The organism is Guopingia tenuis (genome assembly GCF_014384805.1).
Classification (GTDB): Bacteria; Bacillota; Clostridia; order Christensenellales; family Christensenellaceae; genus Guopingia; species Guopingia tenuis.
The window spans coordinates 1-115343 of record NZ_JACRSS010000001.1 but is presented as its reverse complement, the minus strand read 5'-3'; the positions used below and the strand labels follow the sequence as shown (position 1 = coordinate 115343).

The window sequence follows — 115343 nt, the reverse complement described above, 5'->3', positions numbered from 1 at the left end:
CGAGGAAAAGACCTCGTCCTCCCGCCACAGCCTTTGCAGCTCCTCCGTTCCCTTCTGGAGGCTGGCATTGATAAACGCCATGCGCCGCCGGATCTCCTCCATGGGCACCTGATACGCATATAAAATGCGAACAGACTCCCGCTTCCCGTCACAGACCTCCTGCACCAAGTTTTTGTAATACAGCGCGATGGTATTTTCCGGATCGATCTTGATCATATCCATGAAATAGTCGAAAGCTTCGGCATAACGCCCGGTGTTGGCGGCGCTGGCGCCCATCAAAAAGAGCGTCCGCGCATCATAGGGCATTTCTTCCAGCACGGTTTGGAGGATGCGATAGGCCCGCTCATCCTCCATCAGTTCACAGTATGTGAGGGCCAGCTTCACCTTTTCATCCAGCTCCTCGGGAACCAGGCGGTCCAGGGCGGCAATGCAGTCCTCCCAGCTTTCCCCCGGCCCCAGGGAATTTTCAAAGAGAATTTTGTTGCAGGTAGCGTGGAGATTCTCCGGTTCCGCCGCTAAAACCTCCCGGGTCAGCTCCTGGGATTTCTCGGTTTCCCCGCAGCAGTAATAGGCCAGGGCCAGGTTGTTTTTGATGAACAGAAGGTCGGGATATTTCTGCAGCGCTGTGGAAAGAACCCGGATGGCCTGCTCATATTCCCCCTGATCCAAAAGATCCTTCCCCTCCTCGGCAATGTCATATGCCCCGGGCGGGACATCGTCCTCCAAAGCCTCCGCTTCTTCATATTCCATGAGATCCAGGAAATCCTGTGCTTCATAGGTATACATTCCTTCCGGGAATTCCTCTAAATACCGCGTAAAACATTCCCTGGCCTTATCTGCATCCCGCAGGCCAAAGAAATTGCAGCCCAGCCCGAACACACAGTCCCCCGGATCTCCCTTCTCCTTTGCGATCAGGGAAAAGAAAATATAATTGGATTCATCAAAGCAGCACAGCTCGGTATAGAGCTCTGCCAGCTCCATCTGATAATCCGTGTTTTCCGGATCTTTGGCCGCCGCCGCCCGCAGCGCCACAAGGGCGTCGATATAATTGCCGCGGTCTGCCAGTTTCTGGTATTTTAAATAGTGAAACCGCGCCTTTTGCTCAAAGCGCAGCACGTTGTTTTTCTGCTTTTCGATGCTCATTCGTTTCCTTTTATCAGTGTGTGGCTTCCTGGAGCAGACGGCGCAGCGCCTCCGCGTCAAACAGATATTTCTTGTTACAGAACCGGCACACGATTTCCGCCTGTCCGTCCTTTTCGATCATATCTGTAATTTCCTCCCGCCCCAGGGAGATGATAACCTGCTCCAGCTTTTCCCTCGAGCAGTCGCAGTGGTAGCGCGGCTCCCGGGTATCCAGCTCCTTCACATCCATCCCCGCAAAAATCGTCTTGACCGCCTCTGCCGGGGATTTGCTCAGAAGCAGCATAGCATAGTTCTGAATATCAAACAGACGGCTTTCAATATCCGAAAGCGTTTCCTCGCTGGCGCCCGGCATGGGGCTTATAATCAGTCCGCCCGCCCGGAGCACGCTGGTGTCGATATCCACCCAGACACTCAGATACACGATGCTGGGCTGCTGCTCGGACTGCAAAAAATAATAGGCCAGGTCCTCCGCGATCTCACCCGAGCGCAGTTCTGTCTTTCCCACATAGGCATCCTTCAGGCCCACATCCCGGATGACCGTCAAAAAGCCGTCTTTCCCGACGGCGCCGCCCACGTCCAGCTTGCCGTCGCTGCGGGCGGGGAGGTTTACCTGGGGATTTCCCATACAGCCACGAACCGTGCAGTCGCCCTTGGCCGTGGCCAATACGGTGCCCGCCGGGCCGCCGCCATTGATGTTGATGGTCAGAGAATGGGACGGATGCTTCAGCTCGCTTCCCATCATCACAGCCGCCGTCAGCGTGCGCCCCAAAACCGCCGTCGCCACGGGAAAGGTTTTGTGAATCGCCTTCGCCTCTTCCACCAAGTGCGTCGTATCCGAGGCCATCACCCGCACTTCATTGTTGATTATCAATCTCGTCAGTTGATCCTTCATCTGCCGTTTCCTGCTTTCTCATTATTTTACTGCCGCAAACTGCAGCCGCTCGGTTTCCGCCGAAGGCTGGTTTCGGGTTCCAAAGGCATAGACCTCCACCCGGGAAAATCCCGCCTCCGCCAGCATCTTTTTCAGCTCTTCTGCCGTATACGCCGCCTGCACCTGCTCCTCATCGCTGCGGGCATATAAATCCCCCTTCTCCTGCCGGGAAAAGAAGGTAAGCTCCATAGAAACCCGGCGCTTTGCCGCATCCCAGCGGTTCTGCCAGAAACAGGTGAGAGTTTCTCCATCGTCATAGAACAGCTCGTTTCCCAGAATATGCTCCAACTTATAGGCGCTGCTCACATCAAAAAGCAGCAACCCGCCTTCCCGCAGGGCCGCACAGGCTCCCGAAAAAAAGGCCAGCACCTCCCGGCGCTCCAGCAGATAATTTACCCCATCGCAGGCGCAGACAACCGCATCCTGCCGGGGAATTTGCAGCCGCCGCATATCCATCTGGGCAAAAGGCAGCTTGACCCCCGCCCGGCGGGCATTTTCTTCCGCCTCTGCCAGCATTTCGCCGGAGATATCCGACGCTGCCACATCATAGCCCATCTTCCGCAGGCGTATGGAAAGCATTCCCGTCCCGCAGGCCGTCTCAAATACCTTCTTGACGGGGATCTTTGCCTTTTGCAGGAGGCCATGGATATATTCCGCCCAGGCGTCGTAATCCACATCGCCCATCAGTTCGTCATAAAACTCCGCCAGTTTTTCATAGATACCCCCATTCATGGCAGATCAATCATCCTTGCCATAAACTCCAGGCCCACAAGCAGGTTTTTTTCGTCAAAATTAAAGCGGCTGGAATGCAGCGATTCCCCATGCTCCGCATCCTGAATGCCCAAAAACACGAACAGGCCGGGGATCTTTTCCTGATAGCAGGCAAAATCCTCCGCGATCATCACTTCTTCCGCCGGCACAAGGGTTTCATCTCCCCGGCCAATCTTTTCCACCGCCCGTTCCACCAGCTCTTTGGGGTTCACCACCGGCGGATAGGCAATTTCCACCTCAATTTCGGTTTTTACACCCATGGAGACCTCCAGCCCGCGGAGCATCTCTTTCAATCGCTCCATGATATATTCCGCCCTCTTCTGGTCAAAGGTGCGCACAGTCCCTTCGATTTCTACGCTTCCGCAAATCACGTTACGGGCTTCACCGCCGGAAATTTTTCCAAAAGTGACCACAGCCGTTTCCACCGGATCCATATTGCGCGAAACAATCGTCTGCGCCTGGCTCAGAAAGCTGGCTGCTGCCACCAGCGCATCCACACCATTCTGCGGCCGGGCGCCGTGAGCACCCCTGCCCGTGATGCGGATATTCACATCGCACATATTGGACATAAGCGGACCGGCTTTGATTCCAATCTTTCCGGCCGGGAGATACGGCCAGAGATGCTGGCCATAGATTTCATCCACATCCGGATGGGTCAGCGCCCCCGCCTCCATGAGCGGCCGGGCGCCGCCGTCGGCCTCCTCAGCGGGCTGAAATAAAAATACTACATTATATTGCAGGCTTTCCCGGTTTTCACAAACCAGCTTGGCCAGGCAAAGCATGGTGCTCATGTGCCCGTCATGGCCGCAGGCATGCATCGCTCCGGGATGCGTGGAGAGATAATCGATCCCCTCGTTGCATTCGTTCACCGGAAGAGCGTCGATATCCGCGCGAAAAGCTACTGTCTTTTGGGGATGCTGGGCCATAAACACGGCGCGCACTCCCGTTCCGCAGAGAATTTCCAGCTGATCCGGCGAAAGCTCCTTCAAATACGAATAAATATAGGCGCTGGTCTTCTTTTCCGTCCACGCCGGTTCCGGAATTTTATGTAAATCGCGGCGCACCCGCCGCAGCTCGTCCTCCATTGCCAATACCTGGCTTCTAATTTTCATTGGTATTCCTTTCGCTGCCTTTCTTTCTTATTTAAATAATATATACTATACAGGGAAGTTTTTCAAGCTCTCCCCTCCTCCGCCGGGCAGGGAGAATTTCAGAAAAACCCTGTAAATTCCCTTTCGCACATTGACAGTCTATTTTTGCAATGCTATAATGAGACAAAAGTTTATATAGAAAAGTCAGAGGAGCGCATTTTCAGGAGTATGGCAAGGTTAGGCGGCGGCCGCCAGAGAGCTTTGCCAGAAAGGGGAAACGCGCCGAAAGCGGAGTTCCTGCCGAAAGAACCGCCGCTTGGGTATACGGTGAATAACCGTATAACTGTCGCCTGTCATGGGGATGATAGGCGGAGTGCTGCTGGTTCCCCCGCCGCCTTGCCGAGTCAGGGTGGGCTTCTTCGGAAAAAAACAGCGCACCCTTTGACGGGACGCTGTTTTCTGGTTTATACAAAGATTTTATTAAGAATTGCGGAGGAAGTAATGAAAAAGTATAACATTGCAATCGTTGGTGCAACCGGCATGGTAGGGCGCAAGTTCCTTCAGGTTTTGGAGGAGCGCAAGCTGCCCGTGGAAAACTATTATCTCTTCGCCTCCAAGCGGAGCGCCGGAAAAAAGGTTGCATTTTTTGGCAGGGATTATGTCGTGGAGGAATTGACGGAAACCTGCTTTGATGGAAAAGACATTGACATTGCCCTGTTCAGCGCAGGCGGCGACACCAGCTTGAAATTTGCTCCAGTGGCGGCAAAGGCGGGAGCTGTTGTCATCGATAATTCCAGCGCATGGCGCATGGACGAAACCGTTCCGTTGGTCGTTCCCGAAGTAAACCCGGAGGATATCGATTGGAACAAGGGCATCATTGCCAACCCCAATTGCTCCACCATCCAGGCCATGGTGGCCCTCAAGCCGCTGCACGACCTCTATAAGATCAAGCGCGTCATCTATTCCACCTATCAGGCGGTTTCCGGCGCGGGGCTCGGCGGATATCAGGATCTGGAAAACGGAATCAAGGGCGAGGCCCCTAAAAAATTCCCCCACCCTATCTTTGGCAACTGCCTGCCCCATATCGATGTGTTCCTGGATAACGGCTATACCAAAGAGGAAATGAAGATGGTCAATGAGACGCATAAAATTCTCCATGACCCCTCCATCAAAGTGACGGCGACTACCGTCCGTGTTCCGGTCTATTATGGCCATAGCGAAAGCATTAACCTGGAATTTGAAAAGCCATATGATCTGGCTGAGCTGAAGGCAGCCCTGGCCAAGGCCCCAGGCATCGTCGTTCAGGATGATCCGCAGAACAACGTCTATCCCATGGCGGTCACCGCTGCGGACACCGATCCCGTTTATGTCGGGCGCATCCGCCGGGACGATACCGTGGAATCCGGCCTGAATATCTGGGTCGTTGCAGACAACATCCGCAAGGGCGCCGCTACCAATGCCGTGCAGATTGCGGAGGAATGGATCCGCCGCCAGAATCAGTAGCAAATGCAGTTTAAGTTTCCCGCCCTGCCTTTAGGGCCGGGAATATCGCAATAAAAGGAGATCTATCATGCATATTTTTGAAGGAGCCTGCGTCGCTCTCGTTACCCCCTTCCAGGACGAACATTCCGTCAATGTGGAAGCATTAAAGAAACTGTTGGACTATCAGATTGAGAATGGGACGGACGCGATCCTCGTCAACGGCACGACGGGTGAGCCCGCCACCATGACAAAAGAAGAAAAGCATTTGGTCATCGAAACCACTTTGGAGCATGTCGCCGGCCGCGTCCCGGTCATCGCCGGAACCGGCGGGAACAACACGGCTGCGGCCATTGAGGAATCCCGGTTCGCCAAGGAGGCGGGTGTGGATGCTATCCTTGTTGTCACTCCTTACTATAACAAGTGCTCCCAGGATGGTCTGGTGCAGCATTATTTCGCCATTGCCGACGCCGTAGATATCCCCATGATTCTCTATAATGTCCCCTCCCGGACGGGCGTCAACATCACGCCGGCCACTCTGGCCCGGCTGGCGGAACATAAGAACATTGTCGCCATCAAGGAGGCCAGCGGCAACATTTCCCAGATTGCGGAGATGGCCCGGTTGGTGGAGGGCAAGATGGATCTCTATTCCGGCAACGACGATCAGGTGGTTCCCCTCATGTCGCTGGGCGGTCGGGGCGTCATTTCGGTTCTCTCCAACATCGCTCCCGGGCCGGTGCATGAAATGGCCATGGCATATTTGCAGGGTGATGTAAAGAAAGCATGCCAGATGCAGCTTCAATATAATCCCTTGGGAAATGCCATGTTCACGGATGTGAACCCCATCCCGGTAAAAACAGCGCTCAATCTCATGGGCTTCCAGGCCGGGCCGCTGCGCCTTCCCCTTTCGGAGATGAAAGAAGAGGCCAAAGCCAAGCTGGCAGAGACGCTCAAAGCCTTTGGCTTGCTCTAGGGAGGCTTTCCTATGTTACGAGTGATTATTTGCGGTGCCAATGGAAAGATGGGGCAGGCAGTTGCCGGGGTTGTGGCAGAGACGGAAGATGCCCAGGTCGTTGCGGGAGTTGATTTATTCACGGAACGCGCCAATCCTTTCCCGGTCTATCAAAAGATCCGTGAATGTCCCCAGGAGGCGGATGTTATTATCGATTTTTCCCGTCCTGCCGCTTTGGCGGAAAATTTCGCCTATGCAAAAGAGACGGGCACGCCCATCGTGATTGCGACAACCGGCTATACGCCTGAAGACAAGGCATCGATTGCCGCCTGCGCGGAACACGTCGCCGTGTTCTTTTCGGCCAACATGTCCCTGGGCGTCAATCTGCAGATGGATCTCTGTCAGCAGGCCGCCCGGTTTTTCGGCAAAAAGGCAGATATCGAAATTATTGAAAAACACCACAATCTGAAAGTAGACGCCCCCAGCGGAACGGCACTGGCCCTTGCGGACGCCATCAACGATTCTCTGGGGAACCAGTTGGATTACACCTATGGCCGCCATGGCCGGGATGCCAAACGGACGGATCATGAGATCGGCATTCATGCCATCCGCGGCGGCCGCATCGTTGGCGAACACGATGTCATGTTCATTACGAATGATGAGGTTGTGACGGTTTCCCATCACGCGGAAAGCCGGCAGGTTTTTGCCATAGGCGCTGTCCGGGCAGCGGGTTTCATCGCCGGACGGGAGCCGGGTCTCTATTCCATGCAGGATATCATCCATGAGCATCGGACCATGACGGATGTCACCGTCATTCCCCAGGAAGCTGTCATCACGCTGCGATCTATTCCCCATGATATCGCATTGATCGCCAAGGTATTTTCCCGCATTGCCGAACAGGGCATCAACGTGGATATTATCACGCAGTCTGCGCCTCAGGAAGGAAAGGTGGATCTCTCCTTTTCCCTGGATAGCGCGGATATTTCCAAAGCGCAGGAAACTCTCGGTTCCCTGGAGGAAAAGATCGATTTCCAGACCATCGATGACTTGACAAAGATTATCGTGGAGGGTGTTGGCATGCAGACCCATCATGGTGTTGCGGCACAGCTCTTCTCCGTATTGGCGGAAAACAAGATCAACATTATGTTTGTCACCACTTCAGCCACAAAAATCACTTTCTGCGTATATGCCGCTGACGGCGACAGGGCCGTGCAGGGAATTGCGGATTCTTTCCATCTGCATGTGCGTTAAAATGCAAAGTTAAAAAGAGAGGGAAATTCCCTCTCTTTTTTTTAAATTTACTTTTATTTTTACAGCAGTATACTGATTTTAAATATGTAAGTTCATCATAATATTCGCTTTCCATTGACTTTTCAAATGTATCGGCAAAGGTTTTATATAGGGAATATCCGCGATAGAATTACTTTCCCCACACTTTTTACGTCAAGCCAGATAACAAACAAGCCCTCTGATAAATATAAAGAAAACTAAGCGAATGCATCCTTCATAATTTTATCCCGCAGATATACGTTGAAATCATCATACTGATCCTGAGAAATTAGTATAGGCCTGCTCATAACAACGAGGGCATGCCCTTCGTCTCCTCTATGATATGGAGGGTGGATGTGGGAATATATATTCTCAACGAATCCGCATTTCTCATAAAAAGCCTTTCTTCTTTTGGATATTTCATCGATCGGAGGATCAATCTCAAGTATGATGATCTTTTGCTTTTTGTTTATAAGAGAAAGAGTCTTTTGCCCGTACTGTTTGTTTCTCATCTCCGGCAGGATACATAAATGTTCAATATAGATATAATTCGCAGTCTCCCAGTATAAAACAAGCCCAATAAAAACCTCCGCATCATAAATCAGTTCAAAATGATAGGCATTGTCGCATAGAATTTTGGCCTGGGAAAATTCTTCCCTCTGTTCGTGAACCGGAAAACTGCTTTGATACAGTTTCAAAGCGCAGCTATATGCGGGATGGGTTTTATTTCTAATCCGTTCAAAATGTATCATCTTTATCCTTGCTCTCATAGATTTTTTTATTAGATCAAAGTATAGCACATATTCTTAAATCACACAAACAAAACCCCGGCACATAGTTTTGCCGGGGTTCTTCGGTTTTACAACTGCTTTTTATTTGCCAATCGGTTGTTTCATTTCTTGATGCCGATGTCCGTCCGATAATGAGCGCCGTCAAAGTGAATTTTTTTCACATTGGCATATGCCTTTTCCCTGGCCTCTTCCATATCCCGGCCCCGGGCTGTCACACCCAACACGCGGCCGCCCGCCGTCCGGAATTTACCGTCTTCCAGCTTGGTTCCCGCATGGAATACCATAACATCCTCATCCACCTGTTCGAGCCCGGTGATCTCCTTGCCCTTCTCATAGCTTCCCGGATAGCCGCCCGATGCCATGACTACACAGACCGCCGCGCCCGGTTCCCATTCCAGCTGAATTTCGTTCAATCGCTCATCCACGACTGCCTCCAAAATTGTCAGCAGGTCGTTTTTCATGCGGAACAGGACGCTCTGGGCCTCGGGGTCGCCGAACCGTGCATTATATTCTAACAGCTTGGGACCATCTTTGGTGAGCATCAGGCCAAAGAAAATCACGCCCTTGAATTTCCGCCCTTCTTTGTTAAGGGCATGCATAGTGGGAACAATGATCTCTTCTTCCACCCGTCTGCGCATTTCCGCCGTATATTTGGGCGTGGGACAGAAAGTCCCCATGCCGCCGGTATTAGTCCCCTCGTCGTTATCCAGCGCCCGCTTGTGATCCTGTGCGCTCTCCATGGGGAGAATGGTCGTTCCATCGCAGAAGGTCAAAACGGATACCTCCGGGCCTTCCAGGAACTCTTCGATGACCACGGTGTTTCCCGCGCTGCCAAAGGCTTTGTCCTCCATGATGGTCTTGAGGCCCGCCCGGGCTTCCTCCCGGGTCTTGCAGATGAGAACGCCCTTGCCCAGAGCCAATCCATCCGCTTTCAGAACAACCGGGATTTTGCAGGTTTCCACATACTCCTTCGCAGCGTTATAGTCCGAGAAAATCTCATATTCCGCCGTGGGAATATGGTATTTTTTCATAAGCTCCTTGGAATAGGCTTTGCTGGCCTCGATAATGGCCGCCGCCTTGTTCGGCCCAAAGGCGCGGATTCCCGCCGCCTCCATGGCGTCCACCATGCCCAGGGCCAGCGGGTCGTCCGGCGCTACCACCACAAAATCGATGGCCTTTTCTTTGGCAAACGCCACCATGGCCTCGATGTCCGTCGCGGCAATATCCACGCATTCTGCCAGCTGCGAAATTCCGCCGTTTCCCGGCGCGCAGTAAATTTTCTCCGCCCGGGGATTCTGGGCGATTTTCCAAATCAGCGCATGCTCGCGGCCGCCGCCGCCAACAACTAATATTTTCATAAACTGCTTCCCCTCTTAGTGCTTGAAATGACGGATGCCCGTGAAGATCATGGCAATGCCCTTTTCATCCGCCAGCTTGATGGATTCTTCATCGCGGATGGAGCCGCCCGGCTGGATAATCGCCGTGATCCCGGCTTTTGCCGCCGCTTCCACGCAGTCCGAGAACGGGAAGAACGCATCCGACGCCAGAACCGCGCCTTTCACCTTTTCCCCGCTCCGCTCAATCGCCGCATTGGCGGCCCAGATGCGGTTTACCTGCCCGGGGCCGATGCCCAGCGAGCATTTATCCTTTCCAATAGCAATGCCGTTGGATTTGGTATGCTTGACGATCTTCCATGTGAAGATCATATCCTCGATTTCTTTCTCGGTAGGCTGCCGCTTGGTGACTACCTTATAATCATCGTTCAGCAGCTTGGTGTTGTATTCCTGCACCAGCATGCCGCCCAGCACCTTTTTCATATCAAAGGCATTCTCCACCTTGGCCTTGATCGTGGGCAGCTTGAGCACCCGCAGATTTTTCTTGGTACGCAGAATCTCCAGCGCCTCCTCGGTATAATCCGGGGCTACCACGATTTCCAGGAAGATTTTCACCATCTCCCGGGCCGTATCCGCGTCGATTGTGGCATTAGCCGCCACAATGCCGCCGAAAATCGAAACCGGATCGGCTTCATACGCCCGCTTATAGGCTTCACAGACGGTGTCCGCGCTAGCCACGCCGCAGGGATTGGCGTGCTTGGCCCCTACCACGGTAATCTCATCATATTCCCGCAGGGTATCCAATGCGCCGTTGGTATCGTTAATGTTGTTATAGGAAAGCTCCTTGCCGTTGAGCTGCTCGGCCATGGCCAGAGAACCGGGCACGGGCAACGCCTCTTTATAGAAGCAGGCCGCCTGATGCGGGTTTTCGCCATAACGCATGGACTGCACCTTTTCAAAGGTCAGCGTCAGCTTTTCGGGGAACATCTCGTCCCCGCCCTGCTCCCGCAGATAGGCCGCAATGAGAGAATCATAGGCCGCGGTCGTCTCAAACACCTTGGTCGCCAGGGCAAACTTCGTCTTTTGGGAAACGCCGCCCTCTTTCATCTCAGCAATCACCCTGGGATAATCCGCGCTGTCTACCACCACAGTCACGTCCTGCCAGTTTTTGGATGCCGCACGCAGCATGGTGGGGCCGCCGATATCGATATTTTCAATGGCCTCGGCCAGAGTCACGCCTTCCTTCATAATGGTCTGCTTGAAGGGATAGAGGTTGACGGCCACCACATCGATGGTCTCCACTCCCAGCTCCCGGAGCTGCTCCATATGCTTTTCATTGGAGCGCATGGCCAGGATTCCCGCATGGATCTTGGGATGCAGGGTCTTGACGCGCCCATCCAGGCATTCGGGAAAGCCCGTGATATCCGATACATTGGTGACTGGGATTCCCGCTGCTTCCAGCGCCCGCTGAGTTCCGCCCGTGGACAGCAGCTCAAAGCCCAGTCCTACCAGCTCTTTTGCAAATTCTTCGATTCCCGTTTTGTCCCAAACGCTCAAAAATGCTCTCTTCGCCATGTTTTTCTCCTCTATAAAACTTTAAAGTATATGCACCGTCCGGCCGTGCAGAACCAGGCGATCCTCACAAAACAGCGCCACCGATTCCGGCAGGATTCGGTGTTCCACTTCCAACACCCGCGCCGACAGCGTTTCCACCGTATCGTCCGGGAGAACCGGAACCGCCTCCTGCATGATGATGGGGCCGGTATCTGCTCCCTCATCTACAAAATGGATGGTTGCGCCCGAAAGCTTCGCGCCATAATCCAGCACCGCCTGATGTACCCGGTTTCCATAAAATCCTTTCCCGCAGAAGGAAGGAATCAGGGCCGGATGGGTGTTGATAATGCGCCCGGCATAGGCCTCCACCACCTCTTTGCTCAGAATGGACAGATACCCCGCCAGAATGATTCCTTCCGCACCGCTCTCCTGAAGCGCCGCCAGATTCGCCGCAAAAAAGTCCTCCTGGCGTGCAAAATCCCTGGGAGAGATGACCTTGGCGGGAATCCCCGCCTTTTCCGCCCGGGTCAGGGCATAGACCCCCGGCTTGCTGGAGATCACCAGCACAATTTCTCCGGCAATTTTTCCATTGGCGATGCCGTCGATAATGGATTGGAGGTCGGTTCCGCCGCCGGAGACCATCACCGCCAGCTTCTTCATGCCAGGATTACCCCCTCGCCCTTGACGATCTCGCCCAGAATGCAGGCGGTATCCTCGGTTTTCTCGTTGATATAGGCCGCAATTTCCCCGGCTTTCTCTTTGGAAACCGCCAACACCATGCCAATGCCCATGTTAAAGGTGTTATAGGCGTCTTCCTTCTCCAGCCCGGCGTCCGCCACCAGCATCCGGAAAATCTCCGGAAGCTCATAGGAGGCCAGATCGACTTTCGCCGCAAGGCCCGCGGGAATCATGCGCGGAATGTTTTCGATAAAGCCGCCGCCAGTGATATGGGCGATTCCCTTGATTGTGTATTTTTCAATCAGCTCCAAAATCGTTTTTACATAGATACGCGTGGGCGTTAAAAGCTCCTCGCCCAGCGTTTTCCCCAGAGAGAACACCTCATGACTGAGCATTTCCCGCTTCATGGGATAAACTTTGCGCACCAGGGAAAAACCGTTGGAATGAATCCCGCTGGACCGGAGACCGATGAGAACATCCCCCTCCTGAATCCCGGAACCGTTAATGACCTGCTCTTTTTTCACAATGCCTACGGCAAATCCCGCCAGATCATACTCCCCCGCCTGGTAGAAATCCGGCATTTCTGCCGTTTCGCCGCCGATGAGAGCGCTCCCCGACTGAATGCAGCCATTGGCAACGCCTTTGACGATATCCGCCACCACATGCGGCCGGAGCTTGCCCGTCGCAATATAATCCAGGAAAAAGAGGGGCTTGGCGCCGTGGCAGACGATATCGTTGACGCACATGGCGACGCAGTCGATGCCGATGGTGTCATGCTTATCCATCACAAAAGCTGCCTTCAGCTTGGTCCCCACGCCATCCGTTCCGGAAACCAGAACATCTCCGTTCCCGATCTCAAACATGCCGCCAAAGCTGCCCAGGTCGGTAAGAACCTGCGCATTGAAGGTCTTTTTGGTGTGCTCCTTCATGAGGCGCACCGCCTCATAGCCCGCATGGACGTCTACACCCGCATCTTTATAGGTAATTTTTTTATTCTTCTGTTCCATGATCGTCTCCCGTCAATTATTTGAACACCTGGGTCAAATCCAGCTTTTGGGTCTGCGCGCAGGCCTTCTTGATATCCACTGGATAGTGCCCGTCAAAGCATCCCGTGCAGAAATTGCATCCAGCGCCTTCCACCGTCTTCAAAAGATCCTCTTTTGTCAGGAAATTGAGCGTATCCGCCCCGATGATTTTGCGCATCTCCTCCACGGAGTTTTTCGCCCCCATCAACTGGTCATGAGAGGGCGTGTCAATGCCGAAATAGCAGGGGCAGGTTACCGGCGGCGAACTGATCTGCATATGCACCTCCCGCGCCCCGGCCAGCCGCAGCATTTCCACAATCTTCCGGCTTGTCGTCCCCCGGACGATGGAATCGTCGATCAGGATGATCTTTTTCCCATGGACATTGCGCTTCATGGCGTTCAATTTGAGCTTGACGGCCCGATCCCGCAGGGACTGCTTGGGCTGGATAAACGTCCGCCCCACATAGCGGTTCTTTGCCAGCGCCTTTTTAAAGGGAATCCCGGATTCCTCCGCATATCCCACGGCTGCCGGCGTAGCCGAGTCCGGCACACCGCCCACCAGATCCGCCTCTACAGGATAGGCCTGGGCCAGCCGCCGCCCCATATTTTCCCGGGCGCGATAGACGCTGATGCCGTCGATATCCGAATCCGGACGGGCAAAATAGACATATTCAAAGATACATAGCGCGGTATCCAGGGAAAGGCTCGTCTGATAGGAATGGAAGCCATCCTTGTTGATAACAACAATTTCCCCCGGCCGCACATCCCGGATAAATTCCGCATCGATGGTGTCAAAAGCGCAGGACTCGGAGGCCAGAACGAAATTATCGTCCAGGCGCCCCAAAGCCAGCGGGCGGATTCCCTGGGGATCCCGCACGCCGATGAGGGTGTCGTTGGTGGTGATGACCAGGGCATAGGAACCCTTGACCACCTCCATCATCTTTTTGATGGATTCCACCATGCCGTCTTTTGCGTTTTTAGCCAGCAGATAGGCCATTACCTCAGTATCCAGCGTAGTCTGGAAAATAGCGCCGTCCTCTTCCAGCTTTTTGCGCAGGACGTCCGTGTTTACCAGGTTGCCGTTATGAGCGATGGCCATTTTTCCGCCGCGATAGGACATAACCAGCGGCTGGGCATTCAGCACCTGGCTGTCGCCCGTCGTGGAATAGCGCACATGGCCGATGGCGATCCGGCCGCCATACAGCCGGTCCAAATCGTTTTTGAAAACTTCAGCGCACAGTCCCATGCCTTTATATAAGCGGATATCATCCTTCACAACCGAGGCAATTCCCGCGCTCTCCTGCCCCCGGTGCTGCAAGGCATAGAGCCCCAGATAGGCCGCCTCCGCCGGATCATAGACGTCGTCCTCCATATAGATGCCAAAGACGCCGCATTCCTCATGCATGCAGTCGTCGTCCGGCTTGATCCGCTCATATTGATAGTGAGTGCTCGGTGTAATCCGCATCCGCTTATGCCCCCATCAATCTTCTCAAAATTTCCTCATAGGCCTCTTCCACACCGCCCAGATCCCGGCGGAAGCGGTCCTTATCCAGCTTTTCTCCGGTCTTGGAATCCCAGAACCGGCAGGTATCCGGCGAGATTTCATCAGCCAGGACGATTTCGCCCTTATAGCGGCCAAATTCCAGCTTGAAATCGATCAGCTCGATGTCGAACTGCTTGAGATAGGCTCCCATGATCTGGTTGACCCGCAGGGCATAATCCGCGATTGTCTCCATCTCTTCCTTGGTCGCCAGCTCCATAGCGGCAACATGATAGTCGTTAATCATGGGATCGCCCAGCTCGTCGTTTTTATACGAATATTCGAGAACCGTCGTCGCCAGCTTTGTTCCCTCCGGGATCCCCAGGCGCTTGGAAATGCTGCCCGCCGCAATGTTGCGGACGATTACCTCAATAGGAACGATTTTCACATTTTTCACCAGGGTTTCCCGGTCGGAAAGCTCTTCCACATAGTGCGTCTTGATGCCTTCCTTTTCCAGCATTTTAAACATATGGTTGGAAACCTTGTTGTTCACAACGCCTTTGCCCACAATGGTCCCCTTCTTGAGCCCATTGAACGCCGTGGCGTCGTCCTTATAGGATACGATCACGAGATCCGGATCGTCTGTCCGGAATACCTTTTTCGCCTTGCCCTCATACATCTGTTCTGTTTTAACCGCCATTACTTTGCTACCTCCTCTTGTAAGCTTGCGTCATCCTTCAAAACCTTTTCCAGCATGTCCTGTTTGAACTGCCGGAGCTTTTCCTTGAGTTCGCCGTATTTCAGCGATAATATCTGCACAGCCAGAATCGCCGCATTTTCCCCGCCGTTGATAGCGACGGTTGCCACCGGAATCCCCCCCGGCATCTGCACTGTGGAGAGCAGGGAATCCATGCCGTCCATAGTGGAGGATTTAATCGGCAGCCCGATTACCGGCAGAATCGTATGCCCCGCCAGCACGCCCGCAAGATGCGCCGCCTTTCCGGCAGCGGCAATAATCACTTCAATGCCGTTCTTTTCCGCGTTGTCCGCAAACTGCGCCGCCAGCTCCGGCGTGCGGTGCGCAGACATCACTCTGGCTTCCACTTCTACCCCAAAAGCCTTGAGCGTCTGTATGGTTTTTTCCAAAACCGGGTAGTCGCTCTTTGATCCCATGATAACCGCTACTTTCATAGTTTCTCCTTTGCCATAAAATTTATAGTTTTCAAACTCTCCTTTAACAAATGCGCACCTCGGCGGTGGGCCATATTCGTCCGCTTCTTAGCTCCGGAACCGGCGGAGCGCTTCCCGCCCGGAATCATTTTCCCCTGGCATATTCTCTCACCTTGGCGGCGGGCCATACCCGCCAGCTTCTTGATTCCAGCCCTGCCGGAGCACTTCCCGCCCGGGAATGTATTTCAAAGCGGCTTTTTTCGTGTGCACTTGTTAAAAGAGGGTCAGGGCGAACCCTGACCCTTTCTAATACCGTTATATATTCGCTTGGCCCATATTTTACAGCGCCGAAAGAATATACATGGCAATGAACAGTGCCGAAAGAATATACATGAGAACCGGAATCTCCTTGAACTTGCCGCGGAACATCTTGATCAGCGTGAAGGAGATAAACCCGAATCCGATACCATCCGAGATAGAATAGGCAAAAGGCATCATCGCAATGGTCAGGAAGCAGGGCAGCGCCACTTCAAAGTCGCTCCAGTCGATCTTCACGGCATTCTTCAGCATGAATACACCGACGATGATGAGCGCCGGCGCCGTCGCCGCGCTGGGGATGATTCCTGCAATAGGAGCCAGAAGGATCGCCAGCAGGAAGAGAATGGCCACAACGACAGAGGAAAGGCCGGTGCGCGCACCTTCACTGATACCCGTAGAGGACTCAACAAACGTGGTAACCGTGGAGGTACCCAGGCAGGCGCCTACGCAGGTCGCAATCGCATCGGCGATAAGAGCCTTGTCACCTTTGGGCAGGTTTCCCTTTTCATCCAGCATGCCGGCGCTTTCGGCTGTTCCGATCAGCGTGCCGACAGTATCAAACATGTCCACAATCATGAAAGTGATAATCGCCGTGATTACCGGAAGCAGCGCATGAGAGAACAGGCCGCCGAAATCCAGCTGGAAGAATGTGGGCGCAATGTTGATGCTGCTCATAGTCAGCGTTTCGGGGATCGTGGTAACGCCCATGGGGATTCCGATGAGAGTGGTAACGATAATGCCGATGAAGATAGCACCTTTCACCTTCCAGGCCAGCAGAACGCCCGTGATAATAAGACCAATGATCGTGAGCAAAGGCGCTCCCGCCGTGATATTTCCGAGGTCAACAAGGTTGTTGTTCGCAGTGATAATTCCACTGCCCAGCAGACCGACAAGAGCGATGAACAGGCCGATGCCGGCGCCGATGGCACTCTTCAGGCAGGCCGGAATCGAGTTGATGATCTTTTTGCGGAGCGGAGAAACCGCAATGATCAGGAACAGCACGCCGGAAATCAAAACGATGGTCAGCGCCTGCTGCCAGGTGAATCCCATGCCCATGCATACGGTGAATGTAAAAAAGGCATTCAGACCCATGCCAGGCGCCTGCGCAAACGGAACGTTTGCCATAAAGGCTGTCAGCAGCGTGCCAATGGCAGCAGACAAACAGGTCGCCACCATAACGGCATTGCTATCCATTCCCGCCTGGGAAAGATAGCTCGGATTGACAAAGATGATATACGCCATTGCAAAGAAGGTCGTAATACCACCGATGATCTCCGTCCGAACGGTTGTGTTGTGTTCTTTGAGCTTAAAAACTTTTTCGAACATTATGAGTCCCCTTTCGAGTGATATGATTTGCGGCAAACATTTTGCCGAATAATACACTACAATTCTACTCAATTCGATGGGCCTTGTCAATAAATCGCCCAATGATTTTTCTCTATATTTCTCTGATTGTTCGTAACATCACGAACAATATTTGAGTTAACAAAATATTTACGATTCCCCGGCGGCCCATCCCTTCTGCCGCACCCTTCTTTTCGCTGTTCATGGCTCTTTCGGTTTCCGCAAGGTGGATATCCATTTTTTTGCATATAGATATTTTTTAATTGGTGGGCAATCCGGCTCGCATCAATGTTATGGCAATACTTCATTTTCTGCGGCACAAATTTCCGGATTCGCCTCCTCCCGGGGCATCTTTGAGGACATTAGTTTCTTGTTCCGCTTTTCCCGTAAATGCTGTATTTTTATGGTGGCATTTATATAAAAGAGACCTCGAAACGACGCCTCGTTTCAAGGTCTCCATCTACATTCACAGATTTTGTTCGCAGGATATTGTGTTTTGCATTTTCTGCAAAACAGTCGCTATATTATTGCCACAATATAAAGTTATTCCCATTCAATGGTGCCGGTAGGCTTGGGCGTCACATCATAGCAGACCCGGTTTACTCCGGGAACCTCATGAATGATCCGGTCGGTGATCCGGTCGATCAGCGCCCAATCCAGATGTTCGATGGTGGCCGTCATCGCGTCTATCGTATTCACCGCACGGATGATAACCGGGTATTCAAAGGAACGCGCATGGTCCCGCACACCGACGCTCTTTATATCCGGCACAATGGTAAAATACTGCCATACCTTGCCCTGAAGTCCTGCCTTGGCAAACTCTTCCCGAAGGATCGCATCCGATTCCCGAACGGCCTCCAGCCGCTCCCGCGTGATGGCTCCCAGGCAGCGCACACCCAATCCCGGGCCAGGGAAGGGCTGCCGGTATACCATATCCGCCGGGAGGCCCAGCTCCACGCCGCAGGCGCGCACTTCATCCTTAAACAGATATTTCAGCGGCTCCACCAACGCAAACTGCAAATCCTCCGGGAGCCCGCCGACATTATGATGGGATTTCACGATTTTCGCCGTCTTTGTTCCGCTTTCCACGATGTCCGGATAAATGGTTCCCTGCGCGAGGAAATCGATGCCATCCAGCTTTCTCGCCTCTTCCTCAAACACCCGGATGAATTCCGCGCCAATGATCTTGCGCTTTTTCTCGGGATCTGCCACATCTTTGAGCTTATCCAGGAATCGGTCGGCCGCATCCACATAGATCAGCGTCGCGCCCAGCTGCTTTTGGAATACCTCCACGACCTGCTCGGGTTCGCCTTTGCGCAGAAGTCCATGATTTACATGGACGCAGACCAGCTGGTCTCCAATGGCCTTCAATAGCAGTGCCGCCACAACCGAGCTGTCCACGCCGCCGGAAAGAGCCAAAAGCACCTTTTTATCCCCCACCTGCTGCCGGATCAAATCGATCTGGTCAGCAATGAAGTTTTTCATATTCCAGTTGGGCTCGCAGCCACAGGTCTCAAACACAAATTTTTTCAGCGCAGCCGCATCTCCCCATGCCATGGTATCACAAGCCGCTTTGGGATGGTCAATGGCGATCACGGGAATGCCCAGGCCATACAATTCTCCCGCAATATCGATCTCCACGCCGTCTACCACGCGGTTTTCCCCGCCATTTAAAAGTATCCCTTTGATATTCGGCAGCGCCCGAAGCTCCTGCACCGTGATATCGTGGGGATAAATCTCGCTGTATACGCCCAGCCCGCGGATTTCCCGCGCCAAAGCCGAATTGTTCTCGCTGCCCAGATCCAAAATGGCAATGCAATCCTGTCTCATATTGTCTCCTCCATAAAATACCTTTTCCTTGTATTTTCAGAATACTATACCAAGGCCCAAAAATCAAGACATCTCCATGCACTGCCGCTTTTTTATTCATTGTATTTTGGTGGGAATATTGTTTAAAATCGTCTCCGTTCCGTCGATCTTTCCTTCATTTTTCAGCTTCTCAAGAAGCCTTTCTCTGTCCTCCTCCAAAATCCCGTTATAGATCCGGTCTTCCGAAAAATAGAGACATGTATTCCGGGTGCGGCCGCCAAAATAGTTTTCCGCAGAATAGTCCAGAATCACGAGAAAGCCATCATAATAAATCTCCTCATGGTGAATATATAGGGAATCCGGATGCGGAAGAATTGCCCGGAGTTTTTCCATCGCTGCCTGGCAGATATCTGTCTGTTCGTCTTCCGGCTCCACCACTCTTGTGAGCACATCGGGCGCGCATGCCGTCATCAGAAGCAGATACAGGCATAAAATGGCAAAAATCCGCATGGTTTTTTTCACGATACCACTCCTTTTTTGCGTCTTTTTGTCTATTATAGCAGACAGTCATATTTTTGTCTATTATCGCAGACATTTGTAAGGAGGATTTTGTTTACACTTAGAAAAAAAGGAGTAGAATGCGCATGATGGAGTTCAATAAAAAAGCGGCCGGGAAAGTCATTCGCCGCCTGCGTCTGGAACGCAGATTGTCCCAGGAGGTTTTCAGCGGTTTTGCCGGCCTCGCCCGGAGCCATCTGGCCATGATTGAATCCGGCGATAAGCAGCCTAATTTTGAAACCATTTGGCGCATCGCCAACGCCTTTGAAATGCCGCCCCATCAGCTGGTTTTGCTGATCGAGCAGGAGGCGCAGTCCTAGGCCTTTTTTCCCACCCTTCAATTTCTGCAAAATAAAAGCGCAAAACCCCGCGGATTTACGCTTTTTTTCTTTCTTTTTTGGGTTGTTTTTATGTCTCCTCTTCCCCGCCGACAGCCTTTCGGATATATTCCCGAACCTCATCCTTGGGGATACCCAGAGCCACGGCGAATTCCTCATGCAATCTGTCCTCGGCCCGCTTCATATACCGTTCATCGATCTGCCCCAGCTTTCTTCCCCGCTCGTTGGCGCTGCACCGCTTGATATAGACGGCCTTGATTAAGTCATGGGATTGAAAGGATTCTTCATATTGCTCATTCAAAAAGCGAAGATTCTTATTTTCATAAGCCGCCGCCTCAATGCCGGGAATCGTGGCAATCAGCTCTATGGCCTCTTCCCTGGAAATCACCGGGCGCATGAATACCTCCGTATCCACCGGCGTATAGATTTTTTCATCGTGATAGAGCGGCGTCAGCGTATAATACAGCCGTTCCGCCGTCATTCCGGGAATATGGAACGGCGCGATTTCATCCACGCGGCATACCCCTTCGTTTCCATACACAATATAATCTCCAATCTGATACAAGCTCTCCACCTCCTATATCCGAGACGCAGCAAACACCCTTTCCATCTGTCAAGTTGAAAAAACGTGTATTTCACAACAGGACTTACGTTCCATACTGCAAACTACACGTTGTTTAGTATTAGTATACCATATTTTTTCAAGAAATGTAAGGGGAAAATACAAAAAACACGATAAAATATAATCGCATGGAGAGCCTTTCCCCATTTCTTCCTCCGGGGTGCCCAAAACCTTATATGCCGCCCGGATTAGTATTTGTATATCGGAATTCATTCCCTTCCCCATCCTCCGGCACCCCGTCAGAGCGCCTCCTTGGCCGCCGAAAGCATCAGTTTGATCCGGTTGAGCTGGTTGACCTCGCTTGCCCCGGGGTCATAGTCCACTGCTGCGATGTTGGCCTGGGGATATGCCTTTTTCAGCGATTTGATGACCCCTTTGCCAACCACATGGTTGGGCAGGCATCCAAAGGGCTGAATGCAGACGATATTGGGCACGCCATGCGTGATGAGCTCCACCATCTCTCCGGCAAGGAACCACCCCTCTCCATACTGGTTTCCCAGGGATAAAAACGGCTTTGTCATCTCGGCAATTTGATAAATGGAAATGGGGGCCTCGAACCGCCGGCTCTGCCGGAGCGCTTCTATCGCCGGTTTTCGCAGTCCTTCGATCATTTTAATCGCCGCTTTGGAGAGCACAGCCGAGGATTTTTTCGCTCCCAGGTATTCCGCTTTATACTGCAGGCCATATACGCTGTAGTTGAAAAAGTCCATCAGATCCGGCACCATGGCTTCCGCTCCTTCCCGTTCCAGCAGGTCGACAAGATGGTTGTTGGCCAGCGGCATATATTTGACCAGAATTTCCCCCACAATCCCCACCCGCGGCTTCTTCATCGTTTCATCGATGGGGAAATGGTCAAATGCCTCCACAATCCCTTTGCATACCGATTTATAGGTATATTTCGTCTTGGGATTCGTGAGGGAATCGATGCAGATCGCCTGCCATTTTTCATGAAGCGCGTTGGCAGATCCCGCACTTTTTTCATAGGGGCGCACCCGGTAAAGGCACCGCATCAGCAGGTCGCCATAGATCAGGGAATGGGCTGCATCCATGAGCAGGCCGGGAGACAGCTGAAAGCCCTCGTTTTTCTCCATGCCGTTGGCATTCAGGGATATGACCGGGATATGGGAAAGCCCGGCTTTCTCAAGAGCGCGGCGGATAAAGGCGACATAGTTGCTTGCGCGGCAGCATCCTCCCGTCTGGGTCATGATGATGGCCAGTCTGTCCGTATCGTATTTTCCAGATAAAACGGCCTCCATAAACTGCCCGACAACGGTGATGGAAGGATAGCAAGCGTCGTTGTTCACATATTTCAGCCCCATATCCACCGCGGCGCGGTTGCCGTTATCCAGCACCACCATATAATATCCGTGCTTTTGGAACACCGGCTCCAGAATTGCAAAATGAATCGGACTCATCTGAGGAGCCAGAATCGTATAGCCCTGTTCCCGCATTTTCTTTGTGAAATGCGTCCGGCTGTATCTGACCGGAGCAGGCTTTGGCGGGATGCCCTGTTCCCGGCGCATATCCATAGCCGCAATCAGGCTGCGGATGCGGATGCGAACTGCGCCCAGGTTGCACACCTCGTCGATTTTGAGAAGCGTATAGAGCCTCCCGGAGCCCTCTAATATCTCATTTACCTGGTCAGTAGTAATGGCATCCAGACCGCATCCAAAGGAATTGAGCTGGATCAGCTCCAGGTTTTTGCGGCTCCGGACAAACTCCGCCGCCGAATACAGCCGCGAATGATATACCCATTGATCCACAACCCGCAAAGGCCGCTGCGGGGTGAAATCCAAGGGCAGGCTGTCCTCGGTGAACACGGTCAGGCCATAGGAGGCGATCAGCTCCGGAATGCCGTGGTTGATTTCCGGATCGATATGATAGGGCCGCCCGGCCAGCACAATTCCCCGGCCGCCCGATCTTTCCATCTCCTCTAAAAGGCGTTTTCCCTCGGCGCGGATATCCGCTTTCGCCCTTTGCTGCTCTTCCCAGGCCGCATGAACGGCCAGACGCGTCTCTTTTTCGGGGATATTCCATTCTTCCCGGCAAACGCGGGCCAGGCGTTCGGCGATGGTTTTTTCGTCAGTAAAGGCCAAAAAGGGATGGATATAGCGAATATCCCCATCCGAAACGGCCTCCACGTTGTTCTTCAGATTTTCCGGATACGAAACGACGATGGGGCAGTTGAAATGGTTTTGCGCATCCGGTGTTTCCTGATGCTCATAATATACGCAGGGATGAAAGATCGTCTTTACCCCATGGTCAGCCAGCCACTGCACATGGCCATGGGAAATCTTTGCCGGATAGCATTCGGATTCCGACGGGATGGATTCCATGCCCAGCTCATAGATTTTGCGGCTGGAAAAGGGCGATAAAATCACCCGAAACCCCAGCTTTTCAAAAAATGTTGCCCAAAAGGGATAATTTTCATATAAATTCAGCACTCTGGGGATACCAATTTCCCCTCTTGGAGCATTTTCTGCCGCAAGGGGTTCATAGGCAAAAATGCGTTTTCTCTTATACTCCATCATATTGGGCGCACTTTTGGAGGACGCCGCCCCGCCCAGGCCTTTTTCGCAGCGGTTTCCGGTAATATGGCGCCTGCCGCCCGGGAAAGTGTTGACCGTCAGCATGCAGTTGTTGGAGCAGCCGCCGCAGCGGATACTTTTGGAAGTATAAGTGAGGGCCTTGATCTCCCCCAGCGGCAGCATGGCTGTCTCCGCGCCGGTATAGTGCCGTCTGGCCAGCAGCGCCGCGCCAAAGGCCCCCATGATTCCGGCGATATCCGGGCAGGTAACCTCCACCTCCGCAATTCTTTCAAAGGCCCGCAGCACCGCCTGGTTATGGAATGTCCCTCCCTGCACCACGATATGCCTTCCCAGATCCTCTGCATTTGCCAGCTTTATCACCTTGAACAAGGCGTTTTTAATGACCGAATAGGCCAGCCCCGCCGAAATATCCGAAATATTGGCCCCTTCCTTTTGCGCCTGCTTCACATTGGAATTCATGAATACCGTGCAGCGGGTTCCCAAATCGACGGGATTTTTCGCAAACAGCGCCGTCTTTGCAAAATCCTCCGCCGTATACCCCAGAGAATTGGCAAAACTCTCTATAAAGGAGCCGCATCCCGAAGAGCACGCCTCATTGAGCATGATATTGTCGACGGCGCCATTCTTCAGCTTAATACATTTCATATCCTGCCCGCCGATATCCAGCACACAGTCCACCTGCGGATCAAAGAAAGCCGCCGCCGTACAGTGGGCAATCGTCTCTACTTCTCCTTCGTCGCAGCAAAAGGCAGATTTCAGCAAGGCCTCGCCATATCCCGTGGAACAGGATCGGACAATTTTCGCGGAGGCCGGCAAAATTTCTTCCAGTTCAGCCACGGCGGCTTTTGCCGTCTCGATAGGATTCCCCTGGTTATTGGCATAAAAGGAATACAGGAGCTGTCCTTCGCTGCCGATCAGCGCCATTTTTGTTGTGGTAGACCCCGCATCGATCCCGAGGAAACAGTCCCCGGCATAGCCGGCCAGCTCTCCTTTGGGGACAATCGCTTTTTCATGCCGCTGCCGGAAGGCCTTATATTCTTCTTTGTCCGCAAACAAAGCCGGCAGACGCGGCATTTCAAACGTCACCTTCACACCCTTTTCCAGCCTTGCAATGAGCTCGTCCAAGGCCGCGGGCTTTGCATCTTCGCTTTCAAAGGCCGCGCCCATAGCCGCAAACAGATGCGATCTTTCGGGGTCTACCGTCGTTTCGGGAGTGAGACGCAGGGTGCGGATAAAAGCCTTTTTCAGCTCCGGGAGAAAGTGCAGCGGGCCGCCCAAAAATGCGACGCAGCCGCGAATCGGCTTCCCACAAGCCAGCCCGGAAATGGTCTGGTTGACAACAGCTTGAAATACAGAGGCTGCCAAATCGGCTTTTGTCGCCCCTTCGTTGAGCAGCGGCTGAATATCCGTTTTCGCAAACACCCCACAGCGGGCCGCAATGGGATAAATCTGCTGATACTTCTCCGCCGCCTGATTCAAGCCGGCAGCATCCGTCTGCAAAAGCGCCGCCATCTGATCGATAAACGAGCCGGTCCCTCCCGCGCAGACGCCGTTCATCCTCTCTTCCAGGCCGCCGGTAAAATAGATAATCTTTGCGTCCTCGCCGCCCAGCTCGATGGCTACATCCGTCTGGGGCGCCGTCTTTTTCAGTGCTTTGGCAACCGCCACAACCTCCTGGACAAATTCAATGCCCAGAGCCTTTCCAAGATTGATGGAACCGGAGCCAGTGATTTTCACGCGCAGTTCGCATTCTCCCACACTCCTCCGCACTTCCCGCAAAAGCTCCGCCAGCGTTTCCTGGGTGCGCGCCTGATGTCTCTTATATCTTCCGTAAATTACGGTATCGTTTTCGCCAAGCAGAACCAGCTTGACGGTGGTAGAGCCGATATCAATACCGGCACGATAACTTCTCATTATCTACCTCCTGGTGCTTTGCTTATAAAATAAATCCTCCTGTCCGGATGCAGTAATCTAGGCAAAGGGGCTCTGCGTCCCCGTTTTCTTATGTATCCCAGCAGTACAGTATTTCGCAGGCAAGATCCCGCTAATCGCTTCCCGGTCCTTCCCGCCGCATTTCTCACGCAATACGAAACACGCCGCGGGGAAATAGATTCCGTTTCCTTTCCCCGGAAAGGCGTATGTGCGCAAAGGATTCGGCAGGAATCCTGCCGGCCATCCAAAATTTTCCCGCCGGCAAATATTTTTATCCTGCGCCCGGGCCTCTGCCGCCGCAATACAAAACAAAAAACCGGAAAATTAACCGCCCACTTATTATATTTTTATGAAATCTTTATTCGCTCTCCGCCAAATTTCCCACAAAACCGGCAAAAATCTCCATTACTTTTATATGTACCCCAAAAAATCTGCAAGTAAACTTTTCTCTATCACCAAAACAGCACGCCTACGCAAATTTCCCGCTTCTGTTTCGTTATTTTTTCTTTATAAATCCCGCCAAACGAATACACATTTTATTATATGCTGTAAAACGCCATATTTGTTGATGCAGCCAATAGCCTTCCGGCGCACTGTCCTTCATAAAATCCTGTCTGCCAGCTGTTTTAAGAACGCTTCCGCCGCTTTGCTGAATACGGGATAGCGTTTCCAGACAACTGCATACTGCATTTCCAGCGGCGGCTTCAAAGGGCGAAAGCAAATGCCGCCGCCCATTTCCGGCTCGATCAGATCCTTTGTCGTCAGAAAATATCCCAATCCGCTTTTTACAAACGGAACCAGGCTCCCATTTACTACATTATATGTTGCCGCAATGTGCAGATGCTCGGGATCCGTCTGTGCCCAAAGGGCAATCCGTTGCTGCAGCCCGGCCCGCCGGTGAAATACCAGGGGGATAGTACGCAGATCCTCCCTTTCCACAGCCTCTTTTCCGGCAAGAGGGCAATCCGGCTTCATCAGCACTCCCCAGCTCGATGTATCGGGAAGCGAGATATATTCATATTTCGATGTGTCCACCGGTTCCAGCAAAACGGCAAAATCCAGGCTCCCATGGTCGAGCCGCTCCGTTACATCCGTCGCATCGCTGCTGTAAAAATGGTATTGAATCCCCGGATGCTTTTTGCGCAGGGCGGCCGCAGTTTCCAAAACCGTCGGCGTAAACATCCCGCCAATAGCAACCTCCCCGCTGAGTTCCTTTCGCTCCGAACCGATTTCCTGCTCTGTTTTTTCCAACAAAGCCACAATTTCGTCCGCACGCTTGCGAAGCAAAACTCCATTCTCCGTGAGAGTGACCTTTCTTTTTCCGCGGACCAGCAGCTTTTTGCCCAGCTCCTGTTCCAAATCCATAAGCTGCTTAGACAGGGAAGGCTGGGTAATATGCAGACTCTCCGCCGCCCGTGTAATATTCTCCTCCCGCGCCACTGCCAAAAAATACCGCAATACGCGAATATCCATTGTTTTTCACCTCAATAGCTATAGTTTAACACCTTTTATCATTCCTTTCAACTATGATAAATCATAGCATATAAATATTCGCTATTGCAGCAAAGCAAGATTATAATGATTTTATTAAAAATTTGTAAATAATATTTTATTTATATAAAGGTACTTGCCATGGAGACAGCAAAGAAAAAACAAAAAAACGACATGCTGCACGGAACCATCTGGAACAAACTTCCGCGGTTTGCACTTCCAGTCGCAGCGACAGCTATTCTGGAGCAGCTCTTCAACGCGGCGGATATCGCCGTCGTCGGGAATTTCACCGGGGCGGACCGGACGGTTGCAGTGGCGGCAGTAGGCGCCAACAGCCCCATCATCAGCCTGATAGTGAATCTATTTATCGGCATTGCCCTTGGCGCAAATGTAGTCATTGCCAACGCCATCGGGCGGGATGACAGGGAAACGGTTCATCGGGCTGTTCATACCTCCATCATAATGGCGCTGGCTGGCGGTATACTGGTGACAGTATTTGGCGAATTGATTGCCGGGAGCTTGCTGCGTATGCTTCAGGTTCCGCAGGATGTCTATCCCTATGCCCTGCTCTATCTGCGGATCTATTTAATGGGAATGCCCGTAATCCTCCTATATAATTTCGAGGCGGCCATTTTTCGGAGTATCGGAGATACAAAAATTCCTCTGGCAGCCCTTGCCCTTTCGGGAGTACTGAATGTCATTTTAAACCTTTTCTTCGTTATCGTTTTAAAAATGACAGTCAACGGCGTTGCTATCGCAACTGTAATTTCCAATGCTCTCAGCGCTGTGATTTTATATGTACGTTTGATGCGTACAGACAAATATATTCAAGTGGAAACAAAAAAACTTCGGATCGACTGGCCAAGTTTTGGGCGGATTTTAAAAATTGGCCTTCCGGCGGGTATACAGAGCGCCGTTTTTTCCTTTTCCAATATCGTGATACAGTCTGCCATCAACAGCCTAGGCAAGGTCGTTATGGCCGCCTCCAGTGCCGCATGCAATATCGAAGCCATTGTCTATAATCTTATGAATTCCTTCAGCCAGGCCTGCACGACTTTTGTCGGGCAGAATTATGGAGCCGGAGAGATTGGGCGCTGCCGGAAAACGCTCACTTTGTGCCTGATTGAAGATGGGATAGCCACCGGCCTGGCAATCACTCTGGGGCTTGTGGCCGGACGGTTTTTACTTTCCATTTTTAACAGTGATCCTGTTGTGGTGGAAATCGGTTATAGCCGATTGACGATCATTCTCAGCGCCTATGTGTTCAGCATGTTATATGAAGTCATGTCCGGTTATCTGCGGGGCTTTGGCATATCGCTTGTCCCCGCAATCCTCACAACAATCGGCGTATGCGGGATTCGCATCGCTTGGATTGAAATCGCCTTCGCCAAAAACCCAACATTCCAGACGATCATGACGGCTTATCCGGTCAGCCTGGCAACAACGGCGCTTTTGATTTTGATCGCGCTGCTCCTATACAGACCGTCGCGCAGATTTGCAAGTATGCAGCGCAGTCCTCTTGTGTAGCGGGTCTTTTCGGCATAAATAAGCCCTATTTTTCCAGTCCAGAAACTTACACCAATAAATAAGAAAAAGCCATCTGCGCTCAAAAATCAGATGGCTTTTTCTTATTCTTTGCGAGAAATCAAAGGGCCTTCCCTTTTGATGCCATGGGGAGGATCAAAATAGCCGTCTGTCTATAATTTATTTCCGCGCATCCCGCAACCGTAATTATGCTGCTGCGAATTTATTGAATTACAGTCATCCGCCATTTGCATATTACAAAATCAAAAAACTGGAGTTTATTTACAAACAGAATATAGAAAATGCAGCATATCGCCATTGTAATACTGCGTAATAAATTCATCTTCCTTATTCATAGCCACTTTGATCGAAGAAAGATTATCCGCTTTCATGATAGAATAGACCTTATCTTTTTTCAAATGTTCAAAGGCATATTTTTTACAACCGCATGCCGCCTCTTTCGCGTATCCATAATGCCAGAAATTTTCCTTCAGCAAATATCCAATTTCCAATACCTCTGTATTTTTATAAGGCTGCATGGTCAACCCTGCCTGTCCTATCATCTCCTTTGTTTCCTTTAAGATAATCGCCCATAACCCAAATCCATATTTTTTATATCTTTCTATTTGCCGGTTAAGCCATATTTGAACGTCATTGTCTGAAAAATCGTGTTCATAAGCATACATTACTTTGGGGTTTTGCAAAATTTCAGCTAAATCTTGAAAATCGCTTTGCCTCATTTCTCTTAAAACTAAACGTTTTGTCTCTAAGATCATTTGTCTATTTCGTCTCCACAACTTCCCGTTTTATCACTATAGCATCATTCTACGCCAATCAAATTTATTGTAAAGCAAAAGGCAAGCCATTTTCAGACTTGCTTTTCGCTTCATAGTTTTACCTGCTTGAATAGTGAAGTTTTGTTGCCATAAAAGGCTCCACCCCTTCAAAAGCCGAGTGCTTCGGTTTTTTTGACTTCTGAATTTATTCCCACTCGACAAAGCTTAATCAATTTTGTTTAGAGATTATTCTTTGTCGTATTCGTGGTACTTTTGATTATTTGATATATCCATATTATCCTGCCTATATGGGATAAAGTTATCAGTTTGTTATCAGAATTGATAACACTTGCCTTCTTGGCGTGGATCTATATAATACAATATTGCATAATCCCTGTTCTTAATTCTCATTAAGAAACTCTCCATCAATCACTGCCACTGTTCTCACCTTCCACATGTTTTAAAGACAGGATTGCATGTTGTATTTTTTTAAGTTCATTGTTTTGCTCCTTTAACTTCTTTAATAAATCTTCCTGTCCACTTTGTACCGAAAAAATTGTGGCATAGTTCTCCATATCAATATCAAATTCACTCTCGTATGTCTGCCCGTTAGCTTGATATATGATTTTACCTTTTACTGGCGGTTTATTAGGACACTCTCGATACTTTTGCATTCCAATGAACAAGTCGTAATGCTGTCCTACACCAATAATACAAGTTTTTTGACTTGATTTTCGTAAAAGGCTTGAAAACGCAGATTCAGGAAGTGCATTAATAAATGCGTCTTCTAAAAGAATTCTTACATTTTTTGCTGTGTGCTTTCCATGATTTACAAAACGAAGTCCATAAAATGTTCGCTTTTCATAAAGAAACTCCACCTCAATATTGGGACGATTTTCTTCCTGAAATTGTCTGCGCATTTCTTTAACCTGAGCCCATGCAGCTCGTGCCGAACACAGACTTAATATACAAGTTATAAGCGATGCAAGCACGGTCAAAAAAGTTAAGAATCCACTATTATCATTTAACCAGAAGAAGATATTTGACATAATGTTCGTTTCCTCTTTTTGGTAAAGTAGTTTTTGTAATGATTAGGTTACTATCAAGAATATTCCTTAATGTGTTTGCCTAATAATTTAGCGCCAATAGATACTTATTGTATGTAGACTCATAGTATTCACTCTTATTATAATACAAACTAAGGAGGATTGCAACTATGGATATTGTAAAAGTCTTTGGAGACAATTTAAAAAAATATCGCACTGCAATGGGCATATCACAAGAAGCATTTGCCGATAAATGCGGTATGCACCGCACCTATATTAGTGCTATTGAATGTTACCGCCGCAGCATTTCTCTAGAAAACATACAACGAATAGCAGATGCTCTTGAAATCGAAACATATAAACTGTTTTTGGAGGAAAATGAATGAAAGAACTTAATTTGGCAGTAGATAGATTACTAAGTAGTACAAATGGAGATCAAAAAATCATCGAGTCAATCAAAACCGAAAAAACTTTGTATCCTTTTAGTGCAGTATGTAAACTACTGACTTATTTCGTATCTATTGGCGAGCTTACTTATGATGAATTCTCAGAATTAAGCATATCTTATTCCCAACGAAATAAATATCTTGACCTATACGAAATGGCGCCCCGTACATATGGTCAAACTTGGGGTGAACAGCATATTCGATCACTGTTTCCTCAATTTATAAAAGCAACCAAAGAAAATGTATCTTCTGAATACCCATCATTTGACGGGGAATTCGACCTTTGGTTAAAAGGTATACGCATTGAAGTCAAAGCCTGTCGTGCCAATTATGAAAAAGGAAACGGAAGTTTAGCAAGCAGAGCTTATCTACATAGCGAAGCAAAAGCAGCAGGCTTTAAATATCATTATCAGCAGTTAAAGCCATCTTGCTGTGATGTTTTCATTTGGATTGGTACCTGCCGTGATGAATTGATTTATTGGGTACTCACCAGTCAGGAACTTCTATATACCGGCAAATTAGGCTCTCAGCATCGCAATGAAAACACTGGAGTTGCTGGAATAGAAGTTTTTGAGGGACAAGTATTTATGACCGAAGAAGAACTCTCACCTTTTTTGGTAGAAGAAAAAGATATTCTTAAGATGGTTCAGCAAAAAGGGACGAAGGCCTAATGATATTTGAGCTATTGCAACATAAAACAGATGTTGCAATAGCTCTTTCTTATTTCAAAAAAGTTGTTTTGTCGCACAATGCTTTTTTGATAGTATCTCGCTGTTCCAAAGACAAGCAATAGACAGAAAAAATATCGTTATCTAATTCATTATAGAGAAAAGTGGTATCACTTTCGGATTCGTCCATTATTTGGTCTACCTTTTTTTCAATTTCTTTCTGAAACTTTTTGCCTGCCATTGGAATAGGCAACGATTCTATATGCGATTTTAATAATTTTACTGAGTTGAATTTCTTACTCAAAAAATAGCTTGCTACGCTTGAATTTAAAACAGCCAACACATATTTGATGCTCATTCCTTCAATTTGAGGAATTAGTATATTACAACTGTTCAACGAAAGTGTCTGCTTGTTATCATAAGTAAAAACAGGTACTTCGCAAATAAATCTGTACAGTAGCTTTTCTTTGGCTCGATATAATTCTGTGGGAGCAACTTGTTGAAACAACTCAGGTTCAAAACGAATATAATTATTAGAATCCTTAATTGCATATCTTAAGATGTCGCTACCTTTTAGAACCACCTCATAACCATTTTCTTTGTTATTTTTTATATATTCTTTGTTATTTCCTGTTACAATTCCCAATGCGAAATTTGCATTATTGGCTAAGTATTTTGCATTTGATATATTTTCAATCGCCTTTAAACAATCATATTGATCGTCGTTCATATTAAAAGAGAATAGTGATGCATCAAAATTTCTATTCTTACCAATGCGAAATTCCATATTATCAAACTGAACCTTGCACTGTTCCGTATTACCTTTCCTATCTTTTTGTACACCCAGAATAATGGCTGGACATTGAACTCCCGCAAAAGCATTTCCCAAATATGATACAAACTTAAACGATGTATTTTCCAAAATCAATTCTCTAGCTTGCAAATGTGAAGCAACGCTAAGTATTGCTTCGGGAAGGACATAAGCCATACACCCATTTTTTTCGAGGAGGTTAATACTTCTTTCAATAAATAAATCATAGGATTCTATTCCTTTTGACTTACCGGTTTTGTAATGTTTCAGAAGAAAAGATATTTCCTCTTTGCTGAAATTATAACCCCACGGTGGATTACCTAATACAACTGAGAAAGATTGAACAAAAGTATTTTCCAATGTGTTCCCACAAATAAAATGTGACTCTAAATGCTCTTTGCTCAGGTTTCCGTTGAGCAAAAATATATTGATTCGAGTAATCAAAACGCTTAACTCGTCAATATCTTGACCATATAGATTAGCAACATTTACTCCTTTATTAAGGAGACATATGAGAAAATTTCCTGTTCCGCAACACGGATCGCAAAATGTTCTGTTTTCAAAGTTAATTCCATCTGCAAAAAGATAATCTATCAGTTTTGTCACTGTTCGGGCGGGAGTATAGTAAGCGCCCGTTTGTTTTCGTAAACTTAAATCTCGTAATGATATATAAATAAACCCCAATGTATCTTCCTGCGGAATAAATGAAATCTTTAGTTTAGCAATAAATTGAATATTTGTATAATCAAAATGATCTAAATCTATATCGCCAATCAAATCTACTATTAAAGCATTAAAAACACAGTTATTTGAGGCAGTTTTGAGTTTTGGAAAGTTATTATTAGCTGCTGCAATTCCTCTGCTTTGACAATATAGCTGTACTGAAAAGAAAGCAATAATTACTCTTAGTTCTTCTTCGGAAATACTACTGCAGGTTTCCAAAATATTTTTCACAACATCTCTGTTACCTTCGTTTTCTACATAATCTTGATATAGAACATTACCGCTAACACTTTTTTTGTTTCGACGACTTTTTAAACGCTTATCCTTTCCACTTTTTATTTCAAGTGCTAAATTTTCTATATATGCTTTCTCAAAAGATTTTCCGTCCTTACCAACCGATAATTTCCCCAATCTAATCCAATTTTTTGCCGTAGCACTAGAAATAGAAAGAATTTCGCACACTTGGTCAAGTGATAATTTTTCTGTATTCATATTTTCGAACACATCAAATAAAGACATCTGATTGATCGGAGTCAATTTTTTCTTTCTGGCATCAGTAGGTTTTTGTGCTTCAGATGGAATCAACCACACACCACTAACCATATTTGCTCCTTCAATTCGACCTTGCTCACAAAGCAGTTGAACTCTTCTTTTTGATATATTAAACTTCTCTGCGGCATCAGAAACCGATATATACATAAAAACCTCACATCGCTCTTTTTTATTTAATGACCTTATTATAATCCCTTATGCGAACGATATCAACAACATTAATGTTTTAAAATGCGTCGTTTGCAAATGCTTTATCAGTTTAATTTATGTGCTACATATAAATCAATTCGTTGTCCACGACCTCTATTGTTCTGTTACGAATATTATTCATCTTCTGCACCCACAGCATTTGATTTTCAGCTTTGAGCTTTTTTGTTGCATTTTCTTTTTCCGCCAGTTGTTTTACCAGCCGGGAAAGCATTTCCTCTGCCTGCTTATCAATTTCGGCAAGGTAACTATTCAACTGGCAGGAAGTCAGCAAATTAACATAAAAAGTTCTTTTCCTTGATGTACCGCAAGTGTCTTTGTCCCCAAACACCTATTGCCTTATGTTCTTCTTCGGGCAACGCGAGGCAAGGGAGATAATAATCTCCCTGCAGCTCGTAACACAAACCGTTCTGTTCGTTATATATTCTCTTTTCCATTGTGTGTTCCTACCTTTCAAGATCTTTATTTTTTGAGCGTTTTTCACGCTGTTTAGACTGTTTTTCAGACTTTGCTCTTTCAACTAAGTCATCGATTTGTTTACTGCCGAAAACCTTGCGAAGCAGTTTGTAATCTTTATTTTCTGCACGCAAATTTTCATTTTCTCGTGTTAATTTATCATTTGCCTTTTCAAGTCTTTCGTTAGTACGGTACAAATTTGCATTTGTAATATTCAGCCTGTTATAGCTGTCTATCGCCTTGAAATACCGTGCGAATAAGGTTTTGATCAGCGATTTCAATTTGGTTATAAGCGGTTCAATAAACTTTGCCTTATAGCTTCTTGCCGACATCATTGCAGACGGCTCAGGAAGCTGATATTCAGGCTCGTTCATGATACTTTCATCAAGCTTCTTCAATGCTCTTTCGCCGTTATCAAAGTTTTCGATACGGTCAGCCATCACACGAAACTCATCTTTTTTCTCGGCGAGCTTATCTTCATGAGCGTTAATTTCCTTCTCCCGTTCCTACTTTTTGTAGTCCAGAACAGAGAGATGTTTTTCGTGCGTACCCTTGTGTTCCCACTCGATTCCGTGGCGTTCCATCACGGCGGCAAGCTGTTCTTTTTCGGACTGTACCCATTGATTCCACTCGGTATCTCCACGGCTTCCACCCTTAAATCCCTGCGCCGCAAGCGCCTGTTTCAGCGATACACGGGTGTCCAGTCCACGCTTGCTGCCGGTGGTAAAGGGAACAAAATCAATGTGCAGATGGGGCGTTGCCTCGTCCATATGCAGATGTGCTAAAAACACTTTTAACCGAGGATTGCGCTCCTGAAATTCACGATAGTATTCATCTAAAATCTGTCGGGCGAGCTTTCCGGTTTCGCTTTCGGCGCTCATATTTTCCTTGTCGCCTATCTGCAAAATCAATTCGTGAAACGGTTTTTCCTGTTTGGAACTGCGGATTTTTTCATAGTAGTTTTCTATTTTTCGGTCAGCTCTCGTCTGCCTGTCATTGTATCTTTTCAGCGCTTCATCAAATAGCTCGTGATACACTTTCTTTATCGGCTCGTTGCAGTAATCTATATTGAGGTGGGTGCGCTCGCCGTCCACATTTTCCGCTTTGAATTTGCAGCTGTTGTGGTTGACTGAGCCTTTCCCTACCATTGCGCTGATCGTTCTTTGCATAAAATCACTTCCTTTCCATTCCGCCGCTTGCGGCGAGCCTTTGTTACTTTCTGCGAAAGTAACAAAGGCACTTTTGACAGGCAAGCCCGTCAAAAATGCAACCAGCAAGCAGGTTTTGCGCTCTCCAAGGGGCAAAGAACACCTTTGAAAAGGTGCTCTCTGCACTCTCCACCAAACTTTATTGCTTCCCGAAAAAGGAACATTGCAAGGTTGCAGATGTGCCTGCCTTTGCAATGTTGCAACCTTGAAAAACTCACTTCATTTTTTCGGGAAGCTGCCAGTACCACTGACTGCCCTCTTTAACGGATTGGACATTCAGTGTTTTCTTTGCTTCGTCCAGCACACGCTTTGAGATTCCTATCGCCTGTGCTTTCTTCACCAATTCTTTCTGCAGGTATCTCCCCTTTGAAAGATATTCGAGTATTAAGTTTTCAGCCTGCTCTGATTTCTTTTCCTTCGGAATACCGCTTAACAGATCGTCAACCGAGATATCGTAATGTCCGAGCCAGCTGAATCCGTTTTCCTTGTCCAGTTCAAAGGCAATCGCTTCACCTTCGGGTGCAAGGGAAGACTTGTCCTGCACCATCACTCTGACCTGCGGATTGTCTTTGATTCTCGCGACAATCAGAACACTTCTTGCCGAAGCCTGAAAGTCGATTGAGCCAAGTCCACGGTAGGAAGATTTGTTTCCGCTTCCTTTGTTCATATGACCGACGAGCAGAACTGCACAGTCATATTTTTCTGCGATTCGTCCAAGCTGAGCCATCACATTACGGACTTCGTTGGCGTTGTTCATATTGATATTAGCGCCGACATACGCCTGAATCGGATCAAGAATTACCACCCTTGCGCCGACTTCTATGATTGCTTTTTCAATGCGCTCGTCCAGCATACTGAGTGCGGCTTCTGATTCGTCTATAACTTTGATCTGCGTGCAGTCCGCTTCTGCCGCTTCCAATCTCGGTTTGATGGTATCTTCAAGACCGTCCTCGGCAGTTTGATAGATAATTTTTACAGGCTCACGCTCGGTATTGTCATAGGGCAGTGCTTCTCCCTTTGAGAGAAGCGCCGCCAGCCTCAAAGCCAAAGTTGTTTTGCCCTCGCCGGGATCGCCCTGAATGATTGTGATTTTCCCGTATGGGATATATGGATACCAGAGCCAGTTTACTTCCTTGCTCTGTACTTCATCCATACTGATAATTTTCAGTTCAGCCATTCCTGCCACCGCCTTTCAGAAGAAAAGCATTGATATTTCCGTTTTGATTGGTTATACTGTAATTAGTTACATGGAGTGACTGCCTTTCATCTGCACCAACAGATGTGTTACAGGCGGTCATTTCTTTTTGTCTATTCATTCTGTTCCTTTCCCTTCAAGCCGCCAAAAATGACAGCGATTAGTTCAATGAAATTGAGCAATTCCTCGTCCATTCTATTTCCTGCCTCAATACGCTGCAACTCCGCAAGGACGGCGGCAAGCTCCTGTTTCAGAGCCTTATACACCCTCGGATTGCCCTGCACCACTACATCCTGATTAAGACAGCGGCGGTAGCAGTATTCCTGCTTCGGCAATCCCGATAAGGCAACCGCCTTGTTAATGCGTTCATTTTTTTCGGGCGATACCCGAAATCCCACCGTGATATTTCTCCATCGGTTTTTGTTGTCTCTGTTCTTAGCTGACATTTTCAAAATCTCCTTTCCCTAAATCGTCCAATCGCTCCGCCATTTCCGTCTGTTTGGACGGGAATAGATGGGCGTACTGATAAGTGATCTCAATGCTTTCATGTCCTACACGGTCGGCAATCGCCACCGCCGAAAATCCCATATCGATCAGCAAACTGATGTGGCTGTGACGAAGGTCGTGAATGCGGATGCGCTTCACGCCTGCGGCTTTCGCCCCTCTGTCCATCTCGTGATGAAGATAGCTTTTCGTTACCGTAAAAATACGGTCTTTCTTTTTGAGTCCGTAGAGCATACCGAGATATTCCTGCATTTCCTCACAGAGAAAATGCGGCATTTTAATAGTGCGGTTGCTTTTCTTTGTTTTCGGCGTGGTAATCACATCTTCCCCGTGCAGACGCTGATAGGACTTGTTGATCGTGACCGTTTCCTTGTCAAAGTCAAAGTCCGCAGGAGTCAGCGCCAGCAACTCGCCTTCACGGATACCGCACCAGTAGAGCATCTCAAAGGCGTAAAAGGAAACGGGCTTGTCCATCATCTCAAAAGCAAACTTCTTATATTCCTCTTTCGTCCAGAACAGCATTTCCCTGTGTTCCTCACTGCCCATGTTTCCCACCTTTGCGGCGGGATTGGAGCGCAGCTCGTAATAGCGTACAGCGTGGTTAAAGATAGCGGAAAGCTGATTGTGCAGCGTCTTCAGATAGGTCTGCGAATACGGCTTTTTCTTCTCGTCACGGTAGGCAAGCATTTCGTTCTGCCAAGTGATAATCTCTTTTGTGGAAATCTCGCTGATTTTCAGCTTGCCGAAAAAGGGCAGTATCTTCGTGCGGATAATATGCTCCTTCGTCAGCCAAGTGTTTTCCTTCAGGCGATTTTTCACATCTCGGATATACAGCTCCGTAAATGCCTCAAAGCTCATATCAAGGTCAGAGGAATTCTGTAGCTGGAACATCCGCTCCCATTCCTGTGCTTCTTTCTTCGTGGTAAAGCCACGCTTGCATTTCTGCTTGCGCTCGCCTTTCCAGTTCACATATCTTGCCATCACATACCAAGTACCGTTGTCCTCATTTTTGAATACCGGCATTATTCCTTCTCCTTTCCGGCTCCATAGAGCCTTTCATAAAAATACTGGCGATTGACACGCCCTGCAATCGTAATAAACCCCTTTGCCTTTAGTTCCTCGTTCAGCTTTCTGATAAGCCTATAGGCATAGGGCTTTGATACATTTAGTTCCTGCGCCACATCATCAGCACGGATAAACCTGTTTTCCATATACATCACCTTCCCTTCTGTTTTTAGTTTCATTTATTTCGTGTCGGAATACTTTCTTGCCGCCTTCCGATTTGCCCGGGCGGGTACGCCATTACCGTGACGCACGACAGACATTAAACTTATATGCTTAATGTATTCTCATTATACTAAGCAAATTTGCTTTTGTAAAGCGGTTTTGGAGAAAATATTAAACTTTTTTGTTTTATTTTTCTTGACTTTCACTAAACATATCTGCTATACTGGTCGTAGAATAAATTGACGACCAGTTCAAGGTTCTGTCAAGCGGGAGATGGTGGAAATTTTCGCAGAAAATACTACCCGGTGCTTGACAGGTTCTTATACTGGTTGCAGATACATAAGCGAGGAGTGTAACCATTATGGCGATTGGTGAGAGAATCCATTTTTTCAGACTTCTGCGTGGTATGACGCAAAAATATCTTGGTATGGCCATCGGGTTTCCCGAAAGAAGCGCCGATGTGCGCTTGGCGCAATATGAAACCGGCTCCCGCAAACCAAAGGCGGATTTAACGGCTGCACTGGCACAGGTGCTTGATGTTTCCCCGCAGGCTCTTGATGTTCCTGACATTGACAGTCAGATCGGTCTTATGCACACCTTATTTACCCTTGAAGATGTTTATGGGCTGACCGTCAGCGAAGCGGACGGAGAAGTTTGCCTGAAAGTCAACAAAGACAAGGGCAAAGAGGCTTACGAGCTGTTGCAAATGCTCTATGCGTGGAAAGAGCAGGCGGACAAGCTCTCTGCCGGTGAAATCGGCAAGGACGATTACGACCGCTGGCGTTACTACTATCCGAAATACGACACCACGCAGCTCTGGGCGAAAGTGCCTTCGCAGGAGTTAAGCGATACGCTGGCTAAAGTATTCAAGGACAAATTGGATAAAGAGGAGTAATATTATGGTTTCAAAAGAACAAATTGCCCACGAATTAGCAATGGTTTATATGAACAACAAGTACGGCATAAACGTCCGTGGCGATTTTTACCTTAATGATGGAGCCGGAAATGGAACTATTGAAACCGACCATTTTCCTGATGTATCTGAAATATCATATTCTAAGGTGAGAACTGGCGAAAAAGGATTTTTGGGTATTGAAAAGAAAAAGAAAATCCCTTCTGGGTGCCAAGTAGACCCACTTTTTTCAGAAATGGTAGAAAACTACTATAGTGCATACAACAAATTTCTTGATCTATTATCATCAAAATGATCTCCGCATAAAGCTATAAGAACGACAAAAAGCCCTTAGCTATGGAATCATTACCCACAGCTAAGGGCTTTCTAATATGGATTTCTTTCGCCACACAAGCCGCCTTTTATCATTCTGTAACCCATAAACCACTGGGTTGCAAGAATAACGGCACTTATATGGCTGTTATCAAATTGTTATCAAAAGACTTCTCCGAACGCCGCAAACCCGCATGAATACTGGATTTTTGCGGTGTTCCGTTTATTCCCACTCAATCGTTGCCGGCGGCTTGCTTGTGATATCATAAACCAGGCGGTTGACGTGTTTCACCTCATTGACAATCCGGTTGGAAATCTTTGCCAGCGTATCATAGGGAATACGCGCCCAATCCGCCGTCATTCCGTCCACGCTGGTCACAGCGCGAAGGGCGATAGTATAATCATAGGTCCTCTCGTCCCCCATGACACCTACGCTGCGCATCCCGGTCAGCACGGCAAAATACTGCCATATCTCACGGTCCAGCCCGGCTTTTGCAATCTCATCCCGCAAAATGTAATCCGCTTCCCGCAGGATCTCCAGCTTTTCCTCCGTAATTTCTCCAATAATGCGGATCGCCAGACCCGGGCCGGGGAAAGGCTGCCGCCAGACAAGATGATGGGGAATGCCCAATTCTTCTCCCAAAGCCCGAACCTCATCTTTGAATAGATCCCGCAGAGGTTCGATGATCTCGTCAAAGTCGACGGTATCCGGCAGACCGCCAACATTATGGTGGCTCTTAATCAGCGCCGCATCTCCCTTGCCGCTCTCCACCACATCGGGATAAATGGTTCCCTGCGCCAGGAAATCCACCTTCCCGATCTTTTTCGCCTCTTCTTCAAATACGCGGATAAATTCTTCGCCGATGATTTTCCGCTTCTCCTCCGGTTCCCTATGGCCGGCCAGTTTCTTTAAGAACCGCTCCTGAGCGCAGACCCGGGTGAAGTTCATATCATAGGTGCGGCAGAAAACCTCTTCCACTTCATCCGCCTCGTTCTTCCGCAGCAAACCGTGGTCTACAAAAATGCAGATCAGGTTTTTCCCGATGGCACGGTGAAGCAGCACAGCCGCCACCGAGCTGTCTACCCCGCCGGAGAGAGCCAGCAGAACCTTTTTATCGCCCACCTTCCGGCGGATCTGTTCCACAGCCGTCGCCGCATAGGATTTCATCGTCCAATCCCCTTTCGCGCCGCAGACCCCATAAAGGAAATTTTTCAGTATCTGCATCCCCTGTACAGTGTGGCGGACTTCCGGATGGAACTGGACGCCGTAAATCTTCTTTGCATCGTTTCCAAATGCGGCCACGGGACAGTTTGCCGTCGCCGCCAAAACAGCAAAGCCTTCCGGGGCTTTGGAGATATAATCCATATGGCTCATCCAACATTCCGAATGCTGCTCCATCCCCGAAAACAGCACACTCTGTTCATAGGTAATCTCGGCCTTTCCGTATTCGCCCTGGGGCGCATGGGAAACCTGCCCGCCCAGCGTATGCGCCAGCAACTGGCTCCCATAACAAATCCCCAAAATCGGGATGCCGGAGGAAAAAATGCGCGGATCACACTTCGGCGCCGCCTCGCCATACACATTTTTCGGCCCGCCTGTCAGAATGATTCCCAGGGGATCATATGCCTTAACTGTTTCCAGCGGCGTGTCATAGGGAAGAAGCTCGCAATATACATGCAGCTCCCGGACCCTTCTTGCTATCAGCTGGTTATATTGGCCGCCGAAATCCAGCACCAATACCGTTTCCCTCATGTTGGTGTCCTCCTCTTTTGCAAATCTTTTATAAAATGTATAGCCTGCGCCAAAATGGCGCAGGCCTAAACTATTTCTCTATTGCACATTGATTCCGCAGCGGCTGTTTTTATATCCCTGCGGATCAATCTCCACATTTTTATAGCCCATCCCCATGAGCTCCTGAATCACATCCTCGCTCATTTCCATGAGCTTGGGAACCATCTCCTTTTCCACTTCCACCCTCGCATCGCCGCCCTGCACCCGCACGCGCACCAGGTCAAAGCCCAGGTTCCGGATATAGTTTTCTGCCGCGCGTATCCAACGCAGCTTTTTCACCGTGATCGGTTCACCAAGGGCAATCCGCGTGGCCAGACATGCGTTTTCCGGCCGGACGAACTGGCGCATTCCAAGGAATTTCAGCATCTCCGCAATCTCTTTTTTATGGATATCCGCCTTGATGAGAGGGCTCACGACAATCGTATCCCGCAGCTTCCGCTCCCCTGCCGCATCAATGCCGTCTTCCTGCACGCTGCTTCCATCCAGAAGGACGCGGATCCGCTTTTCCCTGGCCGCTTCCCAAACGGCCTTTGCAATGCTCTGCTTGCAATAATAGCAGCGCTTCTCATCATTTTTCAGAATACGGTCGTCATTCAAGAGAAAAGCCCGCGGCGCCATATGCTCAATGCCCAGAAGGCGGCACAGCTTCGCGCTCTGATCCAGCTCCTCTCCCGTGAGGAAGGAGGTGTTTACCGTAACTCCCACGACATTTTCTCTCCCCAGAGCCTTCACTGCGGCAATCGCCACAAGGGAGCTATCCGAACCGCCGGACAGGCAAACTGCCACCCGGTCATATTCTTTTATGACTTCACATAGTCTCTGAACCTTTTCCTGCATGCCCAATACTCCTTAGCAGGGACGTTCCTTTTCCCCTTAGCCTTCGGATTTTACAAACTGTTAACGAGCAACTTACTCCTTTTTATTATACCTACGGCGGCACGGGAAAGTCAATCGTTAAAGCAGGAAAATCCATTTCTCCACAAAAACAGTACCTCCGCTCATCTGCGGATTTTTCTATTTGTTTTCATCCCCTGTTCCCTCAAGGAAAATACTAACCTAGTATAATTATACAACTTTTCCCACTCCCAATTGTTACAAAAATGAAAATAATTTGACTCAAATATCTATTTTTTCCGGCAAAACCTTTTATTAACTCTATCGTGAGTCGAAATCAATTTTCGTTTATTCCATTCCAAAGATTTTTTTCATTTATGAAAAGCCTGGCTTTTCAAAGATCAAAGGTTCTATCCATTCCGGAGAATATTCCACAGATGCAGGTGTACTATCCCGCTTTCTTTCTGTATTCAGGCCCCCATCCTTGCTTTGTGGATTATCAACAGCTTTTTTTACACATAAAAAGGCCGCCGGAAATTTCCGGCGGCCTCAGGCTTTATGCCCTTATTCCTTTTTCTCCGCAGCGGCCTCTTCAGCCGGAGCTTCGCCCTTCTTGCGGAACTTCACCTCGTTATCCGCGGTATACATTTCCACCTGATCCCCGAAACTGATGTTCCCTTCGAGAATCTCTTCCGAAAGCCGGTCTTCCACCGTCTGCTGCATCAGCCGGCGCAGCGGGCGGGCGCCGTATTCCTCGTCAAAGCCCTGTTTTGCCAGGAGCTTTGCCGCATCCTCCGTATAGCTCAGATGAATATCCCGCTCATCCAGGCGTTTTGCGATGGTCCCCAGCATCAGCTTCGCGATGGCCAGGGTATCCTCTTCGTTCAGCTTATGGAACACGATGATATCATCGATCCGGTTTAAGAATTCCGGGCGGAAGGAGCGTTTCAGCTCGGCCATGATGTTCTCCCGCATATCCTCATAGCTGTGGCGGTCTTTCTGATCCGCCTCAAAGCCGATTTTCTTCTGGTTGGCAATATCATGCGCGCCCACATTGGATGTCATGATGATGATGGTGTTCTTGAAGTCCACTGTCCGGCCCCGGGAATCCGTCAGCCGCCCATCCTCCAGAATCTGTAAGAGGATATTGAACACATCCGGATGCGCTTTCTCAATTTCATCGAACAGCACCACCGAATAGGGCTTGCGCCGCACTTTTTCGGTCAGCTGGCCGCCCTCGTCAAATCCCACATATCCCGGAGGCGAACCGATGAGCTTGGATACCGTATGCCGTTCCATATATTCCGACATATCCAGCCGGATGATGGATTCCTCATCGCCAAACATCGCTTCCGCCAGAGCCTTGGAGAGTTCGGTCTTGCCCACGCCCGTTGGGCCCAGGAAGATAAAGGAGCCAATGGGCCGGTTCGGGTCTTTCAGGCCCGCGCGCGCCCGGCGGATCGCCTTGGAAACCGCCTGCACAGCCTCGTCCTGCCCGATCACCCGGGCATGGAGCAGGTCTTCCAAATGCAGAAGCTTCTGAGATTCATCCTCGGTCAGCTTCTTCACCGGCACATGTGTCCAATCTGAAACAATCGCCGCGATGTCATCCTCGGTAACTTCGGCCTTTGCCGCGCCCCGTTCCTTCTCCATGGATTTTTTCATTTCTTCCATAGCAAGGGTAATCTCTTTTTCCTTGTCCCGCAGTTCGGCGGCCTTTTCAAAGTTCTGCTGGGTCACGGCCTGTTCCTTCTCGGCGCGGATACTCTCCAATTCCTTTTCCTTATCCTTAAAGTCCGGCGTGGGAGTAAACATCCCGATCCGAACCTTGGATGCCGCCTCATCCATCAAGTCAATGGCCTTGTCGGGCAGGAACCGATCGGTGATATAGCGGTCGGAAAGCTCAACAGCCGCCTGCAGCGCCTCATCTGTGATTTTCACCTTATGATGCGCCTCGTATTTATCCCGCAGTCCCTTCAAGATCTCCAGCGTCTCCTCCTTGGTCGGCTCGCCGACGACAACCGGCTGGAACCGGCGCTCCAGAGCCGCATCCTTTTCAATGTATTTGCGGTATTCATCCAGCGTGGTTGCACCGATAACCTGGATCTCGCCCCGGGCCAGCATGGGCTTCAGCATATTGGCCGCGTCCATGGCGCCCTCTGCCGCGCCCGCGCCTACGATGGTGTGCAGTTCATCGATGAACAGAATCACATTGCCATCCTTCACCAGCTCCTTCAAGGCATCCTTGAAACGCTCCTCAAATTCGCCGCGGTATTTTGCTCCGGCGATCATGCCCGCCAGATCCAGCGAAATCACCCGCTTGCCCCGCAGCAGCTCCGGGATATTCCCCTCAGCAATGCGCAGTGCCAGTCCTTCGGCAATGGCCGATTTACCTACGCCAGGTTCGCCGATGAGCACCGGGTTATTCTTCGTCCGGCGGATCAGAATCTGTGTGATCCGCTCAATTTCCTTGGCCCGGCCGATTACCGGATCCAGTTCGCCGTTCCTTGCCGCCTGGGTCAGATCCCGTCCAAACTTATCCAGCTTGGGCGTATTTCCATGGCCCGCAGCATCCGTTTCTCCGCCGGCACCTGCCCGGCCGGGTTCTGCCATTCCCAAAATGCTCTGCTCCAGCCGCCCGAAATCTGCATTCAGCTCCAGCAGAATCCGGTTGGCCAGGCATTCCCGCTCCCGCAGCAGGGCGAACAGCATATGCTCACTGCCCACATAGTTGTGGCCCAGCTGCCGGGCAATCGCTTTGGAAAGCTCAAGAATCATCTTCACCCGGGGCGTATAGCCAAAGTTATCATTAAAAACATAATCGCCTTTGCCCACTGCCCGCAGGATCAGATCTTTCACGTTTTCTTCCGTAATTCCCTGCTCGTTCAAAATCTTTGCGGTCTCGCCGCCTTCTTCCAATAAGCCTGCCAGAACGTGCTCGGTTCCCACATAATTGTGGCCCAAAGACCGGGCATATTCTGCCGCTAAACCAAGGGCATTTTTCGCGCCCTCTGTAAATCTTGCAAAGTAGTCCATAAAATTCACCTCGTTTTTTAGTGTATTGTATTGCGGATCATCCGGGCCCGGACAACATCCCGGTCCTGAGCCGTCCGCCCTTCTCCAGAAAGCATCCCCGGCATGATATCCATCATCAGGCCGTATAGCTCATCGGAGGTGTTTGCTTCAATAATTCCCAGACCCACTCCCATATTCACCAGAGAAATACAGGAGAGCGCCTCGCTTGTATCCATCTTCCAGGCATATTTCAAAAGCCCATAGGATCGCCAGATCCTATCCTTAACCTCCGCTCCCTGGTTATGCAGGAGAGCATTTCGCGCTTCCCGCTCTTTTTTGATAATCTGAGAAACGACGGTCTTTAAATTTTTGGCGATATCCTTTTCGCTCACTCCCAGCGTTACCTGGTTGGAGATCTGATAGATATCCCCGGCCGCTTCGCTTCCCTCGCCGTAACAGCCCCGGGCGGTCACGCCAAAATTCCCAAGAGCAGAAAGGATTCCCCGAATGCCTCCCGAAAGGGTCAATCCGGGCAGATGCAGCATCACGCTCACCCGCATCCCCGTCCCCACATTGGTGGGGCAGCTGGTCAGATATCCAAGCTCCGGGTCGAAAGCATATTCTGCTTCTTTATTCAGCATTTTATCCAGCTCAAAAGCCATTTTCATGGCCGTATCCACGTCATAGCCGCTCCGCAGGCACTGGAGCCGGTAATGGTCCTCCTCTCCGATCATCACGCAGATACTTTCATCCGGCGAAAGAATCATGGCCCCTTCGTTTCCGGAGGCCAGCTCCCGGCTGATGATATGCTGTTCCACCAGCCTCGTCTTATTGATGGGGGACAGCCCGCGGATCTCCTGATAGGAAAAATCCATCCCATCCCGCAAAAAAGCCCGCTTTGCCGTCTCTTTTACCTGCTCCGCCCGCTGGGTTCCGGCAATGCGATGCGGGAATGGGATTCCCGCCAGATTCCGGGCCAAGCGGACCCGTGTGGAAATTGCCACGTCGCTGTCCAGCGCGTTTTCCTTGAGCCAGAGTGCCATTATTCTTTTTCCTCCCCCTTCTTCGCGTTGATTTCATCCCGCAGCTTCGCTGCTTCTTCAAAGTTTTCCTCTTGAATGGCCTTTTGCATTTTGGCCTTCAATTCCTCGATTTCTCTGCGGCGTTTGCTCTCTTCACTGCCGTTTTCCGGCGTGTCCCCCACATGCTGCACATTCCCATGGGTGCTGCGGAGGACGGGGATGATGGCGTCCCGGAAAGACGAATAGCAGTCCGGACAGCCCAGCAGCCCGGTTTCCCGGAAATCTCCCAGGGTAAGGCCGCAGGTCTTGCATGCCGGCCCGCCCATCACCGCGGGCATCTGTTCGCCAAAATCGAAGAAGCTCTTGAAAAAGTCCCCCGCGGAAAAGAGATTCAAACTGTTCAATTCCTGATGCTTTGCCGCACATTCGCTGCAAAGGTGTTTTTCAGTTGTAACGCCGTTCACTGTCTGCACATAGTGCATCGTCGCCGGCCGTTTTCCACATTCACTGCATACCATATTTATTCCTCCTCGCTCAACAAGGCCAGCAGCATCTCCCGCAGGATTCCCGCCCGGAGCCGGTCTTTCACCGCCGCCGGAATGCGGATCGCCTTATCCGAAACCGCTGCCTCCATTATTTTTTCCTGTTTTTCATCGATCAAACCCGATTCCTTCAGCCCGGCAATCAGGGATGCCGCATCCCGGGCGGAGATTTCGCCTTTTCCCAGCTTCTCCTCCACGAGACCCATCAAGTGATCCCTCTTATCCAAATCGATGCGGATCAGCCGGATATAGCCTCCGCCGCCCCGCTTGCTCTCCACCAAATATCCCCTTTCGGGAGAAAACCGGGTGGCCAGCACGTAATTGATCTGCGAGGGCGCACACTGAAAGTAATTCGCCAGTTCATTTCGCTGCAGTTCGACCCTTTCATCATAATCGTCCATCATGGACTTGATAAATTCTTCAATACTGTCGCTCAGCCTCGCCATAATCATCCTTCCTTTTTTCGGTCAATTTATCTTTGACTTTCTTTGACCTTTTGTTATATTTATTATCACCTGTTTTCAACAGATGAAACATCATTTTTAAAAAAATTTTTTCTTTTTTTCTCAAAGCTATATGACCTGTTTCCCCATAAAAAAAGCGCCGGAAGGCGCTGGGAAACAAAGTCTTTATTCCTCTTTGAATTCAATCGCAATATCCCTATTGTTGTTTTTCACATGCAATGATTTGTTTCCCTCTTCTTTTTGTTTCGGCAGATTGCTCTCCTCTTTTCGTATATTACATTCTATCGTATATTCTTCATAACTTCCAAGAATCGTGCCACTGATATCTCCGTTTTTCGCGTTCAGGCTGATTTCCTGTCCGGCGTCCGGCCCTTCAAATTTTATATTTCCGCCATTGACGGTGAGGGAAATGCGGTCTTTCATATGTATTGCCGGAAGACGAAGATCCCCGTTTGTGGTGGATAACGTCAAGGCAGAAATCATGGTATGCAGCAAGGGGACCCTCTGTTTTTCTATCAACAAATATAAAAATAGACGGCATATTTTTTAGCATATGCCGTCATTTTTCTATCTGTCGTCTGTTTTTTGCAAGCCCATAGCTGCTTCCCCGCTTGTTTATTGGATATCGTATCGGTAGGTATTGGGCGTATAGATTCCCTCTACCTCCATATTATCCGTAATAAACAGGGAATTTCCATACGTTCCCGTCACAACCACCGGCGTCGTGAGATTTCCAACAGTATTCAGCTTGCCCGAACCGATGGCATAATCCGCAAGTGCATAGGGATAGGTTTCCTTTTCCGGGGCGTCCAGTCCATAGGTGAAATAGACATGGGAGGAATCCGCCGAGAAGGAGAGTTTCTCCAGCACGATGTTTTCAATAATCCCCTTTTCTTCCTTTGTTTCCAAATTGAAGAGCACTACATCCACATACTGCACCTCATCCACAATCGGCCGCGGCCGGCAGAGCGCCATATATTTCCCGTCCGGTGAAATGGCAAAGCTGATGCCCTCCGTGAGCTTTTCGCGAGTGTGCTGCGCCGTATCCACAGCATAAACTGTTCCCTTTTCCCCCTCATTCTGCGCGGCAAAATAGAGCTTTTCCCCGGCAATACCGATATTTCCGGCAAAACCCTCCTGTTCCTCTACAGTGGAAATTTTTCCGGTTCCATCCGTCAAATCGTATTGCATCAGCTGGAGCTTATCAAATCCGGTCATTCCATAAAGGATATTTTCCGATCCATCCCAGACAAACCCGCTGGTCACCGAACCGAACCCCTCTTCTGCCAGATTATACAACTCACCGTTCTGCGTGTTATAGACATATAGCAGGCTCTGATCCTGCGTGATATCCAAAATAGCCAGATACTGTCCGTCTTTGGAATAGGCGGCCGCAGCAATCCCATAAAAAGGCTGCGTAATATCCAGCTGCTCCTTTTTGCCCGTCGGCTCCACGATCCATAGGGCGTCTGTCGTCACCATCTCCACATCCAGGCTGGCGTCCGGAGAGGATGTGCGGATAAAGAGCATGTTGCCGTTGGGGGCAGAGCAGGCATAGGTGGCGTTCTGCATCACCAGGGGAAGGACATTCTCCTTATTGGAGGAATACAACACTGGATGCTTTTCCACCTGGGCCAAATCCGTTCCCGCGTCAAATGTGGGCAGTGCGTCGGTCTTTAGCTCCTGCACATAGGCCGTTTTTGTGGGCATTGCCGCTTTCACGGCTTCATTCACCTGATCCCGGAATGCTTCAGCCTCTTTGCTGGTGGAAAACGCCTTGGAAATAATAGCGACATTCGCCGCGCCATTCTCGTCGCAGAGCGTGGGGGTAAAACCCAGCTCCTCAGGAATCAGCCCTTCGGAATATTCATCATAGGCATTGAGCAGAACATAGACCTTGTTCGCCTCGGCCTCCTGTTCCTTTGCCTTGAGGGTCAGAATCAGTTGGGAATCCTTCTCCTGCACGGAGTATTCCACATCCGAATTCAATTGCAGGAAAAGGGAAAAAGGCTCGTCCTCGATGGGCATTTTGGAAAACCCGCCATAGATCAGCCCCGAGGCTTTGGCCAGTGCATCGTCGGAATAATCCCAATAGTTCAGCCCATGAATGGAAATTTGCATGCGGTGTGGGTCCTCCAGCACCTTGATGGAATATTCGGGGACGCTCATAACGGCGGCCTCTCCTGTATTTTCGTTGGCAAGACGGCTCCCTTTTACAAAGGAGAGCGTCAGCTGGATCTCATCCCCCGAGGCCTCCGCCGCAATATTTTTCAAATTGATTCCGGTTTCCAGGCTTTTATCCCCGCCGGTTGTAATCACCGAGCTGCTGACAAATTTTTTAGAGACGACCTTCGTCGTTCCGATGGGATTGCAGGCCGCCAGCATCCCCAGCGCCATGAAAAGCATCATGAGCCAAAGGATCCCATATTTAATTGTTCCCGGTTTGCAAGTCTTTCCCATTTTTTCTCCTTTGCTCCCACCCTATCGATAGAGCTTTTCTGCCGCACGGGCAAAATCCGCCAACACCCGGGCTTCGTCGCAGAATTGTATTTTCCCATTTTCATAGGCAATGCGCCCGTCGATCATGGTCATGGAAATATCCTGGCTGCACGCGGAATAGAGAACATGCGCCTCGGCATTCTGCCGCGGATAGAAGCGGGAGGATTTTGTATTCACAAGGATCAGGTCGGCCAGCATGCCCGGCGCGATCTCACCCGCCTCTATGCCCATGCCCCGGGCGCCGTTCTGCATGGCAATCCGCAGGCACTGCCGGATATCCATAACGCCCGGATCCCGCGTCATTCCCTTTTGCAGAAGCGCCATATAGCGCATTTCATCCATCAGATCAAGCGTATTGTTGCTGGCAGCTCCGTCGGTTCCCAGCGCCACGCTCACGCCCCGGGAAAGCATTTCCTGCACCCGGGCGATCCCGCTTCCCAGCTTGAGATTGCTTTTGGGGCATGTGACTACCGTTACATCCCGCCCGGCAATTCTCTCCATATCTTCATCGTCTATATAGACGCCATGAGCGGCAATCACACGGCCTTCCAGCCCGCCCAGGCTCTCCAGAATGCCCAGCGGCGTCTTTCCGCCGTGGCGTTTTTTGCACTCCTCATGCTCGTTTTCCGTCTCGGAAATGTGTATCTGCAAAACGGCGTCCCGTTCCCTGGCCAATGCGCAGACCTTCCGGATCACTTCCGTGCCGGTCGTATATTCCCCATGCACGGAAAAGCCCACCTCCAGCCGGCCCTCTGCCGCGCCGTGATAGGTGTCATAAATCCGCAGAGCGTCATTGATGCGCCCCTTTGCTTCTTCCATCGTCTGCCCGGATACACAGCGGGAAAGATTGGCCCGGATGCCGCTTTCCTGAATCGCCGCCGCGATTCCATCGCAGAAAAAATACATATCCGCCAAGGATGTCGTCCCGGTTTTCACCATCTCGATGATCCCCAGCATGCTGCCCAGATAGGCCAGTTCATCGCTGAGCTTATCCTCCAGCGGAAAAATCTTTTGGGTCAGCCAGTCCATCAGCGGCAGATCCTCTCCCGCGCCCCGCAGGAGCATCATGGGCAGATGCGTATGCCCATTGGAGAACCCCGGAAACACCAGGTTCCCCTCCGCGTCAATTTCTCTTTCCGCCTGAATCTGCGGGAGCTCCTCGCCCACATAGGCGATGCGGTTTCCCTGCACCAGGATATTGCCGCGCACCACTTCATCTTTGGCGTTCAGCGTATAGATCACGGCATTTTTTATCAGAATTGTGCGTTTTAATGGCTGCATCATAGGGTTTTGCTGATTTCCTTCAGATATTTCGTAAAAGCATCCTTCAGATCCGGACGCGCCAGGGCGAATTCCACCGTCGCCTCCAAAAATCCCAGACGGTCGCCCACGTCATAACGCTTGCCCTCAAATTCATACGCATACACCTTCTGGCTGTCCATCAGCTTGCGAATGGCATCCGTGAGCTGGATCTCGCCTCCCTTGCCCTTCTCGGTCCGCTCCAGCTCTTCAAAAATCGCCGGGCTCAAAACATAGCGTCCCAAAATTGCCAGGTTCGAGGGGGCTTCCGCAACTGCTGGCTTTTCCACCATATCCTTCAGCTCGTGCAGGCCGCCTTCGGTAATGCCCGGCTGTATGATGCCGTATTTGTCCACCTGGGAGGGGTCTACCTGCTGCACACCCACCACCGTCGCGTTTTTTTCCTCATATACGTCCATCAGCTGCCGCAGTGCCGGCTTTCCCTTGGATACGACGATATCGTCCCCTAAAAGCACGCCAAAGGGCTCGTTCCCGACAAAATCCCGGGCGCAGAGAATAGCATGCCCCAGCCCCAAGGGCTGTTTCTGGCGGATATAATGCACATTCACCATCCCGGCAATATCGCGGACCTCCTTCAAAAGATCGTCCTTGTGGTGCTTTTCCAGCTCCATCTCCAGCTCCACCGAGCGGTCAAAATGATCCTCAATGGCCCGTTTGGAGCGCCCGGTAATGATGAGAACGCTCTCAATGCCCGAGGCAATCGCCTCTTCCACGATATATTGAATGGTCGGCTTGTCCACAATGGGCAGCATCTCTTTGGGCTGCGCCTTCGTTGCCGGAAGGAACCGGGTTCCCAGGCCCGCCGCAGGAATAACAACTTTGCGAATTTTCATGATTGTCCTCACTCTAACTTGTCTTTTTCCGCCGCATCGGCTAGGGCGGATATATGCGGCTTTATTATACACTATTTTTTGTCATAGTTCCACCCTATTTGTATCCATAAAGTTAAAAAAGCGGAAAGAATCGCCTCTTTCCGCTTTTTTCCAGTTTATTCGCCGATGATTTTAATCATCACACGCTTGGTCCGTTTTCCATCAAATTCACCGTAAAAAATCTGCTCCCAGGTGCCAAAATCCATCTGTCCCTTGGTCACGGCGACCACCACTTCCCGGCCCATAACCGTGCGTTTTAAGTGGGCATCGGCGTTGTCCTCAAAGCCGTTGTGATGATACATGGAATAGGGCTTCTCGGGCGCCAGCTTCTCCAGCCAGGCTTCATAATCCCGATGCAGCCCGCTCTCATCGTCGTTGATGAACACGCTGGATGTGATGTTCATGGCGTTCACCAGCATAAGCCCTTCGGCAATGCCGCTCTCCCGGAGCGCTGCCTCCACCTGGGGCGTGATGTTGACGAATCCGCGCCGCGCCGGGACATTCATCTCCAAAACCTTGCGATAGCTCTTCATAGGCCCTCCTTATTTCTGCTCCTTATTCCGCAGCTCCACCCGGCGGATCTTTCCGCTGATGGTCTTGGGCAACTCATCGACAAATTCCACCACCCGGGGATATTTATAGGGAGCCGTCGTGTGTTTGACATGATCCTGCAGTTCTTTTTTCAGCTCTTCGCTGGGCGTATAGCCGGGGGCCAGAACGATGGTTGCCTTGATGACCTGCCCGCGGACAGGATGCGGCACGCCCGTGATGGCCGTTTCCAGCACGGCGGGATGCTCCATCAGCGCGCTTTCCACTTCAAAAGGCCCGATGCGGTATCCCGAGCTCTTGATGACGTCGTCTGCCCGGCCCACATACCAGAAATAGCCTTCCTCATCCCGCCAGGCCACGTCACCCGTCCGGTATAAGCCGTCGTGCCATGCCTGTCTCGTCAGCTCAGGATCCTTATAATATCCCATAAACATGCCGATATGGAAGGTGTTTTCATCGGCACGGATGGCAATTTCGCCGGATTCGCCCGTGCGGCAGGGGTTGCCGTTTTCGTCTACCACATCGATATCATAGATGGGATTGGGCTTGCCCAGGGAGCCGGGCTTGGCGTTCATATAGATAAAGTTGCCGAGGGCCAGCACAGTTTCCGTCTGTCCAAAGGCCTCCTTGATATCCAGGCCTGTCGCCTGGCGGAACTGCTCAAACACCTCTGGATTCAGCGCCTCGCCTGCGGTTGTCACATATTTCAGATGGGAGAGATCGTATTTGGAAAGGTCCTCCTTGATGAAATAGCGATAGATGGTGGGCGGCGCGCAGAAGGTGGTGATCTTAAATTTGCTGATTACCTCCAAAAGCTCCGGCGGAACAAACTTGTCAAAGTCATAGACAAATACCGTAGTTTCCGCAAACCACTGTCCATAGAGCTTGCCCCATGCGCATTTTCCCCAGCCCGAATCCGAGACCGAAAGGTGGATGCCTTCCGGGTCTACATTATGCCAATAGACGGCCGTGGGGATATGCCCCAGGGCATAGGAATAGTTGTGCATCACCATTTTGGGCATGCCCGTGGTTCCCGATGTGAAATAGAGCAGCATGGGATCCTGGAGCTTGGTTGCTTCCTCGCCTGCCGGGCGTTTCCAGTCCTCGCTGGCCGCCTCCACGCCTGTCGTGAAATTCACCCAGCCGGGGCGATCCTTGCCCACGACGATTTTGCACTTCAAAGAGGGGGATTCCGGCTCGGATTCGTCGATATGGTCGATGACCTCGGATTTATCCGTGCAGACGATGGCCTTGACCTGGGCGGCGTTGTTGCGGTAAACAATATCCTTCTTCATGAGCAGATGCGTCGCCGGGATGACCACCGCGCCGATCTTGTGCAGCGCCAGAATGCTGATCCAGAATTCATAATGCCGCTTTAAGATCAGCATAACCATATCACCCTTGCGGATTCCCTGGCTATAGAAGAAATTGGCCGCCTTGTCCGTCAGGCGTTTCAGGTCCGCGAAGGTAAACCGGCGGACATCGCCCTCCAGGTTGGTCCAGAGCAAGGCGAGCTTTTCCGGCTTTTCTTCCGCCAGAACATCCATGACGTCATAGGCAAAGTTGAAGTCATCCGGAGCGTTGATTTTGAAATTTTTTACAAAATCCTCATAGGAGGAAAACCCAGTCGTCGTATAGCGTTCAAACATTCTCATAGCAAATTGGTCCTTTCTCAATAGTCGTTATTTTGCGATGATGGCGAGGAAACAGCAGCGTTCGCCGTTTTCCGCCTGCATGGAGTGGGGGTATTGGGAATTGAAATAAATCGCATCTCCCTTATTCACCAAAACGGATTCTTCGCCGATAAAGAAGGTCATGCTCCCCTCCAGAATATAGTTGAATTCGTGGCCCTTGTGGGATTTCTTATGCGTCGCCGCATCCACATCGCTGGGCTCCACCGTCACAAAAAACGGCTCCATTTTTTTATGTTTGAAGAGATAGGCCAGATGCTGATATTTATATTCCTTGCGGCGGTTCATCTCCAGGCCCTCTCCCGCTCGGACGCAGGTGAACATGGAAAGCCGGGCGCTCTCGCCGGTCAGAAGGTCGGTGATATCCAGTCCCAGCTTATCTGCCACGGTATAGAGAAAGCTGAAGGAAAAGTCCTTCTTTCCCGATTCATATTCCAAATATTCTTCCACGCTCATGCCGGTTGCCATGGCCATTTCCTCCGCAGAAATGTTCATAATCTCCCGCATATCCGCAATTCGCTCCGCGATGACTTCCAAATTCTCTTTCATTGTTCTCCTCCTTCAAATTTTGTGCCTGCCTCCCGGCAGAGATTTCCAATAAAAAAACCTCATCCCTGCAAGGGACGAGGTTATATTGACCACGCGGTACCACCCAAGTTGATGCAAAAATGCATCCTCTCTACAAAAGCTCCAACAAGCCCGTGCGTATAACGCCGCAACACGGAACCTCTTACTCAGGGGATACCTTTCAGAGTTCAGCTCCAAAGGGATTGGCCAACATTTTTGCAACCGTTTTCCACCAGCCAACGGCTCTCTATGTGTCTAAAAATGCGGCGCGTCTTTTTCATCGCCTTTATACTGAAATTTAGGATAGCATATTCCTTTTTCGATGTCAACTATTTTTTTATGCGTCCAGCTGAAAAGATTCGCTTTGGGCCACAAAAACATTTCCAGAAACGTCAAATATCACCTGGTCTCCCCGGATATTCTGAAAACGCTTGCCGTATTTTTCTGTAATTTCCGCCGGCTGATCTGCCGGAGAGCAGGTCATGCTGCCAAAGATCTCGCCTTTCCAGGAAGGCTCGATGGCAAATTCCGCATAGATATCGTCGCCCTGCTTGGTATACGTCTTGGAAGCCAGCTCCATGCCGTCGTAAGTATCCAGCGTCAGCTTGACAACCGCGCCGTTCTCCACATTGCTGGAGCAATATACCCGCAGATTATCCCCCACTCTTTCTACAGTGCAGGTCCCTTCCAGGTTAATGGCCTCCACACCACTGTCTACCGGAGGCTGCTGCAACTGTGCAGCACCGCAGGCGGTGAACAAAAAGAGTGTGAAAACGGCTAAAACCGCCGCGAGTATATATTTCCTTTTTTTTGTAACGGAATTCATTAGAAAATAACTTCCCCTTTCGTGTCTCATAGAGTATAGTATACTGCATTTCGCCTTCTTCTGTAAAGTCCCATTTTAGAAAATCAAAAGAAAAGCAGGCGCGTATATACGCGCCTGCTCCACATTCTCCTTATGCGACGGGATCATAGAATTCCTCCAAAATGAAGTCATATAGGCCATCCATATCCGCTTCCAGCATCCATGCACCTCCAAAGGTCTTGCCTGTCCCCGTCACGCGGTAACGGTTGATTGTATCCATGTCAAACCCATCGGCAAATTTGGCCAGCGCAATGATCTGCTCCATCGTCAGATTTGTCTTTGTATAGGCGAGGACGTCGTTGAACAGCTTGGGAGCCGCCTGCACCGCGCCCATCTTCTGAATTTTTTTGATGACAGCTTCAATAAATTCTTGCTGCCGGGCGGCCCGGCCGTCATCTCCGCCGCCATCGTCATAGCGCCGGCGCAGATAATCGTCGATATTTTTCTTGTTGATCGTCACCGTCTCGCCCTTTTTGCCGATGCCGCTCAGGGTACGGTCCAAAACCACCTCAACCCCGCCCAGGGATTCCGCCAACTTGGGCAGGCCATCCAGGTCGATGGAAACGTAATAATCGATGGGAATATCAAATTCTCCGTCACAGGAGAGGAATTCCTCCATACAATCCATGGCGTTCTGGGCGCCATAGTGATCCGGGCCGCCGCCAAAAGTATAGGCAGTGTTGATCCGGTTTGTCGTCTGGTCAACTACCTCGCCGGTATCATAATCCAGCTTGTTGACCTTCGTCCGCGTATCCCGGGGCACGCTGATCATATTCAGACGGTTGTTGGTGAAATCAAAGGAACAAAGGATCATTGTGTCACTGCGATATCCCTTATGCGCCGCTTCCCGGGCCGCATTGGAATCAATGCCCAAAAGAAGGATATTTACGACGCCCTGCGTCTGGGTATGCTCTATATTCTGGGAATCCTTCACCGTGATCGTGCTCCCGGTAGACGGCTTTTTGAAAGCCGAAAACGGGTCATCACTGATTCCCTTATATATCGAATACATCCAGGCCACCAGTCCGATGCAGGCCACTAACAACACCGCCAAAAGACCGGACAGAACCTTGATCCATTTTTTCATTCTCTTCCTCCTATGCTTTGCCTGGCATTGCCGCCGACTCTAGCATTATAGCACCATCCTTTTCACTTTTCAACATTCCGTCACTGCCGACACGGTGCGAAAGCGGCAAAAAATGTATCTTTTTTATAAAATCATGCCTATTCTTCCCCGAAAGCCCTTGAAATATCCGGCATATACTCTCTATACAAAACCGCCATTGTATACTATAATCAACCTATCAGGTTCCAAGAATATTTATAGTAGCGGAGGTTCTTTTTTATGAATGAATTGGGTGTTGTCGGTTTTGGGCATATCGGAACATATATCCGGGATATGGAAGTTTCCAAAAAATTTTATATGGACGTTCTTGGTTTTCATGTCCTCTATGAATGTCTCCATGAATACAGCGGAAACAAGCTCTGTTTTCTCCAAAACCAAAACTGTGTGGTAGAGCTGGTACAGTTTAAAAACCATGAGGAGCGCCAGGACGGCATTTTCGATCATTTGACCATTGAAGTAAAGGATATTAAAAAGGCAAAAGAATATCTGGAGGGCAGAGGCATCGTCTTTGAAAGCGAAATCAAGCTGGATCCGCAGCTGGGCGAAAACGGCATGTATTATGTCATGTTCCGCGGCCCGGACGGCGAGCATCTGCAGATCACCGAAACCTTCTAAAGGGTTCTCCGCAGCGGCGCTTTAAAAAGGTTGAGGCATCGCAATTTGGAGGGATATGGCAGGCGGATATCGAAGTATGTCTCTCGTGTATTTTGCGGTCTGCGCAGCGAATATTTGGAGGAATGATATGCGGATCATTGAAATTCGGGAAAGAGAACCGAAACTCATTGAGCGGCTGGTAACCGTCTGGGAACGCTCTGTAAGGGCTACGCATCTGTTTTTGTCGGATGAGGAAATCGGGAATATCAAGAAATATGTTCCCACTGCACTCCAAGAGATTCCCCACCTGATTGTCGCGGAAAAACAGCCCGGCACTCCCGTCGCTTTTATGGGGATAGAAGACCAGAATCTGGAAATGCTGTTCATCTCTCCCAAAGAGAGGGCAAAGGGATTGGGCAGGCAGCTGATTCAATATGGAAAGGAGCATTATTCCCTCCAAACCCTGGCAGTGAATGAGCAGAATCCCCTGGCCATAGGTTTTTATGAACACATGGGATTCCAGGTTTATCGCCGGACAGAACGAGATGAACAGGGAAATCCCTATCCCCTCTTGTATATGAAGCTTATGTAGCCGGCACGGCCATTCTGCCACGGCTCCAAATCCTTTTTTTAGAAATCAATTATCTGAAACCAAAAAGGAAGGGCAACAGGCCCTTCCTTTTTGGTTTTTTATCGATTGGCGTAGAATCTCAAGGAAATTCCTATTTTTTCATTTGCAGATTATGCATAGATTTTTCCGGACGTTTGACCGCCCGTTTGCCGCTTTTTAGCAGCAGCCGCAGCCCTGGTTGTTGGCATCCGAAGCGTTGTTGCCGCAGCAGCACAGCAGCAGCAGAATGATCCACAGGCAGCCATTGTCGCCAAAACCGTTATTGTAACCGCTGCCGCCACAGCCACCGCAGCAGAGAAGCAGAAGAATAATCCAGCAACAGCTGTTGCCACCGAAAAATCCACCATTGTTACACATACTTGAAATCCTCCTAACTAAATAAAAGATTGTCGTTCTCGCTAATCATTTAGCTTAGTCTATAATACGTTGCAAAAAAAAAATTGTGCATCCCGGGCACGATTTTTTTGGAAACGCATCTTTTTTTGGAGAAATTCACCCTTTTTATGGACTGCAAAAAGAATTGGCATGCGCAATCTTGTTCTTTCGCCTTTGCCCCGCATAGCATACGGCGCTTGTATTTTCATATCTTCCGGCGTCCGGCGGCATTTTTCCGGCAAAGCGCCGCTTTCTTCAAAAAACAGATGCCATCTACATCCGGCGTGTCCTAAACCTCTTAGACAAATCCGCCCCTTTCTGCTTTCAGGTATTGCTGTCCTCCATCCATTATTAAATAGTGGTTCTCGCCTCCGGAGCTACTTAGTATTTCTGATACGGCCGCTCTAATACTGCCAAACGATAGAGTTAAAAAACGCTCTTCTTTCCATAATATTCTTTTCTGAGCGTACTGCCATTTGGGGCTATCTTCCTTTGGGGGAATTCAGCCCTTTCCCCTGCTCCTGGCCGGTTCTCCGGCGAGGCGCCTCCCCGGCTTCGCTTGCCGGATTTTCCCGGCCCCATAGATTTTCTCCCGCCTTTTGCATATAAAAAACGCGGAAGCCATCGCCTCCGCGCTTTTTCTTCAAATGCCCGTTTCTCAGAACGTCGTCTTTTCGTCCAAAAATTCCGGCAGCTTGTCGATGGGCATGCGAACCTGCTGCATGGTATCCCGATCGCGCACGGTGACGCAGCCATCCTCCAGGGTTTCAAAGTCGATCGTGATGCAATAGGGCGTCCCGATCTCATCCTGGCGGCGATACCGCTTTCCAATGCTACCCGTCAGATCATAATCCACCGTATGGTGCTTCAAAAGTTCGGTGTATACTTCGTCTGCCTTATCTGCCAGCTTCTTTTGCAGCGGGAGAATCGCCGCCTTATAGGGCGCCAGAGCGGGATGGAAATGCAGCACTACCCGCGTATCGCCGTTTTCCAGTTCCTCCTCATCATAGGCTTCGCAGAGGAAGGCCAGGGCCACGCGGTCGGCCCCCAGGGAAGGCTCAATGCAATAGGGAACGTATTTTTCGTTGGTCACCGGATCCTGATAGGTGAAGTTCTCGCCGGAATGCTCCATATGGGCCTTCAAGTCGAAATCCGTCCGGTCGGCAATGCCCCAAAGTTCGCCCCAGCCGAAGGGGAACAGATATTCGATATCCGTCGTGGCATTGGAATAATGGGAAAGTTCTTCCTGCGAATGATCCCGCAGACGCATATTCTCTTCCTTCATGCCCAGGTTGCGCAGGAAATCTGCGCAATAGCTTCTCCAATAGTTGAACCATTCCATCTCCTCTTTGGGATCGCAGAAGAATTCCAGCTCCATCTGCTCAAATTCCCGGGTTCGGAAAGTGAAGTTGCCCGGCGTGATCTCATTACGGAAGGATTTCCCGATCTGCGCAATGCCCATGGGCATTTTATGCCGGGTGGAGCGCAGCACATTTTTAAAGTTGACAAAAATTCCCTGGGCTGTCTCCGGCCGCAGATAGATCTGAGAAGCGGTGTCCTCATTGACGCCCTGGAAGGTTTTAAACATCAGGTTGAACTGCCGGATGTTGGTGAAGTTATTTTTTCCGCAGGAGGGGCAGGGAATGTGCTCCGCGATGAATTCCTCCATCTCCTTGTTGGTCATAGCCGCCGGGTCGATCTCCTCGCCGTGCTGGAAGGCATAGTCCTCAATGAGCTTATCCGCCCGGAACCGCTCCTTGCACTCCTTGCAGTCCATCAGCGGGTCGTTGAATCCGCCCACATGACCGGATGCCACCCAGGTTTCCGGGTTCATGAGAATAGCGCAGTCGATGCCCACGTTATGCCGGCATTCCGTGACGAACTTCCGCCACCACGCCTTTTTCACGTTGTTTTTAAATTCCACGCCCAGCGGGCCATAGTCCCATGTGTTGGCCAGGCCGCCGTAAATCTCCGACCCGGGAAACACAAACCCGCGGTTTTTGGCCAGTGCCACTACCTTATCCATCGTCTTTTTGGATTGATCCATTTTTTACCTCCGCTTTTCCATATGCCGCCCATATCCTCCCGGGCAGGCAAATTTCCTGAACTATTTTGATTTCCGCAGCTGCGCCGCATGGGTCAGACCGCAGTTTTTCCCATAAAAAAACTTCCATCCCCCGCAGCTCCTGCAAGGGACGAAAGCAATCCGCCTCCGTGGTTCCACCCTTTTTGGCCGTTTCCGGCCCGCTTCGTTTTTCCGGCGCTGTTATTCTGCCAGGGTGCCAAGCCCTTTTCGCATCGGACAGCTTCCACCTGCCGCCGTCTCTCTTTTGCCCGCGAAAACGCCATTCCCTTCTGCCGGATTCATTATACCATTAACAGCATATTAACCAAAAAAATGCCGATTGTCAAGCATCAGGCAATACTTTGAAAAAGAGCAGCACCTTTGGGCGCCGCTCTTTAAGGCCATTACAGGTTTCCGCCCGGAGCCGTTCCATTTCCCGGAATAAAGGGCAGCCCCGTATCCCGGTTGCGAAGGGCAAAGAGGACAAAAGGAACGATGACCGGGAAAATGATGCTGAGCACAATAAACACCACAGCATTATCCGGACTGCAGGACTGATAAATGCGATATAACGCCATATAACAGAATACTATCAGCACAACTATCGCTGCCCATACGACAAAGAGCAGTAATACGGCAAGAGGCAGAAAAATACTCCCCGCCGCAACAATTCCCACTCCCAGCCACAGCAGAATCTGAGAGTACTTCATGCTCTTCCCTTTGACCATTTCATCGTATTGATCCGCCAGCTTCCCGACAATCCAAAGATTGCCGATGGGCACCCATGCCCAGCCGGGCGTTGGAATGCCGCGGCGTTTGGCCAGCGTATAGAGTCCCAAAGACTGAAAAATATAAAATACAATGCAGGCCGACAGTATGAGTATCAGGGCCGCAATTCCTATTCCCGTCAAAAAGCCAAAAACTCCCGGCGGAATCTCATTGAATCCATTCCAATTCCAGCTATAACTATATTGCATAATTCCATTCCTCCTAATCTATTCTCTTTTTCAACATACCACGGGCCTGCCCATCCGTCAACAAAATTTTTATATCATTGCAGCAGCTTGCGGGCCTCAGAAGCAGGCATGCGTATATGCATATGCATGCCGGATTCATCATATTCCACAGAAAGCTCTTCCGCATGCTTCTGAATAAAAGCCAGTTTCGCACCTTCGTCATAGCCCAAGTCCAGGGTAAGCTCCATCATCCGGGGCCGCAGCATCTCCTCCACACGTTCCAAAAGCCCGCCAAGCCCCTGGTTTTCCTTTGCGGAGATATAGACGGCCTGGGGCGTGTTGGCCGGAACAGTTTCCAAACGGTCTATCTTATTATAGACAAGAAGCGCCGGCGTCCCGCCCGCATGCAGGCTTTCCAGCACATCCCGGACCACCTGAATCTGCGTTTCGGCCCGCGGATCCGAAGCATCCACCACCAGCAGGAGCAGATCCGCCCGGGCTACCTCCTCCAGCGTGGACCGGAAGGCGCTCACCAGCTCATGGGGGAGTTTATCGATAAATCCCACCGTATCCGTAAACAACGCCTCCTTTCCGGAGGGCAGCATGGCCTTGCGCGTAACGGGATCCAATGTGGCAAAGAGCTTATCCTCCGCATATACCCCCGCTCCCGAAAGGGCGTTTAAAAGGCTGCTTTTTCCCGCGTTTGTATAGCCCACCAGCGCCACTTCCTTGATGGCGTTCTTTTCCCGCACCTCCCGCCGGAGGCTGCGTTGTTCCGAAAGCCGCGCAATTTCCTTTTCCAGCTCGAAAATCCGCCGGTGGATGCGCCGCCGGTCCACTTCCAGCTTGCTTTCCCCCGGGCCCCGGGTTCCGATACCACCGCCCAGCCGGGAAAGGGCGGCCCCCTCGCCGATCAACCGCGGCAGGTTATATTTCAGCTGGGCCAGCTCCACCTGCAGCTTGCCCTCCTTGGTCCGGGCATGTCTGGCAAAGATATCCAGGATCAGCGTCGTCCGATCCACGATCTTTACCCCCAGAATTTCCTCCAGATTTTTGGTCTCAATGGGAGTCAGTTCGTCGTCAAAAATAGCCAAATCAGCGTCCAGAGCCGAAGCCTGCAGAGAAAGCTCCCGCGCCTTGCCCCGGCCGATGTAATATCCCTTGTCCCGGGGGCGGGTCTGGATATAGGAAGCCGCCACCTCGGCCCCCGCCGTATCCGCCAACAGCGCCAGCTCCCGCATGCTTTCCTCCGTGGAATTCAGGCCGATAAGCATGGCCCGCTCCTTTTCCTCCCGCGTCGCCTGGAGGCGCACCAATTCTGCCACCTGCTGGGTGACAGCCTCAATTTTAGCCATCAGCGCCGCTCCGGGGATTCGGTCGGCCCGGAATGGGCCATACATTTCATATTGATCCAGTTCTTTTCCGATAAATCCCGCGCATAAACTGCCCGGCCTGCCGTTTTTTACGCTGAGAGCCGCCATGGAATCCAGGCGCGAGGACAACAGCGTCCCCACATCCACGCTGGAAAGCATCGGGCTGCCGCCCGGATGCGTGTGTACGCACCGCACACCCGACAGCCCCAAAAGCCCCCGGCGTTTGCGAATGGAGGGCAGTGAAACGGATTCGTTGCTCCCCACCGAAACATCCAAAACCCGGCCCCGGCGGGACAAAAATACCGAAATTTCCCGGTTTAGCCGGCAGGAATAGTCCGCCAGGCGCTCCGTCATTTCCCGGGAGATGAACTCATCCCGGGCGCAGGCCAAATCATAGAGCCCCTCCATTTCCTCCAGAAGGCTCTCTTTAATTCCCTCTATATTTCCATTGATCAATGAGATTGTCTCCTTTATTTATTCTTCTTGGCAATGAGTATATATATTCCAACATCCAAAAATATCCCCGCAAAAAGAACCACCACCGGGATCACACTCCCTCGGGCAGCCGAGCTGGTGGCGCGGGCATAGAGGTCATATAATACCACAAGGATAATGAGCATACAGAAAAGCGTCAGAATCGAAAGCATGAGCTTTGCCAGGCGCGCCTGTAAATCCACATTTTCCGGCGTAATTTTGACGGGATAGCTCATCAGCCGGGGAAACCGCTTCAAAATAAAAAGCAGGCCATAGGAGCAAAAGCCCAGCCAAAATGTGATGAGAAAATAGATCTTTCCTCCCTCGACGGGCTCCCCGCTTCCGCTGAATGCCATGGGAATCCGCTCTGGGAGCGTCGTATAGGAGATTGCAAAAAATACGATCACGGTAATGAGGACAAAGAAGGAGAAAACCTCCATCATGCCTGTCCAGAATTTTATTTTTCCCATCCTTTTCCTCCATATCCCCTTTGCAGGTTCCGGTTCTGATGATCGTGTCAAATGGCCTGGGCAGCAATGTCTCCGTCTCTTAGTCCAGGTCAAATGCCACATATTTTCCCGGCCCCGCGCCGGAATTCGCCTCATCCGGCTTTCCCAGCGTTTTGTGCCCCAAAGCGTGGGCAATTTTGTATCCGGTCATTTCATATTATATTCCATTGCCCTCAATTTCTCAAGCAAAGCCTTTCTCCAAACGCCGCCTTCCGGGCATCCGGAGAATTTTATTGATTTTCTTTCTAAATCCCCTTGCAGAAAATATGGCTTTATGCTATTATACTAATGTTGTACCCGTAGCTCAGCTGGATAGAGCGTTGGACTCCGACTCCAAAGGTCAGAGGTTCGAATCCTCCCGGGTACGCCACGTCGGAACGAGTTATGCTCGTTCCGATTTTTTATTGCATAAAAAATCAGCCTCCCGCTCCACTGTCCCTCCTCTTTCGCAAAAAAATCACGCTCGGCTCGCTGTCGCTGCTAACTTTTTGCAAGCTCGAGCGTTCAGCTCCCACCGCCGAAATGCCAAAAATATCTTTTTCAAGTGCCTTTCACTGGTCGGAGGAAACTCCGCGGTCATGAATCCCACCCGAAATGGGTGGGATTTTTTATTCCCTTTAATTCCAAAAAACTCACTCCCATTGACAAAAGACTTGCAAATACGCCCTCGCAACACGGATTCGTTCGTTGCCGCTTTTTGCGGACACGCGCTGTGCCTTGCGCACGATTCGTTGCAAGGGAAGATTTAAAATTTGGCGGGTTTCTTCACAACACAATGGGGTTCACGCCATCTATTCCTCCCTGAAAAATCAGGGGAACTCCTATTGCTCCTTCCCGCTTGCCTGGAAATCTTCTGCGGCATCGGGACAGGTTCTTCGCTTACTCCACCCCGTCAAATCGATGGGATATATCTCCCTGTTTCTCCTCTCTCACAAAAGGAGCGCAGAATTCTCCGGTCTATTTCTGAATCCTTTCCATATGATTTCCCGCGGCGTTTTGTCTTTTGCGTATCGCAGACCTCTCCTTTTGGATGAAATATACAAATATCGGCGATACATCCCGTCCTTTCGGCTCGCAGTTTGTTACCCAACCACCTCGAGTTGTCCGCATCGGAAATTTCTCGGATTTTTCTAGATACTCCCTCCAGTTTCATAAAAAAGCGGCATTTTATACGACAAGTTTAATGACAAAACAAAATCCTTGTGCTATAGTGGAAACAGAAATTGAGCGCATCACTGCGCAGAAAGGAAGAAAAAGGCCATGTTTTGTGCTGTTACGTTGAAAAATGAGCGCCGTGAACTGCTCCCGTGCGATCCACAGTACCGGGTTTATTTTTTGATGCACTTCGGACAAGACGGGCCCAACGGCAAACGCCGTGGTATAGGCGTATAAAGCAGAATTGTTTTCACCGCTTGTCTTGCAGGGCAGGCGGTTTTTTTCATATTGGAGGAAGAAAAAATGTTGGAAATTAAGGGAAAAGTGAATACGGCGATCTGTTTCGCTAAAACCGTCGAATATGAATCCATCGAGCAGATCCAGAGGATGTGTGACCATGAATTTACCAGGGGCAGCCGCATCCGCATCATGCCCGACGTCCATGCCGGAAAGGGCTGCACCATCGGCACAACAATGACGGTTCAGGATAAAGCGGTCCCCAATATCGTCGGCGTCGATATCGGTTGCGGGATGTACACTGTTCGACTGAATACTTCACACATTGATTTTGCAAAGCTGGATGAGGCGGCCCACTATATCCCCTCCGGGCAGGAGGTTTGGGATGGCCGGCAGGAGCATTTCGACCTCACGGAGCTGAAATGCTTCCGGAGCCTCAGGCAGACAAGGCGGCTGGAGAGAAGCCTGGGCACCCTCGGGGGCGGCAACCATTTTATCGAAGTGGATAAGGCTTCCGACGGCACGCTCTATCTGATTATCCACAGCGGAAGCCGGAACCTCGGCAAACAGGTTGCTGAGCTCTATCAAAAGCTGGCCATCGATCTCAACAAGGGAATGGAAGCCTATTTTGAAAAACGAAACGCCCTCATTGCAGAATACAAAGCAGCCGGCCGGCGCAAGGAGATTCAGGCGGCCCTAAAAGCGCTGCAATGGACGGGAAAGCAGACCACGATTCCGGAGGACCTTTGCTATTTATATGGAACATATCTGGAGGATTATCTCCACGATGTCGAGATCTGCCAGCGGTTCGCCAGACGAAACCGGGAAAAAATGGCCCAGATCCTGCTGGAGCGGTGCGGAATCGGATATACGGATGCTTTCCATACCATCCACAACTATATCGATACCAAAGAGAGGATTCTGCGGAAGGGGGCCGTCGCCGCCCATAAGGGCGAAAGGATCCTGATCCCCATCAATATGCGGGATGGCAGCGTCCTGGCAGTCGGCAGGGGAAATCCGGATTGGAATTACTCGGCTCCCCACGGCGCGGGCAGAATTATGTCCAGAAAAAAAGCCCGGCAGGAGCTGGATATGGAGGAATACAGGCGGACAATGCAGGGCATCTATACAACCTCTGTCAGCGAATCCACCATCGATGAAGCCCCCATGGCATATAAGTCTATCGGCGAGATCATTGATGTAATCCGAGACTCCGTGGACATCGTCGATATTATGAAGCCCATCTATAATTTTAAGGCAAACTGAGCCGGCTCCTCCGGCCCAGCTGCCGGAAAGGATAAAAAATGAACAGGAAACCCACCATCGATATGGTCAAAACCGGGCAAAATATTGCGGCGCTGCGGGCTAAATCGGGATACTCCGTCAAAGATCTGCAAGATACCTTCGGCTTTTCCACGCCCCAGGCCATCTATAAGTGGCAGCAAGGCGCCGCTATGCCCACGATTGATAATCTCGTGATCCTCGCTGCCGTTTTTGGCGTGAAGATCGACGACATCCTCATCTTTGCGGAACCGGCAGATGCCTTTTGCGCTGCGCGGACGGCATAGCAAAAAGAACCCCTCTGGATGGGGTTCTTTTTGCTATACGATTTCTACCTGGCCCGGCTCAGATCCAGGCTGGCTTTTGCATGGAAACAAACGTCCGTCCCTTCCGATGCGTCATACGGAATATTTTTGAACAATTCGGTTCTGATCCATAAAATTCTTTTTCAGTGAAGCATATAATTGCCGATACTCCTGAAAATAATCGTCATAGATTTTTGCATGGCTCTCTATGGGTTCCGTCACGTCGGTAACCCGTATCATGCAGTCGCACCCTTCCTGAATATTGCGGAACACGCCGGCCGCCACGCCCGCGATTATGGCCGCGCCGGCCGCCGGGCTTTCTTCAACATTCATGGTCATAACAGGCGCATGAAAAATATCCGCCTGAATCTGCCGCCACAAAGAGCTTTTTGCGCCGCCGCCGGACGCATGCACCTCCTGTACCTCCATTCCCTGCTCCCGAAGAAGCTCCAGAGAATCCCGCAGGGAGAAGGTGACGCCTTCCATGACGCTGCGGCACAGCTCATTGACTCCATGCCGCTGAGATAAACCAAACCATACTCCTCTTGCCGCCTTATCATTATTCGGCGTTTTATCCCCGTTAAGATACGGCAAAAAAAGCAGCCCTTCGCATCCCGGATCGGCCTTCTGCGCAAGCCCGGTCATATATCCGTATATATCCCCTTTTTTCAGCGCCATTTCCGCTTTTTTCTCTGCAAAGACAATATCCCTAAGCCATTTAAACGATGCTCCGCTGGTCAGGCTCAGTCCCAGAAAGCACCATTCATCCGGAACCGCATGGCACATACTATAGGCCGCGCATGGTTTTTCAATCACAAACGGATGATCGAGGCAGCCAAAAACCGCCCCGGAAGTGCCAATGGACGAGCCGATCACGCCCGAGCGGGCGACATCGCTGCCCACTCCGCAGGCCGGCTGATCCCCTGCGCCGGCGGCCACAATCGTCCCTGCACGGATTCCCCATCGCGCCGCCAGATCCGCCCGCAGTCTTCCCGCCGGTTCGGTTGATTCCAAAAGCCGTTCAGGCAGAATGTCTCTGGGAATCCCGATTTTATCGATCATTTTGTCGGACCAGCGCCGTTTGGGCAGATCAACAAAAAAGGTAAGCGAAGCGTCGCTGACATCGGTCACGATTTCTCCCGTCATCCGATACCGCAGGTAATCTTTCGTGAACATGACGGTTTCTATCTTTTCAAAATCTGCGGGACGGTGCTTGCGGATCCATAAAAGTTTGGGAGCCCAAAAACTATTCAGACAGTATCCGCCAACGTTCAGCATCTCCTTCACCGAACCCAGCTGATTGATGGCCTCGGTTTCCTCATCCGCCCGCTGATCCAGCCAGATGATGCAGTTTCCAATGGGTTCCCCTTGTCTGTCCAGCAACACGCATCCCTGCATCTGGCCGGAAAGGCCAATTCCGGCAACTGCGCTCCCGCAGCCGCTTTTCTGCACAGCCTCCTGCACCGCTCCATCGCAGGCAATCCACCAATCCTCTGGATTTTGTTCCGCCCAGCCTGGATGCGGGTTTATCACGCCGCATTCCCGATATCCCATGCCGCGTATATCTCCATGAATATCTATAACTACTGCTTTTACTCCGCTTGTTCCCGCGTCAATGCCAAGAAAGCAATCCCCATTCATATGCCATCACCCTCCAAAACAGTTTTATCTTTTATAGGCAGAGCCGATACATATCTTTCAGCATTTCTTCGTTATATCCATAGGCGTCTTTTTCGCCCCAGACGATCGCCGTCTTAAGCGCCTGCGGCGCCATTTTATCCACCGCATCCGGGTCCGTTATTCCCGCTTCTTTCAACGTGCAGGGAGTTCCTATCTTTTTGAACCATGCCTCCAATGCGGCGATTCCCGCTTTTGCGGCAATCATATCGTCCCCAGTCCGTATACCGAACACTTCCCGCGCAAAATCGGCATATTTCTTTGTTCTTGTGTTCAGATAATAACGCATGGTGGCCAAAATCGTTATGGACATTGCCGCTCCATGCGGCGTGTTATAAAAGTTTGAAAGTTCATGCCCAAGAATATGAATATTGGAGTTCGGCAGGCCCATGCCGCAGTCATAGAAACCGCACCAGGCAAACGCCGCCTGCCACATCATGACCGCCCGTGCGTCCTTATCCTGCGGATCGTCAAGCAGCCTATCCATGCATTCCATAATGGAACGTATGCCTCCCTGGCAAAAATGATCTTGGTATGGCGCGAATTCCAATGTATGGCCAAGATAATGTTCCAGCAGATGCGACACGATATCCGCCGCTGAATATGCGGTCTGCCGGATCGGAATGGTGTATGTCAGCTCCGGATCTAAAATCGCCGTGCGGGGCTTCATGACCGGGCTGGAAAAACCGTCTTTCCTTCTGCGCGTCTCGTTGGTGATTACGGCAGTGCCGTTCAATTCAGAGGAAGTGGCGGGGATGGTCACTATGGCAATAACAGGTATCGTTTTTTCAATTTCTGCTTTTCCCAAAGGAAAATCCCATGGATCACCGTCATAAAGCGCGGCAATGCCAATAAATTTTGCCTCATCCATTGCCGATCCGCCGCCCAGGGCAATGATGACATCCGGTTTCTCCCGCTTGGCTATTTCGATGCCGCCGGCTGCATGTTCAGCCGTGGGGTTGCTTTTCACTCCAAAGAAATCGATCAGCTGGACACCCGCTTCCCGGCAGCTTGAAGCCACCTTTTCATAAAATCCTACTTCTTTTACAAAGGCTTCGTCATACGTCACCAACAGGGCCTTTTCCCCGAAAACCGCCGCTTCTTTTCCGACTTTTGAAACTTCTCCCGCACCAAAAACAATTTTTGTGGGCATCGAAAACTCAAATGAATACATACTATATCTCTCCTTTCACTTTATCGGCAAGGCCTCTATTCGCCCATTACCATGACATGGCAGGTTCTCCTGCGGGATCGGTTCTGATCCCAATCGACAAAATAGATATATCCAACAGCGCCTGTTGCCAGCTGCCCATTCTCCAGAATAAACGTCTCACTGGCGCCAAACAGGGAACCCCGGATATGTGCATCTCCATTTAAAATGGTCCGCGGGTCTGTGGGATAGTCCGGGTCCTCCAGTCCCATAAGGAATTCCAAATGCTTCGGGCCGGGATAGCGATAGTCCATGTTTTCGGTCTTCTCTCTGGGAATGATCCGGTCGAGAATCCGGTTTAAATCCGCCTGCAAATACTCATCGCCGTTGAAATCCGTATCATGCACATATTCTTCAAAAAGCACCGAACAGGTCGTGTGCTGGGACTGCACCACGCAAATTCCATTCTGAATCCCGCTTTGTTGGACAATCGCGCGCACTTCCTGCGTGATATTGTGATAAGACGGCCGGTTCCCGTTTGAGGTTATCATGACCTTATCCCTAAATATTTTCATTTTCCCTGTTTCCCTCCTGCCAGCTTTTCTTTTGCCTCCTGCACCGCCTGCATCATTTCTTCGCAAGCCTTAAAAGGATCCTGGGCCGCTACGATGCCGCTGGTGCATCCAGTGCCGTCGGCGCCCCACATGATCACGTCAAAGACATTTTTTCCGCTGCGGATCCCCGCCGCCTGAAGAACCAGGGTGTCAGGCGATATGGATTTAACCGCTTCGTTTGTTAAATGCACATATTCTTCCCCGCTTACCTTTCCCGTCCCGATCAGGCTGGTCGGCTCACAAACCATTACATCCGGTTTCAGCTGGGCGATTGCCTTTGCTTCCTCCGCCGTATCCGCGCAAACAATCGTGAGAATTCCCAGTTCATCCGCCCGCGATATGGCCTGCGCCAGCTGGTTGACCGTCAATGGGTGTTCTGCGTGATTCAAAAAGACCGCTTCCACTCCCGCCGCTTTTAACGCTTCGGGCAGGATATGTCCCATTCCTCTGCCGGGAACCAATCCATCCATATGCTGCGCGGTGACGATCACATGCTTCGTCTCATTCTTTATTCTTGCCAAATCCACATGCTGGCCGGTATAAAATACATCTATATCGTATTTTTCGGCCATTTGATCGGTAAATTTCGCTAATGCAACGCTGGCGTCGCCATAAATATATGCTTTGGGATTTACACTGAAAAACGGCGTCCTGATTTTTCTTTTTTCCATGGATTCTTCCTCCGTCACATTTATTTCGCAAACAATGCAAAATAGTGCCGCAGCACCTTTCCCATTCCATGGGAAGCCGATTGTTTCAATGCAATATATTCCGACGGATTATCCAGCCGCACCTGTTCCATCGCTCCCACCAGAAAATCCGTATAGATATTCATTTTGGAGATTCCCTCGGTTGCGCACCGATAGAGATTTTGGTCGCCCGATCCGGAGCTTCCATGAAGCACCAGCGGGATGGAGATATTTTCATCCAGCTCATGCAGGCGTTCAAAATTCAGCACCGGTTCGACAGCATTTTTATATTTTCCATGGGCCGTTCCAATGGATACTGCCAGCGAATCCACCCCGGTTTGCTCCGCAAACGCCATTGCCTCCTCTACAGTTGTATAGATGGAATCGGTATCGTCTTTTGCCTCATAGTTCTCCCCCATGCCCACATGGCCAATCTCCGCTTCCACAGTGACGCCCCTCGGATGCGCATAATCGATGACTTCCCGGGTTCGTCTGACATTTTCTTCAAATGTCTCGCTGGAAGCGTCAATCATGACCGAAGTAAACCCCAAATCGATAGCCTTTTTTATAAATTCAAAATGTTCTCCATGATCCAAATGCAGCACAATGGGTATCTTCACGCTTTCCGCGGCCACTTTGCCGATTGCCGCCGCCTCTTCCAGAGAGAAGAAAGAACGGAACACCTCTGCATAGGATAGAATAATCGGCTGGTTCATGGCTTCTGCTTCATGAACAAATGTTCTTGCAGAATCCATATCGATATAATCCGGCGCGATAATGCAATGCCGGCTCCTTTTTGCTTCCTCCAATACGGATTTTGAGTTGACTAACATTTTTTCTCCTTTCATAAAAGCCCTATTTATTTTTTTCTTTTCATGATATAATCATATATGCCAGCCGAACATTTATCAATATTTTTCAGGCTTTATATTGAACAAATGTTCACGAATGTTTATGGGGGTATCCGAAATGAAATATACCATGACAAGAAAAGATTTGATTAAGGCAGCAAAGCTCTATTATTACGGCAACATGTCTCAGGATGAGATTGCGGCGATGATGCACATATCCCGGCCAAAAGTATCCCGTATGCTCTCCGCCGCCAGGAGCTTAAACATCGTACAGATCACCATAAAGGATCCCGTCTTTTCGCTCACGGATATGGCGGCCAAAATCAAGAATTTTTTTTCTTTGAAAAATGTCGTTGTCGTGCCGGCCGGGCAGAACCTGGAGGAAGCGAAAGATAATATTGGTTCCGCGGCCAGTGAAATGCTGAATCGTATTGTATTTAACGGAATGAAGGTCGGCATCAGCTGGGGAACTACGCTTAATTCCTTTGTCAACCGCTATCACTGCTCCAAGTCATATCCCGACACAAAAATTGTACAGCTCATCGGGGGCATGTATCAGCAGACCATGCACATGGATGGCCGCGAACTTGTAAAAAATCTGGCGCTCAAAATGGGCGCGCAGTATCAGCTGCTGCAAACTCCGCTGATGGTTCATAATCCAGAATTGAAAGTTCTGCTCATGCAGGAACCGGAAAATATCGAACATTTTAAATTGATCGACAGCCTGGATGCCGCCTTCGTCGGCCTGGGCTCCTCCAATTACAAAAACACGGTGATATATAAGGCAAAATATTTGGAAGCATCCGACGCCAAGCACATGTCGGATACTGGTCTTTTCGATATCTGCGGCCACCAGATTGATTCAGAGGGAAACGAACCGCCTTCCCCCGTTAAAGACCGGGTGATCGGGATATCTCTCCATTCCCTGCAACGAATTCCGCAGGTATTTGCCGTATGCGCCGGCAATGAAAAAGTGCCCGCGATCTGCGCCGCCATCAAAGGAGGATACATCAATTCTCTGATTATCGATGAAATTGCGGCCCTCTCCCTAATGGAGACGGAAAATATCCAATAAAAGGAGAGATCTTTTCAACCTCTCCTTCCATTCATCGGATACATTCCTATTTTGTTTTCGGCTCCCGGGGGCAGCTTTGCAAACGGAGCACAGCCCGCTTTGCCGAATATCTATCGGAAACTTTCCCGCCCCCATTCGATATCACGCAGGGAATCCGTACAGTTTTGGGACATGCAAGGCGGACTGATCTGGAATATCATTTGCTGCGGTCTCCGCCCACACTTTTTTATATCCCCATATCAAACAGGCTCATCTGCTTGCCGGTGCTTCGCGGCCGAGCAGCCTGTTCCATTTTCAGCGATTCCCTGGAGATGGCCCCCAGAAAATCGCTGGGCTCCCCGGCGCAGGTCAGAATCAGTTCCTCCTTCGCCCGCGTCAGCCCGACATACAGGAGCCGCCGTTCCTCTTCCCGGTCAACCGCACGCCCCTTCCTTTCCAACGGGACTTTTCCTTGCTCCACGCCGCATAAAAACACCACGGGATATTCCAGCCCCTTTGCGCCATGGAAGGTCTGCAGCTGCACAGCGCCTGCCGCATATTTGGCGGCCTGCCGCTTGATGTCCTGTTCCTGCCCCAGCAACACAGTTTGCAAAAATTCCGGCATTTTTGGCGAAAGGACTGCCGCCTGCTCCAGCCGTTCCAGAGCCGGCCTCTCCGTCTCCGGGCGCAGTTCCCTCCATTCTTTCAGCAGTTTCCATGGCTTTTCCCTGGCCGCCCGCGGCCCAAACCGCTCTGCCATGCGTATCCATTCGTCCAGCCACGCTTCCCTGCCTTCAAACTCCCGGCAGATTCCCGCCAGATCCGCTGCCTCGGGGGCCTGCGCCAAAAGGCCATCCACTTCGCCTTTTTTCACCTTCCATATATGCCGCCAACACGCCGCCAGGGCGTTTTTATCTCCCGGCTGGAGCAGAGTGCGGAAAAAAGCCAGTGTCCCCCGCACGACTGAATCCGCCAGATAGCTTTCCCGCCCGGTTACGGCAAAGGCAATTCCCTCTTTTTTCAGGCAGGTTTCCAAAATTTCCGCCTGCCGGTGAGTGCGGTATAACACGGCGATATCCGAAAATTCCAGTGGCTTTCCCCTTTCTCCATAAGCCTGGGCATCCAGCATATCCACGCCGCCCATCAGCCGGTTGATCTCTTTTGCAATAAAAATCCCTTCCTGCAAATCGCTCTGCGCCTGTACCAAGCGCACTTTCACTCCGCTCGGGCGCAGTGCCTCCAGCTCGCGCTTTACGCCATCGCCGGCTTGAATCACTGGCAGGGCGCAATCCAATATCTCCGGCGTGGAACGATAGTTTTTCCGCAGCCGAATTTGCCGGAGCTCTGGAAATTCCTCCTTCAGCCGCCGGAATCCCTCCGTATCCGCGCCCCGGAATCCATAAATGGCCTGATCCGGGTCGCCAATGACAAACACGCTTTGCGCCTTTTCTCCCCAGGCGTGGATCAGCTGATTTTGCAGGGCATTGCAGTCCTGAAATTCATCCACCAGCAGATGCGAAAACCGCTTTTCCAGCCGGCTGGGAATTTCCTTTTCCCAAAGCTCCAGCGTCTTTTTTAAAAGATCGTCAAAATCCACCTGCCCTGCCGCTTCCAACCGTGCCTGATAGGCCGCCAGCAGCTCAGGAGCAACCTGCGTCTCCTGTCCATTTTTCCACCGGGAAACGCCCTCCAAAAGCCTCCGGGGGGAAAGCGGGCTCTCCTGTGCCGTCAAAATTTCTTCGGCGATTTCCTGGGCTTCCTCCGGATTCAGGAGGCTTACCCTCCCTTCCATCTGCTCCAGCAACTCCAGGCAGAGGCTGTGAAAGGTTCCGATATGCAGGGTGCGGGCCGCCCTTTTATCCGCCAGCGATTTTGCCAGACGTTCCCGCATCTCCGCCGCCGCTTTGCGCGTAAAGGTCACAGCCGTTATCTCTCCCGGTTTTGTCCCCTGCTCCACCAGATGCGCGATCCGGGCCACGAGAGTCTTCGTCTTGCCCGTCCCCGGGCCGGCAATCACAGCCGTCCGGCGGTCTTCCGCGCAAACAGCGGCCCTTTGCTCCGCGTTCAGCTGCTCCCCTTCATCCGCCGCCGCACTGTTCTCCTTTCCGGCACGTTTTTTTATACCTGCGGGCGCCGCCTGCTTCCGGGTTGTTTTTCCCGCATCCTCCGCAAAAAAGGAAAGCTGGCCCTGCAATCTTGCCATATCTTCGGGACGCAGAATTTCAATTTTTCCATATTCCCCGTCATATCCCGGTGTCCTCTCCACCCGGCCGCTGCGAAGGCGTTCGATCCCCTCCGCTATCAGCAGTCCCGCCTTTTGGCGGATCTCCTCGATGGGCGCTTCCCGGAGTATATGGAATTCCGGTCCGATCTCTGCCAGCATCTTTTCATATTGCTCTCTCACCCGAACACTGGCAGCCGATTTTCCTGTGGAGGCCGCGATTACCTCCGGCAGAGGCACCAGGCTCTCAAAAGGCAGCGCATTCTCCGGCTGGTAGCCCTCCGCCCGGTCTGCCAGCTCGCAGACCCGATGGAGAACGCCAATCGTCATCTTCCGCCCGCAGACCGGGCAGCGGCCGTCCATATCTCCGGTTTCCGCCGGATGCAGGCATACCTTGCAGTTCCGGTGGCCGTCGAAATGATATTTCCCCTCTTCCGGAAAAAATTCCAGCGTACCCCGGAATCCCCCTTCCCGTCCTTTTTGAATGGCATGGCGAATGGCGGGATATGCCAGTTCCGTGGATAGCAGATTTGCCTCCCGTCCCAACTTTGCCGGTGAATGGGCGTCCGAATTGGAAACCAGCGTGAGGCCGTCCAATTCGCTCACCCGCCAGTTCATGGGAGGATCAGAAGAAAGCCCGGTTTCCACCGCATGGATTTCCCCCGTCAGGTCACCATAGCATTCCTCCAGGGAATCAAAGCCGGAAAACGCCCCAAAGAGGGAAAAATGCGGCGTCCAGATATGCGCCGGGATATATTCTCCCTCCGGGCAGGTTTCCAGCAGGATCTCCAAAAGATCATGGCAGTCCAGCCCGAGAATCGGTCTCCCATCCGAATGGATATTGCCGATGGCCTCCAGCTTCCGGGAAAGCTCCTCTGCCGCTTCCAGCCCTGGCAGCAGAATCAGGCTATGCACCTTCCGCACGCGGTCCCTCTTTTTATAGATCGAACTGATTTCCCCCGTGACCAGAAAGCGCGGGGCTTCTCCCTCGCCGGCCACCTGCGCCGGAAGGCGGTATTCCTCCTTCAGTATATATAAGCCCTCCTCTGCGGGAACCAGCTTTTGCCGCATTTCCTCCCGCCAGGCCGGATGGGTAAAATCTCCCGTTCCCAAAACGCCAATCCCCTTGCGCCGCGCCCATAGTTCCAGATGCTCCAGGTCGCAGTCCCGGCTGGTTGCCCGGGAATATTTGGAATGGATATGCAGATCCGCTATCATCATTGTAAAAGCCTCCCATTTTTTCCTGATTCTATCATAGGCGAGTTTGTGATATTTTTCAACAGGAATCGTCTTTTTATAGCCTTATAGATTCTCCCCATCCAAAGGGCACAAAAAAAGAGGATGCGCGCATCCTCTTTTTATCCCTGCATTATTCCTGCGGTCCATTATCCGTGAACGGAGGTTTTTTCCCCTTCTTCCAAAGGATGAACAGCGTCACTGCCAGGCCGATGCAGAGAACCACCAGCACGATCACAGTGATCAGAACGCCAGTATTTCCCGTGAGGGCCGCAAAGAATCCAGGATTCTCCTTGGGCGCTTCCGGAGCCACCTGTTCCGGGCCGGCCGTCTCTTCTGCCGGCTCCTCCTTTTCGATGACAGCCGTCCGCTCAACATACCGCTGCATCGTTCCTTCCGCCGCATCATAGGTATACCAGCCCTTGGTTCCCGATGCGTTCATGGCATAGACCAGATAGAAATCCGGAGCAGTCTGCCCCTCCAGCTGCCAGGCCGCAACCGTCTGCTCCCCGATAGAGAGCGTTGTTTCTGCATATCCCTCGGGCGCAGAAACACTGTCCTCTTTTTGCAGGATGGTATATGTCCCGCCGCTGGTCATCTGCACATACGGATATACGCCGTCGCCCGCCGCATTCAGGACATAAAAGCTCCCGGCATTCTGCTCATCCAGCAGATAGAGCAGTGAAATTCCCCGCTGTTCATCCAGAGCCGCGGGAACCGCAGCGCCGTTATAAGCTGCCTGCCCTGCCACAAAATTTTCGGGCAGGGTTACTCCCTCCAGGGTATTTGCCACCTGCAGCTCCTTATCCCCTACCTTCACCGTCACCGGAACCGGAGTCGGGGAGGGTGATGCGGTGACCGTTGCCGTAGGAGATGCCTTGGGCGAGGCCGACGCTTTATCCGAAGACGTTGCGGGCTTGCTGGTTTTTGTGGCTTTCGGAGTCGAAGTCGCCGGCTTGTTGGTCTTTGTCGGACTGGGTTTGGGTGTGCTGGCCGCCTGCACCGTAACCTTCGCGCTCCCCTTAGCCGTTCCAAGTGAGTTGTAATCCCAATCCAGGATTTCGCTGGCCGATACGGAAATCGTTGCAGACCCGGCTTTCAGGGCTTTAAACGTGATCGTCGTGCTCAGAGATGACTGCCCGCTGCCACCCGCATATAAAACAATATTCCCGTTGCTGTGGGTTCCGCTTCCCGATACATATTGCAGCACACTGGAATCATAGGAAAACTTCCCCTGTACTGCGCCGATGTTTGTTCCCTTAAAGGTTACCTTGACACTCACCGTCGCCCCGGGCTTTACGCTGGAAGGGCTGGCCGAAACCGATGCGCTGGCCGCCAATGCCTGCATGGGGAAAAGGCTCACCACCAGGCAGAGTATCATTAAAATCAGAAGGCCCCGTTTCTTTGCGTGGTTCATACTTCGTCCTTTCTCTTCGCTCGATATTTCCATCACTTAAAAATGTTTTTTCTTCTTTCTCGCCTGCACAATGACCAGCACCAGCAGCACGACGACCGCCGCCGTGAATACGGCCAGGACGGCAAAGAGCAACGGCTGGCTCGCCACAGTTTCCAGATATCCCATGGGCTTCTGGGGCGCGGGCGTCGGCACAGCTTCCGGCTCCGCCGGCTTTTCCACGGTTTCCGTCCAGGCCCGCTGCAGGGTTCCCTCGCCGGCATCATACATATAGTAGCCTGCCCGGCCTTCTTCGTCCATAGCATAGACCAGATAAAAATCCTGCGGGCCGGAGGTCTGACGCCATGCCTGCACCTGGGCTCCATTTATTTGAATCGACACTTCTTCAAAGCCCTCGGGGATCTCTGTTCCCTCCCGCAAAAAGACATAAGAACCCGATGAAGCCACCGTCACAAAGGGGAACAGTGTCCCGGAAGCGGCATTATAGCAATAAAAGGCATATTGCCCGGAAGTATCCACGGTATAGACCAGCAGCAGCCCGGTCTTTTCTCCCCGGGCACAGGGCACCTCTTCCTCTCCCAGCGTCAGCATGCCGGCCACATAGCCTTCCGGCAACGTCACATTTTCCAGGCTCCGCAAAACATAGACGGTCTTTCCATCTGCCTGCATCTCAATGGGTTCCTCTTCGCCCGGTACAGGCGAAGAAGATGCGGGCGTCTCCGCCGGGTCACTCTCCGGGGAACCGCTGCCAATGGCAATGCTGATCTTTTTGTTGGGCGCGCCCAGATCCTGGCCGCTCGTATATCCCACAACTTCACTGCTGGAAACTGCAAAGCTGGCAGAACCCTCGGCTTTTGCCCGGAAGGTCAGCTCATAGCTCTTCTGGAATTCATTTTCGCTGCCCGAATCCGAAATTCCGCCGTTTCCGCCGCTGGCAAAGACCGCGTTGCTGCCATACAGGTATTCCATTTTGTTGCTGTCATAGGAAATCTTGGCATCCAGCGCTCCAATGCTGTCCCCCGTACTCACAAACGTGATGGTCACGGTGAACACCTGTCCATTGGCGACATGGGAAGGCGCCACTTCCATCTGCACAGATGCGCTGGCCTTGGCTGCCGCCCCGGCCGCGGCCGGAAAAATACACAGACAGACCAGCAAAATCCCTATGATAATGCGGCGAAATCCCCGCTGATTTTTCATATATTCCTCCTATTGCGCGATGGTGGATGCGCCCAGCAGATGCTTTTGCAGCTGCAACAGGTCCAAAATGGTCACCTTTCCATCCTTGGAAGTATCTGCGGCCGTCAGACTGGCCCCCTTTGCCGTGCTGGCGCCCAGCAAGTGTTTTTGCAGCTGGAGCAGGTCCACCAGCGAAATCTTTCCATCGCCGTTCAGATCGCCATAGAGGATCACAGTGAAGCTTTGCGCCAGCTTGCCGCTGGAATTATAAAGCTGCACCACATCGCCTGTCACGGCATTCCCGGACGTCTTTGCCGCCCCGCCGGAAGTCACCACCCGCACCGATCCATTTTCAGCCTTTAGCCCGGAGAGCAGATTGCTGACAGAAAGATTCTCGGAAAGCCCGGTAATATTGCTGCTCCCCACCTTATATTTGGAGCTGGTGAGCTTGGGTGTTGACGCTCCTCCGGATGTGGAGGGCGTGGGAGCCGGCGTCGCGGTGGGGGTAGGCGTCGGATCCGACGACCCCAGGTTGGTAATATCCGTTCCCACAAAATAAAACGCCAGAATCTCTCTATATCCCTTGTTATGGTTCTGGGCCATCGTCTGGGCGCCCCGCTGGCTCATGCCCACGCCATGGCCCCAGCGCCGGCAGGTGATGTTGAAGCCCCCGCTGGTTTCGCTCACACCCCGCATCCGCAGGGTGGAATCCAAATAATCATGGGTCAAAACATATTTCCCGCTGGAATTCTTGTTCATGAGATCCAGCGTAACCGAAATTGCCTTGGCGCCGGACAGCTCCGAAGATCCCGAAGGGACATATTTCACCGTAATGTTCGCCGTTGCCGTTACATAGCACCGGCTGGCCGTTCCCGGCCACTGCTGTTTATCGTTTTTCATGCTGTTGACCGTGATGATCTTGATATCCCGCGGGCTGGCAACCGAAATGCCCTGAGATTTCAAAACGGCCTGCGCCTTTTCCTGCATTTCGGTCAGCGCACCGTTGCCATAGGTATAGCGGCCGCTCTCATCCACCTGCCCATAGGAGCTGAAAAGATAGCCGGTTTTGCCGTTATAGTCGATCATATACCACAGATCCCCGTCCTTGTCCCGGGCCTCTCCCAGATAGTCATAGACGGCGTTCACCGGGGCCGACCCAATAATGGAGTTTGTGGTTCCCGCCCCGCTGCGGACATTGCAGGAGGAATTGATATTCACCACCCGGACGATTTTGCCGCCCGAGGATGTAACCGCATCGTATTTTGAGCCCTCCACCTGCGAAGGGATGAACATGATCTTTTCCTTGCTGGAAGCATTCTCCAGGTCATAGGGATCGTCATGCTGGGCAAGATAGGGCGCTTCTTTATTCGCCGATTCGCCGTTGCCCCAGGCGTTTCCCGGCAGCTCGGTCTGCCCGCCGTTGCTGGCAGCATAATAGGTCGTGATGATCTTTCCATTATATGTGAGAACTTCGCCTTTCGTCTCATCCACAGCCCGGATTACATTTTTAATGGTAGAATCATATCCTTTATATACCTGGTCGCTGGAAGTATCCCCAATATCGTAGTCGCTCGCCGAGGATTTCAGGCGCATCGCCGCATATCCCCGGGCGCAGACCGCCTGAGCCTTCAGGGCCTCCAGCGGGAAGGAATTGCTCATTTCAAAACCAACGACGCCATAAAGGTATTCCTGCATGGAAACGGTATTGACAGCCAGAAGCTTGCCGCCGCTCACCTTAAAGGAAATGTTGCCGAGATAGCTGCACAATTTGCTCTCGCTTCCATAAATCCGCGTGAGTTTAATATAGCCCGAACCTGTCCGCTTCAGCGTGACGCTTGCCAGCGTTTTATTGACGCCGTTTCCAGAAATATTTACCGAACTGCCGCTGACAGCAACTTTATAAGTCCCGGCGGCTAAAGTGCTGCCGTCCTCTGCTAAGGTATAGGGGGTTGTGAGCTGCACATTGGTGGAAGCGGACGCGATGGACAGCTTTACGCGCACTGTATCGTAGTCCACTGCCTGGGAAACCGGGATACATAAAAAGAAGGCCGCCAGCATGGCAAAAGCCAAAATTCCTGCTTTCCAACGTTTTCTCATTCCAAATGCCCCCTGCACAAACAATCACAATTCTCTGAAATCCGCTTTAATACGTCATTAAATATTACAAAAGTATTACAAGTTTATTTCATACTACGTAAATTATACCGAAAACTTCGACGCTTGTCAACGAATTTCGCGCAGCTGCCCTCATCTTCCATATTTTGGGTGTCTGTCCGCAAACTGTTTTCCATCGGCTCCCTTTCGTGGTACAATGCATATACTATGAGCAGGAGGATGACGCAATGATCTATCTGCATGGAAAACCGCCGTATCGGGCTGTATTTCTGCATGGCGGCCCGGGAGCGCCCGGTTCGGCGGCCATTGCTGCCAGGGAGCTTTCCAAAACCCAGGGGATTCTCGAGCCATGGCAGTCGGCCCACTCTATTGCCGGCCTTTTGAAGGAATTGGAGATGCAGCTTGGCGCTGCCAGCCTTCCCTGCTCTCTTCTTGGTCATTCCTGGGGGGCTATGCTGGCGCTTCTCTTTGCCGCCCGGCATCCCGGCGCTGTGCAGCAGCTCCTTCTCGTCTCCTGCCCGCCCCTCACGGCAGATTTTGCCGGACAAATTACCGACCGCCGTCTGAAAAATCTTTCGGCGGCCGACGCGGCCCGGTTTCTCGAGCTTTCGCGCATTCTCTCATCGCCCTCTCAGCAAAACAGAGACGGACTCTTATCCGAACTGGGCCTTTTGGCAGAAAAGGCAGACGCCGTCGCTCCCCTGTCTCTCCAGGAGCCGGGAAATACAGATGCCGCCGCCTATGCGTCCATCTGGGGCGAAGCCGAAACACTGCGCAATGCGGGCGGATTCTTGCAGGCTTTAAAGAGGATCGCCTGTCCGGTCTTTGTGCTTCATGGAGAACAGGACCCCCATCCTTTGGATGGAGTACTGACTCCCCTGCAGAGCACACAAATCCCCTATCAGTTGGTTCTGTTTCCCTCCTGCGGCCACACACCTTTTCTGGAGCGGGATGCCGCCGCATCCTTCTATCGGGTCGTTCAAAAAATCCTGTCCGCCGCGCCGGTCATCCCTTGACTTTGCAAAGGCCCTGACTTATAGTAATCCCGGCATACCAAGAGGGGGTATTTAGAGAATGGATTCATTTTGCAGCATACATAATTCTGGAAAGATTTCCGCAATACAGGCTCCTCCACCAGTGCTGCTTCAGGCAAATCCGAAAAATATTCTTTGCCCATTTCCCCATCGAAGCGCATGCAGCTCCTTTCGCCGGGCCCTCAGATCCGGCAAAAGATTTCGGGAGGTGGAATAATGGCCATTCGTTTTTTGCGCTATGAAGGCGATCCTATTCTGCGGCAGGTTAGTCTTCCTGTCCGCCAGGTCGATTCCTCCATCCAAAAAATTCTTCAGGATATGGCGGATACGCTCTATAACACGCCCAATGGCGCCGGCCTTTCCGCCAACCAGGTGGGGATTTTGAAACGCCTGATCGTGGTGAATACGGGGGCCGGGCTGCTTCAGCTGGTCAACCCCGTCGTCATCGATTCCCGGGGAGAGCAAGAGTGCGTCGAAGGATGTTTAAGCATCCCTGGCCGCTATGGAAAAACCCGCCGCCCGCAAAGGGTTGTTGTTCAGGCCCTGGATGCCCGGGGAAAATCCATTTTTATTCCCGGCGAGGGAGAATTGGCCAAATGCCTCTGCCACGAGATTGACCATCTCGACGGCATACTTTTCACCGACCGTGTGTTTGCCTGGCTATAGCTCCGCATAATCCCCAAAACCAACGGCTATCCCCAGCCGTTTTTATATTTTCCTAGAAATATATAACAAAAATCATATGAATCCCATTGAAAATTTGTCTTTTTGTTAATTTCCCATCATACTTGACATTTTTTATTTGGACGGGTATATTGAGAAGCATGTTGATGTTGAAATTGGGAGGAAAAAATGAGCACGCAAAATAAGGATTGGCTTTGCCATATTCTCGCTTCGATTACCATTGTTTTATGGGCTTCGTCCTATGTCCTGACGCCTTATGCCCTCCAGTCCTATTCCCCCACGGCACTTTCACTGCTGCGGTATATGTTTGGGGCTGCGGCCCTTGTCATTTTTGGCTGTATCAAACGCATCGGCCTGCCCAAACTGCGGGATGTCCCCAAGTTTTTCCTGGCCGGCGCCCTGGGAATCACCGTCTATATGGTGGCCTATAATATCGGAGCACAGACCCTTTCCGGGACGACATGCAGCGTCGTTCTGGCAATGAACCCTGTTTTCACGGCTATTCTCTCGCATTTCCTGTTTCGGGAGAAAATCCGGTTTCTGGGCTGGGTCTCCATCGCCATCGGCTTTGGCGGCATCCTCATTTTAACCCTTTGGAACGGCGCACTTTCCATCAATATCGGAATCCTCTGGGTCTTGGCCAGCGCCATGCTTTTCAGCGGCTATAATATCACCCAGCGGCAATATAGCAAGGATTATACGCCGCTTTCCACCGCTATCTATAGTATTGTGGCCGGAGCTATCATGCTGTTCGTCTTTCTGCCCGAACTGCTCCCGCAGCTGCAGGCGGCTCCCATGGAACACACGATGATTGCCGCATATCTGGGCCTTGTCCCAACGGCGGTTGGCTTTGTTCTCTGGACTCTCGCCCTCTCCATGGCCAGCAAGACCACCATCGTATCCAACTATATGTTTGCCACACCCCTGGTTTCCATGGTGCTGAATCTTCTGATCGCGGGAACCTGGCCGGATACCTCCACCTATGTGGGCGGCGCCGTCATCATTCTCAGCCTGATACTGTTCAGTGTATTCAATAAAAAGGCACAGCCTCTGCCGCAGGTCGTCTCTCCAAAGGAAAAGTAAAGGAAAATTTCATATTCCATGCCCATGGTTTATCAGTAAAATCATTCTTTCCGTTCTTTTGCGGAATCTTCTGGCACAAGTCCCCCTTCCGGCTGCGAAGCAGTTCTCCTTTTGGAGAATCCCCAGCCGGAGGGGTTTTGTTGTTATTCCCCTCCTCTTATCTATCTCCCGCTTTCCCTCTTTATGGGCGTTTCACCGAGCGTTTGCGTCTTTCTCTTCTTTCTTTTTTTCATTATTCGCATTTTTCAATAGCTTTAGCAGGCAGGATAAGGATATCTCCCAGGCACTTCATGGCAGCAAAAAAGCCCTCCGGCAAAAGCGGAAGGCTTTTTACTTTTGCATTATAGAACTTTGGAAAGGAAATCCTGCAGCCGCGGATTCTTGGGATGGGAGAAAAACTCTGCGGGCGGCGCTTCTTCCAGCACCCGTCCGCCGTCCATAAAGAGGCAGCGGGTTGCAACCTCCCGGGCAAATCCCATTTCATGGGTGACGACCACCATGGTCATACCCTCTTCCGCCAGCTCTTTCATAACTTCCAGCACCTCGCCCACCATCTCCGGGTCCAGCGCAGAAGTCGGTTCATCAAAGAGCATCACATCCGGGTTCATCGCCAGCGCCCGCACGATGGCGATGCGCTGTTTCTGACCGCCGGAAAGCTGGGCGGGATAGCTGTCTGCCTTATCCGGCAGGCCAATCCGCTTGAGCAGCCCCAGCGCCTTTTCCTTGGCTTCCTCGGGAGTCATCAGTCCCAGCACGGTGGGCGCCAGCGTGATGTTTTGCAATATCGTCTTATGAGGAAAAAGATTAAACTGCTGGAACACCATGCCCATCTTCTGCCGCAGTTTATTGATATCGCATTTCTCATCGGTTATCAAATTTCCCTCGAACCAGATCTCGCCGGAGGTGGGAACCTCAAGCAGGTTCAGACAGCGCAGAAACGTGCTCTTTCCGCAGCCAGACGGCCCGATGATAACCACCTTTTCGCCCTTTTTGATCTCCTGATCAATCCCATTGAGCGCCTTGATTTCTCCAAAATGCTTGTGTAAATCTTTAACGGTAATCACTCTTGCCAAGCCTCCTCTCGAGTTTCTTAAGGCCCCAGGTCATGAGCATGACAAGAACCAGATAGATAAGCGCAGAAAGCAGCAGCGGCACCACGGGCTGGAAGGTCTTTGTCTGAATCCAGTTGGCAGCCTTTGTCAGATCCTGCACCGCCACATATCCCACAACCGCCGTCTCTTTCACCAGCACAATGAACTCGTTGCCCAGCGCCGGCAAAATATTTTTCACCGCCTGGGGCAGAATGATCAGCCGCATGGTCTTTCCGCCGGGCAGCCCCAAAGAGCGCCCCGCTTCCATCTGCCCGCGGTCTACAGCGTTGATCCCCGCGCGGATAATTTCCGCCACATAGGCGCCGGAATTGATGCCGAAGGACAGCATGGCGACATAGATGGAATGCTCCACTTTCGCCGCTGCAAACACAATATTTACCATGATAAGAAGCTGGGTGACCATAGGCGTTCCGCGGATCACCGTCAGATAAATATTGCATATGGCGTTCAAAATCTTATGATACCATCTGCGCTTGCGCACACTGGCCGTGTGCACCTTTGCAATTCCCACCAGCGATCCCAGCAGAAGGCCGATGAGAACCGCCCCCACCGCAATCAGGATGGTCGTTCCAAGACCGTCCAGATAGAGCTTCCAGCGGTCAGCTTCAATAATAGCCTTATGAATTTGGCCGGGCAAGTCATCAAACACGTTTCTATTTCCTTTCCTGTCTCATAATGCGAAAAGAGGAGGAAAGGCCGCCGGCCTTTTCTCCTTTTCCCGTTTTCGCGGTTTTCCCGCGTTTTTATTCCTCTGTCGTGTGCTTCAGAATCAGTTCGTCGATTGTTCCGTCTGCGATCAGCTTATCCAGAACCTTGTTGATCTCCGCCGTCAGATCCGAATCCTTCTTGACAGCGATAGCATACTGCTCGGTGGTCAGTTTTTCATCAATCATCTTCAGGGAGTCATTTTCCGCAACGATGGATTTCGCCGGAAGCTCGTCGACGATAACAACGTCGATCTTGTCGCTCATGAGAGCCATCGCAGCGCCCATGGCGTTGCTGTAGCGCAGGACTTCCTCGGCCTCTACGCCGTTTTCACCATCCTCGTCAGTAGCATAGATATCGCCGGTGGTTCCCTGCTGAACGCCGATCTTCTTGCCCTTCAGGTCATCCTTTGTGGCAATGTCGGAATCCTTCTTCACGATCATATACTGGGAAGAGGTTGCATACTTTGTGGAGAAATCCACACTCTCCAGACGCTCTTCCGTAACGGTCATGCCGGCTGCACCGATGTCGCCCTTACCCGCCATCAGCGCGGGGACAATGCCGTCAAACTCCATATCCACAACCTTCAGCTCTACGCCCAGCTCATCTGCGATGGCCTGTGCAACGTCGATGTCCACGCCCGCGGGCTGCTGGTCGTCGCCCAGATATTCAAAGGGCGGGAATGCCGCGTTGGTCAGCATCACAAGCTCACCCTTCGCCTTGATGGCTGCAACAGCGGAATCCCCAGACGACGCGTCCGAAGCCGATTCACTGGGGGAAGCCGGAGCCGTCGCTTCCGTGGAAGCCGAACCCGAGGGAGCCTCCGCCGGCGGCGCACTGCAGGCGCCAAAGACAACCGCCATCATAACAAGTGCCAGGCACATAGCCAGGATTTTGTGCAACTTTTTCATTTCTGTTTCTCCTCCAAAAAATAATAGAAACTTTACATGTATTTATAATTATACTCACCCAAGAATAAAAAGCAATAGATAATTTCCCGTTTTTCCGGGAAATCCGCCATTTTTTATTGCTCCTGCTGCATAAAAAAATGTATATTTATCTGGAAATGTATATTTTCTCTCAGGCCCCTTTTTTCCGCTTTGACAGGCGCCCTCTGCACCGCTATAATAGAAATATGGGCGGCGTCCGCCCGGCAATTTCAATTCAGAAAAAAGAATCAGGAGGAAATCTCGATGAAATTAAAGGAAATGCTCATCGAAAACGGCGTATTGCAGGCATATGATGCCATTGGTCTGGATTCCAATGCCATCATCAGCGGATTAAACGAAAAGACAGATGAACAGTATAGCGGCTATCGGTGGTTCAGCTACACACTGGAGCATCTGGGGGGATATATTGTCCACTGCATTCCCTCGGATGAGATGTTGGAAGCGGGATATCCCTGGGAAGAATGGTATAAAGACCCCAGCACCGGCGAATTCCAGCACCATATTCTCTATTTGAAGAAGACCGACCGCTGCGATATGACCTTTGACTGCCCTCCCACGGATACCACGCATCCCGAGCCGACCCGGAACCATTTCTGGTATCTCTATAACGATACAGACAGTCGGCTTCTCTATGCAAGATAACAGCGGAAAGCAAAAAGAACGGAAAACCTTCCGTTCTTTTTTTCTTATCATAAATTCAGGCATTCCATATTGGATATGATGCTTTCGGATTCTCTCCCTGCAATATTCCCCATCCGTAACGCGCCGTTTGTGATATACTATAGTCAAAGAAATAAAGGAGGAACCCCGATGAAAGAAATTCCCATCACTAATATAGAAAATATCCGCATCGGAAATGCGCAGGATTCCGAGGGGGCTACCGGCTGCACAGTCCTTCTCTGCGAAAAGGGTGCCCCAGCGGGACTGGATGTCCGGGGCGGCGGCCCTGCCTCCCGGGAAAGCGAGCTTTTGAAGCCGGTTGCCGCCTGCGAGGCCATCCATGCGGTCCTGTTGAGCGGCGGCAGCGCCTTTGGCTTGCATGCCGCCGGGGGCGTCATGCAGTATCTGGAAGAAAAGGAAATCGGCTTTGACACCGGATTCGCTCGGGTCCCCCTGGTCTGCGCCTCCTGTCTCTATGACCTGGGCGTGGGCAGCCCCTCCGCCCGGCCGACTCCCGAGATGGCCTATCAGGCCTGCCTGGATGCTGAAAAGAACCAGCCCGCCTTCGGCAACGCCGGAGCCGGCACCGGCGCCAGCGTGGGAAAGCTGCTGGGCATGGAATATGCCATGAAATCCGGGTTAGGCGCCTATGCGGTGGAAGTGGGGCCGCTTCAGGTAGGCGCGCTTGTGGCAGTAAACGCCCTGGGCGACATTTTCTCGCCGGAGGGCCGCCGCATCGCCGGCCTGCTGAATCCCAATAAAGATGGCATGCGCGGCTCGCTTGAGAGCATGTACACCATGCTGGAGCGCCCTGCCAACCTGTTTGCCGGGAACACAACCCTGGGCGTGATCCTCACCAACGCCAAGCTGACCAAAACGCCGCTCAACAAAGTGGCCGCCATGGCTCATAACGGCTATGCCCGCGCGATCTGCCCGGTTCACACCTCTGCCGATGGCGACAGCATCTATGCCCTGTCTATGGGAGACGTCCCGGCAAATCTGGATGTCGTGGGCACACTGGCTGCCGAAGTCATGGCACGCGCCATTGAAAACGCCGTTTTATCGGCGGAAAGCGCCTATGGGCTGCCTTCTGCCATGTCAATCGCAAACAATTGAATCATTCATAGTTTTTGAAAACTTCGGAAATGCGCGCCAGCACTTGTTCCGGGTTTTCCCGCATGGCCGCAATCTCCTCCCGGGAAAGAACGCTCTTTGTTCCCAGACAGGCATTGCAGCGCGCTCCACATTCCGGGCATACGCAGCCCAGCTTTAAATCTTCCTTCTGAATCATATAGGTGCCGCAATTTTCGCAGGTACACCGCATGGCCTTTCCCTTCCTTCGTTTTCTGTTGTTCTCATTATGTATCATAGCACAAACGGAAGAGAAAGAAAAATCGGGACCCCCAAGGGAATCCCGGTTTTATATTCCGGCTGTTGGCTTTATAATATCCGCATAGATGCTCCAGGAAATATCCTTCATATCCCGTTCTGCTGCATCGCCGGACACATAGATGGCCGAGAAACGGCTATCCCAACCATAAATATGGAATATTTCCCCATAGGCATCCAGCCCTTCTATTTCTTTCAATCTTTTTGCGCAATGTCCTCCAGCACCTGCCGGATATCCCCTCGGATGCAGATGGACTGCCTCGCAATCTCCGGCGGGCAGAGGGTTTCTCCCGAATTGACGCAGGCATACACCGCCTTTGGGTTTTCCGCCGTCATCCGCCAGAAGGGATATTTAATGATCCCCGGGGTATTTGACCCCACGCCCAGCTCCAGGAACAAAACATGCCGGCCCATATGGCGGCGGATAAAATCCTCATACCGCTCAGCCGCGGCATACCAGCCTTCATCCTGCACAAACGCCGTATCAATCCGCAGATTCATCGTCATGGGCGCGCCGCACACCGGGCAATGGGGAACCAGCTCCGCAGGGATTTTCATATCCTTCTGCCGGGCCGCCATCTGCCGGATCTCCATTTCATTGTCATAGGTCCTTTGATGGCAGGGCTTGGAGCACTGCCATAAGCCATAGTCCCCCTGCGTATAGAACAGCCGCTTTTTATCGATGCCGGCAAGCTGGAACTGGTGGTCCACATTGGTAGTGATAACGAAATAATCCTTTTTCCGAATCAGCTCCAACAAGTTTCCATAGGGCTTTCCTGCTCCGGCTTCATATCGGTTGATGAGAATATGGCGGCTCCACCAGGCCCAGTATTCCTCCGGTGTTTCATATGGATAAAACCCGCCGGAATACATATCCTGAATGCCATATTTTTTATGAAAATCCGAAAAGTTCTTTTCAAACCGCTCTCCGTCATAGTCCATCCCGGCGGCGGCAGACATTCCGGCACCCGCGCCGACAACAATGGCGTCGGAGGTTTCTATTTCATTTTTCAGCCTTTCCACCTGCTGTTCCCAACAGATTTTGATAGATGCTGAAATCGGCTTCTTTAAAAACATTGAATATCACCTCGATTTCCCCGCCCCCGCCGGCTTCCCTTCGGTAATCTTTTACAGTTTGAACCGCGATCTCTGCCGCCCTCTCGTTGGGGAAATGGAATTCCCCTGTCGATATGCAGCAGAAAGCAATGCTTTTTACCCGGTTTTTCGCAGCAAGATTCAGACAGGAGCGATAGCAGGAAGCGAGCATTTCCTGATCCTTCTCCGTGAGGCGGCCATGGACGATAGGCCCCACGGTGTGTAGAATATATTTGCAGGGCAGGTTAAATGCAGGCGTAATTTTTGCCTTTCCGCTTTCCTCCTCACGCCCCTGGCACTGCATCAGCTCTGCACAGGCCAAACGCAGCTGGATACCCGCAAAGGTATGAATGGCGTTGTCAATGCATCTGTGGCAGGGGATAAAGCAGCCCAGCATCTGCGAATTTGCCGCGTTTACGATAGCGTCGCACTGGAGTGTAGTGATGTCTCCCCGCCAAAGATAGATACCCTCCTGCACCGGCTGAAGATCCGATAAGGGGGTAATTCCTCTGCGCTGGATTTCCTCCCGGAGATACTCATCCTGCACAGCCAGAAATTCCGCATCCGCCGGCGCCGGCATTCGCATGTTGAACAAGGAGCGGAGCAGGCTCCTTTGCTCCTCTTCGCCCGCCGGGATTTGCATTCCCGCATATTGCGGCTGTTCTTTAAGAAGCTCCCGGATTAAATAAAGACGCCTTTCCTTCTGGGTCATCTTTCATCCCTCCCCCCATCTCACTGCGTTCTGCGGACAGATCATTCTGCAGCTCCCGCAATGCAGGCAGTGTATTTGACGGATTACCGCCGGAACACCAGAGATATCGATGCACTTCTGCGGACAGACCGCTTCACATCTCCGGCATCCCGTGCATGCGTCCGTGATATAATAATATTCTTCCGGTTTTGACGCAGCCTGACCAAAAGCAAAAGAAAACCTCTCCATAGGCTTTTGGGCAAGGTCAAACCATTCACCGTTCCCCTCATAAAGCTGAAAAACAGTAAGACTCCTCCGGGATTCCTTGGTCGGATAGATTTCCTTCATATACAGATTTTTTTCAAACATCTCCGGAATTTTCTCTGCTCCCAGCTCCCGAACCTTACCCCGAAGAGAGATTGCCGCGCAGGAGAGGGTATCCGTTCCCTTGATTCCGGTCAGCGCCATATAGCCGCGCCGTTTCAGCCGTTTATAAAATCCCTTGCCTCTGGCAGTAAGAAAAAACAAGCTGTTTTCATCACTATCCATTATATCAACTGCGCAGGTGACCGGCAAACCTGCGTCATCGGCAACGGCTGCAACGACCGTATGAATATTTTTGTGTATATATTGCAAATAGTTCATTCCTGCCATCTTACCCATGTATCTTTCGTGCGGGCCGGGATAAACCCAGCCCGCATTCGAATTATTATCCGAAAAAGAAGCCTGCCGTCATATCCAGATAATTCTGCCCGCTGTATTGCGGATACTGCCGGTTTACTTCTTCCTTGAAGCTTTCGGCATCCCGGCTTTCGGCCGCTATTTTCTTCAGATTTTCCAGATATGCGATCTTGGTTTCCACATCTTTCAAATCCTCTGGCGTATAATGGGACGTCAGAATCAGATCATATCCCCGATCCAGATAACCGCGCAGCTCTGCAATCATAGCGTCGGCATGGCCAGCGCCCGCCACGATGGAATGGCAGTCATGCCCCAGCATATGGGTATATACGGCATTGATTTGTGGAATTTCAATATCAAAAGCCTCCGATGTCTGTTTGATCTTAAAATCCATGCCGCCGATCGTCACATTTCCTTCTCCAACAACATGGGTAATCTTATGGACCGAAGAATCGAAAGCATCCCCAAAAGCGGTTGTAAAATTATCAATCAGCGCTTTTCCGCCGCCGTTTTCCGAATAATCAACGGCGTTTTTCGTTGCATATTTCGCAGCATCCGGCAGAAATGACGCGCCCGCCCCATGATAGGCGATGAGCATTCCCGCAATCTCCATATCTTTCAAATAGGCGGTAAGTTCGCGGATATTATCGAAAAAGCAGGGAGACTCGATAATAACGGCCTTTCCGTCCTTTTCAACAATAAATACTTCGTCATCAATCAAATCATTGGTCTTATATGCATGAAGCCTCATATCGCCAAAGTCATAAACATTCATCTCGCCTTTGGAAAGCGTCATCGTTTTGCATGTATTCTTTTTCATAGCAATAACCTCCTCTACGGTTCATCCTTTTCATTCTTTTGCCTGCGGGTTGGGATCCGGCCGGTATCCTCTGCCCTTGCCTTAAGTATAGGCATTTTGGTTTCATATGTAAAGTAAGCACTTTTTTGTGCTGTAGTTACTAAATAGATACTATTGGGAAGTTACCACGAGGAAACCTTTGCGTTGTAATGGGATTTTTCACCATAACAAGCATTATAAAAAATTTTTATAAATAATAAAGAATCTTGCTTTCCTTTAGAATGCTTGCATCCAAAAAGGCTATATAGTATAATTTTAATATACTACTAAAAAGGAAACGGAAACCATATTTGAGATCGGAGATTCCTGCTATGAGTGAACAGAAAATAACAAAAGGCCTTCCTGCCTGCCCGGTGGAAACCACCCTGATGCTGATTGGGGATAAATGGAAAGTGCTGATTCTGCGTGACCTTCTTCCCGGAACCAAACGCTTTGGAGAGCTGAAAAAATCCATTGGCAGTGTATCCCAAAAGGTGTTGACCGCCCAGCTTCGGGATATGGAAAAAAGCGGATTGCTCATCCGCACAGTTTATGCAGAAGTTCCCCCGCGGGTAGAATACTCACTGACCGAGCTTGGCAAAAGTCTGAAGCCGGTTTTGGATGCGATGCAAAATTGGGGCGAGGGCTATCAAAGCTCTATGGTATAAGCATTTTCCCCGTACCCCATATATTTTTTATAAAGAAGGGACTTGTCCCATAAAGTCCCTGATGAAGCATGCTCATTTTCTTTATGCCGGCGGCCGCGGCCTCTTGGAGCAGTCTGTTTGCTGTTCTTCCGGAACCCCTCCTCCGCCGTTTGACGTATCCCTTTTGCAAATAGAGTTCCCCAACCGCTGCTGCTATATTTTACTTTACTGCATTTCGATTTGAATCAACCCGCCCTTGCGGCGGTAGCCTGTATCCCATAGCTCCTGCAAATTCATCCAGAAAAAGCTGCCATAAGTAATGGCTTTCACATAAAATTCCCCATCGAACTCCTCATATCCTGCGATATTGAACCAATGCCACTGAAAGTCCTTAAAGGTGCTGCCCTTGTGGTTTAACAACAGGCAGGGCACGGGGATGGAAGAATCTACTTGCTTTTTGATTAACTCTCCGGCCTGTTGCCAGGGTGCGGCCCCCGGAAGTCCTTTTCCCAGAAGAGATGCCGCCCCAGCATCGCGCCAGTACCCCAAAAGACCGGAAAGATACAGCTCCAGGGTATCGATTCCCTGCCAGCGGGGATGCAGATAGGGTTTTATCTGTTCCGAAAAGGCCAGATATTCCTGTTTTTCCACATGGAATGGATCGAAGGGATAGAGTGCCGAAAGCCCTTTTTGCCGTGCCAGGCAGATGCACAAATCACAGACCGTGACCGCGGCACAGCCGCCGTTGCGCATCGCCCACCCGGGAAACTGATTCTGGTTCCATCCAAGCTCCCCATCGATATAAAAATACTCCAATTCTTTCATTTATGCTCCCTCTGCCATGGAATGGAAACAGCCATTTTGATGTTGGCATTTTTCATAGCGGCATATGTTCTCCCGGCGTCCCCAATCCTGCGCCGGGCTTGCAGATTTTTCTAAGCCGGGATAATTATGTAATCTTCTCTCCTGCCGCCGCAAAATCCTGCCGTTCTTCCGCCGAAAAATTTTCAGCGGCAAAATCCTATCCATATCTCCATGCCGCGCTGCCTTTTCGCTGTAAGATCAAAGCCGGCGCTTATAAGCGCCGGCTTTGATCTCTCTATATAAGTTAATTTTTACAGATTATATACTCTCTTGCCCTCGCCATAGAGGCTCTCCCAGTCCGAAACAAACTGCTTTACGCTCAGATCTGTCAGCGGATGGTTCGCGCAGGCTTTCAAAATATCAAGGCCAACCGCCACCTGATCCGCCCCGGCCAGAGCTGCCTGTTCTACCTGATGCGCCGTCCGGATCGATGCCGCAGAAAGCTCCACATCATCGATGTTATGGGCATTCATAACCTGACGGATTCCGCGGACAACCTCAATGCCGTTGCCGGAAATGTTATCCAGTCTGCCGACATAAACCGCCACTGTATCTGCCCCGCATTCAATGGCCACAAGAGCCTGCGTAATGGAAGCGATCGCCGTAGCCGTCACCTTGAAACCGTTTGCCTTCAGGTATTTCATGGCCTTATAGCCTTCCTCATAAGCGTCAACCTTGACATGCAGCAGATCGCCCTTCACACGGCTGCGGATCGCTTCCGCATCGCGAATGATTTCATCTGCAGTATCGCCCACCGTCTGCACATGGAAACGAACCTCATCGCCGATGACTCCGCGGATTTCGTTCACCGCGTCAAAAAAGGAGATGTTTTTCCCAGCCAGATCGCGCTTCACAATGGAGGGATTCATGCTGAATTCATGAAGAGGATAATACTCTAAACCCTTTTTGATGCTGTCGATATCGGCGCAGTCAAGACAAAATGTAAAAATGTTTCTCATAGCTCATACCTCGCTTTTAAAGTTTAAATATTACAGGGTACACAGCCCCGTTCACTCTGCTCTGTATTCCTCCGCGGAACAATTTCAGTATATCACAGAAAAAACGCGAGTCAATACTTATTTTAAAATTTTTTTAAAAAATATTTTTATATTTTAAATATTTTTTATATCCATATTATTCAAAATCTATTCTCAGGCCACCACTAGTTTCTAAATCATTGGATACTATCAAAACCATATGATCTTATCGGATTTTGTGCATTTGGGAAAGGAAAAAGCATACTTTTTGTCCAAACAACCTAACCTATGGCTCGTCTCCCATTCCCTCTCTGAAATTTCCTATTGTAATCTGCTTCCAAGGCAGCTGCATATTTAAATTTGCCCACTGCCATAGCATATAAGATCGCCTCATCCGCCATTATGCGAAAAAAGAGAGGCAATAATTGCTCTTCTGCTTTCAAACATTACCAATCCTATATTTCAGAGCCATGCGCCATGGGAATTTGCTTGATATATTGGGTTTTACATCCCTTTTGTTCCTTATCCAGCACAAAGCCCTGTCTTTAAATCAATCGCCGATTCTTCTGCGTATTTCGCGGCATTCATAAAAAAAGTCCTTTTCGCTGACTTGCGAAAAGGACTTTTATGGTTATCGTATCAGAGATTCAGGTTATCATACTTGACCAATTCACAAAGAATTGGTTTTTCTGTTCCCAATCCTCAAAATCCCATTCCAATGGGCTTTTTACTTCGCGTCTACAGAAGCCATGTGCTCGATGAGCATAACGACCTTGTTGGAATAACCCCACTCGTTGTCATACCAGGAGATGAGCTTCATGAAGTTGCCGGTCAAAGCGATACCAGCCGTCGCATCGAAGATGGAAGTATGGGGGTCGCCCAGGATATCGCTGGAAACGATGGCATCTTCCGTATAGGACATGATGCCCTTCAGCTCGCCTTCGCAGGCTTTCTTAACCGCAGCGCAGACTTCTTCATAGGTAGCTTCCTTCGCCAGACGGCAGGTCAGGTCAACAACCGAACCATCAATGGTGGGAACGCGCATGGACATGCCCGTCAGTTTGCCGTTGAGCTCAGGGATAACCTTGCCAACCGCTTTGGCAGCGCCCGTGGAGGAAGGAATGATGTTGGCAGAAGCAGCGCGGCCGCCTCTCCAGTCCTTCTTGGAGGGACCGTCAACCGTTTTCTGGGTAGCGGTAGTGGAGTGAACCGTCGTCATGAGGCCTTCCACCAGACCGAAATTGTCGTTGATAACCTTGGCCAGAGGAGCCAGGCAGTTCGTGGTGCAGGAAGCGTTGGAAACGATATCCATGCTGGTGTCGTATTTGTCGTTGTTGACGCCCATTACGAACATCGGAGCATCCTTGGAGGGAGCGGAGATAACAACTTTCTTCGCGCCGGCTTCCAGATGAGCCTTAGCCTTGTCCATCGTGGTGAAAACGCCGGTGGATTCCACGACGTATTCCGCACCGCAGGCAGACCACGGAATCTCCGCGGGGTTCATCGCTGCATATACCTTTGTTTCCTTGCCGTTTACGATGATGGAATCGTCGGTATAGGAAACTTCGCCGTCAAAACGGCCCTGGATGCTGTCGTATTTGAGCATATATTCCATGTAGTCCGGGCTGATGAAGGGGTCGTTGATTCCAACAACTTCCACATTCGGGTTTTTCACCGCGGCACGGAAAACCAGACGACCGATTCTTCCGAATCCATTGATACCTACTTTAATAGCCATAGATAAAATCCTCCTTAAAAAATCGACTCATATTTTCTATATACGAGCGTATATATTCGGCCAAAGCGTATTGATAAAAATTTATCAACAACAATTCACATTATAGCTTATCTCCCCCGGAATTTCAAGGGATATTCTTTCAGAATTCCACTAAACCGCAATTTTTTCCCGGGAATTCATAATTTGTTCATCTCTTCCCGGAAAACCTCTGCGGCCGCTTATTTCAGATTTTCCGGATTCAGGCATTCCAATTCGGGAATCACGAAAATTCCGTCCTTGCGGATGAGCTTTCCGTCAAAATAAATCTCGCCGCCGCCCCATTCTTTCGTCTGGATCAGCACCAGATCCCAATGAACAGCACTCCGATTACCGTTATCTGCATCGTCATAGGCGCAGCCCGGCGTGAAATGAATGGAGCCGGTGATCTTCTCGTCAAAGAGCGTGTCGCACATCGGCCGCGTGATATAGGGATTTACGCCAAAGGAGAATTCTCCCACCCGGCGGGCCCCCTCGTCGGTATCCAAAATTTTGTTCAGCCGCTCGCTGTCGTTGGATGTTGCCTCCACGATCACCCCGTTTTTCAGCGTCAGGGAGATATTGGTGAATTTGAATCCCTGGTTATAGCTGGGGGTGTTGAAGGTGATGGTACCGTTGATGCTGTCAATGACAGGGGCCGTATAGATTTCCCCATCCGGAACATTCATCTTCCCGGCGCACTTGATGGCCGGGATCCCCTTGATGGAGAACTCGATATCCGTGCCCGGCGATACCAGGCGCACCCGGTCGGTCTTTTCCATCAGGACCTTCAGGGCATCCATGGCCTTGTCCATCTTGCCATAGTCTAAGTTGCATACATTAAAATAATAATCCTCAAATGCCCGGGTGCTCATCTCGGAGAGCTGGGCCATGGCGGAATTGGGATACCGCAGGATCACCCACTTGGTCTTTTTGACGCGGATCTCGGAATGGACGCTCTTGGAATAGATGGACTGATAGAGATTCAGCTTTTCTTCGGGAACATCCGCCAGTTCAGAGGAATTATCGTTGCCGCGGAACGCGATATAGGCGTCCATCTCGCTCATGCGGGCCATATCCCACTTGGTCTGTTCCCGGATCTGTTCTTCCGTTGCATTCATCAGCCACGCCCGTTGCACTTTGGGGCGGATCATATGCACAAAGGGTACGCCGCCGGCCCTGTATACCGCCGCCACCAGTTCCTCGGCCACGATATCCTCGCAGTCAAAAATCTCAATCAAAACCTTCTCGCCCGGCTGCACTGCGCAGGAATAATTCACCAGGTTTTCCGCCAACTGCCGCATTCTTGGGTCTGTCATATTTTTTTGCCTCCTGTTTCTATATTGACGGCTGTTTTACATCAACAGCTTGTGACTTCTATATTATATTTTACATATCCCCTGAAAAAAATACAAGTCTTTCCAGTTTCCCGGAACCGCTTTGGAAAATTTCCTCAGGATTTTGTGAACAAAGCAAAAAAAGAAGGCCGGTTTTTTCAAAAAGGCTTGACCTTTTGCCGGGAAATTGGCACAATATGACTAGACGATTTACTATTATCATTTAGGAGGAATGGTTATGCCATTAGTAACAACAACCGAAATGTTCAAGAAAGCGTATGCCGGCGGATACGCGGTCGGCGCTTTTAACGTAAACAACATGGAGATCATCCAGGGAATCACGGAAGCGGCCAAGGAAGAAAACGCTCCCCTGATTCTGCAGGTTTCCAAGGGTGCGCGCAACTATGCCAACCCCATTTACCTGCGCAAGCTGGTGGAAGCCGCCATTGAAGATACCGGCCTGCCCATCTGCCTGCATCTGGATCACGGCGATTCCTTTGAAACCTGCAAGAGCTGCATCGACGACGGCTTCACTTCCGTTATGATCGATGGCTCGCATCTTCCCTTTGAGGAAAACATTGCCCTTGCCAAGCGCGTTGTCGAATACGCCCATGACCACGGCGTTGTGGTTGAGGCTGAGCTCGGCCGTCTGGCAGGCGTGGAAGATGAAATCAAGGTGAGCGCCGAGGATTCCTCCTATACCCAGCCCGAAGAGGTCAATGAATTCGTCTCCAGAACCGGCGTGGACTCTCTGGCCATCGCCATCGGCACCAGCCACGGCGCTTATAAGTTCAAGGGCGAAGCCAAGCTGCGCTTCGATATCCTGGAAGAGGTTTCCCGGCTTCTGCCCGGTTTCCCCATCGTGCTGCACGGCGCCAGCTCGGTCGTTCCGGAGTTTGTGGAAATGATCAATCAGTATGGCGGCAGCATGCCCGGCGCCCAGGGTGTTCCGGAAGATATGCTCCGTCAGGCGGCCAGAAGCGCAGTCTGCAAGATCAACATCGATTCCGACCTGCGTCTCGCCATGACGGCGGCTATCCGCAAGCATATGGCTGAGCATCCTTCGGATTTCGACCCGCGGCAGTATCTCTCCCCCGCGAGAACGGCTATCAAAGAGATGGTGAAGCACAAGATCGTGGATGTGTTGGGCTGCAACGGCCAGGCGTAAATCCAATATCCTTGCAGGAAAACGGCGCGGAATTCCGCGCCGTTTTTTATTTTTCCTTCGCCTGCTGAAGCCTTTTCCCGCTTCAACAGGATTTTCCCGGGTATTTTGGGGAAAGCAGTATCCCATATCGGTTTCGCAGGTTTTCAGTGAGCATTCCCGCATGTTTCCGTGATGCTAAAAAAGCAACGGCAATGCGGGCGAGCGGCTCTTTTTCAAACTGCTTCGGCCGGCATTTGCAGACCGCATCGCCTGGCCGGCAGGAGTGTCTTTCCTCTTCCCCTTTCGTCCCGCCCCTCTTTGCCGCCTACCATCCTTCTCCGACTTATTTTTATTGTATGTTACCAAATACCATTCTCATAAGATACTGCTGCTTTTTCTAACAGCCCGCCATATTCCTTCCGCGTTCCTTTCTTTCATGGATCTTTTCCCATCATCCGTAAGCAAAAGCTAACCTTTTGTTTTTGCCTTTTCTGCGCCATAAACAGCCGTTTTCTTCCAGCGAATTGTGTTTAGTATTTATAAACTTTTTATACAACTTAACTGCAATTTAAAAAAAACTTAGTCCTCGTTTTTTTGCCTTGGTTTCGGGAAAAAACAGCGGTTTTCAGGCGCCGGAAAAAAAGTTGATTTTTTTGAAAAAATATGTTGACTTTTGCTGTTGTTTTTGCTTAAATATATGTGTTTGCGTTTAGTAACGCTAAACATGAAGTTTAGTAGTATGCACCTGTCCCGCGAAAGGAAGATATTCCATGGACATTGGTAAAAAAATCCAGAGCCTGCGCCTGCAATATGGCCTGACACAAAAAGAGCTTGCCGACCGGGCCGAACTCTCCAAAGGGTTCATCTCCCAGCTGGAGCGCAACCAGACATCTCCTTCCATCGCCACGCTGACGGATATCCTGGAATGCCTGGGCACGACGCCGGGGGAATTTTTCAGCGACCGGGGAGAAGAAAAGATCGTCTTTTCTTCCGACGATATGTTTGAAAAGGTGGAGGATGACCAAAGCATCCTTTGGCTGATCCCCAATGCGCAGAAAAATGAGCTGGAGCCCATTTTGCTCACCTTGAAGCCCGGCGCCGCCACCAGCGAGGATCTTCCCCATCCGGGCGAGGAATTTGGATTCGTCCTCTCGGGAACCGCGGTTCTCTTTCTGGGCAGCCGCTCTTTCCGGCTGAAAAAGGGTTGCTCCTTCTATTATAAGCCGACGGTGCCGCACCGCATCGAAAACCGGGGGAAAACCGAGTTCCGTCTTTTGTGGGTATCCACACCGCCCAGCTTTTAATTTGAATTTCATTTCAGGAGGAAACTGCTTTGAGCAATCATCTGATTCTTTTTAAAAACGTGTTCAAGGAATTTGATGGGGTGGAGGTTTTAACCAACATCAACCTGTATATCCGCAAAAATGAATTTCTGACCCTGCTCGGCCCTTCGGGCTGCGGCAAGACCACCATGCTCCGCCTGTTGGCCGGCTTTGAAGCGCCTACCTCCGGCGATATCCTGTTTGAGGGAAAGAGCATCGTCAACACGCCGCCCTATAAGCGCAAGCTCAACACGGTCTTTCAGCGCTATGCCCTGTTCCCCCATATGGATGTATTCGGCAACATCGCCTTTGGCCTGAAGATTCAAAAGAAAGATAAAAACACCATTCAAAAAAAGGTGAAGGATATGCTCAAGCTGGTGGGGCTTTCGGGATATGAAAACCGCAGCATCGACAAGCTCTCCGGCGGGCAGATGCAGCGCGTCGCCATCGCCCGCGCCCTGGTCAACGAGCCGGAAGTTCTCCTCCTCGACGAGCCTCTGGGTGCTCTGGATCTGAAATTCCGCAAGGATATGCAGCTGGAGCTTAAGCGCATGCAAAAGCAGCTGGGTATCACCTTTGTCTATGTTACCCATGACCAGGAGGAGGCCCTCACCATGTCGGATACCATTGCGGTCATCGATAACGGCATGATCCAGCAGATCGGCACTCCTGTCGATATCTATAACGAGCCTATCAATTCCTTTGTTGCCGACTTTATCGGGGAAAGCAACATCATCTATGGCACCATGAAGGAGGATTATCTGGCCAACTTCGGCGGCCGGGATTTTCCCTGCGTCGACCGCGGCTTCTCACCCGACGAACCGGTTGTCGTCGTGGTGCGTCCTGAAGATATCGATCTTGTGGCGGAACGGGAAGAGACCATCAACGGGGTCGTCACCTCGCAGATTTTCATGGGCGTACATTATGAAATCCGCCTAAAGGACGACAACGGTTTCACTTGGGTCATCCACAGCACCGACCCCGCTGTCATCGGCAGCCGGGCGGGCCTCTCCATCGGGCCGGACGATATTCATATCATGTCCCGTTCGCAGTATGACGCGGCGGATGCATAAGGGAGGATTCGGATGAAAAAGAAATTTTTTGCTCTCCCCTATATTGTGTGGATGATTTTGTTTACCGTGATGCCCCTCATTCTGGTGCTCGTATATGCTTTTTTCAACACGACGCCTTCGGGGGACGTCATCTTTACTACGGAATACCTGGCCTCTGCCTTTTCGCCGGAGAGCCTTTCCGTGCTTTGGCGTTCGCTGGGCTATGCCCTCATTACGACGGTTTTGTGCCTGCTCATCGCCTATCCCGCGGCGCTTCTGCTCTCCCGGCTGAAGCCCCGGACAGCCAGCATCCTGAGCCTTTTGTTTATCCTCCCCATGTGGATGAATTTTCTGCTCCGGACCTATGCCTGGCGGGCGCTTCTCGATTTGAACGGCCCCATTAACCAGCTCCTGGGTCTGTTGGGCATTCCGGCCCAGCAGATGCTCTATACGGAAGGCGCCGTGATCTTCGGCCTGGTCTATAACTTTCTGCCCTTCATGCTGCTGCCCATTTATTCGGTGTTTACCAAAATGAACACCAGCTATATCGAGGCGGCGGAGGATCTGGGGGCCAATAAACGGCAGGTGCTTTTCCGGGTGATTCTCCCGCTGACGCGGCCGGGCATCATCACGGGCATTACCATGGTGTTCATGCCCGCGGTTTCTACCTTTATCATCTCCCGTCTGCTGGGCGGCGCGCATTATATGATGTTCGGCGACCTGCTGGAAAACCAGTTTATGCTTTTGAAGGATTGGAACACGGGTTCGGCTTTAGCTCTCATCATGATGATTCTTCTCATCATCAGCATGGCCCTAATGCGAAAATACGATAAAGACAGCACGGAAGGAGGAACACGGCTATGGTAAGGCTCAAACGATTTTTCAAACGCTTCTATCTGGCGATTCTGCTTTTCTTCCTCTATCTTCCCATTTTGATGCTCATGGTCTATTCCTTTAACGGCGGGAAAACCATGGCTAAATGGACGGGGTTTTCTCTCAACTGGTATGTGGAGCTGTTTAAAGATCCCGTCATCATGGAGGCTTTGGGCGTGACGCTTTCCATCGCTCTGCTTTCCTCACTCATTGCCGTCGTAGTCGGGACTCTGGCAGCCATCGGCATCAACGAATATAAAAAATGGCCTAAGACGCTGACCATCAATCTGACCTATGTGCCCATGATGAATGCGGATATTGTGACAGGTATTTCCCTGCTCCTTTTATTCATCTTCATGCGAATTCCCCGGGGCTATGGTACGCTTCTTATTGCCCATACCGCATTCAATATTCCTTATGTTATCTTTTCCGTGCTGCCCAAGTTGCGGCAGATGGATCCCAATCTTTATGAAGCGGCGCTGGACATGGGGGCGACGCCATCATATGCAGTCCGCAAGGTATTGATCCCCGAGCTGATGCCCGGTATTATGACAGGATTTATCATGGCGTTTACCATGTCGTTTGATGATTTCGTCATCAGCTTTTTTTCCACGCAGGGGCTGGTCAACAACCTTTCGACCTATATCTATTCCATGGCTCGGGTGGGCATCAATCCAAAGATCAACGCCCTTTCCACCATTATGTTTGTCTGCATCATCACGCTTCTGATCGTCACCAACGTGCAGGCGAACCGACACAGCAAAAAGCAGCAGAAGCAACAACGTATCTAAGCCCTTGGGCTAACATATTTAGGAGGACTAGAAAAACAATGAAAAAAACCCTGGCTCTTGTCTTTGCCATCCTGCTTCTGGCAGTTTCCCTTGTAGGCTGCGGCGGTGCAGGCGGTGAAAAAACCACCATTCATCTCTTAAACTGGGGCGAATATCTGGAACCCACGCTCATCGACCAGTTCCAGAAAGAAAACCCGGATATCATCGTGAAGTTCACCAACACGACTTCCAATGAGGAGATGTATACCGTATGTGCCACAGAAGGCACAGAAATCGATATCGTCGTTCCCTCGGACTATCTTGTCGAGCGTTTTATCAATGAAGATTTGCTGGCGGAGCTGGATCTCAACAACATTCCGAACTTCAAATACGTGGAAGAGGTTTCCAAAACCCGCACCTTCGATCCGGAATCCAAATACTCCATCCCCTATATGATGGGGACTGTCGGCATCGTATACAATAAGACGCTGGTGGATGAGCCCGTTGACAGCTGGGATATCCTCTGGGATGAAAAATATTCCGGACAGATCCTCATGTATGATTCCATCCGCGATTCCATGATGGTGGCTCTGGCAAAGCTGGGATATGACATCAACAGCACCAATCCGGAAGAGATTGCGAAAGCGGGCGAGCTGCTCATGCAGCAGAAACCCCTTGTCTATGCCTATCTGACCGATGAAATCCGGACGTCCATGATTGGTGGAAGCGTCGCTCTGGCAGTGGATTATTCGGGCGCGGCTGTCGGCGCCATCCAGGAAAATTCCGATCTCGACTATGTTGTTCCCAAGGAAGGGAGCAACGTGTGGGTGGATAATCTGGTGGTTCTGAAATCCTCCAAAAATAAGGAGGCGGCGGAACGGTTCATCAATTTCCTCTGCGATCCGGAAGTTTCCAAGAAAAACTCGGAATATATCGGTTACACCACGCCCAACGCGGAAGCCATGAAAATGATCGATCCCGAGCTTTTGGAAAATCCCGCCTATCCCATCAGTTCGGATGTGATCGACCGTTGCGAATATTATAAGGATCTGGGCGACGACCTTTCGCTTTATAACGACGTCTGGATGAAGCTGCGGACAGCAGGCTGATCTCTAGTCAATACTATAAAAGACTCTGTGCAGGAAAATTCTGCACAGAGTCTTTTCATTTATTATTGCCATTTCAATGAATATCCTTTATATGCTCTTTAAATATAGAAAAGTTTCTTTCCGCCATCTGCAAAACCTTTTCTCTAGTGTTCATCCTGCAAAGCAACTTGAAATGTCTTTTTTCCCATATCCGCCACGTCTCTGACCGCCTGTGCTGCAACAAAGCAAGCAACGGTTGCTTCTTTGAAACTCTCTGCGTTCGTTATAAAGAATCTCCCTTTTTTGTTCCGCGCCTTTCGGCGCAAGTTACTCTGTGGTTGCTTCTTTGAAACTCTCTGCGTTCGTTATAAAAACATCCCCTGTTGTTATTTCGCCGCGCCTCATGATCTAAATGCAAAACTGCCGCAGAAAATCTCTGCGGCAGTTACCAACTTCTGCTTAACTTAGGCATAAGCGTCTACAATTACATTGATACCGAACACCAAAAGCAGCACACCCGTCAAAATCCCAGTGAATTCCGTCATGGTCATGATCCCCGCGGCCGGAAGAATCAGCAGCAGCGCGCCCAGCAGGATCCCAAAAAAGCCCGTGAGCAGCTTCCATCCGAACCCGCCCTCACCGCGGCGCATCAGGGCAAAAACACCTGCCAGCTTGATGAGGCCATTGCAGATTGCCCAGATGGGAATGGTATACAAAAGGATGTCCCAAATAAACAGAATATTGATGATGTTGAACAGCGCCAAAACGGCGAACAACAGGCTCACGCATCCCCCGGCCAGCGCCCAGATCGTCCGGTTTTCCGCACGGAACCAGCCAAACAGTTCATAAAGACCCAGCGCCAGAAGGGCCACAATCAAAAGAAAATTTACCCCCTCAAAGGGCTTGATGGCAACAAAAAGGCCGATGATCACCGTCAGCAATCCAACTGTTACAGACAATATTTTTTGCTGCGGATCGACTTTCGATTCCCTCATAGTATTCTCTCCTCCTCTATCTTCCTGTTTAGCATACCATAATGCCCTTTTAACTTCAACCAAAAAATAGGCAAACTTATTTCACAGCGCCAGTCGTCATTCATAAATGTGTTTTTTCAAATAAATCCTATGCCGCATTTGCCGTCTGTATTTTCATTTCACCTGCCGCATGCAAAAGACCTTTTTCCCTGTTCCTTTATTATGACAAGAAAATACACATGGATCCCCCGCGATTCATGTTCTCTATGAATCAGCCAATAAAAAACCGGCTCCCTGGGGAGCCGGTTTCCGTTATTGTGTTCCATTAGTTGGCCTTGCGTTTCTTAACGTACAGAATCGTTCCGGCCAATCCTGCGCCTGCCAGGACAAACAGCCCTATCCAAAGAACAAGGGCGCTGTTTTCGCCGGTCTTGGGGGCATCCGTGTTTCCCGTCGCCGGAATGCTTTCCGTCACTTTATATCCGCATACAGAGCAGGTCTTTTCCCGCATTCCGGTCTGTTCAGCGGTGGCTTCCCTGGTGACAACCCAGTTTCCGAAGGTATGCGCAGCCGTATCCGCTTTTTCGCCGCATACGCATGCGTGCCAGTGGTTTTCCCCGTCGACAATCCATTCCGTCCCAAATGTATGGCCCGCGGGAATGGTGATGTGCTGGGTCTTTGTGGGGTCAGCTTGGCCGCACTTGGAGCAGCGGACTACCAGGTCATAGCTGCCATCCTGAGTGCAGGTTGCCTCGATGCGGTTTTCTTCCGCCGGCGCCGCCCATTCATGCTGATGCACGGAGAATCCACCCTCGCCGTTATCGATGGGATGGAAATCTTCGGCGCAGTATTCTTCCTTGACGGCTTCCGAGAAAGTACCGCCGGAAATGGCAATATTCACGCCTTCAGCTACGGCGGAAATTGTCCCCACATGGTTCACATTCTTGATTATCAGAGCACTGTTAGCCGCTGTATTTTCCGGCGTGCTGGAGCCATAAGTGCTGTATTCGATCTTTCCAGTGATCGTGCCGGTGGTGTCAACGATCACCGTAACACCATCTGCATAGGCCGGCGACCAATAGCAAACGTCAAATGCCACATCGCCCTCTTTTGCCGTGATGCTGGTGTTCCCGGTGAGTCTCGTGGTGCCATGGTTATTGGAAAGAACATAATCGTTGCTGCCGGCCAGTTTGCTGCCGTCCAGGTTCATGTCCTCCAAGGTCAGATCGCAGTAATTCTGGATGAGGATTCGGGCCACGCTGCTGGTAATTGTGCCGTTTTTCATGACGATGGTCGAATCTTTGAGCAGCTGGAATCCATTGGTTTCAGTTCCCGAAGAACCAACGGTAGGCGCCTGAATCGTATATGTATGCCCTTTAAAGTCAATGGTAATGTTCGTTCCGCTGGGAATCTGAATTCCGCTGCCCGCAGCGTTCTGCATCAATTCAACGATATCGCCGTTCTTGGCGTCTTTTACCGCCGCTTCCAGCGAAGCATATGTTTTTGTGCCGATCTTGGCCACAGCGACTTCTTCCTCCGCGCCGACGATGAGATTTCCATTGGCGTCAGGAACTGCCGTCATGCTGCTATCCACATAATCTTCCACCCCGGAATTGGCGCTGAATGTGCCGCCGGAAACAACGGGTGCGTTGGCATATGCGCTGGTGGAAGCCGGGAACTGCCCATGAAACGTGCCGCCGGAGATCTTGGTATAACCGCCCTTCTGCGTACCGCTTCCATAGCCATATAAAGCGCCTGCGCCGTTATTCGCGGCGTTGAAAGCGCCGCCCGTGATCGTCAGCTGGCCCTGGTCATAGCCATTATCGAGGTATCCGTTTGTGAATACACATGACGCGGTGTTGTTGACCGTGAAGGTGCCGTTTTTGATGGTGGCAACATTCCAGTTCATAACAGCCGGGCCATAAGTATTGCTGAAAGTGCCTCCTTCAATGGTCAGCGTTCCGCGGTCGTCGTTTTTCACGACGTTGATGCCGCCGCTGAAGGTACCTCCCGTAATGAGCAGAGACGGATTATTGGTCTTTCCGCTGCCATTTTGGTAGCCATTTGCCACAAGGCTGGAATAACCGCCGTTGGCCTTAACAGTAACGCCGCTGCCAATCGTCATCTTTTGTCCTACATTCTGAATCACATAATAGGAATTTCCGCCATTATTGCTGGGCGAAGTTCCCGCTTCTTTGCTGCGGGTAAATGTGCCGCCCTTCAGCGTCGCCGTGCCATTGTTGACCAGCGCCGCTCTTCCATGGCTCACGTTGTCTACAGTCCCGTTGCCGGAGATTGTCAGCGTCCCATTGTTGGTGATGGTATGTGCCCCATCCGCATTGGTCAGCGTGACGCCATCGCTCAGATTCAACTGAACAGTTTTTCCCTCCGGAATCTGAATGCTTTCCTTTGTGCTCTTGAGCAGTGTAACGCTGGCCTCACTGCCTTCGTTGGCTGCTAATGCCTCTGCAAAGGTAGCATATGTGTTTTCACCTGCCTGCCACACATCTTCACCTTCCGCAAAGACCGTGAGACTGCCCATAGAAAACACAAGGGCCAGACAAAGACAGGCTGCCAGGAGCTTTTGCAGCTTTTTGCTTTTCATTTTTTCTCCCCCTTTTGGTTATTTTCCCTTTGCAATAGACAAAAGTACTTTGCAAAAGTGTACATTTTCTAATTCTGAAAAGTGTACATTTATGAAGTGGCAAAAAACACCATTTTTGGTACAAAATATTTAGATTAGTACTTGAAAAACTTAGATTTTCTGGGTATACTTAGATTATAATTTTTATACTTTGGAATTCACAAAGGTACACATTTACAAATTTATGGCTGTACTTTGTTCCTTTTTTTCAAATTTTATCGCCTTTGCATAGAAGGTTCCCTCCGGCATTCCACAGGCTTCCGCCGCTTGCCGGAGGACTATTTTTTTGTTCCGCCATGCCGTATGGATCTCATAAAAGTTATCCGGCAAGGGACGCGGCGGCCTCCCGAATCGGACGCCTCTGGCTTTTGCCGCTGCTATGCCCTCTGCCTGCCGTTTCTTTATGCTTTCCCGCTCACTCTGGGCCACAAAAGACAAAATCTGCAAAACCAGATCAGCGATAAATGTCCCCAGCAAGTCCTTTCCCTGCCTCGTATCCAGAAGAGGCATATCCAGGACGCAAATTTCCACTCCTTTTTCCTTTGTAAGCAGCCTCCATTGCTCCTGAATCTCCTTGTAATTGCGCCCCAGCCGGTCAATGCTCAGGACATAGAGCACGTCGCCCGGCCGCAGCCGTCTTACCAGCCGCTTATATTTGGGCCGGTCAAAATCCTTGCCGGACTGTTTATCGATATATAACCGCCTGTCCGGAATCCCTTTTCCCCGCAGCACTACAAGCTGCCGATTTTCATTCTGGTCTGTGCTGGACACCCGAATGTATCCATATTCCATAATGTTTCACCGCCTTTCCAGCCTAATATACCGGACAAAAGCGGAGAAATAAAAACAATGCTTTTATTCACATATCATATGCGGCGTCTCTGTTCTCTTGGGATTGGGAAATACAGGATATTTCCCAGCATATGTAAAAAGACAGACGCAATGAACGTCTGTCTTTTTTGCTTTTCTTATTATGCCGTCTCTTTTGCCCTATCCCCTTCTGGAACGGGCCGGAAAACGGCTTTTCTTTACGTGCAGGTTATTTCGCCTCTACGTCGGCGCCAACTTCCTTCAGCTGTGCAACCATCTTGTCGGCATCTTCCTTGCTTACGCCTTCCTTAACCGGCTTGGGAGCGGTGTCAACCAGCTCTTTTGCTTCTTTCAGGCCCAGGCCCGTGATTTCTCTGACGACCTTGATAACCTTGATCTTCTCAGCGCCAGCAGCCTTCAGGATTACGTCAAATTCGGTCTTTTCTTCCGCAGCAGGAGCAGCGCCGCCAGCAGCGGGAGCAGCAGCAACGGCAACCGGAGCAGCCGCGCTAACGCCGAATTTCTCTTCCAGGTCCTTAACGAGCTCAGCCAGCTCGAGAACGTTCATCTGTTCAATCGCTTCCAAAATCTGTTGTTTATCCATGGTTAAATCCTCCAAAAAATTCTTTTTTCGTTATAGTAGCCTTACGCTTCTTTTTGTTCTTTGATCGCGTTCAGAGCGCAAACCAGGTTGCGCATAACGCCGGACAGGGCCATAACCAAACCCGTAACAGGAGCATTCAAGCTGCCCATCATCTTCGCCAGCAGTTCTTCCTTGCTGGGCAGGCTTGCCAGATATTTCACGCCATCTACATCGATGGTCTTGCCATCCAGCACACCGCCTTTGATTTCGGTTTTCTTTGTATCCTTTGCAAAGTCCACCAAAATTTTCGCCGGAGAAACCGGATCCTTCATGCCGAATGCAACGGCTGTCGGCCCTTCCAGAATGCTGTTCAGGCCCTCAATACCCTCTTTATCGGCCGCACGCTGGATCATGGTGTTCTTGATAACCTTGTATTCCACGCCTGCATCGCGCATCTTGCAGCGGAGGTTGGTCACTTCCTCAACGGTAAGGCCTCTGTAGTCCACGAAAACAACGCTCTGTGCCTGCTGCATTTTCTCCTGAATTTCAGAAACCGCCGCTTCTTTTGCCTTCAAAGTATAGTCTTTCAAATTTTTTCACCTCCTCCTATAAGGATACGGGCATTAAAAAACCCGTTTTCTGTCCACGAGAACAGAAAACGGGAATATATCCACTTTCCTCTCCTCGGCGGGATTTATGTGCCATTGCACCACCTGCTGTCTACGGACAGAACATATTACTTGCTTAGAATATCACAGATCGGATATTCTGTCAAGCCTTATACGAATTTTTGCGCGTTCACCTTGACGCCGGGGCCCATGGTGGAGGAGAGAACAACGCTCTTCAGATACGTTCCCTTGGCGGCAGAGGGCTTCGCCTTGATGATGGCATCCATCAGAACCGTCAGGTTCTCCATCAGCTTTTCATTGCCGAAGGACTTCTTCCCAATGGGGCAGTGGATGATGGAAGTCTTGTCTACCCGGTATTCTACTTTACCAGCTTTGATATCCGAGATGGCCTTGGCGACATCCATGGTGACCGTGCCGGACTTGGGGTTCGGCATCAGGCCCTTGGGGCCGAGAACACGGCCGATGCGGCCTACAACGCCCATCATATCCGGGGTTGCTACGCATACGTCGAAATCAAACCAGTTTTCCTGCTGGATCTTCTGCACCATTTCCTCGGCGCCTACATAATCCGCGCCGGCTTCCTGGGCTTCTTTGGCCTTCTCGCCTTTGGCAAACACCAAAACACGGATGGTCTTGCCGGTTCCGTTGGGCAGAACCACCGCGCCGCGAACCTGTTGGTCAGCATGACGGGGATCGACGCCCAGCTTCACGGAAAGTTCGATGGTTTCATCAAACTTGGCGTTAGCCGTCTTCAGGCAAGTATCCACCGCCTGTTCCGGATCATATAAGGCGGCTTTATCAAACAGCTTTACGCTATCCTGATATCTCTTTCCTCTTTTCATTGAAAAACCTCCCTGTGGTTTCTCGGCAAAACTGCCTCCCACAATTCTTCTCTTAGTCTACTACTTCCACGCCCATGCTTCTCGCTGTTCCAGCGATCATGCTCATGGCCGCTTCCACAGACGCTGCATTCAGGTCGTCCTTCTTCATTTCGGCAATTTCCTGCAGCTGCGCTTTTGTGATCTTCGCAACCTTTGTTTTGTTGGGAACGCCGGATCCCTTTTCGATCTTGCATGCCTTCTTGATGAGAACGGCCGCCGGCGGGCTCTTCAAAACAAACGAGAAAGAGCGGTCTGCATAAACCGTGATGACAGCCGGGATCACAAGCCCCACCTGCTTCGCAGTCTTTTCATTAAATTGCTTTACAAATTCCATGATGTTGACGCCGTGCTGTCCAAGAGCCGGGCCAACGGGCGGAGCAGGAGTTGCTTTTCCCGCAGGAATCTGTAACTTAATAAAACCTGCAACCTTCTTTGCCATTTGATACACCTCCTAGTTGTGTAAATGTGGTATAAACGGGGGGTTTCCCCTCCCACTGATCAAAAGAACCGAAATTCTTTAAATCACTTCATAAAAACGCGGAAAAGAGAATGCTCAGATTCTCTTCACCTGCACAAAGTCCAGTTCCACCGCCGTATCCCGGCCAAACATGGAAACCGTGACCTTGACTTTTTGCTTTTCCGTATTGACTTCCTCAACCGTTCCGATAAAGCTCTCGAAGGGGCCGGAAGTGATAATGATACTCTCGCCCACGGCGACGTCCAGCTTGATGGGCACATTTTCCACACCCATGGAACGCACTTCCGCATCCGAAAGCGGGATCGGCTTGCTGCCCGGGCCGACAAAGCCCGTGACGCCCCGCGTGTTTCGAACGACATACCAGGATTGGTCTGTCAAAAACATCTTCACCATGACATAGCCGGGGAAGAGTTTGCGCTGCACATGCTTCTTCTTGCCATTTTTGACTTCAATGGTTTCCTCCATGGGAACCTTCACGTCAATAATGCTGTCCTGCAGGCCATTGTTTTCCACGGTTTTCAGCAGATTGGTCATTACCTTATTCTCATATCCGGAATAGGTATACACGACATACCAATAGGGCTTATCCGTCTTTTCCTGCTTAATATACAGCCGCTTATCTTTATCCTCGGGAGCATGCATCGGCTCCGCCGGAGCTTCCGCCGCTGCGTCCACGATTCTTTCTTCGGTCAAATCTGTTTTTAAGTTATCGTTTTCCACTGTAAGAAAAACACCTCGCTCTCTTTACGTTCAGGAAATTACGAGGCTAAACAATTCACCCAAACCGAAATCAAACAGACCCGTCACAATCGCCATGACCAGAATAAAGGCGATAACGGCCAGCGTCGCGCTGATCAGATCCTTTTTCCCAGGCCACGTTACCTTCTTCAGCTCATTCCAAACGTCTTTAAAATAGCGAATCAGGCCTCTGCGCTTTTTCTTGTTCTTGGCCTTCGCGATTTTCTTCTGTTCTTTCAGCTGTTTTTCTTTGTCTTTCCCGAGTAAAACAGTTTTTGCCATAAAAATTCACATCCTAGAAATTATTACTTGGTTTCCTTATGCAGGGTGTGCTTTTTACAAAACCTGCAATACTTGTTCATCTCGATTCTGTCAGGATCGTTCTTCTTGTTCTTCATTGTGTTGTAATTTCTCTGTTTGCATTCCTGACAAGCCAGCGTAATCTTTACCCGCATATTCACACCTCCAAAAACCTATGCAGCAAAAGCGCACAATCTAAAAAGCGGCACCTTACTGCCACTACCTTACTTTATCATAGCCCTGTCCCTTTGTCAACAGAATTTTTCCTTTTTCATGGGGTTTTCCGGCACTTTTTTCATCAAAGGCAACCAACCTCCCTGCCGCCCCTTTCTTCCGGGGCGGCAGGGCATTGGTCACTTATGTTTTGTCAATCCCACTTGACCTTTATAAACAATGCTGCTTTTTTATTTGGCGTGATTGCGCCGGATCCAGATATAGAGTCCGGCCGCCGCAGCCGCCAGGCTTGCCGCACACACGATCCAGAGCACCAGATGGCTGTCTTCGCCGGTTTTGGGGTTATCGCCCGTTCCGGTTCCGCTTCCCTCTGCGGTGATCTTGACCTTGCATTCCGCCTTCAGACGCCCGTCCGCCGTCGCCGCCGTAATCACGACATCGCCTTCCTTCAGCGCCGTGATCTTGCCGTCTTCCACCGTCGCCAGATTCTCGTCGCTGCTGCTCCAAATCACCAGCTGTTCGGCATTTTCCGGAAGAACCATCGCCGTGATCTGCGCCGTTTCACCCACCTTCAGTTCGAGTTCGGTTTTACTCAGCGTGATGCTTTCGGGAGCCGGGATCACTTCCTGGGTTTGGGCGAACAGCCAGGTGAAGGGCGTGATGTTCCGGTTTGCCTGATCCGCGGGCAGCGCCTCGTCGCCCTTGGGGTTGGTAACCGGGTCATAGCTGTTCACAAACATCAAGTCGTGGTTGAACACCCGCACTTCCACATTGTGCATCGTGTAATAATCCCGCCCGTCATAGCTCACATCATGCATCCGGGAATAGATAACGTTGGGATTCCCCACCGTCTCCGTCAGATATTCAAAGATGGGGTTTGCCGTTTTGTCGATATCCACAACCGGATCGCCGTCGCCATGAATGATATAGATGGGCTTATCTTTCAGCTGATCCAGCTTTTCCTTATATTCATCCGTGATCTTGCCATCCTCGCCGGTGACCGTATAGGCACCTGCCAGCGGCATCGCCGCCGCAAACAGATCGGGTTCCTGCACGAGAGCCGCCCAGGTTCCATATCCGCCGGAGGATACGCCCGTGATATAGATACGGTTCTGGTCAATATCCGGATGAGCGTCGATTTCCTTATGGATAGCTTCCAGAAGATCGTCTACCATCCCTTCTCCCCACCAGGCCATGGGGGAGCTGGCCTGCGCCGCCATCACATAGCTGGGCTCAAATTCCTGCACGTCATCCTCGGCCCAGGCAACGCCGCCGCGATTGGAACGCAGAATCGTTTCATTATCCGTGCCCCGCTCGCCAAAGCCATGCAGCCAGATAACCAGCGGATATTTTCCTCCGGCCTTCTTTTCCGGCGTAAAGAAGCGATAGGATACGCCCTTGTGGGTTGCATAGGCAAATTCGTCCACCGTGTCCGTCTTGAGCTCACCCTGCTTGAACGAAGCCTTTTCGCTCATCGGCAGAACGGTTCCGATATCCTTCTTTTGCGTCACTGTATATTCCAGATCCAGCAGTGTGGATTGGGCATACTGGTCTTCCCGATAGGGACAAATGACGGATTCTGCCAGATTTGCGCCATATTTCAGCTCGATCACGACATACTTGCCTTCCGCGCCCTTGTCGCCCACCTTGCCGCTGTCGTTGGCATAGATGCCGGTGATGGTGCGCAGACCGTCATAGAACACCTTATTGTCGTCGTGCATGGTGTCGGTCATCTTGGCATAGACCTCAAAGGTGTCTTTTTCAAGATCCGCTGTCTGCACCGTGCGGTCCATATTCAGAACAACCGCTATCGCGCTGTCATGGAAATCATACACATGCGAGATGATGTCGAAATCCATCGCAGGTCCGGCTGCCGCGCTCTTGCTCTGGGCAAACATCCAGCTGAACGGAGTAATGCTGGAGTCCGCTTTATCCGCAGGCAGGGCCACATCGCCTCTGGCATTGGTTTCAAACCGGATATCATGGTTAAACGTCCGGACCTCCACATTATGCAGCGTAAGGCCGGTATCCGTACCGCGATCCTCAAAGCTGATATCTTTTATCTTTGTATAGATAACGTTGGGATTCCCCACGGTTTCCGTCAGATATTCAAACGTCGGGTTGGAGGTCTTGTCGATATCTACCGTCGGATCTCCGTCGCCGTGAATGATATAGATGGGCTTATCTTTCAGCTGATCCAGCTTTTCCTTATATTCATCCGTGATCTTGCCATCCTCGCCGGTGACCGTATAGGCCGGCGCCATCGGCATTGCCGCCGCGAACAGATCAGGTTCCTGCACGAGAGCCGCCCAGGTTCCATATCCGCCCATAGAAACGCCGCAGATATAGATGCGATCCTGATCGATATCTGAATGAGCTGCGATCTCCTTATGAATAGCCGCCAGAAGGTCATCAACCATGCCCGCGCCCGACCATGCCGAGCCTGCACTTGCCTGCGCCGACATCACATAGCATGGATTCTCCTTCTGCACTTCATCTTCCGCCCAGGCAACGCCGCCCCGGTTGGACCGCAGATGCGTTTCATTATCCGTGCCCCGCTCGCCAAAGCCATGCAGCCAGATAACCAGCGGATATTTTTCGCCGGCTTTCTTTTCCGGCGTAAAGAAGCGATAGGATACGCCTCCTTGGGTACCATAGGCAAATTCGTCCACAGTATCCGTCTTGAGCTCGCCCTGGGTATAGGTCACACCCTCGCTTATCGGCAGAACGGTTCCGATATCCTTCCTCTGCGTCACGGTGTATTCCAGATCCAGCAATGTAGATTGGAAATATTCGGTAGCCCGATACGGGCAGATAACCGCCTCATCCACGTTTGCACCGTGTTTCAGCTCGATCACGATATATTTGCCTTCCGTACCCTTATCGCCCACTTTTCCGCTGTCGTTGGCATAGATGCCGGTGATGGTGCGCAGGCCGTCATAGAACACCTTATTGTCGTCGTGCATGGTGTCGGTCATCTTGGCATGAATCTCAAAAGTGTCTTTTTCAAGATATTCCGTCTGCACCGTGCGGTCCATATTCAGAACCACGGCAATGGCGCTGTCATGATAATCATACACATGCGAAATAATGTCAAAGTCCACGGTCGCTGCCGCCGCAGGAGCTGGCGCTGCCTTCGCCAATGGGGAGGCCGAAGGTTCCGCAGATGGATCTGCCCCTTCCCCTTCAGTCACAGGTTCTGTTTCCAGAGGCTCCTGTGTCTGCGTCGGTTCTCCGCTCACTGGCACGCTCTCTGCGAATACATTAAGAATTCCCGTCGAAAGCACCAATGCGAACACTAATACCAGCGACAGTATTTTTCCAAGCCGATTTTTCCTCATGTCAATCTCCTCTTCATACGAAGTCCTCTTAACCCTTTACATTTGACCAGAAAAATAAATACTCTTCCCCCGCTGCACCTCCTTCATCTGTCTTAGATTATCCACTGAATATGTATAGCATATTTGTTATACATATGCCTGGCCTGTCTATCAAAAATCAATATTCAATTATCAATTCGGTATGTTCATAATATAGCATTCTGCCTCCTGGATTGCAATACCTTTCTTACTTTTTTGTAAAATATTTCCCAAAAAATACCGGCAAAAAAGAAGACAAAAAGCAGCCATCGAAAAAAGGTTGCTTTTCGCTTCGCAATATCCTCCGCTCCCCATTTTTTCATATCCGCAGTTACTTTTCTTTCGTTCCCTCACTCCATATGTTTTCCATCATTCCGGCTCACAATTTCCCGCCCCTTTTTTTCTCCACAAAAAAGAGACGCCTTTTGACGTCTCTTTTCCTTCGCTTTGTCTTTCTCTTATTCGATGATCCCGCTTACTACACCGGATCCTACCGTCCGTCCGCCTTCAC

103 protein-coding genes, 1 tRNA gene, 2 pseudogenes, 1 riboswitch and 2 other annotated features (1 of these 109 running past the window's edge) are annotated in these 115343 nt (G+C 50.6%); of the genes and pseudogenes, 27 read left to right on the top strand and 79 right to left on the bottom strand.

What is annotated here, in order from left to right:
- The 4 genes in view from H8693_RS00535 to H8693_RS00520 are tightly spaced (at most 21 nt apart) and all read right to left on the bottom strand, a layout consistent with a single transcriptional unit that may run on beyond the window.
- On the bottom strand, positions 1-1143 hold the 5' portion of the coding sequence (locus H8693_RS00535; protein WP_249279335.1) for a tetratricopeptide repeat protein. Its footprint begins 567 nt before the window's first position; the window shows 1143 of its 1710 coding nt (coding positions 1-1143); it begins with the start codon at positions 1141-1143; the stop codon falls past the left edge of the window.
- Positions 1144-1156: 13 nt separating this feature from the next.
- On the bottom strand, positions 1157-2035 hold the full coding sequence (gene hslO / locus H8693_RS00530; protein WP_249279334.1) for an Hsp33 family molecular chaperone HslO: 879 nt from the start codon (positions 2033-2035) through the stop codon (positions 1157-1159).
- A 21-nt stretch (positions 2036-2056) separates the two neighbouring features.
- Positions 2057-2806, bottom strand: a complete 750-nt coding sequence (locus H8693_RS00525) for a class I SAM-dependent DNA methyltransferase (RefSeq protein WP_249279333.1) — start codon at positions 2804-2806, stop codon at positions 2057-2059.
- Entirely contained in the window at positions 2803-3957 is a 1155-nt protein-coding gene (locus H8693_RS00520; protein ID WP_178620123.1) for a M20 metallopeptidase family protein, read from the bottom strand. Before H8693_RS00520 ends, H8693_RS00525 begins: the two co-directional genes overlap by 4 nt.
- A gap of 176 nt (positions 3958-4133) precedes the next feature.
- Positions 4134-4323: riboswitch (Lysine riboswitch) on the top strand.
- 114 nt (positions 4324-4437) lie between these two features.
- Here H8693_RS00520 and H8693_RS00515 point away from each other — a divergent pair.
- From H8693_RS00515 to dapB, 3 genes are all read left to right on the top strand, one after another.
- Positions 4438-5439: an aspartate-semialdehyde dehydrogenase gene (locus H8693_RS00515; protein ID WP_178621380.1), complete on the top strand. Its 1002-nt coding sequence runs from the start codon at positions 4438-4440 to the stop codon at positions 5437-5439.
- Between the two features lie 67 nt (positions 5440-5506).
- Complete coding sequence (gene dapA, locus H8693_RS00510) at positions 5507-6388, top strand: 4-hydroxy-tetrahydrodipicolinate synthase (RefSeq protein WP_178621382.1); 882 nt, start codon at positions 5507-5509, stop codon at positions 6386-6388.
- 12 nt (positions 6389-6400) lie between these two features.
- Positions 6401-7618 carry a 4-hydroxy-tetrahydrodipicolinate reductase gene (dapB, locus tag H8693_RS10700; RefSeq protein WP_330605660.1) on the top strand — a complete coding sequence of 406 codons (1218 nt, stop codon included), beginning with the start codon at positions 6401-6403 and terminating at the stop codon, positions 7616-7618.
- A 236-nt stretch (positions 7619-7854) separates the two neighbouring features.
- Here the strand turns inward: dapB and H8693_RS00495 are convergent, their stop codons facing one another.
- From H8693_RS00495 to H8693_RS00445, 11 genes are all read right to left on the bottom strand, one after another.
- Positions 7855-8385: a GNAT family N-acetyltransferase gene (locus H8693_RS00495; protein ID WP_407926337.1), complete on the bottom strand. Its 531-nt coding sequence runs from the start codon at positions 8383-8385 to the stop codon at positions 7855-7857.
- A gap of 143 nt (positions 8386-8528) precedes the next feature.
- A complete protein-coding gene (gene purD / locus H8693_RS00490) occupies positions 8529-9785 on the bottom strand; it encodes a phosphoribosylamine--glycine ligase (RefSeq protein WP_178622154.1) in 1257 nt (418 codons plus the stop codon).
- A gap of 15 nt (positions 9786-9800) precedes the next feature.
- On the bottom strand, positions 9801-11336 hold the full coding sequence (purH, locus tag H8693_RS00485; protein WP_178622152.1) for a bifunctional phosphoribosylaminoimidazolecarboxamide formyltransferase/IMP cyclohydrolase: 1536 nt from the start codon (positions 11334-11336) through the stop codon (positions 9801-9803).
- Between the two features lie 21 nt (positions 11337-11357).
- Entirely contained in the window at positions 11358-11975 is a 618-nt protein-coding gene (purN, locus tag H8693_RS00480) for a phosphoribosylglycinamide formyltransferase (protein ID WP_249279331.1), read from the bottom strand.
- On the bottom strand, positions 11972-13000 hold the full coding sequence (purM, locus tag H8693_RS00475; RefSeq protein WP_249279330.1) for a phosphoribosylformylglycinamidine cyclo-ligase: 1029 nt from the start codon (positions 12998-13000) through the stop codon (positions 11972-11974). Before purM ends, purN begins: the two co-directional genes overlap by 4 nt.
- Positions 13001-13016: 16 nt before the next feature.
- Positions 13017-14483 carry an amidophosphoribosyltransferase gene (gene purF / locus H8693_RS00470; RefSeq protein ID WP_249279329.1) on the bottom strand — a complete coding sequence of 489 codons (1467 nt, stop codon included), beginning with the start codon at positions 14481-14483 and terminating at the stop codon, positions 13017-13019.
- A 4-nt stretch (positions 14484-14487) separates the two neighbouring features.
- On the bottom strand, positions 14488-15198 hold the full coding sequence (purC, locus tag H8693_RS00465) for a phosphoribosylaminoimidazolesuccinocarboxamide synthase (RefSeq protein ID WP_178622143.1): 711 nt from the start codon (positions 15196-15198) through the stop codon (positions 14488-14490).
- Complete coding sequence (gene purE, locus H8693_RS00460; RefSeq protein WP_178622141.1) at positions 15198-15689, bottom strand: 5-(carboxyamino)imidazole ribonucleotide mutase; 492 nt, start codon at positions 15687-15689, stop codon at positions 15198-15200. The genes purC and purE overlap by 1 nt, the downstream gene beginning before the upstream one ends.
- Before the next feature lie 318 nt (positions 15690-16007).
- Positions 16008-17312: an NCS2 family permease gene (locus H8693_RS00455; protein WP_249279328.1), complete on the bottom strand. Its 1305-nt coding sequence runs from the start codon at positions 17310-17312 to the stop codon at positions 16008-16010.
- 561 nt (positions 17313-17873) lie between these two features.
- Entirely contained in the window at positions 17874-19160 is a 1287-nt protein-coding gene (gene guaA, locus H8693_RS00450) for a glutamine-hydrolyzing GMP synthase (protein WP_249279327.1), read from the bottom strand.
- 96 nt (positions 19161-19256) lie between these two features.
- Positions 19257-19661 (bottom strand): hypothetical protein, encoded by a 405-nt coding sequence (locus tag H8693_RS00445; protein WP_249279326.1) that lies wholly within the window; start codon positions 19659-19661, stop codon positions 19257-19259.
- Between the two features lie 122 nt (positions 19662-19783).
- Between H8693_RS00445 and H8693_RS00440 the strand changes: the two genes are divergently transcribed.
- Positions 19784-20017 (top strand): helix-turn-helix domain-containing protein, encoded by a 234-nt coding sequence (locus tag H8693_RS00440; RefSeq protein WP_249279325.1) that lies wholly within the window; start codon positions 19784-19786, stop codon positions 20015-20017.
- Between the two features lie 88 nt (positions 20018-20105).
- Here H8693_RS00440 and H8693_RS00435 read toward each other — a convergent pair whose 3' ends face one another.
- From H8693_RS00435 to H8693_RS00425, 3 genes are all read right to left on the bottom strand, one after another.
- Positions 20106-20600, bottom strand: a complete 495-nt coding sequence (locus H8693_RS00435) for a CarD family transcriptional regulator (RefSeq protein ID WP_249279324.1) — start codon at positions 20598-20600, stop codon at positions 20106-20108.
- 296 nt (positions 20601-20896) lie between these two features.
- Positions 20897-25120 carry a 2-hydroxyacyl-CoA dehydratase gene (locus H8693_RS00430; protein ID WP_249279323.1) on the bottom strand — a complete coding sequence of 1408 codons (4224 nt, stop codon included), beginning with the start codon at positions 25118-25120 and terminating at the stop codon, positions 20897-20899.
- 618 nt (positions 25121-25738) lie between these two features.
- Entirely contained in the window at positions 25739-26611 is an 873-nt protein-coding gene (locus H8693_RS00425) for a LysR family transcriptional regulator (protein WP_178622244.1), read from the bottom strand.
- 159 nt (positions 26612-26770) lie between these two features.
- Here H8693_RS00425 and H8693_RS00420 point away from each other — a divergent pair, with 159 nt between their 5' ends.
- Positions 26771-28156, top strand: coding sequence for an MATE family efflux transporter (locus H8693_RS00420; RefSeq protein WP_249279322.1), 1386 nt, complete (start codon positions 26771-26773; stop codon positions 28154-28156).
- Positions 28157-28431: 275 nt separating this feature from the next.
- Here the strand turns inward: H8693_RS00420 and H8693_RS00415 are convergent, their stop codons facing one another.
- Both H8693_RS00415 and H8693_RS00410 read right to left on the bottom strand, forming a co-directional pair.
- Positions 28432-28929, bottom strand: coding sequence for a GNAT family N-acetyltransferase (locus tag H8693_RS00415; RefSeq protein WP_249279321.1), 498 nt, complete (start codon positions 28927-28929; stop codon positions 28432-28434).
- A gap of 425 nt (positions 28930-29354) precedes the next feature.
- Positions 29355-29978, bottom strand: a complete 624-nt coding sequence (locus H8693_RS00410; protein ID WP_249279320.1) for a hypothetical protein — start codon at positions 29976-29978, stop codon at positions 29355-29357.
- A 167-nt stretch (positions 29979-30145) separates the two neighbouring features.
- Here H8693_RS00410 and H8693_RS00405 point away from each other — a divergent pair, with 167 nt between their 5' ends.
- Both H8693_RS00405 and H8693_RS00400 read left to right on the top strand, forming a co-directional pair.
- A complete protein-coding gene (locus tag H8693_RS00405) occupies positions 30146-30361 on the top strand; it encodes a helix-turn-helix domain-containing protein (protein ID WP_249279319.1) in 216 nt (71 codons plus the stop codon).
- Entirely contained in the window at positions 30358-31092 is a 735-nt protein-coding gene (locus tag H8693_RS00400) for a restriction endonuclease subunit M (protein ID WP_249279318.1), read from the top strand. The genes H8693_RS00405 and H8693_RS00400 overlap by 4 nt, the downstream gene beginning before the upstream one ends.
- Positions 31093-31141: 49 nt before the next feature.
- Here the strand turns inward: H8693_RS00400 and H8693_RS00395 are convergent, their stop codons facing one another.
- From H8693_RS00395 to H8693_RS00365, 7 genes and pseudogenes are all read right to left on the bottom strand, one after another.
- A complete protein-coding gene (locus H8693_RS00395; protein WP_249279317.1) occupies positions 31142-33322 on the bottom strand; it encodes a TaqI-like C-terminal specificity domain-containing protein in 2181 nt (726 codons plus the stop codon).
- A 124-nt stretch (positions 33323-33446) separates the two neighbouring features.
- Positions 33447-33819 (bottom strand): annotated as a pseudogene (locus H8693_RS00390) (TnpV protein).
- 9 nt (positions 33820-33828) lie between these two features.
- Positions 33829-34986: pseudogene (locus tag H8693_RS10755) on the bottom strand (plasmid recombination protein).
- A gap of 274 nt (positions 34987-35260) precedes the next feature.
- Complete coding sequence (locus tag H8693_RS00380) at positions 35261-36223, bottom strand: AAA family ATPase (RefSeq protein WP_249279316.1); 963 nt, start codon at positions 36221-36223, stop codon at positions 35261-35263.
- Between the two features lie 131 nt (positions 36224-36354).
- Positions 36355-36687 carry a plasmid mobilization protein gene (locus H8693_RS00375; protein WP_249279315.1) on the bottom strand — a complete coding sequence of 111 codons (333 nt, stop codon included), beginning with the start codon at positions 36685-36687 and terminating at the stop codon, positions 36355-36357.
- On the bottom strand, positions 36677-37768 hold the full coding sequence (locus H8693_RS00370) for a site-specific integrase (protein WP_249279314.1): 1092 nt from the start codon (positions 37766-37768) through the stop codon (positions 36677-36679). Before H8693_RS00370 ends, H8693_RS00375 begins: the two co-directional genes overlap by 11 nt.
- Positions 37768-37956: a helix-turn-helix domain-containing protein gene (locus tag H8693_RS00365; protein ID WP_249279313.1), complete on the bottom strand. Its 189-nt coding sequence runs from the start codon at positions 37954-37956 to the stop codon at positions 37768-37770. Before H8693_RS00365 ends, H8693_RS00370 begins: the two co-directional genes overlap by 1 nt.
- Positions 37957-38333: 377 nt before the next feature.
- On the opposite strand from H8693_RS00365, the gene H8693_RS00360 reads away from it, so the two are divergent.
- Both H8693_RS00360 and H8693_RS00355 read left to right on the top strand, forming a co-directional pair.
- Complete coding sequence (locus tag H8693_RS00360; protein WP_249279312.1) at positions 38334-38867, top strand: helix-turn-helix domain-containing protein; 534 nt, start codon at positions 38334-38336, stop codon at positions 38865-38867.
- 4 nt (positions 38868-38871) lie between these two features.
- Complete coding sequence (locus H8693_RS00355; RefSeq protein ID WP_249279311.1) at positions 38872-39180, top strand: hypothetical protein; 309 nt, start codon at positions 38872-38874, stop codon at positions 39178-39180.
- Between the two features lie 240 nt (positions 39181-39420).
- Here H8693_RS00355 and guaA (H8693_RS00350) read toward each other — a convergent pair whose 3' ends face one another.
- The 15 genes from guaA (H8693_RS00350) to H8693_RS00280 form a co-directional block, all read right to left on the bottom strand.
- Positions 39421-40950 (bottom strand): glutamine-hydrolyzing GMP synthase, encoded by a 1530-nt coding sequence (gene guaA / locus H8693_RS00350; protein WP_249279310.1) that lies wholly within the window; start codon positions 40948-40950, stop codon positions 39421-39423.
- Positions 40951-41028: 78 nt separating this feature from the next.
- On the bottom strand, positions 41029-41826 hold the full coding sequence (larE, locus tag H8693_RS00345; protein WP_249279309.1) for an ATP-dependent sacrificial sulfur transferase LarE: 798 nt from the start codon (positions 41824-41826) through the stop codon (positions 41029-41031).
- Between the two features lie 561 nt (positions 41827-42387).
- Entirely contained in the window at positions 42388-44859 is a 2472-nt protein-coding gene (locus H8693_RS00340) for an ATP-dependent Clp protease ATP-binding subunit (protein WP_178619439.1), read from the bottom strand.
- Between the two features lie 17 nt (positions 44860-44876).
- Entirely contained in the window at positions 44877-45881 is a 1005-nt protein-coding gene (locus H8693_RS00335) for a protein arginine kinase (RefSeq protein WP_178619436.1), read from the bottom strand.
- The gene (locus H8693_RS00330; RefSeq protein WP_178619433.1) at positions 45881-46378 is read right to left on the bottom strand and encodes a UvrB/UvrC motif-containing protein; all 498 of its coding nucleotides are present in this window, start codon (positions 46376-46378) and stop codon (positions 45881-45883) included. The genes H8693_RS00335 and H8693_RS00330 overlap by 1 nt, the downstream gene beginning before the upstream one ends.
- Before the next feature lie 2 nt (positions 46379-46380).
- Complete coding sequence (locus tag H8693_RS00325; protein ID WP_249279308.1) at positions 46381-46848, bottom strand: CtsR family transcriptional regulator; 468 nt, start codon at positions 46846-46848, stop codon at positions 46381-46383.
- A gap of 183 nt (positions 46849-47031) precedes the next feature.
- On the bottom strand, positions 47032-47349 hold the full coding sequence (locus H8693_RS00320; protein ID WP_283243745.1) for a DUF4097 family beta strand repeat-containing protein: 318 nt from the start codon (positions 47347-47349) through the stop codon (positions 47032-47034).
- A 132-nt stretch (positions 47350-47481) separates the two neighbouring features.
- Positions 47482-49326 carry a TolB-like translocation protein gene (locus tag H8693_RS00315; protein WP_249279306.1) on the bottom strand — a complete coding sequence of 615 codons (1845 nt, stop codon included), beginning with the start codon at positions 49324-49326 and terminating at the stop codon, positions 47482-47484.
- A 21-nt stretch (positions 49327-49347) separates the two neighbouring features.
- Complete coding sequence (locus H8693_RS00310) at positions 49348-50649, bottom strand: amidohydrolase (RefSeq protein WP_249279305.1); 1302 nt, start codon at positions 50647-50649, stop codon at positions 49348-49350.
- A complete protein-coding gene (gene galU / locus H8693_RS00305) occupies positions 50646-51518 on the bottom strand; it encodes a UTP--glucose-1-phosphate uridylyltransferase GalU (RefSeq protein WP_178620200.1) in 873 nt (290 codons plus the stop codon). Before galU ends, H8693_RS00310 begins: the two co-directional genes overlap by 4 nt.
- A gap of 155 nt (positions 51519-51673) precedes the next feature.
- Positions 51674-52090 carry a secondary thiamine-phosphate synthase enzyme YjbQ gene (locus H8693_RS00300; protein WP_249279304.1) on the bottom strand — a complete coding sequence of 139 codons (417 nt, stop codon included), beginning with the start codon at positions 52088-52090 and terminating at the stop codon, positions 51674-51676.
- A 9-nt stretch (positions 52091-52099) separates the two neighbouring features.
- Positions 52100-53755, bottom strand: coding sequence for an AMP-binding protein (locus tag H8693_RS00295; RefSeq protein ID WP_249280084.1), 1656 nt, complete (start codon positions 53753-53755; stop codon positions 52100-52102).
- A 33-nt stretch (positions 53756-53788) separates the two neighbouring features.
- Positions 53789-54346 carry a helix-turn-helix domain-containing protein gene (locus H8693_RS00290; RefSeq protein WP_249279303.1) on the bottom strand — a complete coding sequence of 186 codons (558 nt, stop codon included), beginning with the start codon at positions 54344-54346 and terminating at the stop codon, positions 53789-53791.
- Positions 54347-54413: 67 nt separating this feature from the next.
- Positions 54414-54654 (bottom strand) — a binding site (T-box leader).
- 47 nt (positions 54655-54701) lie between these two features.
- Positions 54702-55190, bottom strand: a complete 489-nt coding sequence (locus H8693_RS00285) for a hypothetical protein (RefSeq protein WP_249279302.1) — start codon at positions 55188-55190, stop codon at positions 54702-54704.
- 130 nt (positions 55191-55320) lie between these two features.
- Positions 55321-56316 (bottom strand): LCP family protein, encoded by a 996-nt coding sequence (locus H8693_RS00280; RefSeq protein ID WP_249279301.1) that lies wholly within the window; start codon positions 56314-56316, stop codon positions 55321-55323.
- 258 nt (positions 56317-56574) lie between these two features.
- Here H8693_RS00280 and H8693_RS00275 point away from each other — a divergent pair, with 258 nt between their 5' ends.
- Positions 56575-56970 (top strand): VOC family protein, encoded by a 396-nt coding sequence (locus tag H8693_RS00275; RefSeq protein ID WP_249279300.1) that lies wholly within the window; start codon positions 56575-56577, stop codon positions 56968-56970.
- 127 nt (positions 56971-57097) lie between these two features.
- Complete coding sequence (locus H8693_RS00270) at positions 57098-57541, top strand: GNAT family N-acetyltransferase (RefSeq protein WP_249279299.1); 444 nt, start codon at positions 57098-57100, stop codon at positions 57539-57541.
- 195 nt (positions 57542-57736) lie between these two features.
- Here H8693_RS00270 and H8693_RS00265 read toward each other — a convergent pair whose 3' ends face one another.
- The 5 genes from H8693_RS00265 to H8693_RS00245 form a co-directional block, all read right to left on the bottom strand.
- Positions 57737-57937 (bottom strand): chorion class high-cysteine HCB protein 13, encoded by a 201-nt coding sequence (locus H8693_RS00265; RefSeq protein ID WP_249279298.1) that lies wholly within the window; start codon positions 57935-57937, stop codon positions 57737-57739.
- 676 nt (positions 57938-58613) lie between these two features.
- A complete protein-coding gene (locus tag H8693_RS00260; protein ID WP_249279297.1) occupies positions 58614-60002 on the bottom strand; it encodes a glycine--tRNA ligase in 1389 nt (462 codons plus the stop codon).
- A gap of 422 nt (positions 60003-60424) precedes the next feature.
- The gene (locus H8693_RS00255) at positions 60425-60997 is read right to left on the bottom strand and encodes a hypothetical protein (RefSeq protein WP_249279296.1); all 573 of its coding nucleotides are present in this window, start codon (positions 60995-60997) and stop codon (positions 60425-60427) included.
- Between the two features lie 74 nt (positions 60998-61071).
- Positions 61072-62805: a GTPase HflX gene (gene hflX, locus H8693_RS00250; RefSeq protein WP_249279295.1), complete on the bottom strand. Its 1734-nt coding sequence runs from the start codon at positions 62803-62805 to the stop codon at positions 61072-61074.
- A gap of 14 nt (positions 62806-62819) precedes the next feature.
- Entirely contained in the window at positions 62820-63293 is a 474-nt protein-coding gene (locus H8693_RS00245; RefSeq protein ID WP_178621282.1) for a hypothetical protein, read from the bottom strand.
- 332 nt (positions 63294-63625) lie between these two features.
- Between H8693_RS00245 and H8693_RS00240 the strand changes: the two genes are divergently transcribed.
- The 3 genes from H8693_RS00240 (at position 63626) to H8693_RS00230 (ending at position 66292) form a co-directional block, all read left to right on the top strand.
- A tRNA-Arg gene (locus tag H8693_RS00240) sits at positions 63626-63702 on the top strand.
- Between the two features lie 1088 nt (positions 63703-64790).
- Positions 64791-65990, top strand: a complete 1200-nt coding sequence (locus H8693_RS00235; RefSeq protein WP_249279294.1) for an RtcB family protein — start codon at positions 64791-64793, stop codon at positions 65988-65990.
- 38 nt (positions 65991-66028) lie between these two features.
- Positions 66029-66292 (top strand): helix-turn-helix domain-containing protein, encoded by a 264-nt coding sequence (locus H8693_RS00230; RefSeq protein ID WP_249279293.1) that lies wholly within the window; start codon positions 66029-66031, stop codon positions 66290-66292.
- A gap of 111 nt (positions 66293-66403) precedes the next feature.
- Here H8693_RS00230 and xylB read toward each other — a convergent pair whose 3' ends face one another.
- The 5 genes from xylB to H8693_RS00205 are packed head-to-tail and all read right to left on the bottom strand — an operon-like array spanning position 66404 to position 71273.
- Positions 66404-67951 (bottom strand): xylulokinase, encoded by a 1548-nt coding sequence (xylB, locus tag H8693_RS00225; protein ID WP_249279292.1) that lies wholly within the window; start codon positions 67949-67951, stop codon positions 66404-66406.
- 31 nt (positions 67952-67982) lie between these two features.
- Positions 67983-69161 carry an iron-containing alcohol dehydrogenase gene (locus H8693_RS00220; protein ID WP_249279291.1) on the bottom strand — a complete coding sequence of 393 codons (1179 nt, stop codon included), beginning with the start codon at positions 69159-69161 and terminating at the stop codon, positions 67983-67985.
- 35 nt (positions 69162-69196) lie between these two features.
- Entirely contained in the window at positions 69197-69712 is a 516-nt protein-coding gene (locus H8693_RS00215) for a YjbQ family protein (RefSeq protein WP_249279290.1), read from the bottom strand.
- Positions 69709-70422 (bottom strand): triose-phosphate isomerase, encoded by a 714-nt coding sequence (locus tag H8693_RS00210; RefSeq protein ID WP_249279289.1) that lies wholly within the window; start codon positions 70420-70422, stop codon positions 69709-69711. Before H8693_RS00210 ends, H8693_RS00215 begins: the two co-directional genes overlap by 4 nt.
- Before the next feature lie 20 nt (positions 70423-70442).
- Positions 70443-71273, bottom strand: a complete 831-nt coding sequence (locus H8693_RS00205) for a class II fructose-bisphosphate aldolase (protein ID WP_249279288.1) — start codon at positions 71271-71273, stop codon at positions 70443-70445.
- A 136-nt stretch (positions 71274-71409) separates the two neighbouring features.
- On the opposite strand from H8693_RS00205, the gene H8693_RS00200 reads away from it, so the two are divergent.
- A complete protein-coding gene (locus H8693_RS00200) occupies positions 71410-72366 on the top strand; it encodes a sugar-binding transcriptional regulator (RefSeq protein ID WP_249279287.1) in 957 nt (318 codons plus the stop codon).
- Between the two features lie 226 nt (positions 72367-72592).
- On the opposite strand, the gene H8693_RS00195 is transcribed toward H8693_RS00200, so the two are convergent.
- The 4 genes from H8693_RS00195 to H8693_RS00180 all read right to left on the bottom strand — a co-directional run bounded on the left by H8693_RS00195 (position 72593) and on the right by H8693_RS00180 (position 80492).
- Positions 72593-75787, bottom strand: coding sequence for a UvrD-helicase domain-containing protein (locus H8693_RS00195; protein ID WP_249279286.1), 3195 nt, complete (start codon positions 75785-75787; stop codon positions 72593-72595).
- 148 nt (positions 75788-75935) lie between these two features.
- Positions 75936-77219, bottom strand: coding sequence for a cohesin domain-containing protein (locus H8693_RS00190; protein ID WP_249279285.1), 1284 nt, complete (start codon positions 77217-77219; stop codon positions 75936-75938).
- 36 nt (positions 77220-77255) lie between these two features.
- Positions 77256-78416 (bottom strand): hypothetical protein, encoded by a 1161-nt coding sequence (locus H8693_RS00185; protein WP_249279284.1) that lies wholly within the window; start codon positions 78414-78416, stop codon positions 77256-77258.
- 9 nt (positions 78417-78425) lie between these two features.
- Entirely contained in the window at positions 78426-80492 is a 2067-nt protein-coding gene (locus tag H8693_RS00180; RefSeq protein ID WP_249279283.1) for a SpoIID/LytB domain-containing protein, read from the bottom strand.
- A gap of 245 nt (positions 80493-80737) precedes the next feature.
- Between H8693_RS00180 and H8693_RS00175 the strand changes: the two genes are divergently transcribed.
- The 3 genes from H8693_RS00175 (at position 80738) to H8693_RS00165 (ending at position 83311) form a co-directional block, all read left to right on the top strand.
- Positions 80738-81526, top strand: a complete 789-nt coding sequence (locus tag H8693_RS00175; RefSeq protein WP_249279282.1) for an alpha/beta fold hydrolase — start codon at positions 80738-80740, stop codon at positions 81524-81526.
- Positions 81527-81760: 234 nt separating this feature from the next.
- Positions 81761-82210, top strand: a complete 450-nt coding sequence (gene def, locus H8693_RS00170; protein ID WP_249279281.1) for a peptide deformylase — start codon at positions 81761-81763, stop codon at positions 82208-82210.
- Positions 82211-82396: 186 nt separating this feature from the next.
- A complete protein-coding gene (locus H8693_RS00165; RefSeq protein ID WP_249279280.1) occupies positions 82397-83311 on the top strand; it encodes a DMT family transporter in 915 nt (304 codons plus the stop codon).
- 341 nt (positions 83312-83652) lie between these two features.
- Here H8693_RS00165 and H8693_RS00160 read toward each other — a convergent pair whose 3' ends face one another.
- The 3 genes from H8693_RS00160 to H8693_RS00150 form a co-directional block, all read right to left on the bottom strand.
- Entirely contained in the window at positions 83653-84375 is a 723-nt protein-coding gene (locus H8693_RS00160; RefSeq protein WP_178621117.1) for an amino acid ABC transporter ATP-binding protein, read from the bottom strand.
- A complete protein-coding gene (locus H8693_RS00155; RefSeq protein ID WP_178621119.1) occupies positions 84362-85072 on the bottom strand; it encodes an amino acid ABC transporter permease in 711 nt (236 codons plus the stop codon). The genes H8693_RS00160 and H8693_RS00155 overlap by 14 nt, the downstream gene beginning before the upstream one ends.
- A gap of 94 nt (positions 85073-85166) precedes the next feature.
- Positions 85167-86039 carry a transporter substrate-binding domain-containing protein gene (locus H8693_RS00150; protein ID WP_249279279.1) on the bottom strand — a complete coding sequence of 291 codons (873 nt, stop codon included), beginning with the start codon at positions 86037-86039 and terminating at the stop codon, positions 85167-85169.
- Positions 86040-86321: 282 nt separating this feature from the next.
- On the opposite strand from H8693_RS00150, the gene H8693_RS00145 reads away from it, so the two are divergent.
- Positions 86322-86720, top strand: coding sequence for a hypothetical protein (locus tag H8693_RS00145; protein WP_249279278.1), 399 nt, complete (start codon positions 86322-86324; stop codon positions 86718-86720).
- Positions 86721-86888: 168 nt separating this feature from the next.
- A complete protein-coding gene (locus tag H8693_RS00140) occupies positions 86889-87854 on the top strand; it encodes a P1 family peptidase (RefSeq protein WP_249279277.1) in 966 nt (321 codons plus the stop codon).
- Position 87855: 1 nt separating this feature from the next.
- Here H8693_RS00140 and H8693_RS00135 read toward each other — a convergent pair whose 3' ends face one another.
- The 5 genes from H8693_RS00135 to H8693_RS00115 all read right to left on the bottom strand — a co-directional run bounded on the left by H8693_RS00135 (position 87856) and on the right by H8693_RS00115 (position 91414).
- On the bottom strand, positions 87856-88062 hold the full coding sequence (locus H8693_RS00135; protein ID WP_178619661.1) for a hypothetical protein: 207 nt from the start codon (positions 88060-88062) through the stop codon (positions 87856-87858).
- Between the two features lie 260 nt (positions 88063-88322).
- On the bottom strand, positions 88323-89204 hold the full coding sequence (locus H8693_RS00130; RefSeq protein WP_249279276.1) for an SIR2 family NAD-dependent protein deacylase: 882 nt from the start codon (positions 89202-89204) through the stop codon (positions 88323-88325).
- A complete protein-coding gene (locus H8693_RS00125) occupies positions 89131-89934 on the bottom strand; it encodes a protein-ADP-ribose hydrolase (protein ID WP_249279275.1) in 804 nt (267 codons plus the stop codon). The genes H8693_RS00130 and H8693_RS00125 overlap by 74 nt, the downstream gene beginning before the upstream one ends.
- Before the next feature lie 3 nt (positions 89935-89937).
- On the bottom strand, positions 89938-90567 hold the full coding sequence (locus H8693_RS00120) for a 4Fe-4S binding protein (RefSeq protein WP_249280083.1): 630 nt from the start codon (positions 90565-90567) through the stop codon (positions 89938-89940).
- Between the two features lie 55 nt (positions 90568-90622).
- Entirely contained in the window at positions 90623-91414 is a 792-nt protein-coding gene (locus H8693_RS00115; RefSeq protein WP_249279274.1) for a hypothetical protein, read from the bottom strand.
- A gap of 350 nt (positions 91415-91764) precedes the next feature.
- Between H8693_RS00115 and H8693_RS00110 the strand changes: the two genes are divergently transcribed.
- Positions 91765-92100: a winged helix-turn-helix transcriptional regulator gene (locus H8693_RS00110; protein WP_249279273.1), complete on the top strand. Its 336-nt coding sequence runs from the start codon at positions 91765-91767 to the stop codon at positions 92098-92100.
- Between the two features lie 204 nt (positions 92101-92304).
- Here H8693_RS00110 and H8693_RS00105 read toward each other — a convergent pair whose 3' ends face one another.
- The 4 genes from H8693_RS00105 to H8693_RS00090 form a co-directional block, all read right to left on the bottom strand.
- A complete protein-coding gene (locus tag H8693_RS00105) occupies positions 92305-92904 on the bottom strand; it encodes a hypothetical protein (RefSeq protein ID WP_249279272.1) in 600 nt (199 codons plus the stop codon).
- Positions 92905-93194: 290 nt separating this feature from the next.
- On the bottom strand, positions 93195-93902 hold the full coding sequence (locus H8693_RS00100) for a transaldolase family protein (protein WP_249279271.1): 708 nt from the start codon (positions 93900-93902) through the stop codon (positions 93195-93197).
- Between the two features lie 745 nt (positions 93903-94647).
- Positions 94648-95658 (bottom strand): type I glyceraldehyde-3-phosphate dehydrogenase, encoded by a 1011-nt coding sequence (gap, locus tag H8693_RS00095; RefSeq protein ID WP_249279270.1) that lies wholly within the window; start codon positions 95656-95658, stop codon positions 94648-94650.
- 218 nt (positions 95659-95876) lie between these two features.
- Complete coding sequence (locus H8693_RS00090) at positions 95877-96992, bottom strand: aminopeptidase (RefSeq protein ID WP_249279269.1); 1116 nt, start codon at positions 96990-96992, stop codon at positions 95877-95879.
- A 256-nt stretch (positions 96993-97248) separates the two neighbouring features.
- Between H8693_RS00090 and fba the strand changes: the two genes are divergently transcribed.
- The 6 genes from fba (at position 97249) to H8693_RS00060 (ending at position 103283) form a co-directional block, all read left to right on the top strand.
- Entirely contained in the window at positions 97249-98178 is a 930-nt protein-coding gene (gene fba, locus H8693_RS00085; RefSeq protein ID WP_249279268.1) for a class II fructose-1,6-bisphosphate aldolase, read from the top strand.
- A 749-nt stretch (positions 98179-98927) separates the two neighbouring features.
- The gene (locus tag H8693_RS00080) at positions 98928-99461 is read left to right on the top strand and encodes a cupin domain-containing protein (protein ID WP_249279267.1); all 534 of its coding nucleotides are present in this window, start codon (positions 98928-98930) and stop codon (positions 99459-99461) included.
- Positions 99462-99490: 29 nt separating this feature from the next.
- Complete coding sequence (locus tag H8693_RS00075) at positions 99491-100552, top strand: ABC transporter ATP-binding protein (RefSeq protein ID WP_249279266.1); 1062 nt, start codon at positions 99491-99493, stop codon at positions 100550-100552.
- Between the two features lie 12 nt (positions 100553-100564).
- Positions 100565-101398: an ABC transporter permease gene (locus tag H8693_RS00070; RefSeq protein WP_249279265.1), complete on the top strand. Its 834-nt coding sequence runs from the start codon at positions 100565-100567 to the stop codon at positions 101396-101398.
- Positions 101392-102195: an ABC transporter permease gene (locus tag H8693_RS00065; protein WP_249279264.1), complete on the top strand. Its 804-nt coding sequence runs from the start codon at positions 101392-101394 to the stop codon at positions 102193-102195. Before H8693_RS00070 ends, H8693_RS00065 begins: the two co-directional genes overlap by 7 nt.
- Positions 102196-102233: 38 nt before the next feature.
- The gene (locus tag H8693_RS00060) at positions 102234-103283 is read left to right on the top strand and encodes an ABC transporter substrate-binding protein (RefSeq protein WP_249279263.1); all 1050 of its coding nucleotides are present in this window, start codon (positions 102234-102236) and stop codon (positions 103281-103283) included.
- Between the two features lie 443 nt (positions 103284-103726).
- On the opposite strand, the gene H8693_RS00055 is transcribed toward H8693_RS00060, so the two are convergent.
- The 11 genes from H8693_RS00055 to H8693_RS00005 all read right to left on the bottom strand — a co-directional run bounded on the left by H8693_RS00055 (position 103727) and on the right by H8693_RS00005 (position 114814).
- Positions 103727-104257 carry a DUF308 domain-containing protein gene (locus tag H8693_RS00055; RefSeq protein ID WP_249279262.1) on the bottom strand — a complete coding sequence of 177 codons (531 nt, stop codon included), beginning with the start codon at positions 104255-104257 and terminating at the stop codon, positions 103727-103729.
- A gap of 304 nt (positions 104258-104561) precedes the next feature.
- On the bottom strand, positions 104562-106841 hold the full coding sequence (locus tag H8693_RS00050) for an LPXTG cell wall anchor domain-containing protein (RefSeq protein WP_249279261.1): 2280 nt from the start codon (positions 106839-106841) through the stop codon (positions 104562-104564).
- A 213-nt stretch (positions 106842-107054) separates the two neighbouring features.
- A complete protein-coding gene (locus tag H8693_RS00045) occupies positions 107055-107672 on the bottom strand; it encodes a recombinase family protein (protein ID WP_249279260.1) in 618 nt (205 codons plus the stop codon).
- Positions 107673-107919: 247 nt separating this feature from the next.
- Entirely contained in the window at positions 107920-108294 is a 375-nt protein-coding gene (rplL, locus tag H8693_RS00040; RefSeq protein WP_249279259.1) for a 50S ribosomal protein L7/L12, read from the bottom strand.
- A 41-nt stretch (positions 108295-108335) separates the two neighbouring features.
- Positions 108336-108863 (bottom strand): 50S ribosomal protein L10, encoded by a 528-nt coding sequence (gene rplJ, locus H8693_RS00035; protein ID WP_249279258.1) that lies wholly within the window; start codon positions 108861-108863, stop codon positions 108336-108338.
- A gap of 26 nt (positions 108864-108889) precedes the next feature.
- Positions 108890-109017 (bottom strand) — a sequence feature (ribosomal protein L10 leader region).
- A 34-nt stretch (positions 109018-109051) separates the two neighbouring features.
- On the bottom strand, positions 109052-109744 hold the full coding sequence (gene rplA / locus H8693_RS00030) for a 50S ribosomal protein L1 (protein WP_249279257.1): 693 nt from the start codon (positions 109742-109744) through the stop codon (positions 109052-109054).
- Between the two features lie 52 nt (positions 109745-109796).
- Positions 109797-110222, bottom strand: coding sequence for a 50S ribosomal protein L11 (gene rplK, locus H8693_RS00025; protein WP_249279256.1), 426 nt, complete (start codon positions 110220-110222; stop codon positions 109797-109799).
- 114 nt (positions 110223-110336) lie between these two features.
- The gene (gene nusG, locus H8693_RS00020; RefSeq protein WP_283243743.1) at positions 110337-110903 is read right to left on the bottom strand and encodes a transcription termination/antitermination protein NusG; all 567 of its coding nucleotides are present in this window, start codon (positions 110901-110903) and stop codon (positions 110337-110339) included.
- A 108-nt stretch (positions 110904-111011) separates the two neighbouring features.
- Complete coding sequence (gene secE / locus H8693_RS00015; RefSeq protein ID WP_249279255.1) at positions 111012-111281, bottom strand: preprotein translocase subunit SecE; 270 nt, start codon at positions 111279-111281, stop codon at positions 111012-111014.
- A 23-nt stretch (positions 111282-111304) separates the two neighbouring features.
- Positions 111305-111454, bottom strand: coding sequence for a 50S ribosomal protein L33 (gene rpmG, locus H8693_RS00010; RefSeq protein WP_249279254.1), 150 nt, complete (start codon positions 111452-111454; stop codon positions 111305-111307).
- Positions 111455-111703: 249 nt separating this feature from the next.
- Positions 111704-114814, bottom strand: a complete 3111-nt coding sequence (locus tag H8693_RS00005) for a prolyl oligopeptidase family serine peptidase (RefSeq protein ID WP_249279253.1) — start codon at positions 114812-114814, stop codon at positions 111704-111706.
- Positions 114815-115343 lie beyond the last annotated feature (529 nt).

What these genes read in the sequence shown, in the direction of transcription:
- hslO (WP_249279334.1), bottom strand. Translation starts at nt 2,035, where the DNA reads ATGAAGGATCAACTGACGAGATTGATAATCAACAATGAAGTGCGGGTG.
- H8693_RS00525 (WP_249279333.1), bottom strand. Translation starts at nt 2,806, where the DNA reads ATGAATGGGGGTATCTATGAAAAACTGGCGGAGTTTTATGACGAACTG.
- H8693_RS00520 (WP_178620123.1), bottom strand. Translation starts at nt 3,957, where the DNA reads ATGAAAATTAGAAGCCAGGTATTGGCAATGGAGGACGAGCTGCGGCGG.
- H8693_RS00515 (WP_178621380.1), top strand. Translation starts at nt 4,438, where the DNA reads ATGAAAAAGTATAACATTGCAATCGTTGGTGCAACCGGCATGGTAGGG.
- dapA (WP_178621382.1), top strand. Translation starts at nt 5,507, where the DNA reads ATGCATATTTTTGAAGGAGCCTGCGTCGCTCTCGTTACCCCCTTCCAG.
- dapB (WP_330605660.1), top strand. Translation starts at nt 6,401, where the DNA reads ATGTTACGAGTGATTATTTGCGGTGCCAATGGAAAGATGGGGCAGGCA.
- purD (WP_178622154.1), bottom strand. Translation starts at nt 9,785, where the DNA reads ATGAAAATATTAGTTGTTGGCGGCGGCGGCCGCGAGCATGCGCTGATT.
- purH (WP_178622152.1), bottom strand. Translation starts at nt 11,336, where the DNA reads ATGGCGAAGAGAGCATTTTTGAGCGTTTGGGACAAAACGGGAATCGAA.
- purN (WP_249279331.1), bottom strand. Translation starts at nt 11,975, where the DNA reads ATGAAGAAGCTGGCGGTGATGGTCTCCGGCGGCGGAACCGACCTCCAA.
- purM (WP_249279330.1), bottom strand. Translation starts at nt 13,000, where the DNA reads ATGGAACAGAAGAATAAAAAAATTACCTATAAAGATGCGGGTGTAGAC.
- purF (WP_249279329.1), bottom strand. Translation starts at nt 14,483, where the DNA reads ATGCGGATTACACCGAGCACTCACTATCAATATGAGCGGATCAAGCCG.
- purC (WP_178622143.1), bottom strand. Translation starts at nt 15,198, where the DNA reads ATGGCGGTTAAAACAGAACAGATGTATGAGGGCAAGGCGAAAAAGGTA.
- purE (WP_178622141.1), bottom strand. Translation starts at nt 15,689, where the DNA reads ATGAAAGTAGCGGTTATCATGGGATCAAAGAGCGACTACCCGGTTTTG.
- H8693_RS00455 (WP_249279328.1), bottom strand. Translation starts at nt 17,312, where the DNA reads ATGTTCGAAAAAGTTTTTAAGCTCAAAGAACACAACACAACCGTTCGG.
- guaA (WP_249279327.1), bottom strand. Translation starts at nt 19,160, where the DNA reads ATGAGACAGGATTGCATTGCCATTTTGGATCTGGGCAGCGAGAACAAT.
- H8693_RS00440 (WP_249279325.1), top strand. Translation starts at nt 19,784, where the DNA reads ATGATGGAGTTCAATAAAAAAGCGGCCGGGAAAGTCATTCGCCGCCTG.
- H8693_RS00430 (WP_249279323.1), bottom strand. Translation starts at nt 25,120, where the DNA reads ATGAGAAGTTATCGTGCCGGTATTGATATCGGCTCTACCACCGTCAAG.
- H8693_RS00425 (WP_178622244.1), bottom strand. Translation starts at nt 26,611, where the DNA reads ATGGATATTCGCGTATTGCGGTATTTTTTGGCAGTGGCGCGGGAGGAG.
- H8693_RS00420 (WP_249279322.1), top strand. Translation starts at nt 26,771, where the DNA reads ATGGAGACAGCAAAGAAAAAACAAAAAAACGACATGCTGCACGGAACC.
- H8693_RS00415 (WP_249279321.1), bottom strand. Translation starts at nt 28,929, where the DNA reads ATGATCTTAGAGACAAAACGTTTAGTTTTAAGAGAAATGAGGCAAAGC.
- H8693_RS00410 (WP_249279320.1), bottom strand. Translation starts at nt 29,978, where the DNA reads ATGTCAAATATCTTCTTCTGGTTAAATGATAATAGTGGATTCTTAACT.
- H8693_RS00405 (WP_249279319.1), top strand. Translation starts at nt 30,146, where the DNA reads ATGGATATTGTAAAAGTCTTTGGAGACAATTTAAAAAAATATCGCACT.
- H8693_RS00400 (WP_249279318.1), top strand. Translation starts at nt 30,358, where the DNA reads ATGAAAGAACTTAATTTGGCAGTAGATAGATTACTAAGTAGTACAAAT.
- H8693_RS00395 (WP_249279317.1), bottom strand. Translation starts at nt 33,322, where the DNA reads ATGTATATATCGGTTTCTGATGCCGCAGAGAAGTTTAATATATCAAAA.
- H8693_RS00380 (WP_249279316.1), bottom strand. Translation starts at nt 36,223, where the DNA reads ATGGCTGAACTGAAAATTATCAGTATGGATGAAGTACAGAGCAAGGAA.
- H8693_RS00375 (WP_249279315.1), bottom strand. Translation starts at nt 36,687, where the DNA reads ATGTCAGCTAAGAACAGAGACAACAAAAACCGATGGAGAAATATCACG.
- H8693_RS00370 (WP_249279314.1), bottom strand. Translation starts at nt 37,768, where the DNA reads ATGCCGGTATTCAAAAATGAGGACAACGGTACTTGGTATGTGATGGCA.
- H8693_RS00365 (WP_249279313.1), bottom strand. Translation starts at nt 37,956, where the DNA reads ATGGAAAACAGGTTTATCCGTGCTGATGATGTGGCGCAGGAACTAAAT.
- H8693_RS00360 (WP_249279312.1), top strand. Translation starts at nt 38,334, where the DNA reads ATGGCGATTGGTGAGAGAATCCATTTTTTCAGACTTCTGCGTGGTATG.
- H8693_RS00355 (WP_249279311.1), top strand. Translation starts at nt 38,872, where the DNA reads ATGGTTTCAAAAGAACAAATTGCCCACGAATTAGCAATGGTTTATATG.
- guaA (WP_249279310.1), bottom strand. Translation starts at nt 40,950, where the DNA reads ATGAGGGAAACGGTATTGGTGCTGGATTTCGGCGGCCAATATAACCAG.
- larE (WP_249279309.1), bottom strand. Translation starts at nt 41,826, where the DNA reads ATGCAGGAAAAGGTTCAGAGACTATGTGAAGTCATAAAAGAATATGAC.
- H8693_RS00340 (WP_178619439.1), bottom strand. Translation starts at nt 44,859, where the DNA reads ATGGACTACTTTGCAAGATTTACAGAGGGCGCGAAAAATGCCCTTGGT.
- H8693_RS00335 (WP_178619436.1), bottom strand. Translation starts at nt 45,881, where the DNA reads ATGGCACTCTGGCTCAAGGAAAACGCGCTGGACAGCGACGTGGCAATT.
- H8693_RS00330 (WP_178619433.1), bottom strand. Translation starts at nt 46,378, where the DNA reads ATGGTATGCAGTGAATGTGGAAAACGGCCGGCGACGATGCACTATGTG.
- H8693_RS00325 (WP_249279308.1), bottom strand. Translation starts at nt 46,848, where the DNA reads ATGGCGAGGCTGAGCGACAGTATTGAAGAATTTATCAAGTCCATGATG.
- H8693_RS00320 (WP_283243745.1), bottom strand. Translation starts at nt 47,349, where the DNA reads ATGATTTCTGCCTTGACGTTATCCACCACAAACGGGGATCTTCGTCTT.
- H8693_RS00315 (WP_249279306.1), bottom strand. Translation starts at nt 49,326, where the DNA reads ATGGGAAAGACTTGCAAACCGGGAACAATTAAATATGGGATCCTTTGG.
- H8693_RS00310 (WP_249279305.1), bottom strand. Translation starts at nt 50,649, where the DNA reads ATGATGCAGCCATTAAAACGCACAATTCTGATAAAAAATGCCGTGATC.
- galU (WP_178620200.1), bottom strand. Translation starts at nt 51,518, where the DNA reads ATGAAAATTCGCAAAGTTGTTATTCCTGCGGCGGGCCTGGGAACCCGG.
- H8693_RS00300 (WP_249279304.1), bottom strand. Translation starts at nt 52,090, where the DNA reads ATGAAGAGCTATCGCAAGGTTTTGGAGATGAATGTCCCGGCGCGGCGC.
- H8693_RS00295 (WP_249280084.1), bottom strand. Translation starts at nt 53,755, where the DNA reads ATGTTTGAACGCTATACGACGACTGGGTTTTCCTCCTATGAGGATTTT.
- H8693_RS00290 (WP_249279303.1), bottom strand. Translation starts at nt 54,346, where the DNA reads ATGAAAGAGAATTTGGAAGTCATCGCGGAGCGAATTGCGGATATGCGG.
- H8693_RS00285 (WP_249279302.1), bottom strand. Translation starts at nt 55,190, where the DNA reads ATGAATTCCGTTACAAAAAAAAGGAAATATATACTCGCGGCGGTTTTA.
- H8693_RS00280 (WP_249279301.1), bottom strand. Translation starts at nt 56,316, where the DNA reads ATGAAAAAATGGATCAAGGTTCTGTCCGGTCTTTTGGCGGTGTTGTTA.
- H8693_RS00275 (WP_249279300.1), top strand. Translation starts at nt 56,575, where the DNA reads ATGAATGAATTGGGTGTTGTCGGTTTTGGGCATATCGGAACATATATC.
- H8693_RS00270 (WP_249279299.1), top strand. Translation starts at nt 57,098, where the DNA reads ATGCGGATCATTGAAATTCGGGAAAGAGAACCGAAACTCATTGAGCGG.
- H8693_RS00265 (WP_249279298.1), bottom strand. Translation starts at nt 57,937, where the DNA reads ATGTGTAACAATGGTGGATTTTTCGGTGGCAACAGCTGTTGCTGGATT.
- H8693_RS00260 (WP_249279297.1), bottom strand. Translation starts at nt 60,002, where the DNA reads ATGGATCAATCCAAAAAGACGATGGATAAGGTAGTGGCACTGGCCAAA.
- H8693_RS00255 (WP_249279296.1), bottom strand. Translation starts at nt 60,997, where the DNA reads ATGCAATATAGTTATAGCTGGAATTGGAATGGATTCAATGAGATTCCG.
- H8693_RS00245 (WP_178621282.1), bottom strand. Translation starts at nt 63,293, where the DNA reads ATGGGAAAAATAAAATTCTGGACAGGCATGATGGAGGTTTTCTCCTTC.
- H8693_RS00235 (WP_249279294.1), top strand. Translation starts at nt 64,791, where the DNA reads ATGTTGGAAATTAAGGGAAAAGTGAATACGGCGATCTGTTTCGCTAAA.
- H8693_RS00230 (WP_249279293.1), top strand. Translation starts at nt 66,029, where the DNA reads ATGAACAGGAAACCCACCATCGATATGGTCAAAACCGGGCAAAATATT.
- xylB (WP_249279292.1), bottom strand. Translation starts at nt 67,951, where the DNA reads ATGAATGGGGATTGCTTTCTTGGCATTGACGCGGGAACAAGCGGAGTA.
- H8693_RS00220 (WP_249279291.1), bottom strand. Translation starts at nt 69,161, where the DNA reads ATGTATTCATTTGAGTTTTCGATGCCCACAAAAATTGTTTTTGGTGCG.
- H8693_RS00215 (WP_249279290.1), bottom strand. Translation starts at nt 69,712, where the DNA reads ATGAAAATATTTAGGGATAAGGTCATGATAACCTCAAACGGGAACCGG.
- H8693_RS00210 (WP_249279289.1), bottom strand. Translation starts at nt 70,422, where the DNA reads ATGGAAAAAAGAAAAATCAGGACGCCGTTTTTCAGTGTAAATCCCAAA.
- H8693_RS00205 (WP_249279288.1), bottom strand. Translation starts at nt 71,273, where the DNA reads ATGTTAGTCAACTCAAAATCCGTATTGGAGGAAGCAAAAAGGAGCCGG.
- H8693_RS00200 (WP_249279287.1), top strand. Translation starts at nt 71,410, where the DNA reads ATGAAATATACCATGACAAGAAAAGATTTGATTAAGGCAGCAAAGCTC.
- H8693_RS00195 (WP_249279286.1), bottom strand. Translation starts at nt 75,787, where the DNA reads ATGATGATAGCGGATCTGCATATCCATTCCAAATATTCCCGGGCAACC.
- H8693_RS00190 (WP_249279285.1), bottom strand. Translation starts at nt 77,219, where the DNA reads ATGAACCACGCAAAGAAACGGGGCCTTCTGATTTTAATGATACTCTGC.
- H8693_RS00185 (WP_249279284.1), bottom strand. Translation starts at nt 78,416, where the DNA reads ATGAAAAATCAGCGGGGATTTCGCCGCATTATCATAGGGATTTTGCTG.
- H8693_RS00180 (WP_249279283.1), bottom strand. Translation starts at nt 80,492, where the DNA reads ATGAGAAAACGTTGGAAAGCAGGAATTTTGGCTTTTGCCATGCTGGCG.
- H8693_RS00175 (WP_249279282.1), top strand. Translation starts at nt 80,738, where the DNA reads ATGATCTATCTGCATGGAAAACCGCCGTATCGGGCTGTATTTCTGCAT.
- def (WP_249279281.1), top strand. Translation starts at nt 81,761, where the DNA reads ATGGCCATTCGTTTTTTGCGCTATGAAGGCGATCCTATTCTGCGGCAG.
- H8693_RS00165 (WP_249279280.1), top strand. Translation starts at nt 82,397, where the DNA reads ATGAGCACGCAAAATAAGGATTGGCTTTGCCATATTCTCGCTTCGATT.
- H8693_RS00150 (WP_249279279.1), bottom strand. Translation starts at nt 86,039, where the DNA reads ATGAAAAAGTTGCACAAAATCCTGGCTATGTGCCTGGCACTTGTTATG.
- H8693_RS00145 (WP_249279278.1), top strand. Translation starts at nt 86,322, where the DNA reads ATGAAATTAAAGGAAATGCTCATCGAAAACGGCGTATTGCAGGCATAT.
- H8693_RS00140 (WP_249279277.1), top strand. Translation starts at nt 86,889, where the DNA reads ATGAAAGAAATTCCCATCACTAATATAGAAAATATCCGCATCGGAAAT.
- H8693_RS00135 (WP_178619661.1), bottom strand. Translation starts at nt 88,062, where the DNA reads ATGCGGTGTACCTGCGAAAATTGCGGCACCTATATGATTCAGAAGGAA.
- H8693_RS00130 (WP_249279276.1), bottom strand. Translation starts at nt 89,204, where the DNA reads ATGTTTTTAAAGAAGCCGATTTCAGCATCTATCAAAATCTGTTGGGAA.
- H8693_RS00125 (WP_249279275.1), bottom strand. Translation starts at nt 89,934, where the DNA reads ATGACCCAGAAGGAAAGGCGTCTTTATTTAATCCGGGAGCTTCTTAAA.
- H8693_RS00120 (WP_249280083.1), bottom strand. Translation starts at nt 90,567, where the DNA reads ATGGCAGGAATGAACTATTTGCAATATATACACAAAAATATTCATACG.
- H8693_RS00115 (WP_249279274.1), bottom strand. Translation starts at nt 91,414, where the DNA reads ATGAAAAAGAATACATGCAAAACGATGACGCTTTCCAAAGGCGAGATG.
- H8693_RS00110 (WP_249279273.1), top strand. Translation starts at nt 91,765, where the DNA reads ATGAGTGAACAGAAAATAACAAAAGGCCTTCCTGCCTGCCCGGTGGAA.
- H8693_RS00105 (WP_249279272.1), bottom strand. Translation starts at nt 92,904, where the DNA reads ATGAAAGAATTGGAGTATTTTTATATCGATGGGGAGCTTGGATGGAAC.
- H8693_RS00100 (WP_249279271.1), bottom strand. Translation starts at nt 93,902, where the DNA reads ATGAGAAACATTTTTACATTTTGTCTTGACTGCGCCGATATCGACAGC.
- gap (WP_249279270.1), bottom strand. Translation starts at nt 95,658, where the DNA reads ATGGCTATTAAAGTAGGTATCAATGGATTCGGAAGAATCGGTCGTCTG.
- H8693_RS00090 (WP_249279269.1), bottom strand. Translation starts at nt 96,992, where the DNA reads ATGACAGACCCAAGAATGCGGCAGTTGGCGGAAAACCTGGTGAATTAT.
- fba (WP_249279268.1), top strand. Translation starts at nt 97,249, where the DNA reads ATGCCATTAGTAACAACAACCGAAATGTTCAAGAAAGCGTATGCCGGC.
- H8693_RS00080 (WP_249279267.1), top strand. Translation starts at nt 98,928, where the DNA reads ATGGACATTGGTAAAAAAATCCAGAGCCTGCGCCTGCAATATGGCCTG.
- H8693_RS00070 (WP_249279265.1), top strand. Translation starts at nt 100,565, where the DNA reads ATGAAAAAGAAATTTTTTGCTCTCCCCTATATTGTGTGGATGATTTTG.
- H8693_RS00065 (WP_249279264.1), top strand. Translation starts at nt 101,392, where the DNA reads ATGGTAAGGCTCAAACGATTTTTCAAACGCTTCTATCTGGCGATTCTG.
- H8693_RS00060 (WP_249279263.1), top strand. Translation starts at nt 102,234, where the DNA reads ATGAAAAAAACCCTGGCTCTTGTCTTTGCCATCCTGCTTCTGGCAGTT.
- H8693_RS00055 (WP_249279262.1), bottom strand. Translation starts at nt 104,257, where the DNA reads ATGAGGGAATCGAAAGTCGATCCGCAGCAAAAAATATTGTCTGTAACA.
- H8693_RS00050 (WP_249279261.1), bottom strand. Translation starts at nt 106,841, where the DNA reads ATGAAAAGCAAAAAGCTGCAAAAGCTCCTGGCAGCCTGTCTTTGTCTG.
- H8693_RS00045 (WP_249279260.1), bottom strand. Translation starts at nt 107,672, where the DNA reads ATGGAATATGGATACATTCGGGTGTCCAGCACAGACCAGAATGAAAAT.
- rplL (WP_249279259.1), bottom strand. Translation starts at nt 108,294, where the DNA reads ATGGATAAACAACAGATTTTGGAAGCGATTGAACAGATGAACGTTCTC.
- rplA (WP_249279257.1), bottom strand. Translation starts at nt 109,744, where the DNA reads ATGAAAAGAGGAAAGAGATATCAGGATAGCGTAAAGCTGTTTGATAAA.
- rplK (WP_249279256.1), bottom strand. Translation starts at nt 110,222, where the DNA reads ATGGCAAAGAAGGTTGCAGGTTTTATTAAGTTACAGATTCCTGCGGGA.
- nusG (WP_283243743.1), bottom strand. Translation starts at nt 110,903, where the DNA reads ATGCATGCTCCCGAGGATAAAGATAAGCGGCTGTATATTAAGCAGGAA.
- secE (WP_249279255.1), bottom strand. Translation starts at nt 111,281, where the DNA reads ATGGCAAAAACTGTTTTACTCGGGAAAGACAAAGAAAAACAGCTGAAA.
- rpmG (WP_249279254.1), bottom strand. Translation starts at nt 111,454, where the DNA reads ATGCGGGTAAAGATTACGCTGGCTTGTCAGGAATGCAAACAGAGAAAT.
- H8693_RS00005 (WP_249279253.1), bottom strand. Translation starts at nt 114,814, where the DNA reads ATGAGGAAAAATCGGCTTGGAAAAATACTGTCGCTGGTATTAGTGTTC.